General features: G+C 70.6%; 120 protein-coding genes and 1 rRNA gene (1 of these 121 cut by a window edge). 55 read left to right on the forward strand and 66 right to left on the reverse strand.

The window, feature by feature from the left end:
- Nucleotides 1–88 (forward strand): 5S ribosomal RNA (gene rrf, locus ACZ607_RS20945); the annotation flags it as partial.
- A 57-nt stretch (nt 89–145) separates the two neighbouring features.
- Here rrf and ACZ607_RS20950 read toward each other — a convergent pair.
- A complete protein-coding gene (locus tag ACZ607_RS20950; protein WP_469736671.1) occupies nt 146–1,066 on the reverse strand; it encodes an NAD(P)H-binding protein in 921 nt (306 codons plus the stop codon).
- A gap of 48 nt (nt 1,067–1,114) precedes the next feature.
- Here ACZ607_RS20950 and ACZ607_RS20955 point away from each other — a divergent pair, with 48 nt between their 5' ends.
- Nucleotides 1,115–1,486, forward strand: a complete 372-nt coding sequence (locus ACZ607_RS20955) for a MerR family transcriptional regulator (protein ID WP_469736673.1) — start codon at nt 1,115–1,117, stop codon at nt 1,484–1,486.
- Between the two features lie 121 nt (nt 1,487–1,607).
- Here ACZ607_RS20955 and ACZ607_RS20960 read toward each other — a convergent pair whose 3' ends face one another.
- The 3 genes from ACZ607_RS20960 to ACZ607_RS20970 all read right to left on the reverse strand — a co-directional run bounded on the left by ACZ607_RS20960 (nt 1,608) and on the right by ACZ607_RS20970 (nt 4,719).
- Complete coding sequence (locus tag ACZ607_RS20960) at nt 1,608–2,276, reverse strand: response regulator (protein ID WP_469736675.1); 669 nt, start codon at nt 2,274–2,276, stop codon at nt 1,608–1,610.
- Nucleotides 2,273–3,550, reverse strand: a complete 1,278-nt coding sequence (locus ACZ607_RS20965; RefSeq protein WP_469736677.1) for a sensor histidine kinase — start codon at nt 3,548–3,550, stop codon at nt 2,273–2,275. The genes ACZ607_RS20960 and ACZ607_RS20965 overlap by 4 nt, the downstream gene beginning before the upstream one ends.
- Before the next feature lie 179 nt (nt 3,551–3,729).
- Complete coding sequence (locus ACZ607_RS20970; protein ID WP_469736679.1) at nt 3,730–4,719, reverse strand: TetR/AcrR family transcriptional regulator C-terminal domain-containing protein; 990 nt, start codon at nt 4,717–4,719, stop codon at nt 3,730–3,732.
- Nucleotides 4,720–4,877: 158 nt separating this feature from the next.
- Between ACZ607_RS20970 and ACZ607_RS20975 the strand changes: the two genes are divergently transcribed.
- Nucleotides 4,878–5,981, forward strand: coding sequence for an FAD-dependent monooxygenase (locus ACZ607_RS20975; RefSeq protein ID WP_469736681.1), 1,104 nt, complete (start codon nt 4,878–4,880; stop codon nt 5,979–5,981).
- Between the two features lie 51 nt (nt 5,982–6,032).
- Complete coding sequence (locus ACZ607_RS20980) at nt 6,033–6,599, forward strand: GNAT family N-acetyltransferase (RefSeq protein WP_469736683.1); 567 nt, start codon at nt 6,033–6,035, stop codon at nt 6,597–6,599.
- A gap of 29 nt (nt 6,600–6,628) precedes the next feature.
- On the opposite strand, the gene ACZ607_RS20985 is transcribed toward ACZ607_RS20980, so the two are convergent.
- The 9 genes from ACZ607_RS20985 to ACZ607_RS21025 all read right to left on the reverse strand — a co-directional run bounded on the left by ACZ607_RS20985 (nt 6,629) and on the right by ACZ607_RS21025 (nt 18,095).
- Entirely contained in the window at nt 6,629–8,212 is a 1,584-nt protein-coding gene (locus ACZ607_RS20985; protein ID WP_469736685.1) for a P-loop NTPase family protein, read from the reverse strand.
- 1 nt (nt 8,213) lies between these two features.
- On the reverse strand, nt 8,214–9,632 hold the full coding sequence (locus tag ACZ607_RS20990; protein ID WP_099174229.1) for an ATP-binding protein: 1,419 nt from the start codon (nt 9,630–9,632) through the stop codon (nt 8,214–8,216).
- A gap of 18 nt (nt 9,633–9,650) precedes the next feature.
- Entirely contained in the window at nt 9,651–11,201 is a 1,551-nt protein-coding gene (locus tag ACZ607_RS20995; protein WP_469736688.1) for an SCO6880 family protein, read from the reverse strand.
- Entirely contained in the window at nt 11,198–12,526 is a 1,329-nt protein-coding gene (locus ACZ607_RS21000; RefSeq protein ID WP_469736690.1) for a hypothetical protein, read from the reverse strand. The genes ACZ607_RS20995 and ACZ607_RS21000 overlap by 4 nt, the downstream gene beginning before the upstream one ends.
- On the reverse strand, nt 12,516–13,382 hold the full coding sequence (locus tag ACZ607_RS21005) for a hypothetical protein (protein ID WP_469736692.1): 867 nt from the start codon (nt 13,380–13,382) through the stop codon (nt 12,516–12,518). Before ACZ607_RS21005 ends, ACZ607_RS21000 begins: the two co-directional genes overlap by 11 nt.
- Before the next feature lie 185 nt (nt 13,383–13,567).
- Entirely contained in the window at nt 13,568–13,876 is a 309-nt protein-coding gene (locus ACZ607_RS21010; RefSeq protein WP_014047394.1) for a hypothetical protein, read from the reverse strand.
- Nucleotides 13,877–14,254: 378 nt separating this feature from the next.
- On the reverse strand, nt 14,255–14,728 hold the full coding sequence (locus ACZ607_RS21015; protein ID WP_469736694.1) for a DUF3291 domain-containing protein: 474 nt from the start codon (nt 14,726–14,728) through the stop codon (nt 14,255–14,257).
- A gap of 48 nt (nt 14,729–14,776) precedes the next feature.
- On the reverse strand, nt 14,777–15,460 hold the full coding sequence (locus ACZ607_RS21020; protein ID WP_469736696.1) for a helix-turn-helix transcriptional regulator: 684 nt from the start codon (nt 15,458–15,460) through the stop codon (nt 14,777–14,779).
- 61 nt (nt 15,461–15,521) lie between these two features.
- On the reverse strand, nt 15,522–18,095 hold the full coding sequence (locus ACZ607_RS21025) for a polysaccharide lyase family 8 super-sandwich domain-containing protein (protein ID WP_469736698.1): 2,574 nt from the start codon (nt 18,093–18,095) through the stop codon (nt 15,522–15,524).
- Between the two features lie 169 nt (nt 18,096–18,264).
- Between ACZ607_RS21025 and ACZ607_RS21030 the strand changes: the two genes are divergently transcribed.
- A complete protein-coding gene (locus tag ACZ607_RS21030) occupies nt 18,265–18,921 on the forward strand; it encodes a class I SAM-dependent methyltransferase (RefSeq protein ID WP_469736700.1) in 657 nt (218 codons plus the stop codon).
- A gap of 24 nt (nt 18,922–18,945) precedes the next feature.
- On the opposite strand, the gene ACZ607_RS21035 is transcribed toward ACZ607_RS21030, so the two are convergent.
- Complete coding sequence (locus ACZ607_RS21035; protein WP_469736702.1) at nt 18,946–19,839, reverse strand: LysR family transcriptional regulator; 894 nt, start codon at nt 19,837–19,839, stop codon at nt 18,946–18,948.
- A gap of 204 nt (nt 19,840–20,043) precedes the next feature.
- On the opposite strand from ACZ607_RS21035, the gene ACZ607_RS21040 reads away from it, so the two are divergent.
- Nucleotides 20,044–20,640: a hypothetical protein gene (locus ACZ607_RS21040; protein WP_469736704.1), complete on the forward strand. Its 597-nt coding sequence runs from the start codon at nt 20,044–20,046 to the stop codon at nt 20,638–20,640.
- A gap of 30 nt (nt 20,641–20,670) precedes the next feature.
- Here the strand turns inward: ACZ607_RS21040 and ACZ607_RS21045 are convergent, their stop codons facing one another.
- Genes ACZ607_RS21045 through ACZ607_RS21060 form a run of 4 tightly spaced genes read right to left on the reverse strand, consistent with a single transcriptional unit; the run spans nt 20,671 to nt 22,162 of the window.
- Entirely contained in the window at nt 20,671–20,850 is a 180-nt protein-coding gene (locus ACZ607_RS21045; RefSeq protein WP_469736706.1) for a hypothetical protein, read from the reverse strand.
- Nucleotides 20,847–21,119 carry a DUF397 domain-containing protein gene (locus ACZ607_RS21050; RefSeq protein ID WP_469736708.1) on the reverse strand — a complete coding sequence of 91 codons (273 nt, stop codon included), beginning with the start codon at nt 21,117–21,119 and terminating at the stop codon, nt 20,847–20,849. The genes ACZ607_RS21045 and ACZ607_RS21050 overlap by 4 nt, the downstream gene beginning before the upstream one ends.
- Nucleotides 21,112–21,300 carry a DUF397 domain-containing protein gene (locus ACZ607_RS21055; RefSeq protein WP_469736710.1) on the reverse strand — a complete coding sequence of 63 codons (189 nt, stop codon included), beginning with the start codon at nt 21,298–21,300 and terminating at the stop codon, nt 21,112–21,114. Before ACZ607_RS21055 ends, ACZ607_RS21050 begins: the two co-directional genes overlap by 8 nt.
- A 10-nt stretch (nt 21,301–21,310) precedes the next feature.
- A complete protein-coding gene (locus tag ACZ607_RS21060; protein WP_469736712.1) occupies nt 21,311–22,162 on the reverse strand; it encodes a Scr1 family TA system antitoxin-like transcriptional regulator in 852 nt (283 codons plus the stop codon).
- A gap of 215 nt (nt 22,163–22,377) precedes the next feature.
- Between ACZ607_RS21060 and ACZ607_RS21065 the strand changes: the two genes are divergently transcribed.
- Nucleotides 22,378–22,839: an ATP-binding protein gene (locus ACZ607_RS21065; RefSeq protein WP_469736714.1), complete on the forward strand. Its 462-nt coding sequence runs from the start codon at nt 22,378–22,380 to the stop codon at nt 22,837–22,839.
- 130 nt (nt 22,840–22,969) lie between these two features.
- On the opposite strand, the gene ACZ607_RS21070 is transcribed toward ACZ607_RS21065, so the two are convergent.
- Both ACZ607_RS21070 and ACZ607_RS21075 read right to left on the reverse strand, forming a co-directional pair.
- Nucleotides 22,970–24,538, reverse strand: a complete 1,569-nt coding sequence (locus ACZ607_RS21070; RefSeq protein ID WP_469736716.1) for an adenosine deaminase family protein — start codon at nt 24,536–24,538, stop codon at nt 22,970–22,972.
- A 105-nt stretch (nt 24,539–24,643) separates the two neighbouring features.
- The gene (locus ACZ607_RS21075; protein WP_469736718.1) at nt 24,644–25,273 is read right to left on the reverse strand and encodes a histidine phosphatase family protein; all 630 of its coding nucleotides are present in this window, start codon (nt 25,271–25,273) and stop codon (nt 24,644–24,646) included.
- 180 nt (nt 25,274–25,453) lie between these two features.
- Here ACZ607_RS21075 and ACZ607_RS21080 point away from each other — a divergent pair, with 180 nt between their 5' ends.
- From ACZ607_RS21080 to ACZ607_RS21105, 6 genes are all read left to right on the forward strand, one after another.
- The gene (locus tag ACZ607_RS21080) at nt 25,454–25,849 is read left to right on the forward strand and encodes a hypothetical protein (protein ID WP_469736719.1); all 396 of its coding nucleotides are present in this window, start codon (nt 25,454–25,456) and stop codon (nt 25,847–25,849) included.
- Nucleotides 25,846–27,723: an alpha/beta hydrolase gene (locus ACZ607_RS21085; protein ID WP_469736721.1), complete on the forward strand. Its 1,878-nt coding sequence runs from the start codon at nt 25,846–25,848 to the stop codon at nt 27,721–27,723. The genes ACZ607_RS21080 and ACZ607_RS21085 overlap by 4 nt, the downstream gene beginning before the upstream one ends.
- Nucleotides 27,724–27,740: 17 nt before the next feature.
- Entirely contained in the window at nt 27,741–28,274 is a 534-nt protein-coding gene (locus tag ACZ607_RS21090) for a hypothetical protein (protein WP_469736723.1), read from the forward strand.
- Between the two features lie 100 nt (nt 28,275–28,374).
- Complete coding sequence (locus ACZ607_RS21095; protein WP_469736725.1) at nt 28,375–29,382, forward strand: C40 family peptidase; 1,008 nt, start codon at nt 28,375–28,377, stop codon at nt 29,380–29,382.
- Nucleotides 29,383–29,683: 301 nt separating this feature from the next.
- Nucleotides 29,684–30,412: a phosphatase PAP2 family protein gene (locus ACZ607_RS21100; protein WP_469736727.1), complete on the forward strand. Its 729-nt coding sequence runs from the start codon at nt 29,684–29,686 to the stop codon at nt 30,410–30,412.
- A 169-nt stretch (nt 30,413–30,581) separates the two neighbouring features.
- Nucleotides 30,582–33,521 (forward strand): tetratricopeptide repeat protein, encoded by a 2,940-nt coding sequence (locus tag ACZ607_RS21105; protein ID WP_469736728.1) that lies wholly within the window; start codon nt 30,582–30,584, stop codon nt 33,519–33,521.
- On the opposite strand, the gene ACZ607_RS21110 is transcribed toward ACZ607_RS21105, so the two are convergent.
- Nucleotides 33,518–33,706 (reverse strand): hypothetical protein, encoded by a 189-nt coding sequence (locus ACZ607_RS21110; protein WP_469736730.1) that lies wholly within the window; start codon nt 33,704–33,706, stop codon nt 33,518–33,520. The two genes, ACZ607_RS21105 and ACZ607_RS21110, sit on opposite strands and share 4 nt — an antisense overlap.
- Before the next feature lie 195 nt (nt 33,707–33,901).
- On the opposite strand from ACZ607_RS21110, the gene ACZ607_RS21115 reads away from it, so the two are divergent.
- A complete protein-coding gene (locus tag ACZ607_RS21115; RefSeq protein ID WP_469736731.1) occupies nt 33,902–34,744 on the forward strand; it encodes an SCO4651 family lipoprotein in 843 nt (280 codons plus the stop codon).
- A 106-nt stretch (nt 34,745–34,850) separates the two neighbouring features.
- Nucleotides 34,851–35,060 carry a hypothetical protein gene (locus ACZ607_RS21120; protein ID WP_469736733.1) on the forward strand — a complete coding sequence of 70 codons (210 nt, stop codon included), beginning with the start codon at nt 34,851–34,853 and terminating at the stop codon, nt 35,058–35,060.
- A 104-nt stretch (nt 35,061–35,164) separates the two neighbouring features.
- On the opposite strand, the gene ACZ607_RS21125 is transcribed toward ACZ607_RS21120, so the two are convergent.
- Nucleotides 35,165–35,512 carry a metal-sensitive transcriptional regulator gene (locus tag ACZ607_RS21125; protein WP_099174206.1) on the reverse strand — a complete coding sequence of 116 codons (348 nt, stop codon included), beginning with the start codon at nt 35,510–35,512 and terminating at the stop codon, nt 35,165–35,167.
- A 221-nt stretch (nt 35,513–35,733) separates the two neighbouring features.
- Between ACZ607_RS21125 and ACZ607_RS21130 the strand changes: the two genes are divergently transcribed.
- Both ACZ607_RS21130 and ACZ607_RS21135 read left to right on the forward strand, forming a co-directional pair.
- Nucleotides 35,734–36,354, forward strand: a complete 621-nt coding sequence (locus ACZ607_RS21130; protein ID WP_073743490.1) for a DUF47 domain-containing protein — start codon at nt 35,734–35,736, stop codon at nt 36,352–36,354.
- A gap of 5 nt (nt 36,355–36,359) precedes the next feature.
- A complete protein-coding gene (locus ACZ607_RS21135; protein WP_469736736.1) occupies nt 36,360–37,358 on the forward strand; it encodes an inorganic phosphate transporter in 999 nt (332 codons plus the stop codon).
- A 151-nt stretch (nt 37,359–37,509) separates the two neighbouring features.
- Here ACZ607_RS21135 and pstB read toward each other — a convergent pair whose 3' ends face one another.
- From pstB to mshD, 11 genes are all read right to left on the reverse strand, one after another.
- On the reverse strand, nt 37,510–38,286 hold the full coding sequence (pstB, locus tag ACZ607_RS21140; RefSeq protein ID WP_469736738.1) for a phosphate ABC transporter ATP-binding protein PstB: 777 nt from the start codon (nt 38,284–38,286) through the stop codon (nt 37,510–37,512).
- A gap of 37 nt (nt 38,287–38,323) precedes the next feature.
- Nucleotides 38,324–39,412 (reverse strand): phosphate ABC transporter permease PstA, encoded by a 1,089-nt coding sequence (pstA, locus tag ACZ607_RS21145; RefSeq protein ID WP_469736740.1) that lies wholly within the window; start codon nt 39,410–39,412, stop codon nt 38,324–38,326.
- Nucleotides 39,409–40,401, reverse strand: coding sequence for a phosphate ABC transporter permease subunit PstC (gene pstC / locus ACZ607_RS21150; protein WP_469736741.1), 993 nt, complete (start codon nt 40,399–40,401; stop codon nt 39,409–39,411). The genes pstA and pstC overlap by 4 nt, the downstream gene beginning before the upstream one ends.
- Before the next feature lie 128 nt (nt 40,402–40,529).
- Nucleotides 40,530–41,663 (reverse strand): phosphate ABC transporter substrate-binding protein PstS, encoded by a 1,134-nt coding sequence (gene pstS, locus ACZ607_RS21155; protein WP_469736743.1) that lies wholly within the window; start codon nt 41,661–41,663, stop codon nt 40,530–40,532.
- 186 nt (nt 41,664–41,849) lie between these two features.
- The gene (locus ACZ607_RS21160; RefSeq protein WP_469736744.1) at nt 41,850–42,263 is read right to left on the reverse strand and encodes an NUDIX hydrolase; all 414 of its coding nucleotides are present in this window, start codon (nt 42,261–42,263) and stop codon (nt 41,850–41,852) included.
- The gene (locus tag ACZ607_RS21165) at nt 42,260–43,261 is read right to left on the reverse strand and encodes a CHAD domain-containing protein (protein ID WP_469736746.1); all 1,002 of its coding nucleotides are present in this window, start codon (nt 43,259–43,261) and stop codon (nt 42,260–42,262) included. The genes ACZ607_RS21160 and ACZ607_RS21165 overlap by 4 nt, the downstream gene beginning before the upstream one ends.
- A complete protein-coding gene (locus tag ACZ607_RS21170; protein ID WP_469736748.1) occupies nt 43,248–45,494 on the reverse strand; it encodes an RNA degradosome polyphosphate kinase in 2,247 nt (748 codons plus the stop codon). The genes ACZ607_RS21165 and ACZ607_RS21170 overlap by 14 nt, the downstream gene beginning before the upstream one ends.
- Nucleotides 45,495–45,765: 271 nt before the next feature.
- On the reverse strand, nt 45,766–46,752 hold the full coding sequence (locus ACZ607_RS21175) for a hypothetical protein (protein WP_469736749.1): 987 nt from the start codon (nt 46,750–46,752) through the stop codon (nt 45,766–45,768).
- A complete protein-coding gene (locus ACZ607_RS21180) occupies nt 46,749–47,642 on the reverse strand; it encodes an ABC transporter ATP-binding protein (RefSeq protein WP_469736751.1) in 894 nt (297 codons plus the stop codon). Before ACZ607_RS21180 ends, ACZ607_RS21175 begins: the two co-directional genes overlap by 4 nt.
- A complete protein-coding gene (locus tag ACZ607_RS21185) occupies nt 47,642–48,049 on the reverse strand; it encodes a GntR family transcriptional regulator (protein WP_469736753.1) in 408 nt (135 codons plus the stop codon). The genes ACZ607_RS21180 and ACZ607_RS21185 overlap by 1 nt, the downstream gene beginning before the upstream one ends.
- A gap of 156 nt (nt 48,050–48,205) precedes the next feature.
- A complete protein-coding gene (mshD, locus tag ACZ607_RS21190) occupies nt 48,206–49,129 on the reverse strand; it encodes a mycothiol synthase (protein WP_469736755.1) in 924 nt (307 codons plus the stop codon).
- A gap of 182 nt (nt 49,130–49,311) precedes the next feature.
- Here mshD and ACZ607_RS21195 point away from each other — a divergent pair, with 182 nt between their 5' ends.
- Both ACZ607_RS21195 and ACZ607_RS21200 read left to right on the forward strand, forming a co-directional pair.
- Nucleotides 49,312–51,138 carry a bifunctional metallophosphatase/5'-nucleotidase gene (locus ACZ607_RS21195; protein ID WP_469736757.1) on the forward strand — a complete coding sequence of 609 codons (1,827 nt, stop codon included), beginning with the start codon at nt 49,312–49,314 and terminating at the stop codon, nt 51,136–51,138.
- Between the two features lie 149 nt (nt 51,139–51,287).
- On the forward strand, nt 51,288–52,181 hold the full coding sequence (locus tag ACZ607_RS21200) for a phosphatidylinositol-specific phospholipase C (RefSeq protein WP_469736759.1): 894 nt from the start codon (nt 51,288–51,290) through the stop codon (nt 52,179–52,181).
- A gap of 31 nt (nt 52,182–52,212) precedes the next feature.
- Here ACZ607_RS21200 and ACZ607_RS21205 read toward each other — a convergent pair whose 3' ends face one another.
- The 6 genes from ACZ607_RS21205 to ACZ607_RS21230 all read right to left on the reverse strand — a co-directional run bounded on the left by ACZ607_RS21205 (nt 52,213) and on the right by ACZ607_RS21230 (nt 57,880).
- On the reverse strand, nt 52,213–53,631 hold the full coding sequence (locus tag ACZ607_RS21205) for a sensor histidine kinase (protein WP_469736761.1): 1,419 nt from the start codon (nt 53,629–53,631) through the stop codon (nt 52,213–52,215).
- The gene (locus ACZ607_RS21210; RefSeq protein WP_360363486.1) at nt 53,628–54,356 is read right to left on the reverse strand and encodes a response regulator transcription factor; all 729 of its coding nucleotides are present in this window, start codon (nt 54,354–54,356) and stop codon (nt 53,628–53,630) included. The genes ACZ607_RS21205 and ACZ607_RS21210 overlap by 4 nt, the downstream gene beginning before the upstream one ends.
- Before the next feature lie 48 nt (nt 54,357–54,404).
- On the reverse strand, nt 54,405–54,584 hold the full coding sequence (locus ACZ607_RS21215; RefSeq protein ID WP_469736763.1) for a hypothetical protein: 180 nt from the start codon (nt 54,582–54,584) through the stop codon (nt 54,405–54,407).
- Nucleotides 54,585–54,597: 13 nt separating this feature from the next.
- A complete protein-coding gene (locus ACZ607_RS21220) occupies nt 54,598–55,752 on the reverse strand; it encodes a S1C family serine protease (protein ID WP_469736765.1) in 1,155 nt (384 codons plus the stop codon).
- A gap of 94 nt (nt 55,753–55,846) precedes the next feature.
- Nucleotides 55,847–56,890 (reverse strand): LacI family DNA-binding transcriptional regulator, encoded by a 1,044-nt coding sequence (locus ACZ607_RS21225; protein WP_469736767.1) that lies wholly within the window; start codon nt 56,888–56,890, stop codon nt 55,847–55,849.
- A gap of 186 nt (nt 56,891–57,076) precedes the next feature.
- A complete protein-coding gene (locus ACZ607_RS21230; protein ID WP_469736769.1) occupies nt 57,077–57,880 on the reverse strand; it encodes a response regulator transcription factor in 804 nt (267 codons plus the stop codon).
- A gap of 299 nt (nt 57,881–58,179) precedes the next feature.
- Here ACZ607_RS21230 and ACZ607_RS21235 point away from each other — a divergent pair, with 299 nt between their 5' ends.
- The 8 genes from ACZ607_RS21235 to ACZ607_RS21270 all read left to right on the forward strand — a co-directional run bounded on the left by ACZ607_RS21235 (nt 58,180) and on the right by ACZ607_RS21270 (nt 63,793).
- Nucleotides 58,180–59,130, forward strand: a complete 951-nt coding sequence (locus ACZ607_RS21235) for an alpha/beta hydrolase (protein ID WP_469736771.1) — start codon at nt 58,180–58,182, stop codon at nt 59,128–59,130.
- 41 nt (nt 59,131–59,171) lie between these two features.
- Entirely contained in the window at nt 59,172–59,426 is a 255-nt protein-coding gene (locus tag ACZ607_RS21240; RefSeq protein ID WP_469736773.1) for a MoaD/ThiS family protein, read from the forward strand.
- A gap of 10 nt (nt 59,427–59,436) precedes the next feature.
- Nucleotides 59,437–60,726, forward strand: coding sequence for a hypothetical protein (locus ACZ607_RS21245; protein WP_469736775.1), 1,290 nt, complete (start codon nt 59,437–59,439; stop codon nt 60,724–60,726).
- Between the two features lie 155 nt (nt 60,727–60,881).
- Nucleotides 60,882–61,580, forward strand: coding sequence for an LmeA family phospholipid-binding protein (locus ACZ607_RS21250; protein ID WP_469736776.1), 699 nt, complete (start codon nt 60,882–60,884; stop codon nt 61,578–61,580).
- Between the two features lie 274 nt (nt 61,581–61,854).
- Nucleotides 61,855–61,935: a putative leader peptide gene (locus tag ACZ607_RS21255; RefSeq protein WP_350310325.1), complete on the forward strand. Its 81-nt coding sequence runs from the start codon at nt 61,855–61,857 to the stop codon at nt 61,933–61,935.
- Nucleotides 61,936–62,086: 151 nt separating this feature from the next.
- On the forward strand, nt 62,087–62,926 hold the full coding sequence (locus tag ACZ607_RS21260) for a sulfurtransferase (protein ID WP_469736778.1): 840 nt from the start codon (nt 62,087–62,089) through the stop codon (nt 62,924–62,926).
- 47 nt (nt 62,927–62,973) lie between these two features.
- Nucleotides 62,974–63,261, forward strand: coding sequence for a DUF1416 domain-containing protein (locus ACZ607_RS21265; protein ID WP_014154938.1), 288 nt, complete (start codon nt 62,974–62,976; stop codon nt 63,259–63,261).
- Between the two features lie 121 nt (nt 63,262–63,382).
- Nucleotides 63,383–63,793: a DUF3099 domain-containing protein gene (locus ACZ607_RS21270; RefSeq protein WP_469736780.1), complete on the forward strand. Its 411-nt coding sequence runs from the start codon at nt 63,383–63,385 to the stop codon at nt 63,791–63,793.
- Here the strand turns inward: ACZ607_RS21270 and ACZ607_RS21275 are convergent.
- Entirely contained in the window at nt 63,787–64,149 is a 363-nt protein-coding gene (locus ACZ607_RS21275; protein WP_469736782.1) for a DsrE family protein, read from the reverse strand. The genes ACZ607_RS21270 and ACZ607_RS21275 overlap by 7 nt on opposite strands.
- A 395-nt stretch (nt 64,150–64,544) precedes the next feature.
- Between ACZ607_RS21275 and ACZ607_RS21280 the strand changes: the two genes are divergently transcribed.
- From ACZ607_RS21280 to ygfZ, 3 genes are all read left to right on the forward strand, one after another.
- Nucleotides 64,545–65,117 carry a heme-binding beta-barrel domain-containing protein gene (locus ACZ607_RS21280; protein ID WP_469736783.1) on the forward strand — a complete coding sequence of 191 codons (573 nt, stop codon included), beginning with the start codon at nt 64,545–64,547 and terminating at the stop codon, nt 65,115–65,117.
- Nucleotides 65,118–65,200: 83 nt separating this feature from the next.
- Nucleotides 65,201–65,662, forward strand: coding sequence for a Fur family transcriptional regulator (locus ACZ607_RS21285; protein WP_469736785.1), 462 nt, complete (start codon nt 65,201–65,203; stop codon nt 65,660–65,662).
- A gap of 49 nt (nt 65,663–65,711) precedes the next feature.
- Nucleotides 65,712–66,677 carry a CAF17-like 4Fe-4S cluster assembly/insertion protein YgfZ gene (ygfZ, locus tag ACZ607_RS21290; protein WP_469736787.1) on the forward strand — a complete coding sequence of 322 codons (966 nt, stop codon included), beginning with the start codon at nt 65,712–65,714 and terminating at the stop codon, nt 66,675–66,677.
- A gap of 48 nt (nt 66,678–66,725) precedes the next feature.
- Here ygfZ and dtd read toward each other — a convergent pair whose 3' ends face one another.
- A complete protein-coding gene (gene dtd / locus ACZ607_RS21295) occupies nt 66,726–67,175 on the reverse strand; it encodes a D-aminoacyl-tRNA deacylase (RefSeq protein WP_469736789.1) in 450 nt (149 codons plus the stop codon).
- Between the two features lie 115 nt (nt 67,176–67,290).
- Here dtd and ACZ607_RS21300 point away from each other — a divergent pair, with 115 nt between their 5' ends.
- The 3 genes from ACZ607_RS21300 to ACZ607_RS21310 all read left to right on the forward strand — a co-directional run bounded on the left by ACZ607_RS21300 (nt 67,291) and on the right by ACZ607_RS21310 (nt 70,340).
- Nucleotides 67,291–67,977: an RsiG family protein gene (locus ACZ607_RS21300; RefSeq protein ID WP_469736791.1), complete on the forward strand. Its 687-nt coding sequence runs from the start codon at nt 67,291–67,293 to the stop codon at nt 67,975–67,977.
- A gap of 53 nt (nt 67,978–68,030) precedes the next feature.
- Nucleotides 68,031–69,008 (forward strand): asparaginase, encoded by a 978-nt coding sequence (locus ACZ607_RS21305; protein ID WP_469736793.1) that lies wholly within the window; start codon nt 68,031–68,033, stop codon nt 69,006–69,008.
- A gap of 75 nt (nt 69,009–69,083) precedes the next feature.
- Nucleotides 69,084–70,340: a GNAT family N-acetyltransferase gene (locus tag ACZ607_RS21310; RefSeq protein ID WP_469736795.1), complete on the forward strand. Its 1,257-nt coding sequence runs from the start codon at nt 69,084–69,086 to the stop codon at nt 70,338–70,340.
- 65 nt (nt 70,341–70,405) lie between these two features.
- Here ACZ607_RS21310 and ACZ607_RS21315 read toward each other — a convergent pair whose 3' ends face one another.
- A complete protein-coding gene (locus ACZ607_RS21315; RefSeq protein ID WP_164493606.1) occupies nt 70,406–70,570 on the reverse strand; it encodes a hypothetical protein in 165 nt (54 codons plus the stop codon).
- Nucleotides 70,571–70,831: 261 nt separating this feature from the next.
- On the opposite strand from ACZ607_RS21315, the gene ACZ607_RS21320 reads away from it, so the two are divergent.
- From ACZ607_RS21320 to ACZ607_RS21330, 3 genes are all read left to right on the forward strand, one after another.
- Entirely contained in the window at nt 70,832–71,761 is a 930-nt protein-coding gene (locus tag ACZ607_RS21320; protein WP_469736797.1) for a GntR family transcriptional regulator, read from the forward strand.
- Between the two features lie 40 nt (nt 71,762–71,801).
- Nucleotides 71,802–72,578, forward strand: coding sequence for an HAD family hydrolase (locus ACZ607_RS21325; RefSeq protein ID WP_469736799.1), 777 nt, complete (start codon nt 71,802–71,804; stop codon nt 72,576–72,578).
- A gap of 71 nt (nt 72,579–72,649) precedes the next feature.
- Nucleotides 72,650–73,735, forward strand: coding sequence for a phosphotransferase family protein (locus ACZ607_RS21330; RefSeq protein WP_469736801.1), 1,086 nt, complete (start codon nt 72,650–72,652; stop codon nt 73,733–73,735).
- Here the strand turns inward: ACZ607_RS21330 and ACZ607_RS21335 are convergent.
- Both ACZ607_RS21335 and ACZ607_RS21340 read right to left on the reverse strand, forming a co-directional pair.
- Nucleotides 73,716–74,489, reverse strand: coding sequence for an ABC transporter permease (locus ACZ607_RS21335; protein WP_469736803.1), 774 nt, complete (start codon nt 74,487–74,489; stop codon nt 73,716–73,718). The two genes, ACZ607_RS21330 and ACZ607_RS21335, sit on opposite strands and share 20 nt — an antisense overlap.
- Nucleotides 74,482–75,450 (reverse strand): ATP-binding cassette domain-containing protein, encoded by a 969-nt coding sequence (locus ACZ607_RS21340; RefSeq protein WP_469736805.1) that lies wholly within the window; start codon nt 75,448–75,450, stop codon nt 74,482–74,484. Before ACZ607_RS21340 ends, ACZ607_RS21335 begins: the two co-directional genes overlap by 8 nt.
- Nucleotides 75,451–75,548: 98 nt before the next feature.
- Between ACZ607_RS21340 and ACZ607_RS21345 the strand changes: the two genes are divergently transcribed.
- Nucleotides 75,549–76,322, forward strand: a complete 774-nt coding sequence (locus tag ACZ607_RS21345) for a TetR/AcrR family transcriptional regulator C-terminal domain-containing protein (protein ID WP_469736807.1) — start codon at nt 75,549–75,551, stop codon at nt 76,320–76,322.
- Complete coding sequence (locus ACZ607_RS21350; protein WP_469736809.1) at nt 76,319–76,951, forward strand: TetR/AcrR family transcriptional regulator; 633 nt, start codon at nt 76,319–76,321, stop codon at nt 76,949–76,951. The genes ACZ607_RS21345 and ACZ607_RS21350 overlap by 4 nt, the downstream gene beginning before the upstream one ends.
- Here the strand turns inward: ACZ607_RS21350 and ACZ607_RS21355 are convergent.
- The 9 genes from ACZ607_RS21355 to ACZ607_RS21395 form a co-directional block, all read right to left on the reverse strand.
- On the reverse strand, nt 76,932–77,774 hold the full coding sequence (locus ACZ607_RS21355; RefSeq protein WP_469736811.1) for a phosphotransferase: 843 nt from the start codon (nt 77,772–77,774) through the stop codon (nt 76,932–76,934). The genes ACZ607_RS21350 and ACZ607_RS21355 overlap by 20 nt on opposite strands.
- On the reverse strand, nt 77,771–78,394 hold the full coding sequence (locus ACZ607_RS21360) for an HAD-IA family hydrolase (protein WP_469736813.1): 624 nt from the start codon (nt 78,392–78,394) through the stop codon (nt 77,771–77,773). Before ACZ607_RS21360 ends, ACZ607_RS21355 begins: the two co-directional genes overlap by 4 nt.
- Nucleotides 78,391–78,876: a TIGR03618 family F420-dependent PPOX class oxidoreductase gene (locus ACZ607_RS21365; protein WP_469736815.1), complete on the reverse strand. Its 486-nt coding sequence runs from the start codon at nt 78,874–78,876 to the stop codon at nt 78,391–78,393. Before ACZ607_RS21365 ends, ACZ607_RS21360 begins: the two co-directional genes overlap by 4 nt.
- A gap of 25 nt (nt 78,877–78,901) precedes the next feature.
- Complete coding sequence (locus ACZ607_RS21370) at nt 78,902–80,254, reverse strand: MFS transporter (protein WP_469737711.1); 1,353 nt, start codon at nt 80,252–80,254, stop codon at nt 78,902–78,904.
- Nucleotides 80,255–80,459: 205 nt separating this feature from the next.
- A complete protein-coding gene (locus ACZ607_RS21375; RefSeq protein ID WP_469736816.1) occupies nt 80,460–80,948 on the reverse strand; it encodes a MarR family winged helix-turn-helix transcriptional regulator in 489 nt (162 codons plus the stop codon).
- Nucleotides 80,949–81,024: 76 nt separating this feature from the next.
- Nucleotides 81,025–81,360 (reverse strand): deoxyxylulose-5-phosphate synthase, encoded by a 336-nt coding sequence (locus ACZ607_RS21380; protein ID WP_469736817.1) that lies wholly within the window; start codon nt 81,358–81,360, stop codon nt 81,025–81,027.
- A gap of 192 nt (nt 81,361–81,552) precedes the next feature.
- The gene (locus tag ACZ607_RS21385) at nt 81,553–82,146 is read right to left on the reverse strand and encodes a DinB family protein (RefSeq protein ID WP_469736818.1); all 594 of its coding nucleotides are present in this window, start codon (nt 82,144–82,146) and stop codon (nt 81,553–81,555) included.
- Nucleotides 82,143–82,661, reverse strand: coding sequence for a P-loop nucleotide/nucleoside kinase family protein (locus tag ACZ607_RS21390; protein WP_469736819.1), 519 nt, complete (start codon nt 82,659–82,661; stop codon nt 82,143–82,145). The genes ACZ607_RS21385 and ACZ607_RS21390 overlap by 4 nt, the downstream gene beginning before the upstream one ends.
- Nucleotides 82,662–82,701: 40 nt before the next feature.
- Entirely contained in the window at nt 82,702–83,535 is an 834-nt protein-coding gene (locus ACZ607_RS21395) for an NAD(P)H-binding protein (RefSeq protein WP_469736821.1), read from the reverse strand.
- Between the two features lie 202 nt (nt 83,536–83,737).
- Here ACZ607_RS21395 and ACZ607_RS21400 point away from each other — a divergent pair, with 202 nt between their 5' ends.
- The 3 genes from ACZ607_RS21400 (at nt 83,738) to ACZ607_RS21410 (ending at nt 85,428) form a co-directional block, all read left to right on the forward strand.
- On the forward strand, nt 83,738–84,250 hold the full coding sequence (locus tag ACZ607_RS21400; protein WP_469736823.1) for a helix-turn-helix domain-containing protein: 513 nt from the start codon (nt 83,738–83,740) through the stop codon (nt 84,248–84,250).
- Nucleotides 84,251–84,284: 34 nt separating this feature from the next.
- Nucleotides 84,285–84,977 (forward strand): hypothetical protein, encoded by a 693-nt coding sequence (locus ACZ607_RS21405; RefSeq protein WP_469736825.1) that lies wholly within the window; start codon nt 84,285–84,287, stop codon nt 84,975–84,977.
- Between the two features lie 115 nt (nt 84,978–85,092).
- Nucleotides 85,093–85,428: a DUF2516 family protein gene (locus ACZ607_RS21410; RefSeq protein WP_469736827.1), complete on the forward strand. Its 336-nt coding sequence runs from the start codon at nt 85,093–85,095 to the stop codon at nt 85,426–85,428.
- Here the strand turns inward: ACZ607_RS21410 and ACZ607_RS21415 are convergent.
- The 3 genes from ACZ607_RS21415 to ACZ607_RS21425 all read right to left on the reverse strand — a co-directional run bounded on the left by ACZ607_RS21415 (nt 85,410) and on the right by ACZ607_RS21425 (nt 89,253).
- A complete protein-coding gene (locus ACZ607_RS21415) occupies nt 85,410–86,759 on the reverse strand; it encodes a PP2C family protein-serine/threonine phosphatase (protein WP_469736829.1) in 1,350 nt (449 codons plus the stop codon). The two genes, ACZ607_RS21410 and ACZ607_RS21415, sit on opposite strands and share 19 nt — an antisense overlap.
- Before the next feature lie 407 nt (nt 86,760–87,166).
- Nucleotides 87,167–88,234: a C40 family peptidase gene (locus ACZ607_RS21420; protein WP_469736831.1), complete on the reverse strand. Its 1,068-nt coding sequence runs from the start codon at nt 88,232–88,234 to the stop codon at nt 87,167–87,169.
- A 233-nt stretch (nt 88,235–88,467) separates the two neighbouring features.
- Nucleotides 88,468–89,253, reverse strand: a complete 786-nt coding sequence (locus ACZ607_RS21425; RefSeq protein WP_469736833.1) for a methyltransferase domain-containing protein — start codon at nt 89,251–89,253, stop codon at nt 88,468–88,470.
- Nucleotides 89,254–89,435: 182 nt separating this feature from the next.
- Here ACZ607_RS21425 and mshA point away from each other — a divergent pair, with 182 nt between their 5' ends.
- Nucleotides 89,436–90,785 (forward strand): D-inositol-3-phosphate glycosyltransferase, encoded by a 1,350-nt coding sequence (gene mshA, locus ACZ607_RS21430; RefSeq protein ID WP_469736835.1) that lies wholly within the window; start codon nt 89,436–89,438, stop codon nt 90,783–90,785.
- Between the two features lie 31 nt (nt 90,786–90,816).
- Nucleotides 90,817–91,326 (forward strand): type III secretion system chaperone family protein, encoded by a 510-nt coding sequence (locus ACZ607_RS21435; protein WP_469736837.1) that lies wholly within the window; start codon nt 90,817–90,819, stop codon nt 91,324–91,326.
- A 54-nt stretch (nt 91,327–91,380) separates the two neighbouring features.
- Here the strand turns inward: ACZ607_RS21435 and ACZ607_RS21440 are convergent, their stop codons facing one another.
- The gene (locus ACZ607_RS21440) at nt 91,381–92,406 is read right to left on the reverse strand and encodes a phosphotransferase family protein (RefSeq protein ID WP_469736839.1); all 1,026 of its coding nucleotides are present in this window, start codon (nt 92,404–92,406) and stop codon (nt 91,381–91,383) included.
- Between the two features lie 220 nt (nt 92,407–92,626).
- Between ACZ607_RS21440 and ACZ607_RS21445 the strand changes: the two genes are divergently transcribed.
- Nucleotides 92,627–93,406 carry a hypothetical protein gene (locus ACZ607_RS21445; RefSeq protein ID WP_469736841.1) on the forward strand — a complete coding sequence of 260 codons (780 nt, stop codon included), beginning with the start codon at nt 92,627–92,629 and terminating at the stop codon, nt 93,404–93,406.
- Here ACZ607_RS21445 and ACZ607_RS21450 read toward each other — a convergent pair.
- A complete protein-coding gene (locus tag ACZ607_RS21450; protein ID WP_469736843.1) occupies nt 93,390–94,307 on the reverse strand; it encodes an EamA family transporter in 918 nt (305 codons plus the stop codon). The genes ACZ607_RS21445 and ACZ607_RS21450 overlap by 17 nt on opposite strands.
- A gap of 76 nt (nt 94,308–94,383) precedes the next feature.
- Here ACZ607_RS21450 and ACZ607_RS21455 point away from each other — a divergent pair, with 76 nt between their 5' ends.
- A complete protein-coding gene (locus ACZ607_RS21455; protein ID WP_404070819.1) occupies nt 94,384–94,896 on the forward strand; it encodes a MarR family winged helix-turn-helix transcriptional regulator in 513 nt (170 codons plus the stop codon).
- Nucleotides 94,897–94,905: 9 nt separating this feature from the next.
- Here the strand turns inward: ACZ607_RS21455 and ACZ607_RS21460 are convergent, their stop codons facing one another.
- From ACZ607_RS21460 to ACZ607_RS21485, 6 genes are all read right to left on the reverse strand, one after another.
- Nucleotides 94,906–95,148, reverse strand: coding sequence for a hypothetical protein (locus ACZ607_RS21460; RefSeq protein WP_469736845.1), 243 nt, complete (start codon nt 95,146–95,148; stop codon nt 94,906–94,908).
- Complete coding sequence (locus ACZ607_RS21465; RefSeq protein WP_469736846.1) at nt 95,145–95,393, reverse strand: hypothetical protein; 249 nt, start codon at nt 95,391–95,393, stop codon at nt 95,145–95,147. Before ACZ607_RS21465 ends, ACZ607_RS21460 begins: the two co-directional genes overlap by 4 nt.
- 88 nt (nt 95,394–95,481) lie before the next feature.
- Complete coding sequence (locus ACZ607_RS21470; protein WP_469736847.1) at nt 95,482–95,994, reverse strand: NUDIX domain-containing protein; 513 nt, start codon at nt 95,992–95,994, stop codon at nt 95,482–95,484.
- Nucleotides 95,995–96,391: 397 nt separating this feature from the next.
- Nucleotides 96,392–97,063 carry a nucleotidyl transferase AbiEii/AbiGii toxin family protein gene (locus ACZ607_RS21475; protein WP_469736849.1) on the reverse strand — a complete coding sequence of 224 codons (672 nt, stop codon included), beginning with the start codon at nt 97,061–97,063 and terminating at the stop codon, nt 96,392–96,394.
- Nucleotides 97,060–97,407, reverse strand: coding sequence for a transcriptional regulator (locus tag ACZ607_RS21480; protein WP_469736850.1), 348 nt, complete (start codon nt 97,405–97,407; stop codon nt 97,060–97,062). Before ACZ607_RS21480 ends, ACZ607_RS21475 begins: the two co-directional genes overlap by 4 nt.
- Nucleotides 97,408–98,459: 1,052 nt before the next feature.
- Nucleotides 98,460–99,794 (reverse strand): hypothetical protein, encoded by a 1,335-nt coding sequence (locus ACZ607_RS21485; RefSeq protein WP_469736852.1) that lies wholly within the window; start codon nt 99,792–99,794, stop codon nt 98,460–98,462.
- A gap of 135 nt (nt 99,795–99,929) precedes the next feature.
- Here ACZ607_RS21485 and ACZ607_RS21490 point away from each other — a divergent pair, with 135 nt between their 5' ends.
- Entirely contained in the window at nt 99,930–100,106 is a 177-nt protein-coding gene (locus ACZ607_RS21490) for a hypothetical protein (RefSeq protein WP_364692269.1), read from the forward strand.
- 219 nt (nt 100,107–100,325) lie between these two features.
- On the opposite strand, the gene ACZ607_RS21495 is transcribed toward ACZ607_RS21490, so the two are convergent.
- Nucleotides 100,326–101,081, reverse strand: a complete 756-nt coding sequence (locus tag ACZ607_RS21495) for a GntR family transcriptional regulator (RefSeq protein WP_469736854.1) — start codon at nt 101,079–101,081, stop codon at nt 100,326–100,328.
- A 78-nt stretch (nt 101,082–101,159) separates the two neighbouring features.
- On the opposite strand from ACZ607_RS21495, the gene ACZ607_RS21500 reads away from it, so the two are divergent.
- The 7 genes from ACZ607_RS21500 (at nt 101,160) to ACZ607_RS21530 (ending at nt 105,524) form a co-directional block, all read left to right on the forward strand.
- Nucleotides 101,160–101,438 carry a hypothetical protein gene (locus ACZ607_RS21500; RefSeq protein ID WP_469736856.1) on the forward strand — a complete coding sequence of 93 codons (279 nt, stop codon included), beginning with the start codon at nt 101,160–101,162 and terminating at the stop codon, nt 101,436–101,438.
- A 12-nt stretch (nt 101,439–101,450) separates the two neighbouring features.
- Complete coding sequence (locus tag ACZ607_RS21505; RefSeq protein ID WP_469736858.1) at nt 101,451–101,762, forward strand: hypothetical protein; 312 nt, start codon at nt 101,451–101,453, stop codon at nt 101,760–101,762.
- A 199-nt stretch (nt 101,763–101,961) separates the two neighbouring features.
- Complete coding sequence (locus tag ACZ607_RS21510; protein WP_469736860.1) at nt 101,962–102,186, forward strand: hypothetical protein; 225 nt, start codon at nt 101,962–101,964, stop codon at nt 102,184–102,186.
- Entirely contained in the window at nt 102,183–102,926 is a 744-nt protein-coding gene (locus ACZ607_RS21515) for a GntR family transcriptional regulator (protein WP_469736861.1), read from the forward strand. Before ACZ607_RS21510 ends, ACZ607_RS21515 begins: the two co-directional genes overlap by 4 nt.
- Nucleotides 102,923–103,225, forward strand: coding sequence for a hypothetical protein (locus ACZ607_RS21520; protein WP_469736863.1), 303 nt, complete (start codon nt 102,923–102,925; stop codon nt 103,223–103,225). Before ACZ607_RS21515 ends, ACZ607_RS21520 begins: the two co-directional genes overlap by 4 nt.
- Before the next feature lie 427 nt (nt 103,226–103,652).
- Nucleotides 103,653–104,777: a GmrSD restriction endonuclease domain-containing protein gene (locus ACZ607_RS21525; protein ID WP_469736865.1), complete on the forward strand. Its 1,125-nt coding sequence runs from the start codon at nt 103,653–103,655 to the stop codon at nt 104,775–104,777.
- Nucleotides 104,778–104,798: 21 nt separating this feature from the next.
- Nucleotides 104,799–105,524 (forward strand): MAE_28990/MAE_18760 family HEPN-like nuclease, encoded by a 726-nt coding sequence (locus tag ACZ607_RS21530; protein ID WP_469736867.1) that lies wholly within the window; start codon nt 104,799–104,801, stop codon nt 105,522–105,524.
- Nucleotides 105,525–106,035: 511 nt separating this feature from the next.
- Here the strand turns inward: ACZ607_RS21530 and ACZ607_RS21535 are convergent.
- Nucleotides 106,036–106,503 carry an NUDIX hydrolase gene (locus tag ACZ607_RS21535; RefSeq protein WP_383115704.1) on the reverse strand — a complete coding sequence of 156 codons (468 nt, stop codon included), beginning with the start codon at nt 106,501–106,503 and terminating at the stop codon, nt 106,036–106,038.
- 18 nt (nt 106,504–106,521) lie between these two features.
- Here ACZ607_RS21535 and ACZ607_RS21540 point away from each other — a divergent pair, with 18 nt between their 5' ends.
- Nucleotides 106,522–107,301 (forward strand): GntR family transcriptional regulator, encoded by a 780-nt coding sequence (locus tag ACZ607_RS21540; RefSeq protein WP_103511814.1) that lies wholly within the window; start codon nt 106,522–106,524, stop codon nt 107,299–107,301.
- Between the two features lie 139 nt (nt 107,302–107,440).
- On the forward strand, nt 107,441–107,728 hold the 5' portion of the coding sequence (locus ACZ607_RS21545; protein WP_469736870.1) for an SCO3933 family regulatory protein. The gene runs 69 nt beyond the window's last position; 288 of the gene's 357 nt are visible here — the first part of the coding sequence; its start codon is at nt 107,441–107,443; the stop codon falls past the right edge of the window.

Raw genomic sequence — 107,728 nt, forward strand, 5'->3', positions numbered from 1 at the left:
CGGTTACATTCCGAACCCGGAAGCTAAGCCTTTCAGCGCCGATGGTACTGCAGGGGGGACCCTGTGGGAGAGTAGGACGCCGCCGAACAATTATTCCGGGAAAGCCCCGTGCCCTTGTGGCACGGGGCTTTTCTGCGTTTACAGCTTAGTTGAATTCGGCCGCGTGGTCGAGGGCCCATCGGGCGAAGGTGCCGGGTGGTCGTCCGGTGAGGCGCTGGACGTGGTCGGTGACGCGGTGCGAGTCCGGTCGGTGGAGCGATGCGGCGATCAGGGCCTCCACCAGTTGTTCCGGGCGCCCGTCGGCGAGCATGCGGGCGCGGGCGAGCTCTGCGGGGACCGCTTCGAAGCGCAGAGGGCGCCGGAGGGCGGCTCCGAGAAGGCCCACCTGGTCGGCGCGACTGAGTGGCTCGGGGCCCGTCAGCACATACGTCATGTCGTCCAGTTCGCTCGCCTGCACGTCCTGCACGTCCTGTACGCCTTGTACCCCTTGTACGCCCTGCACGGCGGCAACGGCCGCGTCGGCGACGTCGCGCTCGTCGACCACGGCTGTACGGGCGATGTCCGGGCCGGCCACCACCTCTCCCGCTCTCACCTGGCCTGCCCAGCCACGGGTGTTGGAGGCCAGGGTGTCGCAGCGCAGGACGACGGGTCGCAGTCCGGCCTCGTGAAGCAGTGCCTCCATGTCCGCGTGCACCTGGACGATGGGGTCGCTCTGGCGGGCGGCCCCGTCATCGATCGCGGCCGAGGACACCTGGATTATTCGGGGCGCCGCCTCGGTGAGTACCTCGATCAGGTCATGGGCGCGGGCGGTGTCGAGGAGCGGCCAGACGAGGAACACGGTGTCGATATCCGTCAATGCGGCGCGGGCCGCCGCGGGGTCGGTCAGGTCCGCGGTCATCGACTCGACTCCCGGACGTGGGGCGGCACCGCGGCGGGAGAGCGCGCGCACCCGCGCGTCCCGTGCCCGGAGCCGGTCGACCACCTCACGGCCGAGGTTGCCGGTCGCCCCGGTGACCAGGACCGACGACTTCTGAAGGGAGCCCGTGGAGGGCGTGGGTTCAGGCATATTGGGGACGGTAGGGGTTCACGTCGGCATGAAGGCAAGGCGCGCATCGTGAGGACGATCGGGGAAGCCGCCGCAGAGCTCGGGACAGAGGCTCATGTGCTCCGGCACTGGGAACAGGCCGGCGCGCTCTCCGTGCACCGCGACGGCAACGGCTACCGCGTCTTCGACGACCGCGCGCTCGAACAGGCGCGCACGGTGCTGAAACTGCGGCGTGTGGGGCTGTCGTTGCCGGAGATCGTCGCCGCCATGGTTCCGGTGAAGTCCCAGGCGCAGGCGGTCGTGGCGCGGAAGATCGCCGCCCTCGAAGGCGAGGTCCTGGCCAGACGGCAGGCCATCACCTTCCTCCAGCACACCGTGGACTGCCGGCATCGGTACCTCGACGACTGTCCGGACTGCTCGACGTTCGTCCGCGAGACCTGAGCCGCTCGGCGTGCGGGCCGGTCGCGCCCCGGGATGACACCAGCGCACCACCGCATCACCGAGCACCGCATCACCGAACACCGCACCACCGAACCGCCCTCGCCGGCCCACGGAGGGCCCTCTAGCGGGCGTTCACCAGGCGGGTGTCGTACGCCAGGATCACGGCCTGGATGCGGTCCCTGGATCCTGTCTTGGCGAGGATGCGGGTGATGTGCGTCTTCACCGTGGATTCCGCGAGGTGGAGGCGCTGGGCGATCTCGGTGTTCGTCCAGCCCTGCCCGACGACCGTGAGGATCTCCCTCTCCCGTTCCGTGAGTGACGCGATGCGCGGGTCCGCGGCGAGCGGGACGTCGCCCGGTGCCGCAGGGAGGTGGTGGACGTAGGCGTCCAGGAGCCGGCGGGTGAGGCTCGGGGCGACGACCGCGTCGCCGCTCGCCACGGCGCGTATGCCTGCGAGGAGTTCCTCCGGGAGCGCGTCCTTGACGAGGAAGCCGCTCGCGCCGGCCCGCAGGCCGTCGTACGCGTACGCGTCCAGGTCGAACGTCGTCACGATGAGGACCCTGGTGCGGGCTCCCGACGTGATGATGCGGCGCGTCGCCTCGATGCCGTCGAGCTCCGGCATGCGGATGTCCATCAGCACGACGTCCGGGTGGTGGCGGGCGACCAGGCCGACCGCCTCCGTGCCGTTGCCCGCCTCACCGACGACGGTCATGTCGTCCTGGCTCTCCAGCAGCATGCGGAAGCCGAAGCGCTGCATGGGCTGGTCGTCGGCGATGAGTACCGTGGTCACGGGGGTGCGTCCTCCAGGGGAAGGCGGAGTCGTGTCTGCCAGCCGCCGGCGGGGAGCCGGGCCGCTTCGAGTGTGCCGTTGTAGAGCGACGCGCGCTCGCGCATGCCGCTGATGCCCCGTCCGCCGACAGGATCCCCGCCGGGGTTCGTGCCTTCCGGTGTCTGCGGCCGGCCGCCGGAGTCGGTGGTCCGCACCTCAAGACCGGTGTCGCTGTAGGTGAGGGTGACCTCGGCCGTTGCGTGCGGGCCCGCGTGTTTCAGGGTGTTGGTGAGGGACTCCTGGACCACGCGGTAGACGGCGAGCTGCCGGCCGGGCGAGGCAGGGGCGGGCGGCGGGGTGCCGTGGACGGTGAGGTGTACGGGCAGTCCCGCTTCCCGTACGCGGGTGAGCAGGGTGTCCAGGTCGTCGAGTGAGGGCTGGGGCGACAGGTCGGCGGCCGGGGCCGGTTCGCGCAGGACGCCGAGTACGCGCCGTAGCTCGGCCAGGGCCTGGCGGCTCGTGGTGCCGATGGCTTCGAGGGCCTGGCCCGCTCGCTCGGGGCTCTTGGCCGCCGCGTACGCCCCGCCGTCGGCCAGTCCGGTGATGACGGACAGGTTGTGCCCGATGATGTCGTGCATCTCGCGGGCGATACGGGCCCGTTCGGCGGCCGCGGCGAGCTGGGCCTGCTGGTCACGTTCGCGTTCGAGCCGGTGGGCGCGCTCGACGAGGGCCTCGGTGTACTCGCGGCGGGTGCGTACGGCGATGCCGAGCAGTGCGACGAAGGCGAACCCCCAGAGGTAGGAGACGAGTTGCCGGTCCGCGGTCCCCGGTATCCGGATCGCGCCGGCCGCCGCGGGCAGGCACATCAGCACGGCCGACCAGGCCAGGGCCCTGAGGGGCAGGCGCAGGGCGATCGTGTAGGCGGGGATCAGCTGGAGGAAGGCGGCCTGGACGACGGCGCCCGTCCAGATGTTGACCAGCGAGACGGGGGCCATCAGGACGAGGACGGTGAGGGGCCTGCTGCGGCGCCACAGCAGGGGCACGGAGAAGCAGAGGCTCATGAGCAGGACCAGGGGCTCCGGTGCCTCGACGTTGCGGGCGACCGTGCGCCACCCGCCGGTGCTGTAGTCGAGCACCGCGAACAGGACCCAGAATCCGGTGACCGTGAGGTCCCACAGCAGCGGGCGGCGGCGGTCGAGCGCGCGGAGCCGCTGGATGAGTGCCTGGATGTACGGGGTCAGCGGGGCTTCGCCCGGGGCGGGATGGCCGCCGTACGGGTCCTGTCCGTCGCTCACCCTGTCCACCCTCCTCCGTATGCCGGTCCGTGCATGGCCGTGCCGCCCCCGCGCCGCTCGGTGGGTTCGTCTGCCCTGATCATGGGGTCGACGCTACGGAGCGGGGGCCTCCCGGTCGTCCGACCGGGGGCCGGCGGTGGGGGCGGCCGTAGTACCGGGGTACGACGGCCGGGCGCGCGTTATCCACGGGGCCGGCTCCCGCCTTCGACGACCGGTGCCAGCCCGTCGAGGAGGGCTTTGAGGCCGAGCTCGAAGAGTGTGTCGAGGCGGAGATCGTAGCCGTCGTGGAAGGAGCTGACGACCTTCGTGAAGGTCGGGAAGTGACCGGAGTCGATCAGCTCCTGGAGTGTGTGCGCGCGGCTGTCCATCCACTGCTCGTCGGACTGGCCGGTGGCCGCTTCGGCCTGTGCCTCCCGTTCCAGGTGGACCGCCAGCCCCTGGACGTGGCTGAAGAGCAGGACGTGCATGTCGAACAGTTCGGTGGTGTCCAGGCCGTGCCCGTCGAGGGCGCTCAGCGACCATTCGCCGTGGACCAGCAGATTGGGGAGGAGCAGGGGGCGGGTGAGGGACGAGAGCTGGGCGAGCCAGGGGTGGCGCCGGTGCAGGGACCAGAGGGTGCGTGCGCCCAGTTCGAGGCGGGCGCGCCAGCCGTCCGGGGCCGTGGCCGGGTAGGTCTGCTCGCCGAACGCGGTGTCCGCCATCAGCAGGATCAGGTCGTCCTTGCCGGTGACGTACCGGTAGGGCGACATGGCGGCGACGCCGAGCCGGGCGGCGACCCCGCGCATGGAGAGAGCCTGGAGTCCTTCGGTGTCCGCGATGTCGATGGCGGTGCGCACGATCCGGTCCAGGGTCAGTTCCTGCTCGCCGGGCCGTCCCGGGGGCGGGGCCGTGGGGGTGCCGGAGGGCGGGGTGCGGCGGCCGGGGGGTGTCGTGCCGGCGGCGGCCACGACGGTGCCCACGCGCGGTTTCGTCTCGACGGTGCCCTCCAGGCGGAGGTGGGTCAGGGCCTTGGTGGCGGTGGCGAGCGCGACGCCCCACTCCCTGGCGATTCCTCGGGTGGAGGGGACCCGCTCTCCCGGGGCGAGTTCGCCTTCTTCGACGCGTCGGCGGATCTCGGCGGCGATGCGCAGATACGGCGGCTCGTCCTTGGCTCCTGTGGCGTTCGTCACGTGCGGGGCCTCTTCTCCTCTGTACTAGGGCAGAGCCTAGCGGGGGCGATGGTCGGTGATGCTCAACTGTCCTAGTGCAGAACGCTGATCGGCGTGCTGGTGATCGCGGTGCGTACACCGTACGTTCAGTGAGTACACCGTACCGAGAGGAGCTTCTGATGCGCACTGTTCTCATCTCCGGCGGAGGCATCGCCGGTCCCGCTCTCGCCTTCTGGCTGCACCGGCACGGCTTCGCGGTCACCGTCGTCGAGCGCGGGCCGGGGCTGCGGCCCGGCGGGCAGGCCGTGGACGTCCGGGGGGTCGCCCTCGACGTGATCGAGCGGATGGGCCTGCTGGAACCGGCGAGACGGGTCCGTACCCGTATGCGGGGCATGTCGGTCCTCGACGCCGACGGGAAGGAGATCAGCCGCTCCACCGAGGCCACCTACAGCAGCGGCCGGCTGGACAGCGATGACATCGAGCTGCTGCGCGAGGACCTGGTCCGGCTGGTGTACGAGCGCACCCGTGAGGACGTGGAGTACCTCTTCGGGGACACCATCACGGCGCTCGACGACGAGGACGGGACGGGTGTGCGGGTGGACTTCGAACGTGCGGAGTCCCGCACGTTCGACCTCGTCATCGGCGCCGACGGCCTGCATTCGACCGTACGACGGCTGGCGTTCGGACCCGAGGAGCGCTTCTCGCACCACCTGGGCAGCTATCTGTCGGTGTTCAGCGCGGACAACTTCATGGGGCTGGAGGACTGGCAGGTCTGGCTGAGCGACGGCGACATCGGCTACGGCATCATGGCCGTACGCGACAACACCGAGCTGCGGGTGGCGTTCGGATTCGGGTCGGAGCCGCTGCCCCGGGACGCCGAAGCGCTGCGCCGCACCATCGTGGAGAAGCTCACTTCCCTGCGGTGGGAGGGGAAGCGGCTGGCCGAGGCGGCGCTCAACGCCCCCGACTTCTACTGCGACGCCATGGCGCAGATCCGGATGGACCGCTGGTCGAAGGGCCGGGTGGCCCTGCTCGGCGACGCCGGCTACTGCCCTTCCCCGCTCTCGGGGCAGGGCACCAGCCTGGCGCTCGCGGGCGCTCATGTGCTGGCCGCCTCCCTGGCCGAGGCGCCGGACGACCACGCGGCGGCCTACGCCCGCTACGAGGAGCGGATGCGGGACTTCGTCGCGCTGAACCAGTCGCTGGCGACCGAGAACCCGGGAGCGCCCGCCTCCGAGGCCTCCGTGGAGCACGCCAAGAACGCCCTTTCGCTGGACGGCTGACAGGTCCGTTTCTCGTTTGCCGTGGTGGGGGCGGCAGGGCACGATCGGCTGATGGACTACGTCGTACGTGCGGTGCGGGCAGAGGAGTGGGCGCGGGCCAGGGAGATCCGGCTGGCGGCGCTGCGGGATCCGGTCGCCTCGATCGCCTTCCTGGAGACGTACGAGCAGGCGCTGACCAAGCCCGACGTGTTCTGGCAGGAGCGGACGGCGGGGGCCGCGGCGGGGGAGCACGGCCGGCAGTTCATCGCCGAGGCGCCTGACGGACAGTGGGCGGGGACGGCGTCGGTGCTCGTCGAGCGGACGGCCGGCGAGCCGGGCTTCGGGGAGGCCGCGGAGGTCGACCAGGCGCACCTGGTGGGAGTGTTCGTCCGGCCGGGCCACCGGGGGCGCGGGGTGGTCGACGCGCTGTTCCGGGAGGCGATCGACTGGTCCTGGTCGTTGGCCGGACCGCCGCTGGAACGGGTGCGGCTGTACGTCCACGAGGCCAACGCCCGGGCCGAGGCCTCCTATCGTCGGATCGGTTTCGTCCCGACCGGACGGACGATCCCGATGGAGGGCGACCCGACGGCCCTGGAGCTGGAGTTCGAGGTCCGGCGTCCGGCGGGGCGGGGCCGGTAGCGGCGCGGGGGCCGAGGCCGGCGGTGGTGTCAGCCGGGCCCGGGTGCCGGCAGGCGTTCCCGCCAGCGGGCGCGGGCCTGTTCCTCGGAGCGGAGCAGGACCAGGGCGGGCATCCCCTGGTCCTGGCCGGGCGTCAGCAGCTCCGGCAGCTGGGGGAGCGGAGCCACCGCCGCCACGTCGTCGAGGACGAGGGACATTGGTGGGTCGAGCCGACCGTCGGTTGACCGTGCGGCCATGCGGCGGCCGTGCTCGACCACGTGCGAGGCGAGTGCGGTGAGCAGGGGCATCGCACCGGGGTGGTGGTGAGGATCCTCGATGGGTTCACCGACCACATAGAGCGTTCCCCCTTCGCGTGCAAAAGAATCCAGCACGAGCGCATCGGCTCGGTTGGGTGTGCACGCCTCACGGATGTGGACGGAGGAGAGCGCCTCGAAAGCACGGACCGTCAGCTCCTGCGCCATCTCCCGTCGTTCGGGGTACGCGGTGAGCGCCGACTCCAGGAGCCCGGCGAGCCCGGAGGCCGCCTTGGGGTGCGTACGGAGCACACGGACCGGTTCGTGGCCGCCTGAGCCGGAGGCCCAGCGGTGCACCTGGCGGAAGGGGCGGCCGTCCACGGCTGCGGCGTGCAGCCAGCACCGGAGCAGGGTCAGCGCGGTATCGGCTACGGCCGCGTCGGCCCTGGCCAGGGGGCGTACGGGTGCCAGCAGTGCGGCGGCCCTGTCCGCCGCGACGGCGGGGTCCTCGCAGCCGGCGACGGGAGACCAGTGGAGCCGGGCGGGGGTGTCGCAGAGGTGGCCCGGGTCGTAGACGAGGACCGGGCCGAGCTTGCTGCGGGCGTCCTTCGTCTCGGCCCAGACCGTGGGGTCGGAGGTCACGACGAGGGCGGGCCCGTCGGCCTCCCGGATGGCCTGGACGACGGCGGGGCGGCGGGTGGCCGAGGCGCCGTACAGGACGTGCGGGGTACGGGGCGTGGGGAGCAGGGGAGCGGCCTCCTGCGCGTACGCGACGAGGGGCACGGCGGCCGTCTCGGTCCTCTGCGCGGCCGGCTCCTGTGCGGCCTGCTCCAGGCCGGCCGGCTCCTGTGCGTAAAGGGGTGCGGGTGCCGGGGCTTCGGCGGGCGGCGGCGCGGGTGCCCGGGGCATCCCGGTGGGTGCCGGCTCCCGGGTGGGGTACTGGGGAGCGGCATCGGCGTGTACGGGGCCCTGCTCGGGCTCGTACGGTGCCGGGCCCGCGCCCTTCTGTCGGCGGACCAGCCGCCAACGCGTCACCACGCCCACCACGAACACCGTGAGGACCAGCAGCACCATCACTTCGCCGATGAACAGGCCCCAGAACAGCCCGTATCCGGAGAGTGCGCCCGGCGGGGTGTCCGGCCAGGCGCCCGGCAGGTCCGTCGGGTCACCGGCCAGGGCGCGCAGGGCCAGCGGTGTTCGGGTGAACGTGACGCCGTCCGGCCAGGCCCCGTGGGCGAACAGTCCCGCCAGGCCGGTGGCCGTCCAGGCCAGGACCGTCAGCCCGAAGAGGAAGACCAGGAGCCCGATCAGCAGGCCGTCGGGGACGCCGCCCTGGCCCTCGCCGCCGCGCCCCGGACCGGTTGGTGCCTGGCGTGCCATGTCATGCCACCGTTGACTCGGACGACTCGTTCAGCCGTTGCTGGTGCTCGATCCGCGCCGCCCGCTGCTCCGCCTCCAGCTCCGCGGCCCGTACGTCCTCGGGGAGGAGGTCCACCGCGGACCCCTCGGTCATCGCGCGGTCGGTGAAGACCAGGGGGCGTTCCGCCTCGGTGATCAGGTGTTTGACGACCTGCACATTGCCGTTGACGTCCCATACGGCGATACCCGGGGTGAGGGTCGGGATGATCTCGACGGCCCATCGGGGCAGACCGATGACCTTGCCAGTCGCTCTCGCCTCGTCCGCCTTCTGGGCGTAGATCGTGCGGGTGGAGGCCATCTTCAGGATGGCCGCCGCTTCCTTCGCCGCGGCTCCGTCGACGACGTCGCTGAGGTGGTGGACGACCGCGACGAAGGACAGCCCGAGGCGTCGGCCGAACTTCAGCAGGCGCTGGAAGAGCTGGGCGACGAACGGGGAGTTGATGATGTGCCAGGCCTCCTCGACGAGGAAGATGCGCTTCTTCCGGTCGGGCCTGATCCAGGTGTGCTCCAGCCACACGCCGACGATCGCCATGAGGATCGGCATCGCGATGGAGTTGCGGTCGATGTGCGAGAGGTCGAAGACGATCAGCGGGGCGTCGAGGTCGATGCCGATCGTGGTCGGGCCGTCGAACATGCCGCGCAGGTCACCGTCGACGAGCCGGTCCAGGACGAGGGCGACGTCCAGGCCCCAGGCCCGTACGTCGTCTATGTCGACGTTCATCGCTTCGGCGGACTCGGGCTTCGGGTGGCGGAGCTGCTCCACGATGTCCATGAGGACCGGCTGGCGGTCGACGATGGTGTCGTTGACGTAGGCGTGGGCGACCTTGAGCGCGAAGCCGGACCGTTCGTCGAGGCCATGGCCCATGGCGACCTCGATGATCGTACGGAGCAGGGCGAGCTGGCCGGTCGTGGTGATCGACGGGTCGAGCGGGTTGAGCCGGATCCCGTCGTTCAGCGCGGCGGTCGGGTCGAGGCGGATGGGCGTGATGCCCAGCTCCTGGGCGATGAGGTTCCACTCGCCGACGCCGTCCTCGCCCTGCGCGTCCAGGACGACGACCTGGCGGTCGCGGAAGCGGAGCTGGCGGAGCACGTACGTCTTCTCCAGCGCCGACTTCCCGTTGCCGGACTCGCCGAGCACCAGCCAGTGCGGGGCGGGGAGCTGCTGCCCGTACAGCTGGAACGGGTCGTAGATGTAGCCCTTGCCCGAGTACACCTCACGCCCGATGATCACGCCGGAGTCGCCGAGGCCGGGCGCGGCGGTCGGCAGGTAGACGGCCTGGGCCTGGCCCGTCGACGTACGCACCGGAAGCCGGGTGGTCTCCACGTTTCCGAAGAGGAAACCGGTGAAGGCATCCGACAACGCGGACAGCGGATCTCGCATGGCGTGACTGCCCTCTCGTTAGCGACGGATGCCGGTGGCGAACGGCAAGGTGTTCACGAACGCCCGGTGGTGCTCCCGGTCGCACCACTCCAGCTTCAGATACGACTTGCCGGCCGAGGCCCGGATCGTCCGCTTGTCGCGGGCGAGCGCCTCGGGGGACCGGGACGACACGGTGATGTACCCCACCAGGTTCACCCCGGCGGCGCCGCTCGCCAGATCTTCACCCCGCTGGTCGAGCCTGCCGTGGGCGGCGATGTCGCGCGGGTCGACCGTGCGGTTCATCTTGGCCTGGCGGCTGGCCTCGGCGTCGTCGTTGGTCTTCTCCGTGAGCATCCGCTCGATGGCGATCTCGGTGGGTTCGAGGTCCATGGTGACCGCGACCGTGCGGATCACGTCGGGCGTGTGGACGAGGAGGGGGGCCAGGAAGTTGACGCCGACCGGGGTCATCGGCCACTCCTTCACCCAGGCCGTCGCGTGGCACCAGGGGGCGCGCGTCGTCGACTCACGGGTCTTGGCCTGGAGGAAGGTCGGCTCGACCGCGTCCAGTTCGGCCGGCCAGGCGTTGCGCTTCGTCATCGCCTGGATGTGGTCGATGGGGTGGTCCGGGTCGTACATCGAGTGCACCAGGGAGGCGAGCCGGCTCTGGCCGAGCGGCTGGCGGACCCGGATGTCGGCCTCGGCGAGGCGGGCGCAGATGTCGGTGAGCTCGCGTGCCATGACGACGGCGAGCCCCGCGTCGCGGTCGATCCTGCGGCCGCCCTTGGGCCGGGCCGCGCGGGCCATGGCGTTGGCCTCGGCGGCCAGGTCGCGGCTGTAGTGCATGCAGGCGACGAGGTAGGCGCGGTGCTGCTCGCTGGAGGTGGACACCATCGACTGGAGCTGGTCGTAGGAGTCCTGGAGCCAGCCCGGGGCGTTCCTGTCACCGCGCTGGGCGACGTCCTTGGCGTGGGCGTCGGGGTCGGCGGGCAGCGTACGGGCCAGCATCTGGAGCCGGGTCACGAAGCCGTCGCCGTTGGCCACGTGCTTGAGCAGGGTGCCGAAGCGGTCGACCAGGGCCTCCTGGTCCTCGCTGTCGCGCAGGCCGACACCGGGGCCCTCGATCTCGATGGCCGCGGTGACCGTACGCCGGTCGGCGTGCAGCAGTACGGCGATCTCGTCCGGGCCGAACGGTGCGGCGAGCCAGCTGATCCGCCCGATGCCGGGCGGCGGCCCGATCTCCACCTCACGCCCGTCGGAACCGACCCCGGCCTCCATGGCGGCGGAACGGTAGGCGGTGCCTCGGCGCAGGGTGCGCTTGAAGCTGCGGTTGATCTCGAACCATTTGTAGAAGGTGCGGCCCTTGTAGGGGACGTACACGACGGCCAGGGCCAGCAGGGGGAAGCCCATCAGCGTCACGATCCGCAGGGAGAGGACCGGGACGAGGAGTCCGCTCATCATGCCGAGGAACGCTCCGGCGATGATCAGCGCGATCTCGCCCGTCTCACGGTTCTTGCCGACGATCGCGTTCGGCCGGGCGCGGCCGATGAGATACGTGCGGCGGGGCGCGATCGTGTGGGACTGGGTCGTCAACGCCCTCCCCCTCCTGTGCTCGTGTTACCTGTGCTGCCTGAACCGCCTCGCGGGGAGCGGCTGCCGTGCGGGGTGCCGGAGGTGGGTCCGGACCCGCTGCGGGGCGAGGGCGCGCTTCCGCCTCCGCCCGGGTTACGGGAGCTGTGGGCGGCGACTCCGCCGCTGACCGGGTTGGCGGGCCGGGCACCGCCGCCTCCGCCTTCACCGCCGCCGCTGCGGCCGCTGTGCGTCTTGATGCCCTGGGAGACGAGGGCGGCGGGCGAGCTGATCATCGCGGCGGCCTGGGAGCCGTCGGTGGCCTGCTTGCGGTTGGTGCGGGCTCCCTGGATCTCGTCGCCGAAGCCGGGGACGAAGCGGTAGATCATGGCGGAGGCGAAGATGGCCAGCAGGATGATGGCGAGGCCGGACACGACGGCCGAGAAGGCGTTGGGGCCGTCGTCGGCGGAGAGGGCGTTGGCGAGGCCGAGCACGATGACGATGACGGGCTTCACCATGATCACGGCGATCATGATGCCCGCCCAGCGGCGGACGTGGCCCCACATGTTCTTGTCGACGAGCCCGGAGTACACGACGACGCCCAGCAGGGCGCCCACGTAGAGCAGGGCGGCCCGGATCACGAGCTCCAGCCACAGGATGCCGGCGGCGAGGATCGACACGAGCGAGACGACGATCAGCATGATGGGGCCGCCGCCGATGTCGGTGCCCTTCTTGAGCGCCTCGGCGAACGACCCGAAGAAGACGTCGGTCTGCCCACCTGTGGCGGTGGAGATGACCTCGGTGACGCCGTCGGTGGCCGAGACGACCACGTACAGGATGAGCGGGGTGAAGGCGGAGGCCAGGACGGTGAGCCAGAGGAAGCCGATGGCCTCGGAGATCGCGGTGGTGAACGGGACGCCCCTGATCGCGCGCTTGGCGACGGCGAAGAGCCAGAGGACCAGGGTGAGGATGGTGGACGCGGCGAAGACGACGGCGTACTGGGTACGGAAGGTGGAGTTGGTGAAGTCGACGGTGGCTGTGCTCTCGACGGCCTCGCTGAGCTTGCCGACGAGGTAGGCGGCGGCGTCGGCGCAGCCCTTGGCGAGGGAGCTCAGGGGGTCCAGGGCGTCGTCGGTGACGGTGGGGGCGTTGCGGGCTGCGCCTTCGCCGTCCTCGCAGTAGTCCTTGGCGAGTCCGACGATGAGATCGCAGGGGTTGTCGCTGGTGCTCGGTGATGGAGTCGGCGAGGGTGCCGCGTAGGCGCGGGATGCCAGGGCGATCATCGCGACCGGGAGGCTTCCCAGGATTCCGGCGAGCGAGAGAGCTCGGAGCCGGCGGTCATCGGGCATAGGTGAAGCCTCCGTATCCCTGAACCGCACCGGCGATGTCGTCCGCGGTCGAGGCACGGTTGTCCCCGTTGACGGGTGTCGGTCCCTCAGCCTGGCTGGACGACTCGATCTTCCAGTCGTCACCGATCCACTTGAGCTTCTCGGTGATGGTGAACCATGTGGCGGTGACAGGCTTGGTGGAGCCCTGACCTGCCATGCCCACGAGGCCGGTGCACCAGACCTCGACGGTCGCGGCGTCCGTGCCCTGGGCTGTCACCTTCGTTCCCACCGGAATGGTTCTGGAGACGAACGTCAGTCCGTCGGGTGTGCTGCCGTCCTCGTTCAGTCCGACGTTCGCGAGGAAGTCGGGCGTATACGCGTTACCCATGTCTGCCTGGAGAGCAGCGACGACAGCGGGGTCGTGGGTGGTCTGAAGGATGCCGTCACGTTTCGTCTTCTCGAACATGTCCGCCGACCCCAGCGCCACCGCGTAGTTCGCCGCCGCGCTCTGCGCCCCCTGCTCGTCATGTGCGAAGCCCGAGGCGATCGTGCCGTTCTTGCCCTGGACCGGCTTCGTGCCCGTCGCGGACGTGGGGCCTGCGCCCGCCGCGTCGGGCTTCTTCTCGTTGCCGCCGTCCGCCCCCCGGCCCCCGCCCTGGTTCGCGAACGCGATCGCCGCGATCAGCAGGACCACCACGCCCACCACCATGATCAGCGAGCGGGAGCTCCGGGCGGGCGGACGGCGGCCGTAGCCGTCGTCGTCGTCGCCTCCGGGCAGGCGCGTGCGCGTCTGGCGCGTCCCGCCGAGGGTGCTGTACGCGTCGTCCGTGCGGCCCGGCTCGTTGCCGCCGTAGCCGCGTTCGTCGCCCTGGCTCATGCCGCGTACGTCCCCTCAGCCGTGTGCAGTTCCGCGTGGTACGACGGTAGCGGTGCTGGTCTCCGCGTGGGCGCGGTGTGGTGACTGGACATCAGGGGACGCAACCTCTGCCGGTGGGCACGACGGACGGATGGTGTGGGGCGGACGGGTGGGGGCCCGGCGCGGGGTGACCGACTGACAGCCTGTCAGACAGCCATTCCGTACACGATGGTGAACAGCGTGCCCAGCGATCCGATGATGAAGACCCCGGTCAGCCCTGCCACGATCAGGCCCTTGCCCTGTTCCGCGCTGAACGTGTCACGCAGCGCCGTCGCGCCGATGCGCTGCTTCGCCGCACCCCAGATCGCGATGCCGAGACAGAGCAGGATGGCGACCGCCATCACCACCTCGATCATGATGCGCGCCTCGTTGCCCAGGGTGCCGAACGGCCCCCAGTTCGGGGCGATTCCGCCGATGATGGTGGTGATGTCGCCCTTTTCAGCTGCCAGGATCATGTAAGTCACCGCCCCTGTTGGGTAGTTCGCAGCCCGCGCCGTGCGACACGGGTCGGTCTCTATCTTCGCTGATGAAACCGGCATCGCACGACGCCTTCCCGGGTCTCTTTACCCGGATCTCGCACGTTTGACCGGAGGAGCCGCCCTGACCTGCGGCTCCTGTGAGGTTCCGCCCGCATATGCATGGTTACTCTGTGTATCACGCGGTGTGACGGCTAGCAACGACGGTGGCCATGGTTCCGGCCCCGGTTGGTGCGTTCACGGGGCACGGGGTGTTCGTACGCGCTGTTCGAGAGCCTGTGTGCGCCGGTGGCTGCCGGTCGACGGGGCGGTGACCTGAAGTCGTACCGGGATCAGGGGGGCGCGACGCGAGAAGGGTCAGGGCCTCGTCGTCGAGCTGCTCGGTGCCGGGTGCGGGGCCCGGAAGGTGAACGCCTCGGGTCCTTCGCCGTTCTCGCGGATCAGGGCGATGCGTTCCATCGCCTCCGCGACGCTCGGGCGGTGCCCGGCGGGCACCCACCACATCGCGTGGTGGAACTCGGCGAGACGCTCGAACCATTCGCGGCGGCGCGCCAGCATCTTGAGGTGTCCGCTGCGGTACGTGTAGTCGTGCAGGGCTTCGACCGATTCCCAGACCGAGCAGTTGATCAGGAGCGTGTCGTCGTCGTCCTGGGGGCGCAGGCTCGTGGAGTCGGCTCCGCCGTCGTCCACCATGCGCCATACGAAGCCGGGTGCCGCGTCGGCGAGGGCGTTGATCTCCGGGAGGTTGGCGACGAAGCCGGCCAACTGCGGGCTGTCGAGCGGGGCGAGTATGCGTCCGACGTTGACCTGGGCAAGGTGGAATTCGTTCACGGGGGCAAGCATGCCCGGGTGAACTCTCTAAAGTCAATGGATGCTTTTTTAGAGATCGGGGGTGTCCTCCCGCCCCTCCCGGCGTCTTTCGAGGGCGACGCAGCACCCGCGCGGCAGGGGGTCCATCGACGCCTTCCAGTCCTCGCCGTCCGGCAGTCCGGCGAGCAGCCCCTCGATCCCGGCCAGGTTCATTCCGCAGAGCAGAGCGGTGAACTGATCCGCCAGCGCATGGAACGGGCAGTTGTTCAGCCGCAGCTTCTCCCCGTCCCAGTACGGCTCGTACCCGCGCGCCCGCAGGACCTCGACCGGATCGCTCCCGCCCTCCGAGGCGCGTCCCTCGGCCTCCCCGGCCGTCCGTGCCGCCGCCTGCAGCTCCCCGTCGAGCCCGGCACGCTCCACCACCTCGGCGAGCAGCCGGCCCGCCGAGTCGTAGGAGCGGGGAGGTACGGAGACGGTGTGCTCGCCCTCGGCCCGCCGGTACATCTTCGAGGGCCGCCCGGCCCCCGGCCCGCTGCGCCCCGAGAGCCGCCGGAAGCTGACGTCGAGCAGCCCTGCCTCGACCAGCTTGTCCAGATGGAACGCGGCCAGCGAACGGGAGACCCCGGCCGCCTCGGCAGCCGCGTCCCGGCCCACCTCCCCCGGCGTGCCGACGACGTGCCGGTACAGTCCGCGCCGCACCGGATCGCCCAGTACGCCCAACGCCTCAAGGGCGGAATCCTCGCTGCTGCTCACAGCGGGAATTCTATGACCAATGACGGTTGGTGCTTCAGGGGCGGCCGTCGGCGGCAGGAGCTCAGGGCCTCTCGGTCAGCGTCGCCGTGAAGCTGCGGCCGTAGGCGTGGTGGGTGGTGACGTCGAGCCGGGTGCCGCCGGGCACATGGCGGACGCGGACCCCTTCGTCGGCCGATACGTGCCGCAGGGGCCGGCCGTGGAGGGTGACCGACACCGTGCGCCGCGTCGTCGTGGGGTCGGCCACCGCGATGGAGTACGCGCCGCCCCCGGTCCGGCGCAGCACGACCGACGCCGGACCGTCGATCGAGAGGCGCCCCGCCTGGTGCGTCCCCAGCGTGAAGGCGTTGGCGGCGGTGATGCCGAGGCGGGTGTGGACCGCGGCCTGCAGACGCGCCGTGTTGGACAGGACGGCGAGCGGACCGTGGGCGTAGGACGCCAGCTGTCGCGCGGAGGCGTGGGGGACGAGGGCGTGCGCCATGGCGGTGGAACGCTGCCCGGCGCCCTGCTCGTAGGACAGGGTGAAGAGCTGTTTCGTCACCGCCGTGTCCGGGTTGGCGAGGCGTACGAGACGCCGGCTGCGGGTGACCGTGTCGAGGGCGACGACCGGGGGCGGCCCGGACAGGAAGACGTAACCGACCGCCGTCCCCTGTCCCTCGTCGGCGTACCGGAGCCAGGCCGGCGGGGCGGTCCCGCCCCGCCGCCAGGGCGATCCGTCGCGGAGGCCGCCCGTGAGGGAGACGGGGGAGGCCGGATCGGCGATGCGGCTGTCGACCGTGGTGGTCACCGCGCGGCCGCCCAGGCCGGTCACGCCCGCGGAGAGCACGAGGATCTCGTCGTCGAACATGAACCACGACCTGGTGGCGCCGGCCGCGCGGTAGGCCACGAAGTCCTCGGGCAGCGTGCCCGCCTGCCGGGCGGCGTACGCGGCGTCGTCGGACTGCACGAATCCGGCCACGCCGTAGGCGCCGAGGCGGGCGCCGCCGGAGAACGGCTGGGTGCCGCGAGGGAAGTAGACGTACGTGTTCTGGGACTCGGAGGACGAGGTGAAGCCGCGATCGGGGTTGTCGTACCAGAGGGTGCCGTAGAGCTCGGGGACGGTGCGCCGCTCCTCGACGGGGGCGGTGACGCCGGCGAGGCGGTGGGGCGGGACGGCGGTGAAGTAGTCGACGCCGTACGCCTGCCGCTGGTCCGCGCCCGACAGGTACAGGTAGTGGGCGCCGTCGCCCTGGAACCACGGCATCAGGTTCTCGCCGCTCATGTATTCGTACGTACTGATGCGGTCGGAGCTGCGGGCGAGCGCGAAGGCGTAGCCGGGGCGGCGGTGGACGGTCCGGTCCATCGCGTTGAACGCGGCGTGCGAGGCGGCGGGGCCCAGGTCCCTGGCGGGTGCGGCCGACTCCAGGATGTCGGCGTGGCTGGCGATGCTGACCGGGGAGACGAACGCCGTGGTGTCGAGGTCCGCCTTCGCGCTCTGCCGTAGGTGTTTGACGTACCCCTCCAGTGCCTCGCGCTCGCTGCCGGAGGTGTACGAGGAGAGGTCGACGACGGCCTCCACGACGGCCGTGACGTCGGCGTATCCCGTGCCCGTCCGGGAGACCGCGCGTCCCTTGACGATCTCCATCATCCAGCCCTCGAAGATCAGCGGGGCGAAGCCGTCGGTGATCCAGCTCCGGACGACGCCGACCAGGCCGTCGTCGGGGAGGTACCCGGTGCCGTCGAGGATCTTGATGGTCTGGACGCTCCGGGTGAGCAGTCCCTTGCCGTACGAGCCGGTGTACGCGACGGAGGAGTGCTGGACGAAGGAGCCGTCGGCGTAGAAGCCGTCGGTGACTCCGTGGCGCGGCCGGTAGGGGTCGATCGTCGAGAAGACGGTCAGCTGGTCGGCGAGTGCCTTGGTGATGCGGGCCTCGTCGCCGAGCAGGGCGCCCTGGAGGATCCGGTTGGTCGTGATGTCGGCGAGGTTGGCGCCGGTGTGGAAGCGCGAGTCGAGGTCGACGTCGCCGTCCTTGCCGTTGCGGAGGTAGCCGTCCATGGAGGCGACGTACGTGGCCGCGAGTTCCGGCCGGTACGCCAGGAGCTCGTCCCTGAGGAGGACCAGGGTCTTGGTCACATAGGCGGGGATCCCGATCTCCCAGTGGAACCAGTTGCCGTAGTAGCCCTTCGACTGGTCGCCGAACCAGCGGTCGTGGAGCCGGACCAGGCCGTCGAGGACCCGGCGGCGTACGGCGGCGCTGTCGCCCGGCCCGGGGGCGCCGGGGAGGCAGGTGGCGAGGGCGATCTCGTAGAGGTACTGGTACGTCGTGCTCAGGTTGGGGTCGCTGGTGCCGAGCGGTACGCCCTCGAAGAGCTCGTCCTGTCCGGCGCCGTCCATCGCCGCGAGTCGGGCGCGCGCCGTCTCCTGGACAGCGGCGAGCTTGGGGGCGACCTCGGGGCGGGCGTTGGAATCAGCGGTTCCGGCGAAGACCGCGACGGTGTTGGCGAGGAGGGCAGCTGACGCCTCGCCCGAGCTCCGCGGGGTGCCCGGGGGGACGGCCGGCCCGCTCGGGGACGCCGCCTCGGCCCGCAGGGACCTGGACAGTGCCCAGAGCGTGGCAGCGGGGATCACGGACAGTGCGGAACGACGCGAGAACTCCACCAGTACGCTCCAAAGTCCGTCCCGTAAGCGCTTGTTCCCCCGGCGCCCCAGCCAAGCAACGGCCTCTCGCCGGTGTCAACGGCCCGGACCGAACCCCGTCGGAGCGAAGGAAATCGGGGCGGGGCACGGGGGGCCGTGGCGCTGCGGCCCGGCTGCTAGCTTCCTCCCCGTGGCGGAACACCAGGATGTGACCAGGACGGCCTACGACGGGATCGTCGAGCTCTACGCGTCGATGTTCGCCGACCGGCTGGAGAGCCAGCCGTTCGCGCGGTCCATGATCGGCACCTTCGCCGAGCTGGTGCGCGGGACGGGCAACCTGCGGACAGCCGACGTCGGATGCGGCCCCGGGCATCTGACGGCCATGCTCGACGGCCTGGGGCTGGACGCGTTCGGGTTCGACCTCTCCCCGGCCATGGTCGACCATGCGCGGCGGGCCCATCCGGCGCTGCGGTTCGACGAGGCGCGGATGGAGGCCATGCCGGTCGAGGACGGTGCGCTCGGCGGGGTGCTGGCCCACTACTCGATGATCCACACACCGCCCGGGGAACTGCCCGCGCTGCTCGCCGAGCAGGCCCGCGTCCTGGCTCCGGGCGGCCTGATCCTGGTCTCGTTCTTCGGGAGCGAGGGGGCCGGCGAGGCCGAGGGGGCCGACAGGGCCGAACCGGTCCGGTTCGACCACAAGGTGGCGCCCGCCTACTGCTGGCCCGTCGACCGGTTCGCCGAACTGCTCGCCGGGGCCGGGCTCCCGCCTTTCGCCCGGCTGCTCCACGACCCGGCGTCGGAGCGCGGCTACCTCGACACCCATCTGCTGGCCCGCCGCCCGTAGAACGGGCCTCTCCGCAGCGGCCGTTCACCCGCCGCGCGGCCCCGCGTCCCGCGCCGCCCGCGCGAGTGCCCGTACGAGGTCCGTCTCCCCGGCCGTGGGCCAGATCAGGACCCAGGTCCCCAACGGGGCGTCGTACGGACGCAGATAACGGAGCCTGGGCCACGGGTAGTACTGGGCGGCATCACCGTGGATGAGACAGATCGCCTCGCCCGCCGCGACCACGGCGGCGACCTCCTGGATCGTGGAGACCTCGGGGCCGCGCCGGATGGGCCGGCCGCCGGGGGTGTGGGTGGGGACGAGCGTCTGCTGCCAGTACTCGGGGACGGGCGTCGCGGAGTGCGGCAGCTGCCAGTCGGCCAGGTCCTCCATGCTGACCCTGTCGCGGGTGGTGAGGGGGTGGTCGGCGGCCACCATGAGGACCAGGGGTGCGATCGCGACGGCCGGACCGACCGTGAGGTCCGGTTCACGGACGGGCAGCCAGGAGGTCGCCACCTCGACCGAACCGTTGCGGAGGGCACCGAAGGGGTCCGCGAAGTTGATCTCCTGGATGCGGAGCCGGACCCCGGGATGCCGGGCCCGGAAGGGGTCCAGGACATGTGTGTAGTAGTGCGCCTGGGGCCCGTGCAGCCCGAGGGTCAGCGTGCTCGTGGTGCCGCGCGCGGCAGCGGTGGCCGCGCGGGTGCCGTCGATGATCTGCTGGTAGCCCACGCTGAGGTCCTCGCGCAACCGCGCCCCGATGGGGGTGAGCTCGACCTTGCGGCTGGTACGCGCGAAGAGGAGCGCGCCGATCCGCCGCTCCTGCTGGGCGATCGACTGACTCACCCGTGCCTGCGACACGTGCAGACGGTCCGCGGTCCGGCCGAAGTGCAGCTCCTCGGCCAGCGTCAGGAAGATCTCGATGTCCCGCAGTTCCATCATGTGCCCCCGGCCTCCATCGATAACTCCGGGGTTATCACACCATGTGAAGCCGGAGATTGTTCGTCCGTTCGGCGCCGCGCATCCTGAGTCGGGCTGACGGCTGCCCCCGATCCGGCGGAGGCCGGCGGGCAGGCGGCCGGGGCTGGGGCTGGGGCGGTGCAGGGGAGCGCCCCATCCGAATCGGGGACGGCAAGGAGACGAGAGATGCGGTTGCGGTGCATGGTCACGGCCGGTGCGGCGGTTCTGGCGCTGGCGGTGGTCAGCGGCTGCGGCGGGAACGGAAACGACGGCGGGAGCGGCGGCAGGAGCATTCCCGCCGACGGTGACGGGCAGTCCGCCGGCAGCGGGGGCCGGCTCATGGACACCGAGCAGGACGGCCGCCTGAGCTTCCCCACCATGGCCGACATCGAGACGTTCGTCAGTCAGCGCACCACGTGCACCGATCTGCACATGGAGGACAAGGACTCCGATCACGAGGACGACCCGGAGGCGGTGGGCGTCGGCAAGCTCTGGGGCATCAAGGAGCGTGCCGTCTGTTGGGACGCGGACAACAACGGCGTCACACTCATGTCCGTCAACGACATGAAGAGCTTCCAGACCCAGTCGAAGAAGGAGGAGACGGACGGGTGGTACCTCGTCGGGGAGGACTTCGCCATCACGGGTGGAAGCACCACGAGGGCCAACCTCAAGGACTCCGGACTCCTCGCCCTCGTCTGCGACCCGGAGGAGAAGATCCCCAGTGGCTACAAGAAGGAGAAGGCGCTCGTGGACGGGTGCACGCTGACCGACTTCATCTCCTGAGGCCGGTCGGGCGGCGAGCGGCCGGCGGTATCAGGTCAGGACCATCCACTTCCGCCCGTCGATGAGTTCCCGGCAGCTCCATCCCGAGGGCAGCACGGGCTTGTGCAGCGCGTCGTCGTCGAGCCCTTCGATGATTCCCAGAACGTGCCGGCGCTGTCCGTGCAGCGCGCAGAGCAGCGCCCGTATCTCCGCATCCGTCGTCCCGGTCATCGGGCGGACTCCCGGCTCGGGCCGGGGGACGGCGCTGACGCCCCCGGGCGGTCGGCCTCGGCGAAGTGGTCGAACTCGCCGGCCACGACGCCCTTGGTGAACGCCTCCCACTTCTGCGCGGTGGTGGTCACCACGGTGCCGGGGTCTCCCGTCCCACGGAGGTACACGAGCTCCCCGGGACCGAACGCGATCTCGATCCACGGGCCGGGGCCCTGCGCGTCCTCGGGGGCGGCGCGGGTCCAGGCGAGGTCGGTGGGGACGTCAGCCACGGTTGTGGGCCTCCTTGACGGTACGGAGGAGGGCGGCCCAGGCGTCGGGGCTGGCCCGGAGTATCGCGCCGCTGGGGTCGCCGCTCTCGGTGAGGGCGACGGTGCCGTGGTCGGCGGCGATGTGTATGCAGGCTTCGCCCTGTGCGCAGTAGGAGGACTTCTGCCAGTCGGACGGGGTCATCTTCGTTCCCTCACAGTTCCTGGGCGATGGCGTGGACGAGGTCTCGCGACTCCTCGGCCGGCAAGGCAGCGGCGTCGAGTCGATCGAGGAGCATCCGGTACTGGGCCAGCTGAGCCTCGGAGTCGATGAACACCGGGCCGTGGGACTGGTCGAGTTGGGCGGTGTCGAGGGCGGGCACGGCCCCCTCCACGTAATACACGGACTGCCCGGACCCGGGGTAGTACGTGGCCGAGAACGGGATCACCCTGATGGACACATGGGAGCGCTCGCTCAGCGCGAGCAGGTGCTGAAGCTGGGCACGGGTGATGTCCGGTCCGCCGAACCGCATGCGGAGAGCGGCCTCGTGAATGACGGCGCGGTACGGAGCCGCGTCTTCCCGGTACAGGACGGCCTGTCTCTTCACGCGGTACGAGACGCGGTGCTCGATCTCCGGCGGTGAGATCTCGGGGACCGCCTGCCGGTAGATCTCACGTGCGTGATCGACGGTCTGCAGGAGCCCTGGGATGTGCATGCTGTGCGCCGCCCGCAGCCCCGTGCCGTGGTGCTCGATCTCGGCCAGATCGAGGAGCTTCGGAGGCAGGATCTCCCTGTACTCCTCCCACCAGCCGCGCTTTCGTTCGCCCGTCATCTCGGCCAGGGCCTTGATCAGGGCCTGGTCCGTGCAGGAGTACGTGTGGGCCGCGACCCGTACACGTTCGGCGCTCACCCCGAAGCGCGCGACCTCCATGTTGCTGAGCTGCCCCGCACTCGTGCCGAGGAGATCGGCGGCCTGAGTGGTGGTCAGCCCGGCGCGCTCGCGTAGCTTGCGCAGTTCCGCGCCCAGCCGCATACGCCGTGCGGTGGGTGCTGCCCTGCCTGCCATGGTGAACTCCCCTTGGGGTCAGCTGCGTTGCGGAGCGTCACTCACACGAGTGGTTCTGCTCAAGGATTCCGGGCCAACTGTGCAAGTAATCCTTGCGGAAGCCTAGTCTCTGACCCAGGCCACCCGCCCGGAAGTACCCCGCTCGACGGAGCGGCCTCGTCACCGGGCCGTGCGACACGCACACCCCCAACGCTCCTCCGTGAACGGAGACTTCCATGACTCTGGCCACCGTAACGCCGCCCTGGGCGTACACCCTCCAACTTCCGCAGGATCCCCGTGGGCCCGGGATCGCGCGGGCGACCCTGCGGACCGTGCTGACGGTGCACGGGATGCGGGATCTCATCGACACCGCCGAGCTGCTGGCGAGCGAGCTGGTCACCAACGCGTACCGGCATTCCTCGGCGCCGTACTCGCTCCGGTTGCGCGGGGCGGGGCGGAATCGGGTGCGGGTCGGGGTGTGGGACAGCAACCCGGTGATCCCGGCTCCGTTCGGCGGCGGCGCCATGGGTGAGCCGTGCGCCCTGTCCGAGCGGGGCCGCGGGCTCCACCTTGTACGGGAGTGTGCGGAGAGCTGGGGCGCGTACCCGATCCGGGGCGGGCTGCCGGGGCAGGGCGGCAAGGTGCTGTGGGTCGAATGCGTGTGGAAGCCGGAGTGTCAGTGGGGCGGGCTACCGTAACTCTGTGTAGTCGATCCATGCTTCGGCGGCAGTGACCAGGAGGTGCGGGGTGCAGGTGCGGAGAGGACGGACGGGCGGGAAGGTGCCGCAGGGCGCAGGCACCTTCCCGCCGCTCGGCGGGCCGAGTCGGCTAGCCGGCGTAGCGGCTCTCGAAGGTGCGGAAGGACTCCTCCTGGATCCGCTCCAGCCGGGCCTTCGGGTTCCGGGCGGTGAACCGCGCGCAGCGTGCCGAGTCCAGGACGCGGCACTCGTCGACCGGGCGGAAGCCCTGGCGCACGGGGTCGGGGCGCCACAGGCTGCGGCCGGGCAGGAAGGAGTACTCCAGGGAGGCGCGGGCCAGGTCCTTCAGCTCCGGGTAGCCGAGTCCGTAGGTGCGGGCGGCGCGGTGGTACTCCAGGCCGATGTCACCACGGGAGACCCCGGGGTCGTCGGTGGACAGGACCACCGGCACCCCGTACTTCCGGTAGACGGGGAACGGGTGCTCGTCGCCCTCGACCTGGAGGATCTGCGCGTTGCTGGTGAGCGGCACCTCGACGGCGATCTGACGGCGCGCCATGTCGCGGGCGAGTCGTTGCCAGCCGTTCTCGTGCACGAGGTCGACGCCGTGCCCGATGCGTTCGGCCTGGCCGGTCCGTACGGCGTCGTCGATGTGGAAGGTGAGGTCCTCGGGCTTCACCAGGCCGGGCACGAGTTCTCCGGCGTGCAGGGTGATGTGGGCGGCCGGGTAGAGGCCGTGCAGATAGTCCAGCATGCGCATGTGGAGGCGGTAGTCCCGCAGGGAGATCTCGCCGTCCTCCGGCTGGACCAGGTTCACGGCGACGAACCGCTGGTCGCGTTCGGCGAGGCGCAGCCCCAGGGCGATCTGGGTGAAGACGCGCTCCGGGGCGCTGTTGCGGGACACCTGGGAGATCCAGCGCACCGTGATGCGGCAGGCGGGGCGGGGGTTGCCGGTCGCGCAGCGCGCGGTGTCGCGGAATTCGGCGTCGGCGGTGTCGGCCTCCTGCTTCGCGGTCGCCACCAGCTGGTCCAGCCTGCCGCCGGCGAGCAGCTTGCGGTGCAGGGCGGCCAGGTCGGCGTCCCAGCCGACGTCGGCGGCCAGCTGCTTGGCGCCGTCCGAGGAGGGGGTGACCATGGTCTCCAGATACGACTGGTTCTGCGCCGCGGCGGTGCCCGCCACATCGGCCAGCATCTTCCCGCGGTGCGACGTCGCGGCGCCGAACTTCCCGAACGTGGCGAAGAAGTGGTCGTGCCCCGACTCGTTCTGCGGGAAGTCCTGCATGGACCAGGCCCGGACGATCCGCTGCCGGAAGGCGGCGTCCGTGAGGGCGTCGGCGGCGGGGCGGGTGCCGGTGACGCACGGCGGTGCGACGGCGGTCGTCGTGGCGTCGATGCAGAGGCCGTCCTCGGCCGCGAGCTGGATGAGATATTCGGTCCGCACGGCGCCGGACAGGTGGTTGTGCAGGTCGCCCCCCTTGGGCAGCTCACGGTAGAAGCGAGCAGCCTGCTTCGGGTGGGCCTTCAGCCAGGTGGCGGTGCGGGCCTCGGCGGGGGTGGACGTCCGGGACGGGGGTACGGGCGCGGAGGCGGCTGCTCCGGCCTGGGTACCGGCGGGCAGTGTCGCGGCAAGAGCCGCCGCTGCGAGCCCGGCGGCGGTCAACAACCGGCGGGGACGCGATGAGTTGTGGTGTACGGAGATCACGCCTGCATGATCACGAAGAGCCGCGCGCATGGCCCCGGGCCGCGAGGGCGGTGACCCGTAAACCATCCGTCCGGGTGACGGCCGGCCGCCCGGGGCGGGCCGTGTTCACACGCGGAGCTCCGGGGGGAATCCGGTCCAGCGCAGTTCCTCCGGGAGGTGGCCCATGTCGTTGACCATGAGCAGGGCGGCTGGCCTGCCGGGGGCGTACCGGATGACGGTCAGCGCCGCGTTGGCGTGGTTCAGGCCGAGCCAGCGCCAGGCGGGGGCGTCGAGGGCGTCGCGTACCAGCCAGGCGGCCAGGAACGCGTGGGTGACGACCAGTTCGTGGCGGGGCTCCTCACCGACCGCGGGGCCGGTGAACCGCGCCATCGCGGCGTCGGCGAGCTCCGGGCCCCGGTCGCGTTCGGCTGCGGGGAACTGCTCGACGAACGCGAGGAACCGGTCCGCCGACTCCTCGGGCAGCTCCTCCCGCGAAGGGACGTACGGCACGTAGTCCCCGGCGGGCTCGGAGACCCGCAGGGGGATGTCCCCGTACAGCTGCTCATGGACCAGCCGTGCGGTCTGCGCGGCCCGGGGGAGCGGGCCGTGGTGGACGGCGGACAGCGGTATGCCCCGGAGCCGCTCACCGAGCAGGACGGCCTGCCGGCGGCCCTGCTCGGTCAGTTCCGTCTCGTCCGGGGACGCCTGGGCGTGCCGGGCGATGTAGAGGGTGCGGGGTGCGGTCGGGGTGGTCATGGAGCCCTTTCGGCTGGTCCGGTCGATGTGGGGATGGACGGTGTCTCCCGTGGGTCGGTTCCGGGTCGCGCGTTCGGGTGATCTCGGCGGGGGCCGTTCCTTACGGGGGCGGGGGTGCGGGCACACGCCGCCGGTGCGCCCGGCGTGTCGGGTACGCCGCGTTTGGCACAGTGCCGCTCCATGATCGAGAACGGGGTGAGCGGGATGACCGTGGTGCACGGGGTGAGTGATCCGGCGGGGAAGCCGGGTGAGGGCGGGCCGCGGCTGGAGCACAGTGACGGGCCGTGGCTGCGGGCCGCCGGTGGCGCGGAGGAGCTGGTGGCCCAGCTGGGTCCGGTGCGGGGTGAGTTGGGAGTGGCGCACCAGGGGCTCATGGCGGGGGCCGGCCGGCTGACCGCCCTGGCGGAGCTGGCGGCCGTACGGGAGTCGTGGGAACGGCGGTTCCAGGCGGCGCAGGGGGAGTGCGGCAGCCTGGCGGCCAAGCTGCGGGACGTCGCCCGTACGCAGGGCGCCACGAACGAGGCCGTCAGGTCGTCCTTCGCCTCGGTGCCGCCGGGCGACGGCGGTGAACGGTGACGGCGACGCTGACGTGGGCGCAGTTACGGGACCTGGAGTGCGCCGAGCTGGAGGGCGCGGCCGATGGGTGGGGCAGGTCGAGCAACCGGGCCGACGCGGCCCGTGACCGTATCGAGCAGCAGTTGCTCACCGGGCTCCGCGACACGCAGGAGGGTGAGGCGGCGCGGGCGGCGGTCGCGCGGCTGCGGCAGCTGGGGAGGAACTTCCAGTACGTGTACACGGAGTGCGGGCTCCTCCGTACGACGCTGAACTCCCTGGCCCATGAGATGAGGACCCAGCAGCGGGCGCTGAAGGAGGCGCTGGACGACGCGGCCGCGCTGAAGTTCACGGTGGGGGCGGACGGGACGGTGACGTACCCGGCGGCGGGCGAGGCGCTCTTGGACGGCGCGCCGCTGCGGGGCGGCACGGTGACGTCGGACGGGCTGCCGGGGCTGCTGCCGCCCTCGGGGCTGGTCGCACCGAACCCGAACGCGGCCAAGGCGCGGGACATCGCGGACCGGGTGGCGGGGGCGGTGCGGGCGGCGGGGGAGATCGACTGGCGGTACGCGGGGATCCTGCGCCGGTTGAAGGCGGAGGAGGGGCTGAAGGTCCCGGACGCCACGTGGAGGGACGCGGCGGGCGACGCGGCGGCGGTCCGGGACGCGGCGGGGGCGTACCTGAAGGACGCGATCCCGCACGACGCGTCTCCGGCGGAGCGGCGGGACTGGTGGGCAGGGCTGACCCAGGAACAGCGCGAGGAGTACCTCGCGGTGTACCCGGACCAGATCGGGAACCTGGACGGGATCCCGGCCCTGATCCGCGACGCGGCCAACCGGGACAACCTGCGGCTGCTGATCGGCGAGCTGGAGGGCCGCGACGACGAGAAGTCCGCGACGCAGCTGGCGGGGTTGCGGGAGATCGACCGGCAGTTGGGGGCGGGGACGCAGCCGCCGATGTTCCTGCTCGGCATCGGGGACGAGGGAAACGGCCGCGCGATCGTCTCGTTCGGCAACCCGGATACGGCGAAGAATGTCGCGGCGTATGTGCCGGGGCTCGGGACTTCGCTGGACAAGGAGTTCGCCGAGGGCGATCTTAAGCGTGCCCGGGACACTGCACTTGGCGCTGCGGAGATGAACCCGGGCTCTCCGACAGCTTCCATTGTGTGGCTCGGGTACGACGCGCCTCAGATCGAATCCGACAACCTGGCGGCGAGTTTGGATGTGGCGGGAGAGGGCAGAGCGAGATCCGGAGCCTCCGGTTACAACGAATTCATGGCCGGTCTGTCAGCAACCAACCAGAACGAGGACCCGCACGTCACTGCAATCGGCCATTCCTACGGGTCTCTCACGGTTGGACTCGCTGCTCAGAAGCACGGTGGAATTCCTGGTGCCGATGACATCATCCTGGTGGGTAGCCCAGGGACGGGGGCGCGATCTGCGGACGAACTCGGCGTGGGGAGGGAGCACGTATTTGTGGGTGCAGCTGAGAATGACTCGGTCACAAAGCTGCCGAACAGCCGGGAGGCCAGTGGCTTGGGGAGCGGTGCGGCGGGTGGCGCCTCGGCGGGCTTCGTGCTGGGCTCGACTGTCGGTCCCGGGGGCGCCCTCGTGGGCGGGGCTCTGGGGGGAGTCGCAGGAGGAGCTACTGGGTATTTCGCGCAGGATGCGCAATCCAAGGAGAGTGACGTGTGGTTTGGGACCGACCCCGCGCATCATGATTTCGGGGCCAATCGTTTCAAGGTTAGCGAAGGGCCCGAGCCGTTAGCGCGTGGGCACGCATTCGTGGAGGCGCATTCCAATTACTTCCACCCGACTAAGGATCAGATGTCATCAGACAATATTTCACGCATCGTTTCGGGCAAGTCGGAACAGGTCGTCCGGGAGCGGCCCCGGTGAGGGCCCGGAGTGTCGCAATGCTGGGGACAGTGATTTTTGTGCTGTCGGGGTGCTCTGTGGTGGATCGTTCGGCGGAGCCGAGCGGCGGGGATGATGGTGGGCATATGGATATGCAGGAAGCGGCTGACAGGGCGGACGCAATCCTTGACGCGACGTTCGCTGATATCAAGCCGGCGGTGGAGTGGGTACATGGGCAATCCACGGAAGGCAGTTGTGACGTATCGCGCAGGCGAGCTGTCCTGACTGTGATTTCGGAGCAGCGACGAGGCGGCTTCCTCGGCGTCGTAGAGCGCAGTTGGAAAGGGGCTGGATACCGGCAACTCGGGGTGAACGCGAGTGTTGACAGCCCTGCGACCTACTTCGAGACAGCGGACGGGTTTCGAGTGAGGCTGCTCATCGGCGGGGGCGGGCAAGCCTTCTTCGAGGTCGCCACGCCGTGCGTCGAAAAATCTTCGGTGGCACCACCGGCACTGGCGGACGCGAGCCGTGTCGGTGAACCCCTCCCCCGCCCCAACATCCGCTCCGCCTTCTGGTCCGCCGGCGCCCCCTGATCCCCCGTAGCCGCCCCTGACGCCCCCTCATGCCCCCGCCCACCCGTACACACCAGCGAATCGGCACGTGAACCGCGCCCGAATGGGGGATGGTTGAGGCGTGCGGAAATACTGGGTGTTCGTCGGCGGTGGGATCGGGCTGGGCCTGTGCTTCATCGCCCTGCTCGTCGTCGGTACGTACTCCGCCGCCGCCGGGATCGCCGGGGCGGCGGGTGGAGCTGTCGGGCTGGCCAAGGGGGCCGTGCCCGCGCGGTACCAGCCACTTGTGGAGAAATGGGGCAATCTCTGTCCCGCGATCAACCCGGCCCTGCTGGCGGCCCAGTTGTATCAGGAAAGTGGCTGGAATCCGCGTGCTCAGAGCCCCGCCGCCGCGCAGGGCATCGCGCAGTTCATCCCCGGCACCTGGGCCTCGCACGGCATCGACGGGGACAAGGACGGCGACCGGGACGTGTGGGATCCCGCCGACGCGATCCCCTCCGCCGCGTCCTACGACTGCGAGCTCGCCGGGTACGTCAAGAAGGTGCCGGGGGACGCGACCGACAACATGCTCGCCGCGTACAACGCGGGTGCCTACCGCGTGATCCAGTCGGGCGGCGTGCCCTCGATCAGCGAGACGCAGAACTACGTCAAGATCATCCGCTCGCTGGAGAAGAGCTTCGCCAAGCCGGTGGGCCGGGTGCAGCCCTCGCAGCAGGCCGCCGGGGCCATCTACTTCGCGCAGAAGAAGCTGGGTACCCCCTATCTGTGGGGCGGGAACGGCACGGCGGACCAGGGGGGCCGGTTCGACTGTTCCGGGCTGACCCAGGCCGCGTACCGGACGGTCGACATCGAGCTTCCCCGGGTGGCCAACGACCAGTACAACGCCGGGCCGCACCCGTCGCGCGAGGAGCTACTCCCCGGCGATCTGGTGTTCTTCTCGGACGACCTGAACAACTCCCGGGCCATCCACCATGTGGGCCTCTACGTCGGTGGCGGCTACATGATCAATGCGCCGTACACCGGTGCGGTCATCCGGTTCGACAAGATCGACACCCCCGACTACTTCGGCGCGACCAGGGTCACGAAGGACGGTGCGGCGGCGCTTCCGACCGCACTCCCGGAAAGCTGACAACCAGTCGGCCATGGCCGGAACTCTCCGTGAAGCCCGGGCCCTGAGCTGCGACGATGAGTCACTCTTCGATAACGTCATGGTGATCATTCGGTGGAGAGCGGAACGCGGAGAGCCGGCAGGCCGTTCCCTGGACTGGGACAGCATGCGCAGATGACCGAGCGTGACTGCCCAGACCAGTCGTGCGTGACGGCATCATGGCGTGACGCGGCACTGAATCCGCACCGACCACGGGGGTCAGACCAAGGCGACGCACGCCGTTGTGCGTCGCAGCAGCAGACAAGACAAGGGGCCGCGGCAGATGGCTGGACTCGCACTCGATGGGTCGAACCCCGACGTCAGCCTGCTCTACGACATCAATGGGCTGGCGAAGGCCGCTCCGACCTGGTTCGACCGGGTCATGGAGTTCGTCGGTGAATTCGGGATCATGTTCGGCATGGTCCTGGCGGTCCTGTGGTGCTGGTGGAGCGTACGCCGACGCGGTACGACCGAGGACTCGGTGACGGCGGTTGCCGGGCTCGTGTGGGCACCGCTCGCCGCCGGGATCGCGTTGCTCATCAACATCCCGATCCGGGGCTTCGTGGAGCGGCCGCGTCCGTTCTTCGACCACAAGGGGCTCGAGGTCCTGGTGGCGGGGAAGACGGACTTCTCCTTCGTGAGCGACCACGCGACGATGGCGATGGCGATCGCCGTGGGGCTCTTCGTGGCCAACCGGAAGTTCGGGCTGGTGGCGATCGGGCTGGCGCTGCTGGAGGGCTTCTGCCGCGTGTACATGGGCGTGCACTACCCGACCGACGTGATCGGCGGCTTCGCCCTCGGCACGGCTGTGGCCCTGCTGCTCGCCCCGCTCGCGATGATGCTGCTGACGCCGCTGGTGGGGGCCGTGGCCCGCGCCGGTGCGGTCGGCAGGCTCGTCCGCTCGCGCACCGCGGTCGCTTCGGCCGACGGTCGGGACGCGCAGGGGATCCCCGAGCCGAGCCCGCGTTCCGGCGGCCGTGGTTCGTCCGGTGAGAGGGACCTCGCCGCGTAGGCGGAGAGCGCGTAGGCGGAGAGACCGGCGGTTCATGGGGGCGTCCCGAGAGGGGCGCCCCTTACGCATGACCAGAGGCCCGAGCCCCCAGGCCCGAGCCCCCAACCCCCAGGCCCGAGCCCCGCCCTGTTCAGCCGTTCCGTACCCGTGCCTCCCGTGACGGGGCATCATGTCCCCAGACCCGGGGGCGGTGGTGCAGGTGGCCGGTCGGCGGCCGACGCGGCAGGAAGTCAACCGGCGGCACGAGCGGACGGGGTTCGTGGGCCGTCGCGGTGAGCTGGCGGTGTTCAGGGAGACGTTCGCGCGCGATCCGGAGGAGCCCGACTTCCCGTTCCTCTTCCATGTGCGCGGCAACGGTGGCGTGGGCAAGTCCACCCTCGTGCGGCAGTGGGAGTCCACCGCCCGTGAGCAGGCCTCCGTCGTCACGGCGTACGTCGATGACGACGTGCACGACGTGTTCGAGGCGATGGAGGCGGTCAGCGCCCGGCTCGGCCGGCAGGGGCACCCGCTGAAGAGGTTCGACAGACAGCTGGCGACCTACCGGCAGCGCCGGCACCAGGCGGAGAGCGCCGCCGCCCCCGCACCGCAGCCCGACCCCCTGACCGGCCAGGGTCCCGCGCCCGCACCGGCCGCGTCGCCGTCCAGCACGGTGGCGGCCCAGGTGGGGCTGGTCGGGCTGGGCATGGTGCCCGGGGTCGGCGCGTTCGTCGGCGCGGTCGATCCGCAGCAGGTCGCGCTCGGCGCGGACCGGGTGCGGGCGGCCCTCACCATGCGGCTGCGCAGCCATGACGACGTCCAGCTGGTGATGAATCCGGTGGCCGCCCTCGCGCCGGTCTTCCTGGAGGATCTGGCCGACGTCGCGGAGCGGTGCGAGCGCGTGGTGCTGTTCTTCGACGTGTACGAGCGGACCGGGCCGCTCCTCGACGCCTGGCTGCACGCCACGGTCTTCGGCGAGGAGTACGGGGGCCTCCCGGTCAACGTGCAGTTCGTGCTGTCCGGGCAGCTGCCCCTGGACAGCAGGGTCTGGGGCGACCGGCTGGGCCAGGTCACCGAGGTGTGCCTGGAGGTGTTCACCGAGGAGGAGGCGCGCACCCTGCTCGCCGCCCACGGGATCACCGACGAGCCCGGCGTGGAGCTCGTCCTGCGCCTGTCGGGACGACTCCCGCTGCTGGTCGACATGCTGGCCCGGAGCGACCCGGGGCGGGGCCGGGACACGGTCGACGCGTCCGGGACCGCGGTCGAGAGATTCCTGAAGTGGGAGCCGGACCCCGAGCGACGCAAGGCCGCGCTGGCCTGTGCGCTCCCCCTCCAGATCGACGAGGACATCTACCGCGCCGTCGTCCCGGAGGCCGCCGCCCAGAGTTATGCGTGGCTGCGCGGCCTGGCCTTCGTGTCTCCCCAGGCGGGCCGCTGCCGGTACCACGACGTCGTACGGGCCGCGATGCTCCGCCTCCAGCGGACCAGGTCGCCCGCCCGGTGGCAGCAGGCGCACGTCCGGCTGGCCGAGCTGTTCCAGGGGCTGCGGTCGGCGGTGGAGGCGGAGCTCGGTACGGACCCCGACGACCACTGGGCCGACGCGGCCTGGCGGGAGCACCGGCTGAACGAGACGTACCACCGGCTGTGCGCCCATCCCCGTACCGCCCTGCCCGGGGCGCTCCGTGAGAGCGCCTGCGCCGTCGACCACGACGTGGCCACGCTGCGTCGCTGGGCGCAGATCATCGGCCGCGCCGGGCTGGACACCGACTCGGAGGCCCTGACCTCCTGGGGGCACCGCCTGGAGGCCGCCGCCGAGCGGGAACGGCCGGGGTCGGCCGCGCTGACGCTGATCCTGGGCGCGCCCGAACCGGACGCTCACGGGCGGGCGCTGGTGTACACCCTGCGTGCCGCGGAACGCCGGGGCGCGGGCGAGGAGCAGGGCGCGCTGGCGGACTGCGAGGCGGCCGTCGCCCTCGCCCCGGACACGGCCCGGCCCCACGCGGGGCTCGGCGAGACCTACCGGCTGCTGGGCCGCCATGAGGAGGCGGTGGCCGCCTGCACCCGCGCGGTGGAGATCGACCCGCTGTACGTCCTCGCCTACGGCAGCCGTGGCGACGCCTACCGGAACCTGGGGCGCCATGACGAGGCCCTCGCCGATTTCCTCCGCGCCGTGGAGATCGACCCCCGGTACACCTGGGCGTACGGCAGCCGGGCGCAGGTGTACGAGGCGATGGGCAGGCAGGAGGACGCCCTCGCCGACTACGACCGCGCGATCGAGGTCGACCCGCGCTACGAGTGGGCCATCGGGAGCCGCGCGCAGCTCTTCGAGCGGATGGGCCGGTACGAGGAGGCGCTCGCCGACTACGACCGCGCCGTGGAGATCGACCCGCAGTACGCCTGGGCCTATGCCAGTCGCGCGAGGACGTACCAGGCCATGGACCGGCATGAAGAGGCGCTCGCCGACTACGCCCGTGCCATCGGGATCGTGCCCGGGTACGCCTGGGCGTACGGCAGCCGGGCGCGGCTCCACGAGGCCATGGACCGGTACGAGGAGGCGCTGGCCGACTACGGCCGGGCTTTGGACGCCCACCCCGGGTACGCCTGGGCGGCCACCGGCCGCGGCGAGCTGTACGAGCGGATGGGCCGGTACGAGGAGGCGCTCGCCGACCTCGACCGGGCCGTCGGGCTGGACCCGTCCTCCGAGTGGGCCCTGTGCGGCCGCGCCCGGATGTATCTGCGCCTCGGCCGGCACGAGGAGGCGCTCGCCGACTGTGCGCGGACCGTCGAGATCGACGCCGAGGACGGCTGGAACCAGATGCTGTACGCCGTCGCGCTCCGGGTGGCGGGCGACGGCCGGGAGGCGCAGGTGCGGTTCGGACACGCCCTGCGCAGCTTCACCGCGCTCGACGAGGGCGGCGGGGAGAAGGCCGTGGACGCGCGCCAGGGCCTGCTCGTCCTCGCCTGTGCCCGGCTCGACGGCGATGCCGCGCCCGCGCGGTGCGAGGCGCTGCTCGGGATCGGGGCGGAACTGATCGAGGAGACGGTCGAGGACCTGTTGTTCCTCCGCGAGGCCTTCCCGGAGGCCGGACCGGGCGTCGAGGCGGCCGTACGCCGGCTGCGGGAGGCGCTCTAGCCGGCCTGCTCCTGCTCCCCGAGGTGCTCCCGCGCGTCCGTACGGGCGCGGTCGCGGGCGCGCCGGGCGGGTCCTGACCAGCCGCAGACGCAGCGGGCCAGACAGAACGAGCCCCGCTCGACGGTCGTGGTGCTGTGTGCCGGAGCGGGGCTGTGGACGGGGGAGTCCGAGGGGTCCTGATGCACGCGTCCACGGTACTGGGGACGCCGTACGGCGGGCGGCGTGTGGGCCGATCGGCTTCCGGAAGGGTGCCGGTGGCGTGACGAGGTGCTCCGGCCGTCGTTAGGCGAAGCGGGCGGGAACTCGGTCAGGTGTACGTCGTTGGGGGTTGGCAGGCGATGGTGGTGCAGCAGCACAGGTGCGGAGGCGGGGCACTGGCTGTGTTGGCCCTGACTGTCGCAGGCGTGATGACGGTGGGCAGCGGCTGCTCCGGTACGGGCGGTCACGGCGTCGACGCGGCCGGCGAGCGGATCGCCGGGGGAGCCCCGGCCGGGGCACCGGCGGCGGTGGTCCGGCGGGCGGCCGAGGAGCTGGCCGGTGCGGGCAGCGCCGAGGCACGTACGTCGATGGAGACCGCGGCGGGCGGGACCCGGGTGACGATCAGGGGCCAGGGAGCGTACGACTTCCGCAGACAGCTGGGTGAGATCAGGGTCGTCCTGCCGAAGGACGCCGCCGGGGCCGACGAGCACCGGCCGATCACGGAGCTGCTGGCACCGGGCGCGCTGTACATGAAGAACCGGGGCGCCGGGGTGCCCGACGACAAGTGGGTGCGGATCGACACGACGTCCCTGGAGGACGGCAATCTGGTCACCGGCGGTGTGACGGATCCGATGGCCGCCGCCGAGCTGCTGCGCGGCGCGGCCGATGTGACGTACGTCGGGCGGACGGAGCTGGCCGGGGTCGAGGTCCGGCACTACCGGGGGACCGCGGATCTCGGGCGGGCGGCGCGTGAGGCGTCACCGTCCTCGCGCGGGGCGCTGACCGCCGCGGCGAAAGGGTTCAGCACGGACACGGTGCCCTTCGACGCCTATCTGGACGACGACGGCCTGCTGCGGAAAGTGCGGCACCGCTTCACCTTCGCGACCGAGGGACCGGCGGTGGCGGTGGTCTCGACGCTCCTGCTGTACGGCTTCGGCACCCCGGTCTCCGTGACGCTGCCGCCCGAGGCGGACATCTACACGGGCCGGGTCCAGCAGGGCGGGAGTGGCCCGGAAACGCCGTAGGGAGGGGGCCGAAATGGTCCTTCCGTGCCATGCGCGGTGTGTGCCGCGATCCCTACGCTGGGTCCCAGGGAGTCGGTGCGCCAGGAGTCGGCGACAGCAGAGAGAGGTGACGCAGGTGGTGACGCTCAGCGCTCCGAGCGCTCAGGACTGTGTGGCCCTCGCCGAGATCGAACTGTGCGGCGAGCTCATGATCGCGGCGGCGGACGCGCTCGAGGACCGGCTCAGTCCCGACCGTATCGACGAGGTGCTCAACGTCGGGGCGGAGTTCCCCGAGCCGGTGCCGACGATTCCCCGGCAGGGGCGCCACCGGGGATGACGGGGTGAGTTTCCCCTCCCCGGCTTTCCCTCCCCCCGGGATCCCCACCCCTGGTTTTCGGCCTCGGGCTCTCCGGCCTCCGGCTCTCGCTTCCCCGGCCGAAATCAGGTCCGCAGGAGCCGGGCGATCGCCTTCGTGGCCTCCTCGACCTTCGCGTCGATCTCCTCGCCGCCCTTGAGCGCGGCATCCGCGACACAGTGGCGCAAATGCTCCTCCAGCAGCTGGAGCGCGAAGGACTGGAGGGCCTTCGTCGAGGCCGAGACCTGCGTGAGTATGTCGATGCAGTAGACGTCCTCGTCCACCATCCGCTGGAGGCCGCGGATCTGGCCCTCGATGCGGCGCAGCCGCTTGAGGTGCTCCTCCTTCTGGTGGTGGTAGCCGTGGATCCCGCGGTCGTGGTCGGTGACGACCGCTTCCGTACCGGCTGCGTCGGCGGCCTCGGTGGTGGTCATGGGGTCCTCCCGTTGTCCTCGTGGCCTGCGGTGAGCGTGCCGTTCTGTGCCGTCTGTATACCCCTGCCGGGTATATCGTACCGAATCCAGCCGAAACGTGACCGGGGGGCCGTGCTGATCACTGTGCCCGATGCGCGACACTGAAGAACGCCGGTTAGCCGTGGCCGGATGATGCGCCTAGCATCAGCCTGACCGAATCCAAAGCACCCCGAGGACCCCACGTGCGCTTTCGTCTGACCCCCAGGGAGACGAGCTTCTACGACATGTTTTCCGCATCCGCGGACAACATCGTCACGGGCTCGAAACTCCTGATGGAACTGCTCGGGGCGGATTCTGCCTCCCGAGTCGAGATCGCGGAGCGTATGCGGGCAGCGGAGCACGCGGGGGACGATGCCACCCACGCGATCTTCCACCAGCTGAACTCCTCCTTCATCACGCCGTTCGACCGCGAGGACATCTACAACCTCGCGTCGTCGCTCGACGACATCATGGACTTCATGGAGGAGGCCGTCGACCTGGTCGTGCTGTACCAGATCGACGAGCTCCCGAAGGGTGTCGAGCAGCAGATCGAGGTCCTGGCCAGGGCGGCGGAACTGACCGCCGAGGCCATGCCGAGCCTGCGGACGATGGACAACCTCACGGAGTACTGGATCGAGGTCAACCGTCTGGAGAACCAGGCCGACCAGATCCACCGCAAGCTGCTCGCGCACCTGTTCAACGGCAAGTACGACGCCATGGACGTGCTGAAGCTCAAGCAGATCGTGGATGTGCTGGAAGAGGCGGCCGACGCGTTCGAGCACGTCGCCAACACCGTGGAGACCATCGCGGTCAAGGAGTCCTGAACCTCGTGGACACCTTTGCGCTGATCGTGACCATCGGCGTCGCGCTCGGCTTCACGTATACGAACGGCTTCCACGACTCGGCGAACGCCATCGCCACCTCGGTCTCCACCCGGGCACTGACCCCGCGTGCGGCTCTGGCGATGGCCGCTGTGATGAACCTCGCAGGTGCCTTCCTGGGTCAGGGAGTCGCCAAGACCGTCAGCGAAGGCCTGATCGCCACGCCCGAAGGCCAGAAGGGGATGGGCATCCTCTTCGCGGCGCTGGTCGGCGCGATCATCTGGAACCTCGTCACCTGGTACTACGGTCTGCCGTCCTCCTCCTCGCACGCCCTCTTCGGCGGCATGGTCGGCGCGGCGCTGGCCGGCGGGACGATGGTGCACTGGGACGGGGTGCTGGAGAAGATCGTCATCCCGATGTTCCTGTCGCCGGTCATCGGCCTGGTCGTCGGCTATCTGGTGATGGTCGGCATCATGTGGATGTTCCGGAAGTCCAACCCGCACAAGGCCAAGCGCGGCTTCCGTATCGCGCAGACGGTCTCGGCGGCGGGCATGGCCCTGGGACACGGTCTGCAGGACGCCCAGAAGACGATGGGCATCGTGGTGATGGCCCTGGTCATCGCCGATGTCGAGGGCCCGAACGACGAGATCCCGGTCTGGGTGAAGCTCGTCTGCGCGCTGATGCTGTCCCTCGGGACGTACGCCGGTGGCTGGCGCATCATGCGGACGCTCGGCCGCAAGATCATCGAGCTGGACCCGCCGCAGGGTTTCGCCGCCGAGACGACGGGTGCGTCGATCATGTTCGGCTCGGCGTTCCTGTTCCACGCGCCGATCTCCACGACTCATGTGATCACCTCGGCGATCATGGGTGTCGGCGCCACGAAGCGGGTGAACGCCGTGCGGTGGGGCGTGGCCAAGAACATCATCCTGGGCTGGTTCATCACGATGCCGGCGGCGGCGCTGGTCGCCGCGGGGAGTTACGGGATCGTGGTCCTGCTCTTCGGGTGACCGGTTCGCCCCGGTTCCTTCCCCGCGCGCGCCTGTGGGCGCCTGTGAATACCTGTGAATGGGTCCGCCCCCGCTCTCCTGTGGAGAGCGGGGGCGGACCCTTTCGCCTTGTGGTGGCACCGCCATGCAGCACCCCAAGGCCGTAGGGGGGTTATCCGAAGCGTCCGGAGATGTAGTCCTCGGTCGCCTGGACGGACGGGTTGGAGAAGATCCGCTCCGTCTCGTCGATCTCGATCAGCCGGCCGGGCTTGCCCACCGCCGAGAGGTTGAAGAACGCCGTACGGTCCGAGACGCGGGCCGCCTGCTGCATGTTGTGCGTCACGATGACGATCGTGAAGCGCTCCTTCAGCTCGCCGATCAGGTCCTCGATGGCGAGGGTCGAGATCGGGTCGAGTGCGGAGCAGGGCTCGTCCATCAGCAGCACCTCGGGCTCGACCGCGATCGCGCGGGCGATGCACAGGCGCTGCTGCTGGCCGCCGGAGAGGCCGGAGCCCGGCTTGCTCAGGCGGTCCTTGACCTCGTTCCAGAGGTTGGCGCCCCGGAGGGACTTCTCGACGATGTCCGACAGCTGGTTCTTGCGGTACGAGCCGTTCAGCCGCAGGCCCGCCGCGACGTTGTCGAAGATCGACATGGTCGGGAAGGGGTTCGGGCGCTGGAAGACCATGCCGACCGTGCGGCGCACGGTGACGGGGTCGACCCCGGAGCCGTACAGGTCCTCGTCGTCCAGCAGCACCTTGCCCTCGACGCGGCCGCCGGGGGTGACCTCGTGCATGCGGTTCAGGGTGCGCAGGAAGGTGGACTTGCCGCAGCCGGACGGGCCGATGAAGGCGGTCACGGAGCGGGGCTCCACCGTCATCGAGATGTCCTCGATGGCCTTGTGGGAGCCGTAGTAGGCGGTGAGGCCGCCGATGTCGATGCGCTTGGCCATGTGAATCACTGCTTCTTTCGGGTCGCCGATGGCCGCGTCAGCGACCGGTCTTGGGGGCCTTCCAGCGGGCGATGCCGCGGGCCACCAGATTGAGGATCATGACGAAGGCGATCAGCACCAGCGCGGCGGCCCAGGCGCGGTCGTAGGACGCGGCCTCTCCGACCTTGTACTGCTCGTAGATGTAGAACGGCAGCGAGGACTGCGCGCCTTCGAAGGGGTTCGTGTTGATCAGCTGGCTGCCGAAGACCAGCAGGATGATCGGTGCCGTCTCCCCGGCGATGCGGGCGATGGCGAGCATGACGCCGGTGGTGATGCCGCCGATCGCGGTGGGCAGGACCACCTTGAGGATGGTGCGCCACTTCGGGATGCCGAGGGCGAGGGAGGCCTCGCGGAGCTCGTTGGGGACGAGCTTGAGCATCTCCTCGGTGGAGCGGACCACGACGGGGATCATCAGGATCGTCAGGGCCAGCGCGCCCATCAGGCCGGACGGCTCGATGCTCGCGATCAGCATGATCGACAGGATGAAGAGACCGGCCACGATGGACGGGATGCCCGTCATGACGTCGACGAAGAAGGTGACGGCTCTGGCGAGCGTCCCCTTGCCGTACTCGACCAGGTAGACGGCGGTCAGCAGACCCAGCGGGGCGGAGATCACCGTGGCGATCCCGACCTGCTCCAGGGTGCCGATCAGCGCGTGGTAGACGCCGCCGCTGTCCTCGGAGCCGAGGACCCCGGCCATCGAGTGGGTGAGGAAGTAGCCGTCGAGGCGCTCGGCGCCCCGGCTGACCGTGGTCCAGAGCAGCGAGGCGAGCGGGACGACGGCGAGGAGGAAGCAGACCCAGACGACGCTGGTGGCGAGGCGATCCTTGGCCTGGCGCTTGTTCTCGACGGCGGTCGTCACGGCGTACGAGATCGTCAGGAAGAACAGGGCCGAGATCAGGCCCCATTGCACCCGGCTCTGCCAGCCGGCCGCCAGGGAGATCCCGATGCCGAGCGCGACCGCCACGGCGGCGAAGCCGAGCGGGGCCCAGCGGGGGAGGCTGCGGCTGCTGAGAGCCGGGGTGCGGGGTTCCGGCGAGGTCCGCGGACGGTTGTCCTGGATGTCGGCGGTGGTGGCGTGGGTCATGCGTTGGCCCCCGAGTACTCCTTGCGGCGGGCGATGATGAGCCGGGCCGCGCCGTTGACCAGCAGGGTGAGGACGAAGAGGACGAGGCCCGACGCGATCAGGGCGTCCCGGCCGAATTCGTCGGCCTCACCGAACGCGGCCGCGATGTTCTGGGCGAAGGTCCCGCCGCCCGGATTGAGCACGTGCAGCGAGATGAGGAAGTTCGGCGACAGGACCGTGGCGACGGCCATCGTCTCGCCGAGCGCGCGGCCCAGGCCGAGCATGGAGGCCGAGATGATCCCGGAGCGGCCGAAGGGCAGTACCGAGAGGCGGACGACCTCCCAGCGGGTGGCGCCCAGGGCGAGCGCCGCCTCCTCGTTCATCTTCGGGACCTGGAGGAAGACCTCGCGGCTGACGCTGGTCACGATCGGCAGGATCATGATCGCGAGGAGGATGCCGACGGTGAAGAGCGAGCGCGGAATCCCGACCTCGGTCTTCTCGAAGACGTACGTCCAGCCGAAGAACCGGTCGAGCCAGAGGTTCAGGCCCTCCAGGTACGGGACGAGGACCAGGGCGCCCCAGATGCCGTAGACGATGCTGGGCACCGCGGCGAGCAGGTCGATCACGTAGGCGAGGGGGGCGGCCAGCTTGCGCGGCGCGTAGTGCGAGATGAAGAGGGCGATGCCGACGGCGATCGGGACCGCGATGATCATCGCGATGACCGAGCTGACGACCGTGCCGAAGAGCAGGACCGCGATGCCGAAGACCGGCGGGTCGCCGGCCGGGTTCCATTCGAGGGTGGTGAGGAAGTTGCCCTCGTCCTTCGAGATGGCGATGACGGCGCGGTAGGTGAGGAACGCGGCGATCGACGCCATGATCACGAGCAGCAGGATGCCCGAGCCGCGGGAGAGGCCCAGGAAGATCCTGTCGCCGGCGCGCCCGGTGGACTTGGGGCGGCCGCGTGTGACCGGCGGAGCCGGTGGGATGTCGAGCGGTGTCGTGGAAGCCATGGTCTTTCCGGTCTGTGTGGGGGAACCGGCGGGCTCCCCTGGCGGCGGTGCACCGGATGGGTCGGGCGGTGGGGGCCGGTCCGGAGGGGTGCGCCGGACCGGCCCGCCTGCGTGTCGTGCGGTGGTGGTTACGAGAGGCCGGCGACGGTCTCGCGGACCTTGGCGTTGATCGCCTCGGGGATCGGGGCGTAGCCGGCGTCGGTCAGGACCTTCTGGCCGTCCGCGGAGGAGGCGTAGCCCAGGAAGGACTTGACCGTGCCGAGGGTGTCGGCCTTGTTGCCGGTGTCGCAGACGACCTCGTACGTCACCAGGACCAGCGGGTACGCGCCCTCGGCCTTGGTGGTGTAGTCGAGGTCGAGCGCCAGGTCCTTGCCGGTGCCCTTGACCTTGGCGGCGGCGATGGCCTTGGAGGCGTTCTCCGAGGTGGCCTTCACCGGGGCGGCGCCACCGGTGTTGATGTCGACGGTGGTGATGTCCTGCGAGGCGGCGTACGACAGCTCGAAGTAGCCGATCGTGCCGTCGACGGCCTTCACCTGGGAGGCGACGCCGGAGGAGCCGGACGCGGCCTGGCCACCGGGGGCCGGCCACTTCTTCTCGGCCTCGTACTTCCAGTCGGCCGGGGCCGCGGCGGCGAGGTACTTGCCGAGGTTCTGCGTGGTGCCGGAGTCCTCGGAGCGGTGGAAGGGCTGGATGGCCTTGTCCGGGAGGTCGACGCCCTTGTTGAGCGCGGCGATCGCCGGGTCGTTCCACTTCTTGATCTTGGTGTCGAAGATCTTGGCGAGGGTCGGGGCGTCCAGCGTGAGGCTGTCGACGCCCTCCAGGTGGAAGCCGATCGCGATCGGCCCGCCGACCATCGGGAGGTTGATGCCCTGGCCGGTCTTGCAGATCTTCTTCGACTCGGCGACCTCTTCGGGCTTCAGGGCGGAGTCCGAGCCGGCGAAGCCGACGGTGCCCTGGTTGAACGCGACGATGCCCTCACCGGAGGAGGAGGAACTGTAGTTGATCTCCACGCCGGAGCAGGCGGCCATGTAGTTCTTGACCCAGAGGTCCATCGCGTTCTTCTGGGCGCTGGACCCGGAAGCGCGCAGCTGGCCCTCGGCGCCGTCGCACTTGATGTTCGACGCGGCGGCGCTCGTCTTGCCGCCCTCCGCCTCGGTGCCGGTGTTGTCGTCCGAACCGCACGCCGTGAGGACCAGGGCGCCGGAGACGGCGAGGGCACCGAGCGCGGTGGCACGAAGCCGGTTCTTGCGCTGAAGCTTCACTTTCGGGGTGTTCCTTCCAGGAGCCGCCGCGGCTGGTGGGGGACGAGGCGGCGTGCGATGAGGAGTGGTGCTCCGGCTTGGCGCCGTGCACCTGGTACGTCCGAAATTAGGCAGAACAGGTGAAGCGGCCTACGGGGGAGAGTGAACGGCGGGTGAACCGTGTCGGGCGGGCTGGTTCCGGCCCACTCAGACGTGCGGGCCGCTCTCCAGGAAGGCGTCCAGCTGGACGCGGTCGCCCGGGCGGCTCAGGCGGGCGCGGGCGGCCTCGGGGGAGAGCCAGGCCAGCTCGTCGACCTCGTCGTTGGGCGCGAACGTGCCGTCCGTCGCCTCGGCGGCCCAGTAGCTGACCTCTTTGGGCCGCCCGTTCGCCGTGTACAGGGCCGTGGGCAGCGTGGCGCCCGGCACGCAGTGGTGGCCCGTCTCCTCCAGGACCTCGCGCAGGGCGCCCTCCAGCGCGGTCTCACCGCGCTTCAGCTTGCCCTTGGGGTACGACCAGTCGTCGTAGCGGGGGCGGTGGACCAGGCAGATCTCCAGGCCGCCGCCGTCCGGGGTGCGGCGCCACAGCACGCACCCCGCCGCCCGTACGGTCGTCCCGCTCATGGCGCGGTCACGGCCGCCGCGTACGGCCAGCTCTCCCGGAACACGGCGCGCGCCGCCTCCACCTCGTGCCGCTGGTCGGCGTGCAGCACCCCCAGGGCGTACGCCGTCGCGGGGGCGATGCGCGGGGTGCGCGCCGCCGCTGCCGCCGCAGCCGCGGCCTCCGCCGCGTCCCGCTGAAGGTCCAGGGCGTGGCCGGGGCCTGCCAGGGCCGGATCGGGGGCGCCGCGCAGCATCTCGTGCGCGTACCGGTGGAGGCGCAGCAGCAGCCGGGCCTGGTGCCAGAGGGCGTCATGGGCCTCGTTGTACGGTTCGACCGCCTCGTCGGGCGGGAGCGCGGCCACCGCGTCCAGCATCAGCTGTTCGGCCAGCCCGGCCGGGGCGTGCAGCACCTCCTCCCCTGCTCCAGGGGTTGCCGCCGCTGGTGACGCCAGGGGGACCTCGGAGGCGAGCAGCGCGACGGCGTCGGCGACGGCGTGGAAGCGGGAGGAGCCCAGCGCCTGGAGCGCGGCCGAGTGGGCGCGGGTCCGGGCGAGGGTCAGCCGGCGTTCCAGGAGGGCTCCGGCCCGGGCGGCGCCGACGCCGAGCGCGGCCCGCTCCTTGTCGCTCCCGTCCCCGTTCTCCCCGGTGGCGGTGCGGGCCGCCGGGAGCGAGGAGCCGGAGAGCTGGTGCAGCGCGTCCAGGAGCCGGCCGAGCCGGGTGGCGTACGCCTGCTCGCGGGCCAGGGTGCCGGAGAGCCAGGCCAGCTCGGTGCGGAGCTGGTCGGCCCAGGCCGGGTCGAGCGCCCCCCGGAAGGTGTGCAGCGTGCCGCTGATCCGGCGTGCCGCGTGGCGCAGCGCGCGGGCGGCCTCGTCGGCGCTCCGGGTGCCGGTGTCCGCGGGGGCGCTGTGCTCGCGGTGCAGCCGCAGTCCCCGCAGGAAGCAGCCGGCCTGTTCGCGCAGGTAGGGCGCGAGGACCGCTTCGGCGGAGAGGGTCGTCGTCTGGTGGTCAGGGCGTCGCACGCCGGCGCCTCCGGGCGTCAATGAGCATCTCTTGTACGTGCCGCAGCGGCTGCCCGTCCGCGTCCGTGGAGTGCCGGGTCCAGTTTCCGTCGGGGCCCAGGTGCCAGGAGGAGGTGGTGTCGGACATGCCTGTTTCCAGGAGCCTGCTGAGTGCGGCGCGATGCGCGGGGTCGGTGACGCGGACCAGTGCTTCGATCCGGCGGTCGAGGTTGCGGTGCATCATGTCGGCGCTGCCGAACCACACTTCGGGCTCGCCTCCGTTGCCGAAGGCGAAGACCCGGGAGTGTTCGAGGAAGCGTCCGAGTATCGAGCGGACCCGGATGTTCTCGGAGAGGCCGTCGACGCCCGGGCGGATCGCGCAGATGCCGCGCACCCAGATGTCGACGGGCACCCCGGCCTGGCCCGCGCGGTAGCAGGCGTCGATGACCGCTTCGTCGACCATCGAGTTGACCTTGATGCGTACGTAGGCGGGCCGGCCCGCGCGGTGGTGGGTGATCTCCTTGTTGATCCGGGCGATCAGTCCGTCGCGCAGGGACTTCGGGGCGACCAGCAGCCGGCGGTAGGTCTCGCGGCGGGAGTAGCCGGAGAGCCGGTTGAAGAGGTCGGAGAGGTCGGCGCCGACCTGCGGGTCGGCGGTGAGCAGGCCGAGGTCCTCGTAGAGCCGTGCGGTCTTGGGGTGGTAGTTGCCGGTGCCGACGTGGGAGTAGCGGCGCAGGGTGTCGCCCTCCTGGCGGACGACGAGCGACAGCTTGCAGTGGGTCTTGAGGCCGACGAGGCCGTAGACGACGTGGCAGCCGGACTCCTCCAGCTTGCGGGCCCACTTGATGTTGGCCTGCTCGTCGAAGCGGGCCTTGATCTCGACGAGGACGAGGACCTGCTTGCCGGACTCGGCCGCGTCGATCAGGGCGTCCACTATCGGGGAGTCGCCCGAGGTCCGGTACAGGGTCTGCTTGATCGCCAGCACGTCCGGGTCGCCCGCCGCCTGCTCCAGGAAGGCCTGGACGGAGGTGGAGAAGGAGTCGTACGGGTGGTGCAGCAGCACGTCGCGTTCGCGCAGGGCGGCGAATATGTCGGGTGCGGAGGCGGACTCGACCTCGGCGAGGTCGCGGTGGGTGCCGGCGACGAACTTGGGGTACTTCAGCTCGGGCCGGTCCAGCGACGCGATGCCGAACAGGCCGGTGAGGTCGAGCGGGCCCGGCAGCGGGTAGAGCTCGGTCTCGGAGATCTTCAGCTCGCGGACGAGCAGGTCCAGGACGTACGGGTCGATGGACTCCTCGACCTCCAGCCGGACCGGCGGGCCGAAGCGGCGGCGCATGAGCTCCTTCTCCAGGGCCTGGAGCAGGTTCTCGGCGTCGTCCTCCTCGACCTCCAGGTCCTCGTTCCTGGTGACCCGGAACATGTGGTGGGCGAGGACCTCCATGCCCGGGAAGAGCTCTTCGAGGTGGGCCGCGATGATGTCCTCTATCGGGACGTAACGCTGCGGGGACGCCTCCAGGAAGCGGGTGAGCAGCGGCGGAACCTTGACGCGGGCGAAGTGCCGGTGGCCGCTGACGGGGTTGCGGACGACGACGGCGAGGTTCAGCGAGAGCCCGGAGATGTACGGGAACGGGTGCGCCGGGTCGACGGCCAGCGGGGTAAGCACGGGGAAGACCCGCTGCCGGAAGAAGGTGAACAGGCGGGCCTGTTCCTTCTCGGTCAGCTCGGGCCAGCGGACCAGCTGGATCCCCTCGTCGGACAGGGCGGGCGCGACGTCCTGCTGGTAGCAGGCGGCGTGGCGGGCCATGAGCTCGCGGGAGCGGGTCCAGATCAGGTCGAGGACCTCGCGGGGCTGGAGTCCGGACGCGGAGCGGGTGGCGACGCCGGTGGCGATACGGCGCTTGAGGCCGGCGACCCGGACCATGAAGAACTCGTCCAGGTTCGAGGCGAAGATCGCGAGGAAGTTAGCCCGTTCGAGGAGCGGTGTGGCGGGGTCCTCGGCGAGCTCCAGAACGCGTTCGTTGAACGCGAGCCAACTCCGCTCCCGGTCGAGGAACCGGCCCTGCGGCAGTTCGTCGCCGTCGCCCTCGGGCTCGTACGCGTCCGGGTCGTTGTCCAGATCGGGGTCCAGGTCGGCGGCTGTGGACAGGCCTGCCGGTACCGCGCCGGCGACCGCGTGCGGCCGGTGGGCGGCGAGGGAGCCGACCGACGGCTGGGTGGGCTGGACCGGGACCTCGGAGCTGGGCTGCTGGCTCATGGACCTATTCTTCCGCGCGTTCGGCTCCTGAGGCGCGTCGGAGCCCGTAAAGATCGCGGGAGAGGCGGAAGTGGCCCCTGGACCGGGGCCGCTCCCGTTGCGGGGGGTGGGCACAGCTGGCTGCATCCCGTGAGGGTCGCAAGGCCGTCTGAATGGCCGGTAACGGTGACATGACGTACAGGAAGCGGTGTGGCTGCGGTGCGTATCCGGTGCTCACCGTCGGTGAACCCCCTGCCCGGACTCCCCCCGGGGCCCGGACAGGGGTGGTCTCTCAGCCGGTGCGACGGCGCAGCACCCGGAAGGCGAGCGCGAGGGCCAGGGCGGCGAGGGCGAGCAGGATGCCGGTCTCGACGAGCTGGACGGGCCAGAAATGGGAGGCGGGGTGGTAGTCGAGGTAGTGACCGGTGACGCCGTGGTCCGCGAAGCACCGGGTCTGGGCGCTCGTGGACCCGGCCTGGCCGCACAGGCTCTGCGGCAGGCGCTCGCCGGTGCCGGTGAGGTGGCCCGTCTCCACCCACCACACGTTCTCGCCGGGGTTCAGGCTCTTACCGGTGTACGTGTTCCGGGGCCACAGCTCTCCACGCCAGTAGGTGAAGAACGTGACGGTCACGCCGGTGACGAGCGCGGAGACGGCCAGCGCGGCGACGGTGCGGCGCACCAGCAGGCCGGCGAGCGCCCCGACGGCCATCCCGAACAGCGTGTGGGCGACGGGGAGGACGCCCGAGGTGCTGACGACCGGCGCGTCATGCCACTGGGCGGGGTAGGGCGTGTCCGCGTGGGACCGCGCCCAGGCGAGCACGGCCGTCAGCACGGACACCCCGGCCAGCAGCAGGACGGCGGGCACGGCGAGCTTGGCGATGAGCCAGCGGACCGGCGGGACGGACTGCGTCCAGGAGAGCTTGTAGGTGCCGCTCTCCAGCTCCCGGGCGATCAGCGGCCCCGCGACGAACGCGCCGACCAGGAGGGGCAGGGCCCTCAGGAACAGGGCGGCGTAGTCGTACACCTGGCCGAGGTGGAAGGTGGCGTCCATGTAGTCGCGGACCGGTTGGTAGCAGCTGCGGCCCGGGTCTCCTTCGACCGAGCAGGGGCCGGACTCGAAGGCGTCGACGACGTGGGACGACCACAGGGCCGTCGCGACCAGGGCGATCACCGCGGCCAGGGCGGCTGCGCCCGCGATCCTCAGCGTCCACCGGTGCTGGCGTACGACGACACGGGCGGAGCCGCGCAGGGAGGGGCGTTCAGGCGTGAGGGTGCTCATATCGCGGCCACCTCCCGGTCGGCGTGCGCGCTCGGGGTGAGCAGCGGCGGTGCCTCCGGGGAGCGGAGGTGGGCGAGCAGCAGCTCCTCCAGGGAGGGCTCCGTGACGTCCCAGGCGGCGGTGTCCACCGGGCCCTCCTTGCGTACGAGCGCGGTGAGCTGACGCCCCGTCGTGCGTGCCTCGACGACGGTGTGCGGGGCGAGGTCGCGGGCCTGGCCGGTGACCAGGGCGTGCGCGGCGACGATGTCGTCGCTCTCGCCGCCGAGCCGGACCCGGCCCCCGTCGACGAGCAGGACGAAGTCGCAGGAGCCCTCCAGCTCGGTGAGGATGTGCGAGGACATCACGATGGTGGTCCCGTGCTCGGCGGCCTCGGCCATCAGGACGCCCATGAGCTGGTGCCGGACGAGGGGGTCGAGGTCGGCCATCGGCTCGTCCAGCAGCATCAGTCCGGGCCGCTTGCCCAGCGCGAGGGCCAGGGCGAGCCGGGTGCGCTGACCGCCGGAGAGGGTACGGACCTTGGCGTCCCGGGGGAGCGGTCCGGCGACCCGGTCGGCGGCCTCCCGGTCCCAGGTGGCGGGGTTGAGCTCGGCTCCGGCCCACAGTGTGTCGGCCACGGTGAGCTGCGGGTACAGCGGCTTGTCCTGGGCGACGTACGCGATGCGGTGGCGCACCTCGGCGGGCGTGGCGCCGAGGATCCGTATGGACCCTTCGGCGGGCCGCAGCAGGCCGGCGGCGAGGCCGAGCAGCGTGGACTTCCCCGCTCCGTTGGGGCCGACGAGGGCACAGATCCGCCCGGCGGGCAGCCGGAACGAGCAGTCGCGCAGGGCCCACCCGCGCTTTCGCCCGTAGGTCATGCCGAGGCCGTTCGCCTCGATCGCGGCACCGGTCATCAGTGCTGGTCCCCCTTGAATGTGCTGTCCAGTACGTCGGTGAAGAGCGCGCTCACGTCGTCCTTGTCGAGCCCCGCCGCGCGGGCCCTGCGGGTCCACTCGGTGAGTTCGGCGCGCAGGGGCGCGTCGGTGGTGACCGCCGCGCTGCCCAGGGTGCGGCGGACGAAGGTGCCGAGGCCGCGGCGGGCCTCGACGAGGCCCTCGCGTTCCAGCTCGCGGTAGGCCTTGAGCACGGTGTTGGGATTGATCGCCGTGGCCTCGACGACCTCGCGGGCCGTGGGCAGCCGGTCGCCCGGCTCCAGCACACCGAGGCGGAGCGCCTGCTTGGTCTGCTGCACGATCTGGAGGTAGGTGGCGACGCCGCTGCGCCGGTCGATGCGGAATTCGACCGCTGCGGACCCGGCCATGTTCACCACCCTTTCACTAATTGAGTAGTGAAAGGGTGGCGTAAGGAAGGGGCGGCGTCAAGTGACGCCGCCCCTAGGGCGTGTTTTGAAAGTCCCTCCCGCCCTCCGGGCGGACGGCGCTACTTTCAAAACACGCCCTCGCGGTGTCGGTGCCGCTCAGGACTCCGTGCGGTACATCAGGTCGACCTCGTGCGTGGCGAAGCCCATCCGCTCGTACACCGACAGGGCCGCGGGGTTGTCGGCGTCGACGTAGAGCATCGCCGTCGGAAGTCCGCGGGAGGCCAGATGGCGCAGGCCGAGCGCGGTGAGCGCCTTGCCGAGGCCGCCGCCCTGGGCGTCGGGGCGGATGCCGACGACGTAGACCTCGCCGAGCTCGTCCTCGGCGTGCACCTTCGTCCAGTGGAAGCCGATGAGTTCGCCGTCGCGCTCGGCGAGGAAGAAGCCCTCCGGGTCGAACCAGGGCTCGGCCTTGCGGTCGTCGAGGTCCCGCTGGGTGAGGGAGCCCTGCTCGGGGTGGTGGGCGAAGGCGGCGCTGTTGACGGCGAGCCAGGCCGCGTCGTCCTGACCGGGCACGAAGGTGCGCACGGTGACACCCGGCGGGAGCACCGGCTCGGCGATGTCCAGGTCGGTCAACGGCCGCCGGAGCTGGCGCAGTTCGCGGAAGAGGGAGAGGCCGAGCACCTGCGCGAGGTGCCGGGCAGCCGACTTGCCGCCGTGCGCCCAGGCCCGCAGCCGCTTCCCGGTCGCGGCGAGGAGCGCGGCACCGAGCGCCCGGCCGTGGCCGCGGCCCCGGTGGGAGGGGGCGACGACCAGCTCGGCCGCGGGGGCCTCGACGGGATCGGCGTCCTCCAGCTGCGCGTATCCGGCCAGTGCCCCGTCGACGGTGAGCAGGAAATGCCGGACGCCCTCGCGGTGCCCGCCCCTCAACTGCAGCCGCCCCTGCTCGGACACGGCCTGCCGGCCGTCGGTCGCGGCGGCCTCGCCGAGGAGGACGAGGACGGCGTCGGCCTGCTCGGGGGTGAGCGCGTCGAGGGTCTCGATCTCGCGCCCGGGTGAGGGGAGGGGTGCGTCAGTCGTCATGGGTACGAGCGTACGGGGCGGGGGTGGGCCGCCGGGGGTGAAGGCCGCGCGACAAGCGGGTGGGGTGCCGGGGTGGCGTTCCCGACGGTCCGGCAACCAGTTCGTAACCCGCGACACCTGTCGCGCTACGCGCGTTGACCCTAGGCTGCGGCACGCAGGATCCAGAGACTTGAAGGGGACCGATGTCAGCGACACCGCAGCATCCACAGAAGAACCGCGTGTCCCGGCGGGTGCTGGCCGCCACGGCCGGACTCGTCACCGTAGGGGCGCTCGTCGCCGCGATGCCGGCCGGTGCCCACGACCGGGGCAAGGGGCACGGCCACGGCCACGGCCACCAGTCCCGCACCGTCGATGTGCAGCTGCTCTCCTTCAACGACCTGCACGGCAACCTGGAGCCGCCGGCCGGTTCCGCCGGGTCGGTCAGCGAGACACAGGCCGACGGCACGGTGAAGTCGGTCCCCGCCGGCGGCGTCGAGTACCTCGCGACCTCGCTGCGCACCGCGCGCAAGGGCAACCCGTACTCCGTCACGGCGGCCGGCGGCGACATGGTCGGCGCCAGCCCGCTGCTGTCGGGGCTCTTCCACGACGAGCCGACCATCGAGGCGCTCAACGGGCTCGACCTCGACGTCACGGCGGTGGGCAACCACGAGTTCGACGAGGGCGCCACCGAGCTGGCCCGCCTCCAGAACGGCGGCTGCCACCCGGTCGAGGGCTGTTACGAGAAGGGCAAGAAGTTCAAGGGCGCGGACTTCCCCTACCTCGCGGCCAACGTGACGAGCGAGAAGACCGGCAAGCCGATCCTCAAGCCGTACACGGTCTGGAAGAAGAACGGCGTCAAGATCGGCTTCATCGGGGTGACCCTGGAGGGCACGCCGAACATCGTCACGGCCAACGGCGTCAAGGGCCTGAAGTTCCACGACGAGATCGAGACGGTCAACAAGTACGCCAAGGAACTGGACCGGCAGGGCGTCAAGTCCATCGTCGCCCTGATCCACGAGGGCGGGGCGCCGGCCTCGGCGTCGTACAACTACGACTGTGACAGCCCCGGCGCCGGTGACGGCATCTCCGGGCCGATCGTGGACATCGCCAAGGGCATCACGCCGAAGGTCGACGCCCTGGTCACGGGCCACACCCACCAGGCGTACGTCTGCACGGTCCCGGACCCCTCGGGCAAGCCGCGCATGGTCACCTCGGCGTCGTCCTTCGGCAAGCTCTACACCGACACGACCCTCACCTACGACCGCCGGACCCACGACATCGTGCGTACGTCGGTGGAGTCGGCGAACCACATCGTCAGCCGGGACCAGGCCAAGGCCACCGACATGACGAAGCTGATCACCCGGTGGAACGCGCTCGCCGCACCCATCGCGAACCGGCCGCAGGGCTGGATCACGGCCGACATCAACGGCCGCGGCTCCACGGCTCCCGAGAAGCCCCTGGGCAACCTGATCGCCGACGCCCAGCTGGAGGGCCTGGCTCCCGAGGACAAGGGCGGCGCGGTCGTCGCGTTCATGAACCCGGGCGGCATCCGCGCGGACCTGGTGTACACGGCGTCCGGCAGCGAGGGCGACGGGGTGGTGACGTACGGCGAGGCGTTCACCGTCCAGCCGTTCACCAACATGATGAACGTCGTCGACCTGACGGGCGCACAGCTGGTGGCCGCGCTCCAGCAGCAGGTCAGCGGCTCCAACGAGGCGTCCCCGAAGATCCTCCAGGTCTCGAAGGGGCTCACCTACACGCTGGACATGACGAAGTCGGGTGCCGACCGGGTGGTCGCGGACACGATCCGGCTGAACGGTGAGGCGATCGACCCGGCGAAGACGTACCGCGTCGCGATGAACGAGTTCCTCGCGGGCGGCGGCGACGGCTTCGCGGCCCTGGGCGAGGGCACGAACAAGCTGGTCGGCGCGTCCGACCTGGACCTGTTCAACGCGTACCTGGCGGCGCACTCCACCGCCGAGGCCCCGCTGGCCCCGCCGGCCACGGACCGGATCACGGTCGTCCAGTAGGACCCGTACGTGGGTGAGGGGCGGCGGGCCGGACCGGTCCCGCCGCCCCTTTCCCGTCGGCCCGCGCGGAACCCACGCCCTCTTCCTGACATGACGTGGGCGCGTCACAATTCGTGGGCTGACCCCCCACGGCCGACGGAGGCACCCGCATGTCCACAACCCTGAGCACCCGCAGAGGCTTTCTGACCGGAGCCCTCGTGCTCTCCGCCACCGCCGTCGTCGGCGCCGGTCCCGCCGTAGCCGCCCCGGCCAGGGTCCTCGGCACCCAGGACTGGATGGGCGCCATCCCCGACGCCACCCCGCTGCGGCGCCTCACGATCCCGGGTACGCACAACTCCGGAGCGCGGTTCGGCGGCCCCTGGACGGCGTGCCAGAACACCACGATCGCCGAGCAGCTCACCAGCGGCGTCCGCTTCCTCGATGTGCGCTGCCGGATCAGCGGCGACGCGTACGCGATCCATCACGGGGCCTCGTACCAGAACCTGAACTTCGACGACGTGCTGGGCGCCTGCCGGGACTTCCTGGCGCAGCGGCCGTCGGAGACCGTGCTGATGCGGGTCAAACAGGAGTACTCGGAGGAGAGCGACGCCGCGTTCCGGCGGATCTTCGACATCTACCTCGACGGCAAGGGCTGGCGCTCCCTCCTCCGTCTCGATCCGACGCTCCCGGACCTCGGCGGCGCCCGCGGCAAGGTCGTGCTGCTGGCCGACAACGGCGGGCTCCCGGGCGTCCGTTACGGGGACTCCGCCCTCTTCGACATCCAGGACGACTACATGGCGGAGCCGTTCGCCAAGTACCCGAAGATCGAGGCGCAGTTCCGCAAGGCCGCGCAGCAGCCCGGGAAGTTCTTCATGAACTACGTGAGCACCGCGGCCCTGCTGCCGCCCCGTTCGAACGCCGACCGGCTCAACCCGCAGGTGCACGCGTTCCTCGACGGATCGGAGGCGTCGGGCTGGACGGGCCTCGGCATCGTCCCGCTGGACTACCCGGCGACCCGGTCCGGTCTGGTCGAGTCGCTGATCCGGCACAACCCGACGGGCTGACCCGCCCCCGGCGGTGGCGCGTCGCCGCCGGTCACACCCCCGGCGGCGGCTGCGGCGCGCCCGGGAGGCGGATCGTGGCCGTCGTGCCGCCGCCCTCCGCCGGGCTCAGCATGATCTCGCCGCCCGCCTGCTGGACCGTGCGGGCCACGATCGAGAGGCCGAGGCCCGAGCCGGGGAGCTGACGGGCCGACGGGGAGCGCCAGAAGCGGTCGAAGACGTGCGGGAGTTCCTCGGCGGGGATGCCGGGGCCGTGGTCGCGTACGGTCAGCTCGCCGCGGTGCAGGGTGACGTCGATCGTCCCGCGCGGCGGGCTGAACTTCACCGCGTTGTCCAGGACGTTGACGACCGCCCGCTCCAGCGCCGCCGGTTCGGCGCGTACGTACCAGGGGGCCAGCTCGGCCTCGACGGTCAGCTCCGGGCCGCGCAGCCGCGCGCGTTGCAGTGCGGTACGGGTGATGTCGTGCAGCGCGACCACCTGGAGGGGGCCGGGCTGCGCGGCGTCCGGGCGGGAGAGTTCCTGGAGGTCGCCGATGAGCGCGGCCAGCTCCGTCATCTGCGCCTTCACCGAGGCCATCAGGGCCTTGCGGTCGTCGGGCGGGATGGCCCGGCCGGTGTCGTCGCTGCGGGAGAGCAGCTCGATGTTCGTACGCAGCGAGGTGAGCGGGGTGCGCAGCTCGTGGCCGGCGTCCGCGATGAGCTGGGACTGGCGGTCGCGGGAGGTGGCCAGGGAGCTGGTCATGGAGTTGAAGGACCGGGAGAGGCGGGCGATCTCGTCCTCGCCCTCCGCCGGGATCCGGATGGTCAGGTCCTCGGTCTCGGCCACGTGCGCGACGGCGCGTGCCAGGTCGTCGACCGGGCGCAGGCCGGTACGGGCGATCCAGAGGCCGGCCGCGCCCGCGCCGACCACGCCGATGCCGGAGACGAGGAGCAGGACCCAGGCGAGGGTGGAGAGCGGGTCGGTGACCTCGCTCATGGGGCGGGCGATGGAGAGCGCGAGGTTCCCCGACCCCGCCCCGGGGCCCCTTCCGACGTCCAGGCGGGAGGTGAAGACCCGCATCTCCGAGCCGTTCTCGGCCTTCTCCGTGTGCAGGGCGTAGGGCCGCTGACGCTCGGCCACCTCCACGTCCGCGTCGGTCACCGGCAGTTTGGAGGTGCCGGGGGCGGCACACACGGTGCCCTGGGCGTCGATGAGCTGGACCGTCACGCTCGGCAGGGGCGGGATCTCCTGCGAGGTGCCGCCCTTGCAGTACGCGTACAGGTTCGCCAGGTAGACGTCGTCCACCTTCGAACTCCGCAGCGAGTCGTCCAGCTGATGCTCCAGCTGGTCCCGCGTCACGAACCAGCACGCCGCGGCCACCGCCGCCACGGCCACCGCGACCGCCGTGGCGACCAGCAGGGCGAGCCGGGAGCGGAGCGGGAGGGCCCGGAGCCGACGGCGCAGGCCGGTCACCCCTCACCGCCGGAGCGCAGGGCGTACCCGACGCCCCGGACCGTGTGGACGAGGCGGGGCTCGCCGCCCGCCTCCGTCTTGCGGCGCAGGTACATCACGTACACGTCCAGGGAGTTGGAGCTGGGTTCGAAGTCGAAGCCCCAGACCGCCTTGAGGATCTGCTCGCGGGTCAGCACCTGCCGGGGGTGGGCCAGGAACATCTCCAGGAGGGTGAACTCGGTGCGGGTCAGCTCGACCCGGCGGGTGCCGCGGGTGACCTCGCGGGTGTTCAGGTCCATGCGGAGGTCCGCGAAGGACAGCACGTCGTCGTCCGGAAGGGGGCCGCCCGCGGCGACTGCGTACGAGCTGCGGCGCAGCAGGGCGCGGATGCGGGCGAAGAGCTCGTCCAGCTCGAAGGGCTTGACGAGGTAGTCGTCGGCGCCGGCGTCGAGGCCGGTGACCCGGTCGCCCACCGTGTCGCGGGCGGTGAGCATCAGGATGGGGGTGGTCGACCCGGTGGAGCGGATGCGCCGGGCGGCGGTGAGGCCGTCCATGCGGGGCATCTGGATGTCCAGGACGATCAGGTCGGGGGCGTACGACTCCGCCTTGGCGAGGGCGTCGTAACCGTCCACCGCCACCTCCGTGCCGTACCCCTCGAACGCCAGGCTGCGTTGCAGGGCCTCGCGCACGGCGGGCTCGTCGTCGACGATCAGGACGCGCTGGGGATCGTCTTCGGCGGGGCTCATCGCTTCTTCGTCCTCTTCCTTCGGGCCGGGGTGCGGGGTGCTCGGCTCTCAGCCTCGCACGGCCGCCGCACGGCGTCGCGCGGCACGGCGCTTGCGGCCGGTGCCGGTGGTGCGGACCTCCGGCGGGCGGGGGCCCGCCGGGGTCGAGGCGCGGCCGGCCAGTTCGGCGGCCAGGGCGAGGGGAAGGGCCAGGCCGGCCGGGCCGGCGGTGTCGGGGCCGGGGTTCATGGAGACCTCCTGGTCAGGAGCCGTCGCCGGCGCGTAGGGCGTCCAGGTCGGCCTTGACGGTGTTGACGGGGATGGCGAAGCCCAGGCCGACGCTGCCCGCGGCCGAGCTGCCCGAGGTGCTGGACGAACTGGGGGAGTACATCGCGGAGTTGATGCCGATGATCTCGCCGTTCATGTTGATCAGGGCGCCGCCGGAGTTGCCGGGGTTGAGCGAGGCGTCGGTCTGGATGGCCTTGTACGTGGTCTTGGAGGAGCCGGTCTCACCGTTGAACTGCTGGCCGCCGAACTCGAACGGCCAGTTCTGGCCGCCCTGTTGTTGCTGCTGCTGGCCCTGGCTCTGGTCCTCGTCCTTGGCGACCGTCACGTCACGGTCGAGCGCCGAGACGATGCCGCTGGTGACCGTGCCGGTCAGGCCCTCGGGCGAGCCGATCGCCACGACCTGGTCGCCGACCTTCACCGACGAGGAGTCGCCGAGCGAGGCGGTCTTCAGGCCGCTCGCACCCTGGAGCTTGATGAGCGCCAGGTCCTTGTCGGCGTCCGTGCCGACGACATTGGCGGTGTACGACTTGCCGGTGCTGAGGGCCACCTTGATCGTGGAGGCGCCCGAGATGACGTGGTTGTTGGTGACGATCTCGCCGTCCGACGTGATCACGACGCCGGAACCGGTGGCCTCGCCCGCCGAGGACGTCGCGCTGATCTCGACGATGGCCGGCGAGACGGCCGTGGCCACGCCGGAGACGGTGCCCGCGCTGCTCTGCGAGACGGTGGTGCCGCTGACGACGCCGCCGGAGCCCGTGCTGCCGGAGCCGCCGCCCGCGAGTTCGCCGATGAGGGTGGCGGTGCCGCCGCCGATCGCCGCGGCGGCGATCGCCACGGCCGCCAGCAGGGCCAGCGGCCGCTTGACCCGGCGCTCGGACTTCGGGGCGTCGGCGGCGGGCTCGGGGGCCGGGGCGGGCCAGGCGTGGGCGGCGGCGGGCATCTCGGTGGTGCCCTGCTCGGGTGCGTAGGCCGGCGGCGGCGGATAGGCCGCCTCGCCACCGCCGTACGGAGCGGAACCGTGCGGGGCGGAACCGTGCGGGGCGGAACCGTGCGGGGCCGCGCCGTACGGGCCGTTGTCGTACGAGGGGGACATCGGGTACTCGCCGCTCGGGCGGTGGCTTTCGGTCATGTCCACGAGAGTGGCCAGTGAACATGAGAGCAGCCTGAGTGCCCGCTGAGAAGCCCGGCAGAACCTCGTATGTCCTGTATAAGGAAGCGCTCCGCTACCGGGCGATGACCGGCGGTTCGCCGCAGCCGCACGACCGGCGCACCACCAGCGCCGACGGGAACTGCTTCAGCCGCTCGCGCCGCGACCCCGAGACCCGCAGCGAGTCGTCGAGGACCAGGTCGACGGCCGCGCGGGCCATCGCCGGGCGGTCCGAGAAGACCGTCGTGAGCGGCGGATCGGTCAGCCCCGCTTCCTTCACGTCGTCGAAGCCCGCCACGGCGAGCTCCCCCGGCACGTCGATCCGCAGCTCACGCGCGGCCCGCAGCACCCCGATGGCCTGGTCGTCCGTGGCGCAGAAGATCGCCGGGGGCCGGTCGGGACCGGCCAGCAGCTTCAGGGCCACCTGGTAGGCGTCGTAACGGTTGTACGGGGCGTGGAAGAGCCGGCCCTCCGTGGGCTTCCCGGCCTCCTGCATCGCCCGGCGCCAGCCCTCGATGTGGTCGGCGACCGGGTCACCGACCACCGGGGTCGACTCCATGCCGCCGAGGCACGCCACATAGGCGTTGCCGTGCTCCAGGAGATGGCGGGTGGCGAGCTGGGCGCCGCCGACGTCGTCCGTGACGACCGCGACGTCGTCGATCGCCTCGGGGCGCTCGTGCAGCAGCACCACGCGGGCGTCCCACGCCTCTATCTCGGCCGCCGCCCGCTCGCTCGGACCCTGACTGACCAGGATCAGCCCGGAGACCCGCATGCCGAGGAAGGCCCGCAGATAGTGGACCTCGCGCTCGTCGCGGTAGTCCGAGTTGCCGACGAGCACCATCTTGCCGCGCTCCGCCGCCGCCTGTTCGACCGCGTGCGCCATCTCCGCGAAGAAGGGCTGCCGGGCGTCCGGCACGATCATCCCTATGAGGTCGGTGCGCCGCGAGGCCATGGCCTGGGCGACCCGGTCGGGCCGGTAGCCCAGCTCCTTGATGGCGGCGAGCACCCGCTCGCGCGTGGCCGGGGCGACCGGCCTGGGTCCGTTGTTGATGACGTAGCTGACGACCGCTGTCGAGGTCCCCGCCAGTCTCGCCACATCGTCCCGCGTCACCTTGGCCACGCGCGGCAGTCTACGCGGATGGACCAAGCGGGTGACAGCTGGATAGGGCCGGGCTCGCGGGGTCCGGCACGCACATCTGCGGCGTTGTCGTCAATCACCATGGCTCCGCCATGCCTCAATCCTCCGCCTTGCAGCTGCACGCACCGGACCCCGCTCCCTGATCCGGCCCTATCCAGCTGTCACCCGCTACCTCTTGGCAGGCCGGACCGGGGCTTCTTCGGCGATCTCGGGCTCCGACGACTGCTCCGAACGGGTGACCTCCTGGTCGACCGGCATCGCCGCCGCCTTGGCCTTGGCCTCCTCGCCGCCCCGGTCCCCCTTCTCGGGGGTGACGAAGCGGTAGCCGACGTTACGCACGGTGCCGATCAGCGACTCGTGCTCGGGGCCGAGCTTGGCCCGCAGCCGTCGTACGTGGACGTCGACCGTGCGGGTGCCGCCGAAGTAGTCGTAGCCCCAGACCTCCTGGAGCAGCTGGGCGCGGGTGAAGACCCGGCCCGGGTGCTGCGCGAGGTACTTGAGCAGCTCGAACTCCTTGAAGGTCAGGTCCAGCACCCGGCCCTTGAGCTTGGCGCTGTACGTCGCCTCGTCGACCGACAGGTCGCCGTTGCGGATCTCCATGGGGGAGTCGTCGGAGGTGATCTGCTGGCGGCCGGTGGCCAGGCGCAGCCGGGCCTCGACCTCTGCGGGACCCGCGGTGTCCAGCAGGACGTCGTCGATGCCCCAGTCCGCGGTGACGGCCGCGAGGCCGCCCTCCGTCACGACGAGGATCAGCGGACAGCCGGGCCCGGTGGACCGCAGCAGCTGGCAGAGCGAGCGCACCTGGGGGAGGTCGCGGCGGCCGTCGATGAGAATGACGTCGGCACCAGGGGTGTCGACGAGTGCGGGGCCCTCGGCGGGGGCGACCCGCACGCTGTGGAGCAGAAGACCGAGGGCGGGGAGCACCTCCGTCGACGGTTGAAGGGCATTCGTCAGAAGCAGCAGTGAACTCATCGCCGCCCACCTGCCTGGGTCGTCGGTCGATCGTGCACGTTCAGCTCGCCCATTACGTCGGTCCTCCTCGTTCCCTGCGAGAGGGGCACTCCCGGGTCGGACCCGGGGGAGTATGCGGCACTGCTTCGTACTCCCGTCTGACGTCATCACCTGCGACGATCGTCATACGTTTTTTACTGTGCGGTCCCGCGCCCGGGGACCGCTGAGCTTGTGGAAACGCTGCCGTAACAACGCTCGGAAAGCACAAAAGGACCCGGGGGCTGCATTGCCCGGATCCTCTTCGCAGCAGAATAGCCCACATGAGTTCTGCGTCCGAGGGTCGATTCCCGAGTTCTTCTGTTCCCTCGATCACGCCGACCCCCCGGCGCACCACATTGCTGACCGGTGACGGGGTCCGTATCGAGGCGGTGTACACCCCGTGTACGGCGGGTTCCGGGGGCGCCGGTGGCGGGGCGTCCGGGGAGACCGCGGTGGTCCTCGCGCACGGCTTCACCGGCTCCGTCGACCGGCCGGCGCTGCTACGGGCCGCGGAGGTGTTCGCCCAGCGTGCGGCCGTGATCACCTTCTCCTTCCGGGGTCACGGAAGGTCCGGCGGACGGTCCACGGTGGGGGACCGCGAGGTCCTCGATCTGGCCGCCGCGGTCGCCTGGGCGCGGTCGCTCGGACACCGGCGCGTCGTTACGGTCGGCTTCTCGATGGGCGGTTCCGTGGTGCTCCGGCACGCCGCTCTGTATACGGCTCCGGAAGCCGCTGAATTCACCGGAGAGGAATCCGGAACGGCAGGGGCCGAACGGGTGGGACCCCGGTCCGGGCCGTACTCCGAGGCGCACACGGCGCACGAGGGGCGCACTAGGGCGCACATCGGCGCACATACGGATGCGGTCGTCTCGGTGAGCGCGCCGGCTCGCTGGTACTACCGGGGCACCGCCCCCATGCGCCGGCTGCACTGGGTCGTCACCCGCCCCACGGGCCGGCTCGTCGGCCGCTACGGCTTCCGCACCCGGATCCACCGCGAGGACTGGAACCCGGTGCCGCTCTCGCCGGTGGAGGCCGTCCCGCTGATCACCGCGCCCCTGCTGATCGTGCACGGCGACCGAGACCCGTACTTCCCCGTCGATCACCCCCGGATGCTGGCGGAGGCGGCCGGGGGCGGGGCGGAGCTCTGGCTGGAGCACGGCATGGGGCACGCGGAGAACGCCGCCGACGAGGGACTGCTGAGCCGTATCGCCGACTGGACGGACGCGGCGTGATCCATGATGGACAGCTGACGTACGACGAAAGGGGTGCCGGCATGGCAGCGGGGACGATCCGCTACTGGGCCGCGGCCAAGGCCGCCGCAGGGACCGCGGAGGAGCCGTACACGGCGGAGACACTCGCCGAGGCGCTCGACGGGGTGCGCGAGCGGCACCCCGGTGAGCTGGAGCGCGTACTGCTCCGCTGCTCGTTCCTGATCGACGGGAATCCTGTGGGGACCCGCGGTCATGAGACCGTACGGCTTGCCGAGGGCGGCACGGTCGAGGTGCTCCCGCCGTTCGCAGGAGGGTGAACCGCAGACCATGAGCAACAACGATCAGCAGTATCCGTACGACCCGGGACACGGGCAGCAGTACCAGGGGCAGCAGCAGCCCTACGACCCGGAGTCCGGGCAGGACGCCTACGGGCAGCAGCAGCCCACGTACGGGCAGCAGCAGGCGTACGGACAGCCGGACCCGCAGCAGGCCCCGTACGGGCAGCCGGACCCGCAGCAGCAGGCGTACGGGCAGCCCGACCCGCAGCAGGCGTACGGGCAGCAGCCGCCTCCCGCGTATCCCGTGTACCCGGAGCAGGGCGTGCCCCAAGGGCCCGCAGGACAGGACGCCACCCAGACGTGGCAGGGCCAGACCTGGGACACCCAGTACCAGCCCACGATCCAGCCGCAGCACCGGCCGGCACCCGCCCCGGCCCCTGCCGCCGCGCAGGGCGCCCCCGGCGGCCGTCCGCTGCCGCCCGAGTCCCCCGCGGCTCCGCCCGCCCCGGCGGCCCCGGAGGCTCCGTCCGCCGTAGCCGACGGCTCCGGCTACGGCGCGCCCACCACCCTGGGCAACAGCCGAATCACCGACGCCCAGCGGGCCCGAGCCGAGGGGCGTTCGCCGATCATCGCGCCGGGGATGCAGCCGGCCGCGATCACCGCGGGCCTCGGTCTGCTCCTCGCCCTCGGCGCCGCGATCGGGCCCTACGCCCTGCTCGTGCCCCTGGTGCTGCTCCAGGCCGTGACGGCCGCCGGGTGGTTCCGGCTGAACGGGATGTGGCCGGCCAGGCAGGGCATCGCGCTGGCCTTCGCCGGCGGTGTCGTGGCCGACGTCGTACTGCTCGCGGCGGGCCGGAGCAACGCCCCGGCGGCCATCCTCGGCACGCTCGGCGTCTGGGTCCTGCTCACGCTCGTCCTCCAGCTGCGCAGCCGTGCCGGGGCCGACGAGCGGATGTACGGGCTGACGGCCACCGTCGCCTCGGCCGCGCTCGCCGTGCTGGCCGCGGGGCATCTGGCCGCCGTCCCGGACGCGGTGACGGTCGGCGGTGTCGCGGTCGCCCTGGCCGTGCTCGTCAGGGCCCTTCCGCTGCCCGGTCCGGCGTCGGTCGTCGTGGCGCTGCTCGCCGGGGCGGGCGCGGGCCTGGCCGCCGGCATGTTCACGGACTTCGGAGCGCAGGCCGCGTTCCTCGGGTTCGCGGCGGGCGGCTGCGCACTGATCGGCCTGCGGGTCGCGAGCTACGACTACCCGTCCCGCTTCGTGCACATGACGGCGGGAGTGGCCCTGCCGCTCACGGCCGCCGCCCCCGCCGTCTACCTGATCGGCCGTGCGATCGCCTGACTCCTGGGCATATCTGACGTTCCCTCACTCACACTCCCCGCCTCCGGGGAACCGGCCGGGCCTTCCGCTCGTCGATCACTCCGGGCGCGCCGCACCGCGGCAGTAGGCTCACGTGCGCCAGGGGTCCGGCCGGTCCGAGTGGGGGAACGACACGCATGCGAGCACTGCGCATACTGCTGATCATCGCTGTGGTCCTGGGTGGCGTCTTCGTCGCCGTGGACCGCGCCGCCGTGTATTTCGCGGAGTCCGAGGCCGAGGACCGGGTCTCCTTCGGCGGCGGCGCCGAGGCCGGCTCGACCGATGTGTCGATCAAGGGGTTCCCGTTCCTGACCCAGGTGACCGGCAGGGAGCTGGACCGCGTCGACGTCACGGTCAAGGACGTCCGCGCGGACGCGGCCGGCCGGACGGTGCGCATCAGCGAGATCCGCGCCCAGCTGCGTGAGGTGACTCTGGGTGCCGGCTACACCAGCGCGACGGCGTCCAGGGCGACCGGGACGGCCGTCATCTCGTACGCGGCGCTCACGGAGGCGGCCGACGAGGGCGTCACGGTCGCCTACGGCGGCGACGGCAAGGTCAAGGTCACCGGCTCGGTGCAGATCCCGCTGCTGGACAAGACCGTCACGCGCAGCGTGCTCTCCACGGTCACCCTGGTCGACGGCGACACCGTCAAGGTGCGCGCCGACGAGGTCCCGGGCGAGGGCATCCCCGGCCTGGAGGGCCTGGTCAGGAAGAAGACCGACTTCGAGCGTGGGATCGGCGGGCTGCCCGACGGCCTGAAGCTGGAGAAGATCGAGGTGGCGCCGGGCGGCCTGGAGATATCGATGTCCGGAGCCGACATCCGTCTCGCGGGCTGACGACGGGGCCGGGGGCCGGGCCGGCGACACGGCGCGGGAGTCCGCGGATAACTCGCGGCGGGGCGGGGTAGGGGGACCGCCGGGACGGTGCGGACGGCCGATCCAGATTATGAGACGGCCTGGTCCGTTCCGCAGTCGGCCGACGCCCGGGGAGCGCCCGATCCGGGGTCCCCGCGGCGCCGGACACCGCACACGTCTCGCATCGCGGACGATCGTGTCTCATCATCCGACACGGCGGTGACATCTCCGCCCGTACCTCCCTACGATCGGACGCATGAAGCGACAGGCGGACCTCACGAAGCGGCGGGCAGTAGACCTGTGCCGCGTCGCCGCCATGCTCTGTCGCACCTTCTGAGCGGGACCTCTCCCGTTTCCCCCCGGCCCTTCGACGACGTCAGGGCCGAACCCGTGCCTTCCGTACGCGTTCCGCTCCCAGCACCTGCGCGTACACCTCGCACCCCGCACACCGCATCACCCCGCCGCAGACTGCCCCGGAGGAGAAACACATGAGCCGCGCAGACGTTCTGGTCGACGCCGACTGGGTCGAGGCCCACATCGACGACCCGCAGGTCGCCATCGTCGAGGTCGACGAGGACACCTCGGCGTACGAGAAGAACCACATCAAGAACGCGATCCGGATCGACTGGACGAAGGACCTCCAGGACCCGGTACGCCGTGACTTCGTGGACCAGGCCGGCTTCGAGAAGCTCCTGTCCGAGAAGGGCATCGGCAACGACACGCTGGTCGTCCTCTACGGCGGCAACAACAACTGGTTCGCCTCGTACGCGTACTGGTACTTCAAGCTGTACGGCCACGAGAACGTCAAGCTGCTCGACGGCGGCCGCAAGAAGTGGGAGCTCGACTCCCGCGACCTGACCGACGCCGTCCCGACGCGCCCGGCCACCGAGTACAAGGCCAAGGCCCAGGACGAGTCGATCCGCGCCTACCGCGACGACGTCGTGGCCGCCATCGGCAGCCAGAACCTCGTCGACGTGCGTTCGCCCGACGAGTTCAGCGGCAAGCTGCTCGCCCCGGCGCACCTCCCGCAGGAGCAGTCGCAGCGCCCCGGCCACGTGCCGAGCGCCCGCAACATCCCGTGGTCGAAGAACGCCAACGACGACGGCACGTTCAAGTCGGACGACGAGCTCAAGGCCCTCTACGAGGACGAGCAGGTCGACCTGGCCAAGGACACCATCGCGTACTGCCGCATCGGTGAGCGCTCCGCGCTCACCTGGTTCGTGCTGCACGAGCTGCTCGGCCAGGAGAACGTCAAGAACTACGACGGTTCGTGGACCGAGTACGGCTCCCTCGTCGGCGTGCCGATCGAGCTCGGCGCCAACAAGTAATTCCGCAGGACCTGATCCGCAGGACCCGACCAGAAGGACAGAACACCATGTGTGGAGCACAGGCCGGCGGCCCCGACGCCTCGACGATCAAGCCGGGCGAGACGACGATCCAGGGCAGCGTGACCCGCGACGGCGAGCCCGTCACCGGGTACGTCCGTCTGCTGGACTCGACCGGTGAGTTCACCGCCGAGGTCCCGACCTCGGCGACCGGGCAGTTCCGCTTCTACGCGGCCGAGGGCACCTGGACGCTCCGCGCCCTGGTTCCGGGCGGCACCGCCGACCGCACGGTCGTGGCGCAGACCGGTGGTCTCGCCGAGGTCGCCATCGCCGTGTAGTTCACGCGCACATACGGCCGGAGGGCCGCACCCCAGGGGGTTGGACGCCACCTGAACAGGGGTGCGGCCCTCCGCGCCGTTCCGCGTTCGCGTCCTCGCGGGAGAGCCCTACGCTGGAGATATGTACGACCGGCGCAGGCGCGTCTATTTCCTCCTGATGGGCGGATGCCTCTTCCTCTTCGTCTCCGCCTGGGCCTTCGTGCGCCTGTGGTCCATCCCGGCGGCCGTCGCGATGTGCGTGGTCGCCATGGTCATCCCGCCGGTCGCCGCGATCGTCGCCAACCGCCGGGGCCCCGAGGACCGTTGGTGGGACGACCCCGCCCGCACCTCCCGGCCGCCGGATCCCCGTACGCGAGGTCCCCGGCCGCCCGATCCCCGTACGCGAGGTCCCCGGCCGCCCGATTCCCGTACGCGCGACGAGCGGCCCCGTCCACCGCGGGAGCGGCGCACGGGGGACCGGATCTCGGACGAGTGGTGGGACGAGCTCGACGGCAGGGACAACCGCCGTCGGCCCGCCGATCCGGATCAGTAGACGAGGGCCTGGGCGCCGTCCGCCATGGCCTCCTGGACGAAGACCTGGGCGCCGGCGATGCGTACGCCCTCCAGGACGTCCGCCTCGGTGATGTCGCGCCGCGCCGCGCACTGGGTACAGAGCGTGATCCCGCCGCCCGCCAGGATCGAGTCGACGAGATCGGGCAGCGGCGCCGCGTGCGGCAGTTCGAACTCGGCGGCGCGTCCCGGCAGGGCGAACCAGGCGGACTCGCCGGTCAGCCACAGCGAGACCTCGACCCCGCTGGCGACGGCCACGGCCGCCACGGTGAAGGCCTGCGAGCAGCGCTCGGGGGCGTCGGCTCCGGCGGTCACCTTGATCACGAGCTTCTTCGGCATGTACCGAACTGTAATCCTCGGCCGGGCAGCCTCCCCCGTGACCTGTGGGTCAGTTGTGTGCGCGGGTGAGGGAACCCGCGCCCCAGGCCTCCGGGGGACCCGTTCGGAACCGAACGACACCAGGTCCGGCATGCCCGCCGACCGCGCCCGGGGGAAACCCCGGGCCGCCGTGCGGGGCCCCCACCCATTAGGCTGGGGGCCCGGCCGCCTGCTGCCGGCATGTCGTTCGTTCCGAGGAGCTCCCGTGCTTGAGGCTTTCTTCTCCGCCCTGCTGGTCCTGGTCTGCGTCGGCGTGCTCGCCTTCGCCGCCGTGACCGTGAAGAAGCTGTACCAGGGCCAGCGCTGACCCTCGCCGAACACCTTCCGTACACCCTCACAGATCGTCTGAGCCGCTCATGATCGAGATTCCGTCCGACCTCCACCCGGACCTCGTACCGCTGGCCTTCCTCCTCGGCAACTGGGCGGGTGCGGGCGTCTCCGACTTCCCCGGCGCCGAGAAGTGCAACTTCGGCCAGGAAGTGACCTTCAGCCACGACGGCCGCGACTTCATCGAGTACGTCTCGCACTCCTGGGTGCTGGACGCCGAGGGCAAGCAGGTCAAGCCGCTGGAGTCCGAGTCCGGCTACTGGCGCATCGACAAGGACCGCAAGGTCGAGGTCGTCATGGTCCGCGACCAGGGCATCGTCGAGGTCTGGTACGGCGAGCTCGCCCACCAGAAGCCGCAGATCGACATCGCCACCGACGCGGTCGCCCGCACGGCAGCCTCCGGCCCGTACAGCGGCGGCAAGCGCCTCTACGGCTATGTGAACAGCGACCTGATGTGGGTCGGCGAGAAGGCCACCCCCGACGTGGAGCTGCGGCCGTACATGTCGGCGCACCTGAAGAAGGTCGTCACCCCGGAGGAGGTCGCCGAGATGGCGAAGAGCCTCGGGGACATGCCGGACGACGGCATCGCCTTCTTCAAGTAAGCCCCTCCCGGCCCCCGGGCCTCTCCGGAGCGCTCGCACTCGTCCCCGGCGGGCCGGTGCTCGCCCCGCCCTACACTGGGCGTGTGGTGAGCACCGACTGGAAGACCGATCTTCGCCGGCGTGGCTACCGGCTGACGCCGCAGCGCCAGCTCGTCCTGGAGGCCGTCGACACCCTGGAGCACGCGACCCCCGACGACATCCTCGTCGAGGTGCGCAGGACCGCGTCGGGTGTGAACATCTCCACCGTCTACCGGACCCTGGAGCTCCTGGAGGAGCTCGGGCTGGTCAGCCACGCCCACCTCGGGCACGGCGCCCCGACGTACCACCTCGCGGACCGCCACCACCACATCCACCTCGTCTGCCGTGACTGCACGAACGTCATCGAGGCCGACGTCGACGTGGTCTCCGACTTCACGGCGAAGCTGCGGGACACCTTCGGCTTCGAGACCGACATGAAGCACTTCGCGATCTTCGGGCGCTGCGCCGACTGCGCGGCGAAGGCGGAGAAGGCGGCGAGGACTCCGGAGGCCGGGCCTCCGCGGTGACCCGGCAGCGCCCGGTGGACCGGGACCCGCGAGTCGTACGCTGGTCTGCATGAAGAGCCCCCTGCTGTCCCTGCCCGGCGCCGTCCCCGCCGAGGGGCGCGACGAAGGTGTCGCCGCGCACTACGGCGATCTGTTCCGTGAGCAACGCGTCCTCGCCGACGGCGGTGGCCTCGTCGACCTCTCGCACCGCGCGGTCGTCACGGTCACCGGCGACGACCGGCTGGCCTGGCTGCATCTGCTGCTCACCCAGCACGTCAGCGACCTCGCGCCGAACCAGGCGACCGAGGCGCTCATCCTCTCCGCCAACGGGCACATCGAGCACGCCCTCTACCTGGTCGACGACGGTACGACGGTGTGGATGCACGCCGAGCCGGAGACCCAGGGCGGCCTGATCGCGTACCTGGAGTCGATGAAGTTCTTCTACCGGGTCGAGGTCGCCGACCGCACCGAGGACTTCGCCGTGGTGCACCTCCCGGCCGGCTCCATCGCGGAGGCCCCGGACGGTGTCGCCGTACGGGAGACCGCCCACGGCCGTGACCTGTTCCTGCCCCGGGCCGATCTGGAGGCGTACGCCGCCGCGCACGGCCCGGCGGCCGGGATCCTGGCGTACGAGGCGCTCCGCGTGGAGGCGCACCGGCCCCGGCTGGGCTTCGAGACCGACCACCGGACCATCCCGCACGAGCTGGGGTGGATCGGCAGCGCGGTGCACCTCCAGAAGGGCTGCTACCGGGGCCAGGAGACGGTCGCCCGTGTCCACAACCTGGGGAAGCCGCCGCGCCGTCTCGTCTTCCTGCACCTGGACGGCAGCGAGGTCCATCTGCCGGGCCACGGGACGCCGGTCAGGCTCGCCGCGGACGGCGAGGAGGGCCGCCAGCTCGGCTTCGTCACCACCTCGGCCCGCCACCACGAGCTGGGGCCGATCGCCCTGGCACTGGTGAAGCGGAACGTCGCGGTCGACGCCGAGCTGATCGCGGGTGACACCGCGGCGGCCCAGGAGACGGTCGTCGAGCCGTAGGGACGCCGGGTCACCGGGACGTCCCGACGCCCGGGGAGGGCAGGGCCCCTACACCTCGACCAGCACGGTGAACGGGCCGTGGTTCGTGAGCGTGACGCGCATGTCGGCTCCGAACCGGCCCGTCCGCACCTGTGCGCCCAGCGCGCGCAGCTGGGCCACGACCTCGTCGACCAGCGGCTCGGCGACCTCGCCCGGAGCGGCGGCGTTCCAGGTGGGCCTGCGGCCCTTCCTGGCGTCCCCGTAGAGAGTGAACTGCGAAATGACCAAAAGCGGTGCATTCACGTCCGAGCAGGACTTCTCGCCCTCCAGGATCCGGAGGGTCCACAGCTTGCGGGCGAGCTGTGCCGCCTTCTCCGCGGTGTCGCCGTGAGTGACCCCCACCAGCACACACAGGCCCTCGCCGACGATCTCGCCCACCGTCCCGGTCTCCGACGGATCGTCCGAAGGGCCCGTCACGGCGACGCTCGCGCCGTCCACTCTCTGTATCACTGCACGCATACAGACCAACCTATCTTGGGCTGAACGGGTACAGAGCACCTGCGTGAACACCCTGCGTAGTGGCACCATGCACGGTGTCGGTGTGCCGACGCACCGGTCGAGGGGACGGAACATCATGACGACACAGGGAGCCGGGCCATCACCCGGTGCCGTACCAGGGACACGTACAGCCGCCGGTCTGCGGCCTCCGGTGCAGCGGACCGGTGCCGCACCGGGCCAGCTGCCCGCCCCGCCCGTACAGCTGCCGGGCGCGGTGTCCGTGCCGGGGCAGACCGGTGCGGGCGGTGCGGGCGGTGCGGTTGAAGGGTTGGCCTCCGTGCGCCCGCTGCCCGAGTTCGGCGGACTGCGGCTGCCGGAGCTGCGCACCCTGCGCCGTGACGCCCAGCGCGACGAGGCGGACCTGAGTTATGTACGCCGTCTGGTCCAGGGCCGGATCGACATCCTGCGGGCCGAGCTCGCCCGGCGGGTGGACCCGGAGTCGCCCGTGGTGGACCGGCTCTCGGAGATCCTCGCCGACACCCCGTCCGTCCACCGCTCCTCGGCCCGGCACGTCACCCTCACCACGCCGCGCAGCGACGAGTACCGGCAGCTGGCGGCGGACACGCTCGCGGAGGTCGAGCTCTCCGACCTCGACGCCCGGACGGACGAAGAGCTCCTCAGCGCCATGGGGCGGCTCGTCCGCTACGAGCAGCAGGTGTCGCGGCGCCGTCACCGGCTCCAGCGGACCGTCGACGATTGCAGTGCGGAGATCGCCCGCAGGTACCGTGACGGGGAAGCACAAGTAGAGGACCTGCTCGCCTGAGGCGACCCTTCCGGGGGCGGGTCACGCCCGTCCCCGGAAGGCCACCCCGCCCCATGACCTCCTCCATAGCCCCGCACTCCTCCTCGTCGCCCGTGCCCCCGGTCCTCGCCGAGGTCGTACGGTCCGGTTTCACCGAGGGCCACCACCGGGGGTCGCTGGTCCTCCTGGCCGCGGACGGCAGCGTCGAGTTCGCGCTCGGCGACCCGGCGGCCCCGGTCTTCCCGCGCTCCTCGAACAAGCCGATGCAGGCCGCCGCGATCCTCCGGGCCGGGCTCGACCTCTCGGGGGAGCGGCTGGCCCTGGCCGCCGCGAGCCACTCCGGTGAGGGCTTCCACCTCGAACTGGTCCGCACGATGCTCGCCGAGCACGGGCTGAAGCCGGACGACCTCCGGACGCCGCCGGACCTGCCGCTGGATCCGGTCGAGGCGGAGGCGTACCTCGCCGCCGGGGGTGTGCGGGAGCCGCTCACCATGAACTGCTCCGGCAAGCACGCCGCGATGCTCGCCGTCTGCGTACGCAACGGCTGGGACACCGCCACCTACCTCGACCCGTCCCACCCGCTCCAGCGGCTGGTCGGCGAGGTCGTCGCGGAGGCGGCGGGCGAGCCCGTCGCGGCGATCGGTACGGACGGCTGCGGGGCGCCGCTGATGGCGATCGGCCTGGTGGGCCTGGCCCGTGCGTTCCGGTCGTTCGTGCTGGCGGAGCCGGGCACCGCGGAGCGCCGGGTCGCGGACGCGATGCGGGCGCACCCGGAGTACGTCGCGGGGACGCGGCGGCCGGACACCTGGCTGATGCGGGAGGTGCCGGGCACGCTCTCCAAGATGGGCGCGGAGGCGGTCCAGGCCGTGGCGCTCCCGGACGGCCGGGCCCTCGCCTTCAAGATCGACGACGGCTCCACCCGCGCCCTGGGCCCGGTGCTGGCCCGCTCCCTCGAACTGCTCGGTGTCGACGCCCCGGTGGTGTCCCGCATCGGGCGTGCGCCGCTGCTGGGCGGCGCCGCCGAGGTGGGCGCGATCCGGGCCGCGTTCTGAGCGTGGGCGCCACCGGGCGGGGGCGCGGGCAAATCCGCGCGACATCCCGCCCGGGACAGCCCTTAGCGTGGGCCTATGAGCCTTGATCCGCGTACCGTCTCCGCAGCCGAGTTCCCCGACTGGCTGCGTGCCGTGGGGACCGGGTTCCTGCGGGCCTCGGCCTCGGTGCCGGCGGAGGAGGAGGTCGCGGTGCGCCGTGAACACACCGATCTCTCCCGTGTCCAGGGGGTGTTCGACGCGGGGCGCTGTGTGGCGACCTTCCGGTCGTTCGCGCAGGAGCTGACCGTCGTCGGCGGCGCGCGGGTGCGGGCCGACGCGATCACGGGCGTGACGGTGACGCCGACGCACCGCAGGCGCGGGCTGCTCAGCCGGATGATGGCCGGGGACCTGGCGGCGGCTAAGGAGCGCGGCGATGTGGTCGCCTCGCTGATCGCGGCCGAGTACCCGATCTACGGGCGGTACGGATTCGGGCCGGCCTCCTGGACCACCGAGTGGGAGATCGACGTCCCCCGGGCGGGCCTCGACCCGCGTGCCCGGGTCCCCTCCCGGGCGGACGGCGGCCGGATCGAGCTGGTGGACGGCGCCGACGTACGGAAGCTGGGCCCCGAGCTCCACGCGCGTCTCGCGGCACGGCAGCACGGCGTGGTCTCCCGGGACGCGCGCTGGTGGCAGCGCAACACGGGGGTGGACGTCCCGGCGTTCGAGACCTGGACGGAGCCGTTCCACGCGGTGTACCGGTCGGCGGACGGCGAGACGGACGGGCTGATCGCCTACCGCACCGACGACAACTGGGGCGACCGCAAGCAACCGCTGAACAAGGCGAGTGTGGTCGGCATGCTCGCGACGACGCCGGCTGCGGAACGCGCCCTGTGGCACTTCGTCTGCTCCATCGACTGGATCACCACGGTCCGCTCGGGCTACCGCGCCCCGGACGACCTGCTCCCGCTGCTCCTCCCGGACCCGCGCGCCGCCCGCGTCGTGACCCAGGCGGACTGGCTGTGGCTGCGCGTCCTGGACGTCCCCCGCGCCTTGGAGGCCCGTAGGTACGCGACGGATGCCGCCCTGGTCCTGGACGTCCGGGACGGGACGGGCCTGGCGGGCGGCCGTTTCCTGCTGGAGGTCTCGCCGTCCGGCGCCTCCTGCGTCCCCACGAAGCGGGACCCCGACCTCGTGCTGGACGTGGCGGAACTGGCGACGCTCTACCTGGGCGACGAGTCGCCGGTGCGGCTGGCGGCGCTGGGGCGGATCGACGAGCACCGCCCGGGGGCGTCCGTAGCGGCGGACGCGGTGTTCCGGACGGCGCGCCGGGCGTGGTGCCCGGATGTGTTCTGAGGCGGGCGTGGCGCCCGGTGCCGCTGGATCCGTTTCGCCGGCCTGGACCGCCGGCGAAACGGGTCTCAGTCGTTCGGCATGAACAGCAGGGCCAGCACGAGGGCCCCGGCACAGGCGCAGTTGGGGCTTCCGGCCTTGAGACCGAAGGTGAGCAGGGTGATTCCCACGGTGCCCATGACGCCGTACTTCCACTGAATGATCTGCTCAAGGCCCAAGGTGAACAGGGGCATGGCGGTCACTCCTTCCCAGGTGGAGGGGGTCGGCGCGGATGCGCCGCTGGGTGGGGGAAACCGGCGACTTTGCGCGACGCTGCGCAGAAACCGAACAACTGCCGTACAAGTCCCCCGTTTGACTTGTCGTACTTATGCCCGGAGGGGGCGGCGTCGCAAACTTGTCTGGTTGTTCGGTTAGTTGTAGGTTCTGCGAACATCGACACGGCCAGTTGTGCGCCGTATATCGGCGCGCCCGCAGAGAAGTTGTAGGGTTGCGGCGTGACAAGTGACGGTTCCGCCCCGCGTGATGCCAAGTTCCAGTACCGATGGGTCGCCGACGAGCTGCGCAAGGAGATCAACAGCGAGGCCAGGCGTCCCGGTGAGCGGCTTCCCACGCAGGAGGAGCTGGCCCAGCGCTTCAAGGTCTCGCGGGCCACCGTCAACCAGGCCCTGTCCCTCCTGCGCAGGGAGGAGCTGATCGTCACCCGCCAGGGGAGCGGTTCATTCGTGGCCTCCGAGCCGGGCGAGACGCGCCATGTGCCCGGGCCCGCCGGTCACCAGGACAGCGATGTGTGGGCCGTGGTCTCCGAGCGGGTGCCGCCCGTCCTGCTCAAGCCGTATCTGGTGGAGGCGTTCGAGGCCAACGTCGTCCGGCTGGACGTCTTCTCGATGACGACGGAGTCGCTCGCCGCCCGGGTCGTCGACCAGAAGGACCGCATCGTCGCCGGGGAGATCAGCCCGCCCCGCAGCATCACCGCGCGGCTGCTGCTCCCGAACGCCGAATCCACCGCCCTGGCCATCCCGCGGCAGGTGTCGGGGGACGACGACCCGCGGGTGCGTCAGCGGCTCGGCGGAATCCTGCACAGCCATGTGACCATGCTGCGGTCCGCCCTCTTCGAGCTGCGCCGGCTCAAGCTGGTGGAGGAGGTCGACGTACAGGTGCGGCTGGTGCCCTTCGCGCCGCAGGTGAAGCTGTACATCCTGAACAACCGTGTGGTGCTCCAGGGCTTCTACATCCCGGAGGAGGGGACCGCGACCCTGCCGGACGGGGAGGACGTCGCGACGTACGACGCCTACGGCACGGGAGCGACGCTGTATCCGTTCCGGGCGTCGGCCGACTCCACCCCCGAGCAGGTCGGAGTGGTGCGGGCGGCGCGGAAGTTCTTCAACTCCACCTGGGACAACCTCTCCACGAAGGCGCCGTTCTGACCGTGCCCGGCATGACCATCCCTGTGAACGGATCGCTGACATGAGCGCCCAGCGCGACGCCACCCCGCCCGGTGCCGCGGCACCGGGCCCGGCCGCCCTCCTCGCGGCGGCCGAGTGCGTCCTTCTCGACTTCGACGGCCCCCTGTGCGACCTGTTCGCCGGCCGCCCGGCCTTCGGGGTCGCGGCCCGGCTCGCCGACGAGCTGCGCCGGTCCGGCTGCGACCCCGCGCTGACGGCGGGCGGGACGGACGACCCGCTGGCCCTGCTGCAGAGGGTGGCCAAGCACTACGGGGACGGTCCGCTCACGGCCCGTGCCGAGCGCTTCCTCACGGCGGAGGAGGTCGAGGCGGCGGCCGGCGCCACCCCGACCGAGCACGCGCTGGACCTGCTCGGGGCCCTGGACGCCGGCGGCTGGCGGCAGGCGGTCACGACCAACAACTCGGCGGCGGCGGTGGCCCGTTTCCTCGGCCGGTACCGGCCGGCCGTCCTGGCGGACGAACACATCCACGGGCGCACCTCCGACCCCGGGCTGCTCAAGCCCGATCCGCACTGCCTGGTCCGGGCCCTGGAGTCGACCGGTTCCACCGCGGCGGCGGCCGTGATGATCGGGGATTCCCCCGCGGACTTCCTGGCCGCGCAGGCGCTAGGTGTACCGTTCATTGGCTATGCGGTGAACGAGCGCAAGCGCCGGGCCCTCCAGGACGTGGGGGCCCGTCGGGCGGTGCGTTCGCTGCGGGGTCTTGTGGAAACGGCCCGGCAGCGCGTGCAGTGGGAGGAGCCGGGCGCGGGACCGCTGCCGGTCGGTCTCCGCGGGTAGAGGCAGGATCTGTCCGCACGGAGACCCGGTCGGCGGTCGCTCGCGGCCCTTCACGGTCGAGGGAGCAGGCGGTGACAGTCGACACCACGGCGGACGTGCGCGGGTACCCGGAGGTCCGGCCCGGCACCCCGTACGACGGGACGGCCATCGAGGGCCCGTACCGAGGGCATTACCGCGAGACGTACGTCTTCGCGCTGCCGGACGGGCCGCTGCGCTGCAAGGTGCACGAACCGCGCTCGGAGCTCTTCCGGTTCGACCGTACGTGTTTCCTCTCCGAGGACCGGCTGCTGCTGGAGCTGCGGGGCCGGGTGAGCCGGATCCCCGAGGTCGTCGTCCTCGACGAGCACGTCCTGCTGCAGGGGTTCATCGAGGGGCGGACGCTCGGCAGCGGGCTGACGGGGGCGCTCTCCCCTCGCCATGCCGGGCAGCTGGCGGGGCTCTTCGGGGAGATGGTGGCCCTGGACGCCGGTTCCATAGGTGCCCGGCGGCTCTGCGATCCGGCCGGGCATCCGGCCGACGGGGACAGCGAGGCGTTCCTGGACGGCCTGATCACCTTCACCGAGCAGCAGGTGTACCGGCGCCACCACGACCGCTTCGGCTCGCTCTTCCGCGAACTGGGCGTGGCCGAGGGGGCGCTGGACGGTGTCAGGGCCAGGGCGCGGCGCCTGACGGGGCGGCCGTTCACGCTGATCCACGGCGATCTGCACCGGCTGAACCTCATCGTGGACGCGGCGGACGATCTCTGGACCATCGACTGGGAACTCTCCATGATCGGGGACCCCTTGTACGACCTGGCCACGCATCTGCACCTGATGCGCTACCCCGCGGGGGCCGCCGGGCGGACGGCGCGGCTGTGGGCCTCGGCGGTGGAGGGCGTACGGCCGGAGTGCGCGAAGGGGTGGCGCGAGGACCTGGAGACGCTCCTGGCGTACAAGCGGCTCCAGTCGGTCTACACCGATGTGATCCGTGGTGCCATCGCGCTGGAGCAGCCGGACGCCGGACCCGCCCGGGTCCGGCTGCCGGTGACCGCGCACCGCGTCCGTGAGGTGCTGGCGCGGGCCCGGGTCCCCCTCGGCCTGGCCTCGCTGCCGTCCCCGCGCGAGGTCATGGCCGCCTACGACCGCTGGCTCCGGGGCGTCACCGCGTCCGCATCCTGAAGAGCACTCCCGACAGGGCCACGGCCACCAGCAGGATCCCGGCCGCCCAGGCGAGCGCGGTCCAGGGGGTGTTGGCCACCGGCTGGTCCAGCAGGAGGCCGCGGAGGGACTCGATGGCCGGGGTGACCGGCTGGTGGTCGGCGAAGCCGTGGAGCCAGCCCGGCATGCTGTCGACCGGGACGAACGCGCTGCTCGGGTAGGGCAGGAACGACATGAAGAAGGTGATTCCGCCGGCCGCCTCCGGGGTGCGGGCGAGCAGGCCGATCGCGGCCGAGATCCAGGAGAGGGCCACGATGTAGGCGACGAGCACCGCGGCGACGGCGAGCCAGCCGGCCGGGGTGGCGGCCGGTCGGAAGCCGATGAGCAGGGCGACGGCGAACACCAGCGTGGTGGAGACCAGGTTGCGGACCGTGCTCGCCACGACGTGGCCGGCCAGGATCGGCATCCCGCCGATGTCCAGGGAGCGGAAGCGGTCGATGATGCCGCCCTTCATGTCCTCGCTCACCGCCACCGCCGTGGTGGCCGAGCCGAAGCCGGCGCACAGGAACAGGACGCCGGGGACGACGTACATGACGTACGAGTCGTACTGCGTGCCCGTGTCGATGGCGCCGCCGAAGAAGTAGACGAAGATCAGCATCAGCATGATCGGCAGCATCATCGAGGTGATGACGGCGTCGATGTTGCGGCGGCTGATGAGCAGGCTGCGGCCGGTCATGACCGTGGCGTGGGCCAGGACCCCGGGGGCGTCAGACATGGGACGGTACCTCCGTCTTCTCGGTGGTGAGGGCGAGGAACACGTCGTCGAGGGTCGCGCTGTGCAGCGAGAAGCGGTCGACGTCGGTGTGGTGCGGGTCGGTCTCGTCGAGCAGGGCGCGTACCTGGGCGGCGGTGCCGTCCGTGGGGAGGCCCAGCGTGAGGGTCTCGGGGGAGTGGTGGACGGCGCGGCCGGCGAGCCGGAGGTAGGCCTCACGGCTGCGGAGGACGAGGTCCAGACGGTGTCCGGCGACGCGTGACTTCAGCTCCTGCGGGGTGCCCTCGGCCGCGCAGACGCCCTTGTCGAGCACGGTGATGCGGTCGGCGAGCTGATCCGCCTCCTCCAGGTACTGCGTGGTGAGCAGCACCGCGGCACCCCGTCCGGCGAGGTCGCGGACCACCTGCCAGAGCTCGCGGCGGCTGCGGGGGTCGAGTCCGGTGGTGGGCTCGTCGAGGAAGAAGACGCCCGGTTCGGGCGAGCCGACCAGTCCCGCCGCCAGGTCGAGGCGGCGCCGCATCCCCCCGGAGTACGTACGGGCCTGGCGGCGGGCCGCGTCGGTGAGGTCGAAGCGGGCGAGGAGTTCCTCCGCGCGGGCCCGGGCCGCCGCGCGGGTCAGGCCGGACAGCCGCGCCATCATCCGGAGGTTCTCCTCGCCGGTCAGGGTCTCGTCCACGGCGGCGAACTGGCCGGTCAGGCTGATGGCGCGGCGCACCCGGCGCCGGTCGGCGACGACGTCGTACCCGGCGACGCGCGCCGTCCCGGAGTCGGCGGTGGTGAGCGTGGCGAGGATCCGCACGGTCGTGGTCTTGCCCGCGCCGTTCGGCCCGAGCAGGGCGTGGATCCCGGCACGGTCGACCCGGAGGCCGACGCCGTCCAGGACCCGGACCCCGGCCCCCGGTTTTCCGTAGGACTTGGTCAGGCCGTGCGCCTCGATCATGACGTCGTTCATGGCTGAGCTCATGACGATCCCCCTTCTGCGTATGCCGTACGCGCTACTGTGTAAGCATTACGCATATCTAGGATGGTGGCAAGCCATCAGCGGGAAAGGCGGGTCTTCGGGTGTCGGAGAACAGCAGCGCGTCGGGCGGTACGGGCCTGCCGGCCAGCATCGAAGCCGCGTGGGGACTGCGCGAGCGTCCGGTCAAGGGCCCGAAGCCCGGCCTGACGCTGGACCGCATCGTCGCCGCGGCGGTGGGCATCGCCGCGGCGGAAGGGCTCTCGGCCGTGTCCATGGGCCGGGTCGCCAAGGAGCTGGGCGCCTCCACGATGTCGCTCTACCGCTACGTCTCCGCCAAGGAGGAGCTGTACGTCCTCATGCAGGAGGCGGCCATGGGTGAGCCCGAGCCGCTGCCGGCCCTGGAGACGAAGGCGGGCTGGCGGGAGGCGCTGAGCCAGTGGGCGTGGGCGCAGCGCCGGATGTTCCAGCGCAACCTGTGGTCCCTGCGCATCCCGATCGCGGGCCCGCCGGCCAGCCCCCACTCGGTCGCCTGGTGGGAACAGGGCCTTCAGGGGCTGGAGGGCAGCGGACTGGCCGAGGGCGACAAGATCTCCGTCATCCTCCTCGTCTCGGGCTTCGTACGGACCGAGGCCCTGCTGATGAGCGATCTCGCCGCCGCAGTCGAGGCGAAGGGGGTTTCGGCCCGGGAGGTGATGGGCCAGTGGGAGCGCACGGTGACACGGCTCGTCGACCCCGTCCGCCATCCGGCGCTGTCCAGGCTGCTGACCACCGACGTCCTGAGCGAACCGGACGAGCCCGACTACGAGTTCGTGTTCGGCCTGGAGCGGATCCTCGACGGGATCGAGGCGCTCATCGCGAAGGGTGCGCCGTCATGAGCGACGGGAAGGGCGGCCTGCGCGAACGCAAGAAGCAGCTGACCTACCAGGCGGTCTCCGAGGCCGCCATCTCGATGTTCCTCGAACGGGGCTTCGACAAGGTCTCGGTGGCCGAGGTGGCGGCGGCGGCCGACATCTCGAAGCCGACGCTGTTCCGGTACTTCCCGGCCAAGGAGGATCTGGTCCTGCACCGGTTCGCCGACCACGAGGACGAGCCGGCCCGCGTCGTCCAGGGCCGGCCGGACGGCGTCGCGCCCCTGGACGCGCTGCGCCTCCACTTCCTGGAGGGCCTGGACCGCCGGGACCCGGTGACCGGGCTCTGCGACAACCCGCAGGTGCTGGCCTTCCACCGGCTGCTCTACGGAACCCCGTCGCTCGTAGCCCGGCTGTACGGCTACCAGGGCCGCTCGGAAGCCGCGCTCGCCCGCGCCCTGGAGCCCGGCGCCCCGGTGGCGGCGCGGCTGGCGGCGGGCCAGATCATCGCCGTACTGCGGGTCCTGGCGATGGAGAACTGGCGGCGCATGGACGCGGGGGAGAACGCCGCCGAGGTTCACGGCGACGCGGTGGCGGCGGCCCGGCTGGCCTTCGCCCAGCTGGCGGAGGGGCTGGTCATCGCGCGTCCCCGATGAGCCGTGCGGTGAGCGCGGCGCGGTTCGCGGCCAGCCACGCCTGGTGGCGGTCCCAGCGCTCCCAGCCGCCGCGGTCCGCGAGCGCGCGCAGGTGGACGGGGCTGCCGTCGCGCACCCGCCGCTCGGTGAAGGCGCGGGCCGCCGCGGCGGCCTGCTCGATCGTGGGGAGAAGCCCGGCGCGCTCCTGTGCCGTCAGGCCGTATCCGTCGGCGAGGACGCGGAGCCGCCGCGCCGCGCCGGGGTCCTCCCCGGACAACCGCACCCAGTAGCGGGCCGCCGTCGCGACATCCCAGAGCGGGCGGCCGGGCGCGGTCAGGTCGAAATCGATGAAGGCGGCGGCGCGGCCCTCGCGGAAGACCACGTTCTCCGGACAGATGTCGTTGTGGCAGAGGATCAGGGCGCTGTCCGGCAGCGATCCGGCCTCCGGGTCGGCCAGTTCGGTAGGCCAGTGCACGGTGCGGTCCACGGGCAGGGCGGCTGAGGCCCGGTGCAGGCGCCGCAGCAGAGCGGCCACCGAGCGCAGAGCCTCGTCGGTGAGCGCCCAGGACGGGAAGGGCGGAAGCGGCACCTCGCCGGGGACATGACCGAGCCGCTCCCGGAGGCCGTCCGCGCTGACCCCGAGAGGGGTGGGAGCGCCGTCGAAGCCCGCGGCGGACAGTTCCCTCAGATGGGCGTGCAGGACCGGGGCGTGCTGCTGGGCCGGGCGTTCGACGGTGTCCCCGCGGCGGACGACCGCGCCCACGTGGGTCATCCCGCCGTGCAGGATCTCCTCGTCGCCCTGGATCGGGCCGCCGTGCGGGATCTCTTCGTCGTCCTCGTTCATGACCCTCCCCGGTCGATTCCGAACGGCCCGTGCAGGTCCGACGGTTGACGGAAATGTACGCCGGTCATGCCGAGCGCGACGGCCGCGTCGACGTTCTCGCGGCTGTCGTCGACGAAGAGGCACCGGTCCATCGGCACCCCGGCCCGTGCGGCGGCGATCCGGTAGATCGCGGGATCGGGCTTGGCGACTCCCTCGACGGCGCTGCTCACCACGTGGTGGGCCAGGTCCGTGAGGCCCAGCGCGACGAGGTCGTCGGCCAGCCGGGGCGTGGCGTTGGTGACCAGGACCAGCGGCACGCGCGCCCGTATCCGGCGCAGCAGGGCGACCACGGCCCGGTCCGCGTGGAACGGCGTCTCGGCGAGCGCCCTGCCCAGCTCCCGGGCGGTCGCCTCGCCGACCCGGCCGGCGAGGGCGCGCGCGACGGTCTCCGCCCACTCCTCCAGGGTGATCCGGCCGAGGAGGAGCGGGAGGTCGGTCTCGGGGGCGTACGCGATGTCCTCCGTCGTGCCCTCCGGCAGTCCGGCCGCCCGCTCCAGGGAGGCCAGGTGCGTCACGTCGTAGAAGCGGACCACGTTGTCGAGGTCGCAGAGCACGGCGTCGAAGGCAGGGCCGTGGGTCACTGCCCGGATGCCTCGACGTCCAGGGCCGCTCCGTACAGCCGGGACACCCGGAGGCGGATGACCACGCGGTGTTCGGACACCGCCTTTTCCAGGAAGGCCCGTTCGTCCTCGGAGGTGTCGAAGCCCGGGGTCAGGGACAGCAGTTCGCGTCCGACGGCGTCGCCGGCCGTCACGGTCGGCCCGGACACCTCCGCCCGTCCCTCGGCCACGGCGAACGACCAGACGTCGCCGCCGTGGACATGCAGCGAGGCGTGCGGATTCCGGCGCAGGATGCGGGTCTTGAGGCGTTCCTCGGTGGAGGAGACACGCAGGACGCGTTCCTCGGCGTCCCAGCGGTAGAGCACGGTCGACAGATGCGGGTGGCCGGTGGAGCGGACGGCTCCGAGCACGCCGAACTGCTGGTCCCGCAGGATCCGGGAGAGTGCCCGGTCGGTAAGGGTGCGGGGCGGGGGTCCGCTCTTCGTCTCTCCGGTGGTGGTCACGGTGTACGCCTTTCGGGTCTGTGGTTCAGGAGCGGGCGCGCGCGGGGCGCAGGACGAGGAACGCCACGGCGAAGGCGGCGACCAGCAGCCCGGTGCCGATGGTGAACGCGAGCTGGTAGCCACCGGTCAGCGCCTCCGCCCGGCTGTGGCCCTCTCCGAGCAGCCGTTCGGTGCGGGCCGCCGCCAGGGTGGTCAGCACCGCCACGCCGACGGCCATCCCGATCTGCTGGGTGGTGTTGAAGAGCCCGGACGTGAGCCCGGCGTCGTCCTTGCCCGCACCGGACATCCCGAGGGCCGTCAGCGCGGGGGTCGCCAGCCCGAAGCCGGCCGCGAGGAGCATCACGGGGAGCAGATCGGTGACGTACCGCGCGTCCGTGGGGACCCGGGTGAGGAAGCCGAGGGCACCGATCAGCAGGACGATCCCGGTCAGCAGCACGGCGCGCTCGCCGAACCGGGCGATGAGCCGGGCCGATACACCCAGGGACGTCCCGCCGATCATGACGGCGGCCGGAAGCATCGCGAGACCCGTCTCGGCGGCGCCGTACCCGAGGACGTTCTGCAGGTGCAGCGCCACGATGACCTGGAACGAGAACAGTGCGGCGACCATCAGACCCTGGACCAGATTCGCCCCCGCGACACTGCGTGAACGCAGGATGCGCAGCGGCATGAGCGGGGTCGCGGCGGTCGCCTGGCGTACGACGAAGGCGGCGAGCATCGCGAGCGAGACCGCCCCGAGGCCGAGGGTGGGCGCGGAGATCCAGCCGTACTCCTCGACCTTCACCACGGTGTAGATCCCCAGCATCAGCCCCGCCGTGACGAGCGCGGCTCCGGCGACGTCGGCCCCGGCCGCGAGCCCGATGCCACGGTCGGCGGGCAGCACCCGGCGGGCCACCAGGAAGGCGACCGCGCCGATCGGCAGGTTGATGAAGAAGATCCAGTGCCAGCTGAGGGCGTCGGTGAGGACCCCGCCGAGCACCTGCCCGATGGAGGCGCCCGCGGCCCCGGTGAACGAGAACACGGCGATGGCCCTGGCCCGTTCGCGGGGCTCGTCGAACAGGGTGATGAGGATGCCCAGGCCGACGGCGGCCGCCATCGCGCTGCCGACCCCCTGGAGGAAGCGGGCGGCGATGAGCAGCGCGGGGGTCGTGGCCGCACCCGCCAGCAGGGAGGCCGCGGTGAAGACGGCGGTGCCGGTCAGGAACATGCGGGTGCGGCCGAGGAGGTCGCCGAGCCGGCCCGCGAGCAGGAGCAGGCTGCCGAAGGCGATCAGGTAGGCGTTGACCACCCAGCTGAGGCCGGCGGGGGTGAATCCGAGGTCGCGCTGGATGGTGGGCATCGCCACGGTGACGATCGAGCCGTCGAGGGTGATCGTGAGCATCCCCGCCGCTATCACCGCGAGGGCGAGGCCGCGGTGACGGGCCGTGGGCCCGGACGGGGGGCGTGGGGCGGAGGGCACGGCGGGTTCGGATGTGTCGCGCGGGGCATCAACAGCCATCGGTCTTCTCCTGTCGGGCGGGTCGACAGGAGTGACCGTAACAGATGGTTTCGTTGCAGACTATCTTTCACGGTCCGGCCGGGGGTGATTACCTCTGTCCCTGCCGTGCCCGCCGCACCGGCCGGGGGTTCTCCGAAGGGGTGGCCAGATGGTCCGTGGCCAGCTGGTTCAGTGCGCGCAGCAGCACCTCGCGGTCGCCCCCGGCGAGCGTCCCCAGGGCCTCCTCGTGCACCCGGTCGACGATCTCCTGGCTCCGCACGGCGACCTGGGCCCCCTCGTCGGTGACGGCGATGATCCGGGCCCGCCGGTCGCGGCTGGAGGGGCGCCGCTCGGCCAGTCCCGCGCTCTCCAGGCCGTCCACGGTCACCACCATCGTGGTCTTGTCCATGTCGCCGATCTCGGCGAGCTGGATCTGGGTGCGCTCCTCCTCCAGGGCGTGGACCAGTACGCAGTGCATGCGCGCGGTCAGCCCGATCTCGGCGAGCGCCGCGGCCATGCGGGTGCGCAGGACGTGGCTGGTGTGGTCGAGGAGGTAGGACAGGTCGGGTGCCGTACGGGCGGGCGTCAGGGCGGTCATGCCTGCCAGCGTAACAATTCGTACCGTGGCGGATCGTCCGTAAGGGGACGTTACGGACGCGGCGGGGGAGAAGGCGCTACCACGGCAGTTCCGGCCGGAGGAGGGCCTTCGCGAACGGCTCCCCGGTGCGCTCGGCGTACGCCATCCGCTCCTTCACCTCGCTGAGGGTGCGCGGACGGTAGCCCGGGCCTCCGCAGCAGCTCTTGTGGAAGCGGACGCCCGCGTTCAGCAGGACGGAGAGCGTGCGCCAGCCGGAGGCGTCCCGCCGCTTCGGCGGCGCGAAGGCGGATCCCACATGCACCAGCACCCCGGCGCACCGGGGACAGACGCGGTCCTGCCGCTCCCTGTCGTAGGGCTGCTTGTACGACGCCCGGCACGGCAGGCAGACGTACGAGGTCTTGGAGGGCGGCATGCGGCCAGAGTAGGGGGCGCGGCCCTGGCCGTTCGACCGGTTTTACGGGCCCGAGGCCCCCGGGCACGCCTCAGGCCCGGTGCCCTCGACGCTACGGGACCGGGGGCGTCCTGTGAGGGGGTGCGGCCGTACATCCGTCCCGCCGGGCGGCGGTCGGCTCAGCTGTCTCGGTCGAGGAGTCCCGGGCCGCGCTCAGGCGCCCCGGTCGGCCTCGCGGGCGGCGCGTTCCACCCGGGCGCGGTGGTTCTCCCACCAGGCCGCGTCGCCCGGCGGGATGCTGTCGTTGCCCTCGTTCATCCCCACGGCGCCGTCGATGAGTTCCCGGAGGATGTCGGCGTGCCCGGTGTGCCGGTGCGTATCGGCGATCACGCGGACCACGGCGTGGTGCAGCGTCACCTCGGCCCGGTGGTCCGGCCACCACGGCACCCGGCCGACCGTGTCCAGCGGCAGCGCGTCGATGGTGGCGTCCGCGTGGGCCCAGGCACGGCGGTAGAGGCCCACCATCTGTTCGCGTGACTCGTCGGCGGTGGCCCACATGTCCGCGTTGGGCTCGGCCCCCTCCGCGACCCACGGCAGCGGCTCGCCGGACGGGCGGCCGAAGGTGTCGCCCAGGTAGCCCAGTTCCACGCTCGCCACGTGCTTGACCAGGCCCAGGATGTTCGTGCCGGTCGGCGTCAGCGGGCGTCGGGCGTCGTACTCGGAGAGCCCTTCGAGCTTCCACAGCAGGGCGTCCCGCGCCGACTGCAGGTAGAGGCGGAGGTCGGCCTTGGCGTCGGGTGAGGTCATTTGACGGCCTCCGCGATCCGCAGGGCGGCCTCGGCGGGCGTGAGGTGCGTGGTGTCGACGACCTCGGCCTCCTCGTGCAGCCACGTACGGGCCGCCTCGGCGTACGGGTCGAGGTGGGCGAGGCGGAAGGTGGAGGTGCCGAGATCGGTGTCCCCCTCGATGCGCCGGCGCAGGGTGTCCTGGTCGGCGTGGAGGACGAAGTGCCGTACGGGGATGCCGTGGTGGGCGAGGCCCCCGCTGATCTCCCGCCAGTACTCCTCGACCAGGACGGTCATGGGCATCACCAACGTGCCGCCGGTGTAGTCGAGCACGTGGCGGGCGGTCTCGACGACCAGCGGGCGCCACGGCGGCCAGTGCTGGAAGTTGCCCGTCCACGGGAGCCCGGGCCTGATGTCCATGAGCGTCTCGCCGACCTTCTCCGCGTCGAAGATCCGGGAGTCCGGAAGAAGCCGCTGCACGAGCGCGCTGGTCGTCGTCTTGCCCGCGCCGTGCGTGCCGTTGAGCCATACGATCATGGGCCCGACGCTAGCGGGGCGCGGGCCGGGGGAACAGGCGTCAGCGGAAGGCGTCGGCGTTCTCCGTGGCCCACTGCCGGAACGAGCGGGCCGGGGCCCCGGTGACCTGCGACACCGTGTCGCGCACCGCCAGCAGCGCGTCGTTGACGTCTCCACCCGTGAGGTCGAGTATCGCGTCCGCCTCCTCGGCCCCGAAGAGCGTGGCCATGTGCGCGTGGGCCTCCCCGCGGCTGATCTCGACCAACGGCACGTCCCGGCCCAGCACGGCCGCGAGGGTCTCGGCCTGCCGGCGGGGCGACACCCCCTCCGGACCGGTCAGGGCGTACGTACGCCCGTGATGGCCGGGCTCGGTCAGCGCCACCCGTGCCACCGAGGCGATGTCCGCGGGGTGGACGGCCGGCAGCGCCGTGTCCGCGTACGGCACGCGGACGGCCTCGTGGGCGCGGACGGCAGCCGCCCACATCAGGGTGTTCGAGGTGAACTGGGTCGGCCGCAGGATCGTCCAGGCCATGCCGCTCTCCTTGACCAGCCGCTCCACCGCCAGGTTCTCACCGGCGGGGCCCAGGTGCGGATGGGTCTCGGCGGTGATCGACGACACCAGCACCACGTGCTCCACACCCGCTCGCCGGGCGGCTTCGACGACCTCGGGGTCCGGACCGCGACGCGAGACGAGGAACAGCGAACGCACCCCGTCCAGCGCGGACTTCAACGACGCCGGCTCACCGAAGTCGCCCTCCACGGCTTCGACCCCTGCGGGGAAGGCGGCACGCGAGGCATCACGGGTGAGACCTCTGAGCGGCCCGCCATCGTGTGCGTGCAGGTCCTTCAGCAGTGCACTGCCTATGTTTCCGGTGGCTCCGGTCACGAGGATCATGGGCGCGTTCCCCTGTCGTCGGGTGATCGACCGGGAGACACGCTAGAAGCTCGATCGCGCTTGAGGTCAAGGAGCCGAGGGGGGTGTCGTGCCTCCCCGCTCGGGCAGGCGGGTCCTCGGAGACCTCATCCCCGGCATGACACGGAACACTTTTGCAAGCATGCGCTTGCAAAAGTTAGCAAGGGTGGGGCACCATCGGGACATGGCATCACTCAACGTCGGCAATCTCGGCGAGTACCTGCGTGAGCAGCGGCGTACGGCGCAGCTCTCCCTGAGGCAGCTCGCCGACGCCGCCGGGGTGTCCAATCCGTATCTCAGCCAGATCGAGCGCGGGCTGCGCAAGCCGAGCGCCGAGGTGTTGCAGCAGGTCGCCAAGGCCCTGCGGATCTCGGCCGAGACGCTGTACGTGCGGGCCGGGATCCTCGACGAGCGGGAGCGGGAGGAGCTGGAGACGCGGGCGGTCATCCTGGCCGATCCGTCGATCAACGAGCGGCAGAAGAACGTGCTGCTCCAGATCTACGACTCCTTCCGCCGGGAGAACGGTTTCGATGTCGCGTCCGACACCGGCGCCGAGTTCCACGGTGCCGCCGTCGCGGAGAGCAGAATCGATGCCGACACGGACGGTGGCGCCGATGACACGGACGGTGCCGGTCCGGATGCCCGCGGCCCCCGCACGGCCGGCGGCAGTGATGCAGACCCACCAGCGACCAGCTGACCGAAACTTCTGATGATCCGGGAGGACCACAGTCATGGCCATCACCGATGACCTGCGCAAGACCCTCACCGACCCCACCCCCTTCTACTTCGCCGCCGGTACGGCCGACCTCGCCGTGGAGCAGGCGCGCAAGTTCCCGGCCCTGATCGAGCAGCTGCGGGCCGAGGCGCCCGAGCGCATCGAGGCCGTGCGCAACACCGACCCGAAGGCCGTGCAGGAGCGGGTCACCACGCAGGCCAAGGAGGCCCAGGCCACCGTGCAGGCCAAGGTGACCGAGGTCTTCGGGGCGCTGGACACCGACCTCAAGAAGTGGGGCGAGACCGCCCAGGACCTGGCGCTGCGCAGCGTGGGCGTGGCCGCCGAGTACGCCGTCCGGGCCCGCGAGACGTACGAGAAGGTCGCCGAGCGCGGCGAGCAGAGCGTACGGACGTGGCGTGGCGAGACGGCCGGGGAGATCGTCGAGATCGCCGCCGTCGTCGAGGCGGATCCGAAGTCCGTGCCGAAGCAGAAGTCCGAGACGGTGGCCAAGCCGGCCGCCAAGCCGGTGACCCCGGCGAAGCCGGCCGCCGCGAAGCCGGCGACGGCCCCGAAGCCGGTGGCCCCCGCCGCGAAGAAGCCCGCGCCGAAGGCCGCCGAGTCCAAGGCCGCGCCCGCCCCCTCGGCGAAGAAGCCCACGCCCGTGCGCAAGCCCGCGGCGAAGAAGGCGACCCCGCCCTCCGCGAAGTAGGCACGCGAGCCGGGATTGCCGGAAGAGCGGGCCGGGCACCTTTCGGGGTGCCCGGGTCGTTGTCCCGGTACCTTGGCCGCGAGGCGCTCCATCCACTGACTAGGCGGTGCTCACCGTGTTGCTCGAAGCATTCGGCTCGTTCCTCCAGCTGCTGTACCTGGCCATGCTCGTCCTGGCCGTGGTCGCGCTGGTCTTCGCCGTGACGGCGCGCGAGGACGCCTACCGGGCCGCGGACAAGCAGAAGAAGTCGTTCTGGCTGATCATTCTCGGGGCCACCGTCTTCGTGAACCTCGTCATCCCGATCCTGTTCCTGCAGATCGCGGGCGTGATCGCGTCCATCGTCTTCATGGTGGACGTGAAGCCCGCGCTCAAGGCGGTCTCGGGCGGCAGCGGCCGCCGCGGTGGATCCAGCAGCGACGGACCGTACGGCCCCTACAACGGCGGGCGCTGAGCGCCCACCGATGAGGCGGCACCGGGGCGGGAGCGCGAGGCGCTCCTGCCCCTCCGTCGTATCCGGGCCTCGTCGCGCTCCAGGAGCAGGACCGCCACGTCGTCGGTCAGCTCGCCGCCGTTCAGCTCCTGCACCTGCGTGACCGCGGCCTCCAGCAGCGCCTCGCCGCCGAGGCCCTGGTCCAGCCGGCCGTTGACCATCGCGACCATGCCGTCCTGGCCCAGCCGCTGCGTCCCCTCCTGCCCGACGCGCCCCTCGATCAGCCCGTCGGTGTACATCATCAGGCTCCAGGAGCCGCCCAGCTCGACCTGGCGGCGCGGCCACCGGGCGTGCGGCAGCAGACCGAGGGCGGGGCCGCCGTCCTCGTACGGGAGCAGATGCGCCGCCCGGCCCTGGCGCGCGATCAGCGGCGCGGGGTGGCCCGCGATGCACAGGCCCGCGCGGCGGCCGTCGGGGGCGATGTCCAGGGTGCAGAGCGTCGCGAAGATCTCCTCGCTCTGCCGCTCGTGCTCCAGGACCTGCTGGAGCGTGGCGAGCAGGTCGTCACCGCAGAGGCCGGCCAGCGTCAGCGCCCGCCAGGCGATACGCAGCTCGACGCCGAGCGCGGCCTCGTCCGGGCCGTGCCCGCAGACGTCGCCGATCATCGCGTGGACCGTGCCGTCGGGTGTGCGGACGGTGTCGTAGAAGTCGCCGCCGAGCAGGGCGCGGCTGCGGCCCGGCCGGTAGTGGGCGGCGAAGGCGAGATCGGAGCCTTCGAGGAGCGGGGTGGGCAGCAGCCCGCGCTCCAGCCGGGCGTTCTCCTGGGCCCGCAGCCGGGACTCGGTCAGCTGGCGCTGGGCGATGTCCGCGCGCTTGCGCTCCACGGCGTACCGGATCGCGCGGCTGAGGAGGCGTCCGTCGAGCTCGCCGCGGAAGAGGTAGTCCTGGGCCCCGACCCGTACGGCCTCGGCGGCCCGCTCGGCGTCGTCCTCCGCGGTGAGGGCGAGGACGGCGTGGCGCGGCGCGATGCGCAGGACGTGCTTGAGGGCGGCGAGCTCGTCCGGGTGGCCGGTCCCGTCGTCGGTGCTGTCGGCGCGTACGCCGGCGGGCAGGGCCGCGGCCTCCAGGTCGAGGTCGAGCAGGATGCAGTCGACGTCGTCGGTGAGCAGCCGTCCGGCCTCGGTGAGGTTACGGGCGGTACGGACGCGGACCCGCGCCCCGGCGGTGGACGACAGGTCGGGGACTGCGAAGGTGCCCGCAGGGTCGTCCTCGATCACCAGGAGTGTGAGGTCGGCGCCGTGATTGGTCTCCGCAGCGGGAACGGCACGTTGCTGCGGTACGGGTACGGGCATCGGTTCGGGTTTCCTTCCCTCCCCCCGAGGGCGCGGCGGACCGACGATCGACGATCCGCCGACGGGGACGATAGCGGTCCACGGCGGGGGAACGGAATGGCGCCCGCCGATCATCCTCTGTCATATGCGCGGCCATAAGCCGCGTCCCACCACGGATCCGGCGTGATGGGGGCGCACGAAACGGACATGAGGCCATGACGAACATCACGCGCCCGACACGCTCTGCGCACAACTGGCCGCAGCCTTCGGACGTACGGGGCGCCGGCCCGCGCCGTGTGCCGCCCGTCACGCGCCGAACGCCGTGCCGCGACGCCTACTTGCCGGGGTGCACGGCGCGCACGACCCGCGTGGATCCGGCGTCCATGTGCCCGGCCGGACGGCGTGCGTGACCCGCATGCCCGCGGTGTCTACTTGTCCGGCCGGACCACGCCCAGGATCTGCATCGTGCCCGCACCCGTCAGCGTGACCTGCCGGCCGGGCCGGGGGGCGTGCACGATCGAGCCGTCGCCGACGTACATCCCGACGTGACTGGCGTCGCTGTGGTAGATGATCAGGTCGCCGGGGCGCATGTCCTGGATGGCGATGTGCGGCAGCTGCCGCCACTGCTCCTGCGACGTCCGGGGGATCGGCTGCTTCGCCGCGGCCCAGGCCTGGGAGGTCAGCCCGGAGCAGTCGTACGAACCGGGTCCCTCCGCTCCCCATACATAGGGCTTGCCTATCTGGGCGGTCGCGAAGGCCACCGCCTGCTTGCCCGCGGCGCTCGCCTCGCGGTTGATGTCCTTGAGCGCGCCGGAGGACAGCCAGGCGGCCTGCGCCGTGGACGCGGCGTCCTTCTCCAGCTGGAGGAGCCTGGCCTGCTCCTCCTTCGCGAGCTGCGACTCGATCTTCTCCGCCGCCTCGATCTGGGCGTTGATGCTCTTCCTGGCCTTGGCCTGCTTGACGCGATTGGCCTCGATCTTCGCCCAGTTGAGACTGGCGTCCTTGGTGTACGTCTCCAAGTCCTCCTGCGCCTGCTCCAGTTCGGTCAGCATGCCCTTGGTGGCCTGCTGACCCTGCCGGGCCTGGTTGACGCCGTCCATGAAGAGGTCGGGATCGCCGCTCAGCACCAGCTGCGCGCCCGGGGGGAGTCCGCCGCTGCGGTACTGCTCGCGGGCCTGGGCGCCCGCCCTGTCCTTCAGCTCGGCGATCCTCGCCTGGCCGTCGGCGATCGACTTGGTCAGCCGGACGATCTCGCCGGACTGCTTCTTGGCCTGCTCCTCGGCGAGGTTGTACGCGTCCGTCGCCGCGCCGGCCTTGCGGTAGAGGGTGTCGATCTCCTCGCGCACCTCTTCGAGGCTCTTCTTCGGTGCGGCGGGGGCGGTGGAGGTGGGGCCCGGCTCCGGTATCGGGGCGGCCATGGCCTGGACCGGCGCGGTCAGCAGGGCCAGTGCGCAGACCAGAGTGATCGCGGCAGTGGCACAGTGGCGTCGGTTCACAAGCTCCCCCTCCGGGCGAAAAGGCAACGAAAGCCGTATCGCGTACATCTGACTTACCGTCAGTAACGTTCAGGTGACGACGCGATCGTGCCATGTTGTCCCGTAAAGCAACAGAGGTCCGCGCCACCCTCCCCGTCACACAGGGGGACGAACGGTGATCCGCCGGTGTTCCCGGAACCGCCCGCATCCCGTCACATTCCGTCGAACGTGTGACCGCTCCGCCGCGGCGCCGCTCAGCCCGTCGCCGGACGCAGTGCGGACCAGCGCACCGTGATCTCGCCCTGTCGCCACCGCCGTACGCCGTCCGTCAGGGGCCAGTCGGCGGAGACCGCGCGGACCGCCGCGATCCAGCGCTGCCGCGCCCCCAGCGACGCGTACGGGGAGGCCGTGGCCCAGGCCCGGTCGAGGTCCCGCAGGAAGGCGTGGACGGGCTCGCCCGGCACATTGCGGTGGATCAGGGCCTTCGGGAGGCGCTCGGCGAGGTCGGAGGGCCGCTCCAGCGAGCCGAGCCGGGTCGCGAAGGTGACCGTGCGCGGCCCCTCCGGGCCGAGCGCGACCCACACGTGCCGGCGGCCGATCTCGTCGCAGGTGCCCTCGACCAGCAGTCCGTCCGGGGCGAGCCGGGCGCAGAGCCGCTGCCAGACCGCGGCGACCTCGCCCTCGTCGTACTGGCGCAGCACGTTCGCCGCCCGGATGAGGACGGGGCGGGAGGCCGTGGGGATCTCGAAACCGCCGTGGACGAAGGTGAGGCCCTCGCGCTCGTACGGCTGCGCCGCCGCGACCCGGGCGGGATCGATCTCGACGCCCACGACGGTCGTGCGCGGCTCGGCGGTGCGCAGCCGGTCCAGCAGTTCCACGGCCGTCCAGGGTGCGGCGCCGTAGCCGAGATCGACCGCGACGGGGTCGTCGCTGCGGCGCAGCGCGGGGCCGTGGGCTGCGGCGATCCAGCGGTCCATGCGGCGCAGCCGATTGGGGTTGGTCGTCCCGCGGGTCGCGGTGCCGATGGGGCGCTGGTGCATACAGGGGAGCGTATGCGAAACGCCCAGGGGCACATGCGGAGCAGCGGCCCGCTCCCCGGCGCGCCGGACGGAGGGCAATGATTTGGCAAAGCGGAAATGAAAGGGCGGGTTCCGCTGTTCTGGCCTTGGAAGGGGCCGTGCGCCCGGTACGTGTCATGCCCTGAGCGAGGAGGAGCGGACCCGTGAGCCAGTACGTCTCCCGGCTCGGCAGCAGCCGTGCGACACCCCGAATCCGCTTCCCGGGAACGTTCGCGGGGCACCGCAAGCCGCGCCGTGTCGCGATGCTCTCCGTCCACACCTCTCCGCTGCACCAGCCCGGCACCGGCGACGCGGGCGGCATGAACGTCTACATCGTGGAGCTGGCCAGGCGGCTGGCCGCGATCGGCATCGAGGTCGAGATCTTCACCCGGGCCACCACCGGCGGACTGGCACCGACGGTCGAGCTGGCGCCCGGCGTCCTGGTCCGGCACGTCGACGCCGGACCGTACGAGGGCCTCGCCAAGGAGGAGCTGCCCGCACAGCTCTGCGCCTTCACCCACGGCGTGATGCAGGCCTGGGCGGGCCAGCGGCCCGGCTACTACGACCTCGTCCACTCCCACTACTGGCTCTCCGGCCAGGTCGGCTGGCTCGCCGCCCAGCGCTGGGGCGTCCCCCTCGTCCACGCCATGCACACGATGGCCAAGGTCAAGAACGCCGCGCTCGCCGAGGGCGACACCCCCGAGCCCGCCGCCCGCGTGATCGGCGAGACCCAGATCGTGCACGCCTCCGACCGGCTCATCGCGAACACCGCGGGGGAGGCCGACGAACTCATCCGCTTCTACGACGCGGACCCCGCGTCCGTCGCCGTCGTGCACCCCGGGGTGAACCTGGAGCGCTTCCGCCCCGGCGACGGCCGCGCCGCCGCGCGCGCCCGCCTCGGACTGCCCCAGGACGCCCTGGTCCCGCTCTTCGCAGGCCGCATCCAGCCGCTGAAGGCCCCGGACGTGCTGCTGCGCGCCGTCGCCGTGCTCCTGGACCGCGACCCCGCGCTGCGCTCACGCATCGTGGTGCCCGTCGTCGGAGGCCCCAGCGGCAGCGGGCTCGCCAAGCCGGAGGTCCTGCAGAAGCTCGCCGCGCGCCTGGGCGTCGCCGACGTCGTACGGTTCCATCCGCCGGTCGGCCAGGACCAGCTCGCCGACTGGTTCCGGGCGGCGTCCGTGCTGGTCATGCCGTCGTACAGCGAGTCCTTCGGGCTGGTCGCCATAGAGGCGCAGGCGGCGGGCACCCCCGTGATCGCCGCGGAGGTGGGCGGTCTGCCGGTCGCCGTGCGGGACGGGGTCAGCGGTTTCCTCATCCCGGGCCACGACCCGGAGGCGTACGCGCGGGCACTGGGCCGCTTCGCGGAGAACACGGAGCTGGCCGGCCGGATGGGCGCGGCGGCCGCCGCGCACGCCCAGTCGTTCGGCTGGGACACGGCGGCGTCGGCCACCGCCGACGTGTACACGGCGGCGATGCACGACCACCGGCGCCGGGCCCGCTCGCACCACGGCTGAGCGCGCGGGCGTGCTGTCGTACGCTCGGACCATGGCTGACGTATCCGACGAGGCAGCAGCGGCGCAGGTCATCGAGGCGACACTGGACGGCGCGGAGCTCGCATGGGAGAGCCCCGGGCCCGGCAACTACGTCGTGACGCTGCCCGGCACGCGCAAGCTGTCCACGACCTGTTCGCTGATCGTCGGGCAGCACTCCCTCTCCCTGAACGCGTTCGTCATCCGTCACCCCGACGAGAACGACGCTGCTGTGCACCGCTGGCTGCTGGAGCACAACCTCCGCCTGTTCGGCGTGAGTTACGCCATCGACCCGCTCGGTGACATCTATCTGGTCGGCCGGCTCCCGCTCTCGGTCGTCACCCCCGAGGAGCTCGACCGGCTGCTGGGCGCGGTCCTGGAGGCGGCGGACGGCGCCTTCAACCCGCTGCTGGAGCTGGGCTTCGCGAGCGCGATCCGCAAGGAGTACGCCTGGCGGGTGGAGCGCGGGGAGTCGACGCGCAACCTGGACGCCTTCACGCATCTGACGCGGCGCCCGCCGTCCTGAGGTTCTGCGGGGACCGAGGTTCTGCGGGGGCTGAGGGGCTACAGGGCTGAGGGGCTACAGGGGTGCGGGGCTGAGAAGCGGCGGGGCCGAGGGCGGCCTGCCCTGTGCGAGCTCCTCCAGCGCCTCCACGAGCCGCGGTGCCACCTCCTTCCACGTCCACTCCACCGCGTCCGGCCCCGCGCCCCGGGGCACCGTCTCGGTGAGCATGATCAGGTAGAGGTAGCTGCGGTACAGGCCGAGCCGGCGGCGTACGGACGGGGTGAACGCGAGCGGTGCACCCGTCGCCTCCGCGTATCCGGCGAGGAAGTCCAGGTCCGTCTCCGGGTCGCCGAACAGGGACGTGGAGACGAGGTCGGCGACCGGGTCGCCCCAGAACATCCGCTCGCCGTCGATGATCCCGCCGATGTGCCGGGCGCCGGGCTCCCCGGCCACCAGCAGATTGCCCTGCCAGAGATCGAAGTGGACGAGGGCGGGCCGTACCACCTCGTCCAGCACGTCCGACGCCCCGGCGAGCACCTCGTGGATCCGGCCCACCGGCCACGGCAGCCTCGCGCCGTACGTCACGGCGTCCGCGAGCACGGCGTCGGTCATGGCCGTGAACGCCTCGCGCCAGGTGGGGGAGAGCGGGCCCAGGCACTCGGCGGGATAGCCGTGGCCACCGGGGCCCGTGACGCGGTGCAGCCGGCCGACGAGCGCCCCCAACTCGGCACGCAGCGCGTGCGTCTCGCCGGCCGTCAGTTCACCGGCGAGCTCGCTCCACGGGCGCCCCGGGCGCGCGGTCATCACGACGTACGCCCCGGCCGGCGCCCCGGGGTCGAGCTCGCTGTGCACGACCCGGGGGATCACGTCACCGCCCTCGCCCGCCGCGGCGCCGTAGAAGGTGACCTCGTTGACGAGCAGGCGCTGTTCGTAGCTCAGCCCCGTGCTGTGCGCCGGGGGGATCTTCACCACCCAGTCCCTGCCGTCCGCGAACGTCACGCGCGTGACGGTGTTGTACGTGCCTCCGGCGAGCGGTTCGAGGGAGGCGGGGTCACGGGCCCCGAGGGCTTCCAGCACGGCGGTGGTCGCGTCGACGGACACGGGCGGGCCCCCTGGCTCGGCTGCGGGAGTCGACCACCCCACAGCGTATTCACAGAGTGATCACAAGGGAGTCACGATCACATCCCTTGACCGTGCGGGGCAATCATCGGACTGGTGTCCGATCGTAGAGTGTGCAGCACTGCTGCGGACCTCTTCCGACGGCCCGAATTCCGGGCCGGATCAGGGCCGTTGCTCCTTCGGACCGAGAGATGAACGAACCATGCGCGTCACCGCCGTACGCCGTACCGCCCTTGCCGCAGCCGTGGCCTCCCTGACGCTGCTCGCCTCCGCGTGCAGCGGCTCGGACTCCGACGCCAAGGGTGACGGCGGTGCCTCCGGAGGCAAGGACGCGTCCTCCTCCAAGCCCGCGGCGGTCAAGGCGCTGACGTCGGCCGAGCTGGAGAAGGTGTCGCTGGAGCAGGGCGACGTCGCGGGCCACAAGGTCTCGAAGACCGGCCCCGAGGACATCGCGCAGCCCGAGGACGTCACCGTCGACAAGAAGGAGTGCGAGCCGATCGGGTTCGCCTTCTACGGCGTGAAGCGGGGCACCCCGGTCGGGAACGCCGGGCGCAAGGTCGTCCAGGAGCCCAGGAAGGACGAGTCCGCCGACCCCGAGGACGCGCTGGCCGGCCTGCTCGACGTGACGTCGTCCCTGGTCACCCTGGCCTCGTACGAGGGTGACGGCGCCGCGAAGAGCCTCGCCGAGCTCCGCGAGTCGGCCGCCAAGTGCGCGAGCGGCGGCTTCACCCTCACCATGAAGGGCTCGAAGCAGAAGGTCACCAAGGTGACCGAGGAGAAGGCGACGGGCGGCGAGGAGGCCCTCGCCTGGCGCGTACAGATCGGGGAGGGGGACGCCGCGGCGCCCTTCAAGCTGGTGAGCCTGCGTCAGGGCGGCACGGTCGCCACGTTCTTCTCCTTCAACCTCGGCAAGACGGGGGCGGATTCCGACTTCGACCAGCCGACCGCGGTGATCGACGCGCAGGTCAAGAAGCTCGGCTGACGCTCGGCAGCTGCGGGGGAGCGGAGGGCGCCCCCCGCCCCTTCGCCGTCCGGGGGCGGGCGAGGAACACGGCGACGACCACCGTCGCCGCTCCGGCCAGCTGGGCGGGGGAGAGCGTCTCGTCCAGGACGAGATAGCCCAGCGCCATCGCGGCCAGCGGCGAGGCGAAGCCGAGTACGGAGACGGTCAGCGCCGGCAGCCGTTCCACACCGCGGAACCAGACCGCGTACGCGAGCAGGGCGCCGACGAGCCCGAGGTACGCGAAGCCCGCGACGTTGCGCCCGTCGACCGCGTCCGGCAGGCCCTCGCCGATCAGGGTGACGGGCAGCAGGAGGACCCCGCCGAAGCTCAACTGCCAGCCGGTGAACGTCAGTACGCCCACTCCCGGCGGCCGCCCCCAGCGCTTGGTCAGCACGATGCCGCTCGCCATGCTCACCGCGCCCAGGAGACCCGCACCGACGCCCACCGCGTCCAGGCCCGCGCGCGGGGTGAGGGCGAGCAGTCCGACACCGGCCATCCCGAGGGCGCAGGCCGCGGCGTGCGTCACGGTGATCCGCTCCTTCAGCAGCAGCGCCGAGAGGGCCAGGACGATCGTCGGCTGCACGGCCATCACCAGGGCGGCGACCCCGCCGGGCAGGTGGTACGCGGCGACGAAGAGCAGGTAGAGGAAGGCGCCGATGTTCAGCGTGCCGAGGACGGCGGCACGCCACCACCAGCGTCCGTGCGGCAGGGTCCGGCCGATGGCGAGCAGGATCAGGCCCGCCGGCAGGGCGCGGAGGGTGGCGGCGAGTAACGGCCGGTCGGGCGGCAGGAATTCCGTGGTGACGAGATAGGTGGAGCCCCAGACCAGCGGGGCCAGGGCGGTGAGCGCGGAGTCGGCGGCGACCGAGGGCTGCTTCATGGCTGGACCGTAGCGCGATTGCTTAGTGCTAAGCAACAGGGTATCTCAATGCTAAGTTAAAGATAGGGTGGATCCCATGAGCGACCATGTGGACCGCGTTCTGGCGCAGTGGGCGGAGCAGTGCCCGGACCTGGACTCCTCGTCGATGGGCGTGATCGGGCGCATCAAGCGGCTGGCCAGGATCGTCGAGGCGGAGCAGCGGACCGTCTTCGGAGCGCACGGCCTCGACGCGGCGGCCTTCGACGTCCTGGCCACGCTGCGGCGCAGTCCGGCGCCCCACCGGCTCACCCCGGCGGAGCTGATGCGGTCCGCCATGGTCACGTCCGGCGCGATCACCCAGCGGCTGGACCGGCTGGAGGAGAGGGAACTCGTCCTGCGCACCCGCCGGCCCGAGGACGGCCGCAGCGTGCACGTCTCGCTCACCCAGAAGGGCCGGGAGCTGATCGACCGGGCGCTGGTGGACCACGTGGCCAACCAGAACAGGCTGCTGTCGGGTCTCACCGACGAGGAGCGCGGCCGGGTCGCGGACGACCTGCGCGGGCTGCTGGAGTCGCTCGGCGACACCGACCGCCAGGTCAGGCTGGGATGACGGCCCTGCTCAGGGCAGCGGGACCAGCCTCACCACGGTGACCGTCAGCACGGAACCGGAGACGTAGTAGAGGACGATGGCGCCGTGGACCGTGGCCTCGCGCCGGTCGCGTTCGCTCTTCACGGCGGTCGAGGCGTGTCCGTACGGATCGAGGCCCAAGGTGCGCGCCATCTCGTCCCGGAACGAGTCGCCGTCGCGCATCTTGGCCAGGGTGTCGTCGGCCGGCGGAGCGTAGGAGATGCGGAAGCTCAAGCCACGTTCCGCCTCTCGGCCTCGTCCTGCGCCAGCCGGTCCAGGATCTCCTCGGCCTCGGGATCGGGTACGGACTCGAGCATCCAGTGCCGCATCACGGCCTGGATCTCGTGCACCCCGGCCTCGTTGATCGCGTGGTCGAACTCCTCGCGTCTCTCCTCGGGCAGCGCGGCCCGGATCGCCGGAATGCTGTTGGGCACCTCGACCTCGGTGCCGCCGACGAAGGTCTTCAGAGACTCGCCCATGATCGCTCTCCCCGATCCCCTTGCTCTCCACGCCCCGCCTGCCCGTCCCGCCGGGGGTGTGTACCTGGGTAACAGGCAGGTGTGGGGGTCACGTTAGCGGGTGCCCGGCCGGACGGGGGACCGACTCCCTGCTGAGCCGGGCGAGGTGTACGTCGAGGAGAGCGACCCGGCCCGGCAGGGGAGATCTCAGGTCCCACCAACAGACGGCGCTGATCTCGTCGTTGGACTCGAAGTCGCGCCGGGCGAGCGCATCACCCGCGAACAGCGCCCCGTACTCCCGCCGTTGGTCGGGCGCCAGGACGAACCCGGCATGGCCGACGAACCGCAGGACACCGTCCGGAACCTGCCCACTCTCCTCGAACAACTCGCGTACGGCCGCCTCCCGGGCGCTCTCACCGGGCTCGATGCCTCCGCCGGGCAACTCCCAGGACGCCCGGTACCGGTCGTGGACCATGAGCACACAGCCCCCGTGCCAGAGGGCCGTCAGCACCACGGGAACGGGAGCATCCCGGGGAGGCGAGTCCTCGCGCCCCGGCGTGAAGGAGACCAGGAGATTGCCACGGCTGTCGGCGGCGAGCGGCTCGGCGGCGTACTCGGTCATGCCGAAAGCCTTCCCCCAGGCACGCCTCCCGGAACAACGGCCCTACGCACGCCGGGCCTTGCCGCCCCCGGGGTGCGACAGGTCGCCCGCCCCGGCCGGACTCGCACCTGCCGCCTGGCTCCCCGGCCCTGGTCAGGATCGAACGTCTCGTGCTCCGCAAGTCCGAGGCCTGGGGCCGAGCGGGCGCTCACCTGGTTTGCGGAAACCCTCCCGGGCGAGCCGCTGATACTCCGCACCCGGACGGCCAACACCCGCTCACTGCAACTGGCGAGGAGGCTGGGTTTCACGGAGACGGAAGTGTTCGAGGAGTACGGGCGGAGCAGTGGCTGGGGGTGATGTCTGCGGGTGACGGGGAACTCCCGCACTCCCGCTCCCCGGTGGCGGGGACGTGAGGCCATCAGTCCTCGGGGGAAACCTCAGCCTCATGGAGCCGCTCCCCGATGTCATCGGCCCAGATCTGCGCCCACTGCCGCAAGTCGGTGATCGCCTGCTCATCGAGTCCGTAGGCCGCGAATTCCGTGTCGTCGATCCAGTCGGCTCCGCCCAGGCGAGCCTGAAGCTCGCTGAGATCAAAGGAGTCGCGGGCATGGCGCCGGCCGAGTGCTTCGAGTTCGAGGGAGCTCCAGCGGCTCGTGGCGGCCTGCACATCGATCAGATCCCTGGCGAGTCCGCGGTCGGCCAAGGCGCGGACCTTTGTGCCGACGACGTCCTCGAGGGACAGCACCAAGCCGTGCTCGGTGTGTACGGGAGGTCGCCAGAGTGCCTCCTTGAGGATGTCGACCTCACACGCCTCACGGCTGACCGGGTCGGTCACGATCAGACGAGCGGACAACGGGTCCGTCTCCAGCGCTTCCACACGCCATCCGCGCTGCTCCAGTCCGGTGTGCACGGCGGCAGCGATGTCCTCCATGGGATCCGGGTTCTCGGTCGCGACATCCAGGTCCTGGCTGAGCCGGTCGACCAGGCCGTGCGCCTGGACCGCGTAGCCCCCGGTGAGCACGAGAGGGTAGACGCCGCCCACCGCGAGTACGTCCGCAAGCAAGCGGCGGTGCATGCCCGTGAGGTTCACGCAGCGGTCCGGGCACGGTCGGACAGCTCGTCGAAGGCGCTCTCCCAGACCGCACGTACATCCCGGCTGATCAGCGTGCGCAGTGTGGGCCACAGGCCGACCAGGAGGTCCCGGTCCAGGTACTGGACCAGGTCGTCGTACTGGCCCTCGGCCAGGACGATGCGGTAGTAGCTCATGCGGAGCCGGGGCCGGTCGAGGTCGAACGTCGTCAGCCCCGACCAGGCAAGACGGAGCGGCAAACTCACCGACCCGTGCGTGGGGCCGGCAAGCTCGGAGAGCGTTGCGGGCAGGCGCCGGGCGAACTTGGCGCGACGGAGATCGGACAGGCCGGACTCTGATGCCATACGTCGATTATCCAGGAAGAGGCCCCCGGCACCCAGCCACGGTGGCAAGGCGCCACAGACGAAGCAGGGAGTCCTGGAAGGTCCCACACACCGGAAAAAGCCCCCGCCGCGGGGGAAAACCGCAGGCAGGGGGCTTCTTCGTGGGCGCTTACTTCTTCTTGCCCTGGGTCTTGCGGTAGATCTCGCCGAGCAGGGTTTTTGCAGGTGGGGACGCTGATCGGCTCGGGGTGAGCGGTCGCCGTTCGTTGTCATCGGGTGTTGTTGAGCAACCTCGGACGGCCCAGAGACGGCCCAACCTGAGGCGCGCGGGCACCGCTTCAGGGGCCGGCTCACGCTTGCCATGGTTCCACGTGGAGGCACCTATCCTGCTGGCTGTAGCCCCCGGGTACGTCTATGCCAACGGCGTCCCAGAAGGGTACGGATTCGCGGAAGTGCCCACCGCCTGTGTGCCACTCCAGTCCCGGGTGGGCCCGACGTAGAGACCGGAGAGCAGCTGAGGCGAGTCCGCAGCGCTTGTACCCCTCATAGGAGAGAGGCGACTCAACCCAGCCGATCCCGCACAAATCACAGACCACGTACTCGACCTCAAAAGCCAGCTTGGATCGCACGTATCCCGCTCGGATGCGCCAACCTGTCCGCTCGTGAGCCCCGGCTGGACGATCAACCCATGGTTTTGGTGGGGTGGCGGTCCGATCGAATCGGTAGAACTCGGGGTGGGTCCATCGGCGGAGCTGGTCGTGCCAAGTTGGATTCTCGGGCCACGCTCGCACCCAATGCACGTGGTCAGCGAGCTGCGCCACGGCACGGATGGCCGCTTCCTTCTCTGGCACGGGCTCTTCATCCGTTTCTATGGAAGTGCCGCCGGTTGCAAGGGATTTTGCAGAGCAAGGCGCGCGACTGCGTTGCCGAGCCCAGACATGCTTTACAGCTCTGCTCGTCCACGAACATTCTGGATGCGTTCGTCCGTCGCTGTCCGGGCTTGCGCCGAGTGGGGTGGGGCGCGGTTTCATCCCGTTGAGTCCCGAGCCGGCTGCCGTGGACTTCACCCCCGTTCAATCTTGATTGTCGGTGACTGCCTCAAGCGCCAAGAACCGCGCAAGGCGGATATCTGGCCCGAGAGAGTTAGCTTCAGCGCTTCGAGGTAGGAGCTGAGGAGTGGAGATGTAGCGTGGATCGTCCTTTGCGTGCACGATCCTATTTCGCAAGGCGTAGATTCTGCGCGCGGTCTGCGTCGCCAATGTCTCTGATGTTGAATTGACGTTGATTGCCGGCACCCCCGCAATAGGGCCCTTTTTCGAAAAGTGCTGCGCCATTTCTGAGGGTTGAAAGAATTCAGCCAATCGATCGGCGCGCGCACAATCTCGCACCAAGATTTTCAGTGCCTCTTCCTCGCTGACACCCTTCGCTCTTTCGACAGTGTTCAAGACGCGAAGTACGCTCGCATCATTGGAAACGTCAAATGAAAGGTCGCGGATCTCTCGGCGAACTTGCCTCAGGGCATCTCGGCGTGAGACCAGGGGCATGTAGTACTCAAGGACCTGATAGTAAGAGAGGAAGGCGAATGGCGGATTCTCGAACGCTTCTCCCGCAAAAGAGAATAGTGCGGCGACCTCTCGAGGGACGATGGTTGACGGGAACGCAATAGAATGCGGATCAGTTGATCTTTGTGTCCGGCGGACGTCCACTCGCACTGGCCCCTGAGAGATCAGGCTGAACTGGCCCCCCTCTTTGGCGTCCATTTCAAACAGGATATTATGAGCTATCTGCTGAGCTTGCCTAGTGTTGGCTTCCGTAGTGCCTGACGAGGTAACCCACACTTTGAGTGTATATTCCGTGTAGTCCGCTGGCCACCACGTACTCCCCGTAGGAGTTGCAAAATGGCTGACAGGGCTTATCTCGGACAATTCGATGCAGGCGTCCTTTTTTGGTGACCTGATATGGAAACCTGTTGTGTACTCCCTTGTGCCTGACCGAATGGTCCACGGATCGAATACGTGATCACAGTCGGGGGCTTGATACTTCCAATTGTACTGCTCTACTGCGCGACCGGCGGGAGTGCGCGAACTGGCGTAATTGATCATAAACTCTGCGTAGGTGCCGTCGCGGCTTGTAATTCCTTTATATTCCGAATGTTCGCAGTAGTTCTCTGCATTCAATGAGGCGAATTGCAGATGCTCTGCCCCTACGTCAAATATCCGGGATGATCCGTTGGGGATTTTGGTGCCAAATCGCACCCCGCCGTCGCTATAGTGGCCAATTTTCTTATAGCCCAGACTTTCGAGCTTGGCTACAGCGTCAATTTGCTCGCGCGTCAATTCGACGTCTTCTTCTGTTTCCGCCTCCGTGCTCGGGATGAAGTCTTGCAAGTCTTCCTCAGGGCTATTCATTTCGCTCCCTCTCGTGCTTGCAGATAGCCTAGCGTTTCTAGTGTGAGGTGCTGCACAAATTCCGGCAGTTGTCCGATACCTGCCTGCGGCCACCGCTCCGTAGGCGAAGTGCGGGGAGTGTCAAGGTGCGTGTCCATGGCGAAGGGCAACCTTGATCAGGTCATGGATATCGGCGAAAGATCAGCGCAGGTGAACAGCACGCTGGAGGATCCCGGCGTCTACCCAGCCTGGCTGTGGGGCATGTGCGGGCCGGGAGAGACGCATAGCCGGGTGTGCGGGCTCTGTGTGCAGGTCAGCGAGGCTCAACCCTGAGTCGGCTGCATGGTCTTGAAAACCGTCGTGGCGCGAGTCACCGTGGGTTCAAATCCCACACCCACCGCCAGGTGAGAGGCCCCCGACCAGTACGTATGGTCGGGGGCCTTTGCCATGCCCGTTCCCTGCCGGGCTCCGCTGTTCCCCCTGGTTTCCCGGTCTATCGGGCACGGATGGGGCACGCGGGGGGCACGGCTTTGGAGGTGCCGGGGCAGCTCGTCAGCGGCTGATCGGGATCTCGTAGACGATCTCGCAGTGGGCTGCGGGCACCACGATGTCCGCCGTCTCCACGGGACGGCCGTCGTCGCTGTAGTACGTCCGCCGGATGTGCGTCACGAGCGCGGCTTTCTGGATGCCGAGTAGCGATGCTTCCTCGGCGGTCGCGTGCCGTGGCTCCGGCTGCTCCACGGCATGGCTGACGGTGATTCCGATCGCGGCCATGCGGTTCACGACACCTGCCCCAGCGTGCGGCCCTCCCTCGGGGAGGACGACGAGAGTGCCGGCGGTGAGGTCGTAGGGCTCCCAACTCGTCGACAGCTGCACGGGCCTGGCGTCTGCCAGGAACTCGTACGTCGTCCGCACGCACAACTCGCCCTCGGCGATCCCCAGCCGCGCGGCGATCTCCGCTGGAGCCGGCACCTTCGCCTCGGTTCGGCTCTCCCAGTCGCTCTGCCTGCCGAGGGCCTTCATGTCCTGGCGGAACGGCGAGCCGCTGGGCTGCTCGCGTGCCGATGACCGGACGACTCTCACTCGCTGCCGGGGCTCGGCGACGTAGGTGCCCGATCCGGCCCGGCCCTCCAGCACTCCCTGGGAGATCAGCAGCTCCTGTGCCCGGCGCACCACGTTCTCGCCGACGCCGCACTCCTGGCCGATCTGGGCGCGAGAGGGAAGGCGGTCGCCTGGTTCCCAGACGTGCTCCGCGATGCGCTGCCGGAGTTTGTCGGCGATGCGGAGATACGGCGGTTGCTCAGACATATGGAAAATCTAGTCCACTAGCTCTAATCTAGTTAACTAGCTTCACTGAAAGTGATCGCTGGTGACGGAGGCTGCGCTGTGTCCGCTTCGGGAGAGACCGCGGCGGCTATCGCCGCCCGCTTGTCTGCCGCTGGCCTCCGCCCGCGCGTGGAGGAGCACACCCGGTTCACGACGGTCGAGGCAGAAGTGCCGGACACGCTCTCCGCCGATTCATGGCGGGAGGTCCTGGACGCGGTGGCCGTGGCCGATCGATTCGGCCTCCTGGCCACCAGCTTGAACGGCCGCACCTTATGGGCGGTCGTACGCAAAACGGTCCCCACGAGAGGCGACGTCGGGGGACCGGGCTATCAGCGATAGGAGCTGAACAGCATGCTCAACCGTATCCGCCATGCCATCTCACGCACCAGAGTGCGGTGCTTCCCTAAGGGCCGGCACCGCCGCCCCTTAACGCCCTCCCGGCCGCTGGCCGCTGCCACTCGCCTCGCGCACACTGAAGCGTCGAGCACCGCCCGCGGGCGGGCTTCGGCCGCTGCGGTTCACCGTTACTCGCTGAGGGGCGAGGACGTCGCGCTTGTCCGTCCGTACCTGCTGGCGTGGGAAGAGCGTGTACGGACGCGCATGGTGCTCGTCGCTCCGCACCTGCCGGCCGAGGCCTGGTCAGCCCTCGCGGGGGCCCACTGATGCCACCTCGCCGACAACCACACCCCACGGGCACGGCTCCTGTCCCGTACCGCTCGATCGCGTGCTGGATCGGCACACACCACTCCTGCATCGAGCCCTCCCCGTCTCTGGCGCCGACTGACGTACCGGTGATCTACGAGGTGTGTGACTGCCCGTGCCACTCGACCTCAGATTCGTCGGTGCACGGGGAGGTGACGGCGTGAGGGACCGAGCCCCCGTCGGTGCGCTGGCCTCCCCCGTTGAGGTCACCGCGGCAACCGTGCAGCGCGGCGACATCATCCAACTCGGCGGCCAGGCCTGCCGAGTGAGAGACCTCTTCCAGCTCCCCCACGGAGCCAAGCAACTGGTCTTCGAGTCAGGCGAACTGCTGGCCATACACACGCGTACCCGGCTCATCGCCCTGCGACTGCGGAGCAGGCGGTGACCCACTCCGTGCCCCGACGCCATCACGACATCGCCGACGACCTACGCCACCAGATCACGACAGGCAGCATCAAGCCTGGCGAACGCCTCCCGTCCGAAGCCGGCCTGGCCGCTCGGTACAGGGTCAGCACGGTGACCCTGCGACGCGCTCTCGCCCTGCTCCAGGGCGAGGGACTCGTAGAGAAGATCCACGGCAAGGGCAACTACGTCCGTCGCCCACGCCGCAAGATCATGTACGTCGGTGGCTGGGGCACGCTGGACCCGTGGACGGCTGCTGAGCCAACGTTGCGCGTCACGGTGCGCAGCACCACGGTCCCGGCCTCCGTGCACCTGACGACGTTGCTGAAGGTGCCAACGGGCAGCCCTCTCGCGGAATACACCTGCCTCAGCCTCGAACAGGGGTCACCGCACGGCCTGGCCCGCATCTACATCCCGCGCGACCTGTCCCCGGCCGGAGTCCTCGACGACGACTCCGTTTGCCGGGAGGCGGTCACGAGATTCGCCGTCCTCGGACGGTCGCCGGCGACCGTCCGAGAGACGGTCTGCGCCCGCTATCCGACTCCGGACGAAGCGTCAGCCTTACGGATCGGAACCCACATGGCCGTTCTCGCGATCACGCGCATTGCCACAGACGCCACCGGCCGCGTCGTTGAAGCCGCGCTCCTGGCCTTCCCGGGAGACCGAGTCGACGCCGTCTTTACCGCCCACCATGTGCTCAACGAGAGGCCAACCCAAGGATGACGACACCGAACGAAATGCGACTGCTCCCGTGGACGGGCCCGGAGGACAAGCCCTGCTACCTGAGCACTGACGACCCGGACGGCTACATGTCCCGCCTGGCGGACAACGTGGAAGCGGTTCAACTCGGCACGGCGGCGGAACTCCTGGAGATGGCAACGGAAAGCCTCACCAACGAAGACGCGGAGCTGATTGAACTTCGCAGCCTGGGCCACGCTCTGACCGGAGCCCTGAAGGGCGTACTCCGCGTTGCAGTCAGCCGCGGGCAACTCCTGACGGCGGGCGAGCCCCGCCGAATCTGATTGAACCCAGGCAGAAGACAGCCTCCTCTACGCGGGGAGGGGAGCCCGAGCACAGAACCGGGGCTCCCCTCCCCGTTGCGCTGTGCCCGCACGGATTCGCAGGGCACAGCGCAACGGCTTGGGAATCACCGGTGAGCCAGCCTCGAGCGAACAGGTGGGCTGGAGCAACAGGGGTCGGTGCACCGGGGCAGCCTTGCTCAGGTCGAGGAGCGCGGACAAGCCGTCAAGCGTGCCCGCTTCCCCCACTCCACGTTCGGGCGGCTCCCCATTTACGCCGACTCCCCCGCGGCGCACCTCCGCAGCCACCATCCTGACCGCGAGAGGCATCACGGGGGCGTTCACTAGAAACCTGAAGTCGACCATGCGAGCTAGCGGCGCCACTTAAGGTTGCTACAGAGCATCGGGCTCGCGAGAACTAGGGGAGAACGTGACTGACAGTCCAGAGACAGAGCAGGATTCCCTTTTCGAATCGGAAGCGGAGGACCTCACGTCCGATCAGAGCGACGCCCTGGATGTTTCAGTCGCAGAGCGCCGACTCGTAACCCAACCTTACGACCTGTCGCTCGCCACATTGGCGGAGGACATCAAGCAAGGGCAACTTCTTCTGAGTATTCAGTATCAAAGGAAATATGTCTGGGATCGTTCGAAGGCAAGCAGGCTGATCGAGAGCTTTCTGCTGAATATCCCGGTACCGGTCTGCTATTTCGCAGAGAACCCGGATGGGACCTACGAGGTGATCGATGGGCTGCAACGCATTCAAACCGTTAACGATTTCCTGGCCGATGAATTCTCTCTTCGAGGGATTTCTGTTCTTAAGGAACACGAAGGGCAGTGCTTCTCGGACCTTCCGCCTCGCGAACAGAGGCGTCTTACAAGTCGAACCGTCCGCTGTATTGTGATCACTGATGACTCTCACCCAGACATCAAGTTTGACGTATTCGAGCGCCTAAATACCGGCTCCGCGATGCTAGGTGCGCAGGAACTCAGGAACTGCATTTACCGAGGAGGATTCAACTCCTTCCTGAAGGAACTTGCGGCTGATTACTCATTTAAAGAAATTCTGGGAGGTATTAAAAATAATCGCATGGATCATGAGGAGCTTGCGCTTCGTTTTTTCGCTCTCCATGAGGAGCTTTCCGCGTATCGACCCCCCTTGCGACAGTTCCTAAATTCCTATATGCGAAAATATCGAGCCGGTACCCCTTCCGATGAACATATGGCTGTTTTCACTGACACGTGCCGTGCTGTATTCGAGATCTTTGGGGCTGACGCTTTCAGGGTACTTAGGGACGGAAAGCTTGGGGCTTTCAATAAGGCCCTCTATGACTCCATTGTGATACCTCTCTCGTTTGCGGATCGAGATGCTGCCGTGGCGAAGGCAGAGGAGGTTCGAGCTCTTCGGGAGGAGCTACTTCAAAATGAGGGATTCCAAACGGCTATCGGGCGCGCCACTGCCGATAGAACTAGGATGCATGGCCGAATTCGAATGTTCGCCGAAGGGCTTAATCGTCTAGAGGTTTCCTGTGTCTTGCCTCCTCTTCCCGAGCTGTAGTGGACTGCGGGAGAGGTGACTATGGAATCCCTGGCCGAATTCGAGGATAGCCTTAAGGAAGTGGAAACTCTTCTTGCGCTTAATCCGATGAAGTCCTTGGATAAGTCCGAGAAAGGTTCCTCTGTGGCCGGCCGCGAGGCTGCGAACGCAATCACGAGGTCTTGCACCGTGATGCTGGTTTCGCATTTTGAGGGGTTCGTTAAGGCTGGGCTAACCGAACTCATCGACGAGATTGGCCGCGCGAAGCCGCCCACCCGTCGTCTGCCCGATGGTCTGCTAGAGCTGCACACGCGAGAGCGAATCCAGGAGATTTTTGGGACCGATGGGCCTGACAGAATCACGCGCACTCGTCGCCTTTTCATGACGTACGCGTCGCTATGGGAGGATGACAGGTCAATTAACCCGCGAGTCTTGTCGGCCAAGATCCTCGCCCGCCAATTCACAAGCGCCAAGCCAGAGGTGATCGCCCAGGTCTTCGCCCTGCTGGGCGTAGGGGATGTACTGGACAGGCTGGATCGCCACGTCAACCAAGCGATTATTGATCGTGGAGAAAACGGGACCAGTGTGAAAGTTGGCATAAAACTATTGGAGATCGTCGATCGTCGGAATAAAATCGCTCACGGGGATAAAAACGAAAAGCCGACGCCAGTCGAGGTAGAGAACTACATGACCTTCCTGCGGGACGTGGCTGACTGCCTGGCAGACGTACTGGATGCTCGCATATCGCATTGCTGTTCGCTGCGATAGATGGTGAGTGAGGCTACCGGCAGAAGCAGAACTAGCCGTCGTATCGCAGTTGGAACCGGTGCACCGACGTCGTCCCGCCGTGCAGCCCTGCTTTCATCCCGTCCGCCTTCGACCCACACTCCGTGGAGCGGGCGTGGTTCAGGGCGTCAAGGTGGAGCGCGCCACTGTACGAACGACCTTGACGCCCTGGGCCGCGACTGCTCGGCTCTGCCTGGGTCGAAGGTGGTCGGGATGGGAGCCCCACGACGCTCGCCACGCTCCGGGCGGCACCCGCGAACGGCGCCCCTCCCATCCCGGAGTCTGAGCGCCCCCGCCGGAGGCATCGTTGTGACGCTGTGGAGCCGACCGCCGCAGCCACAGCGGGTTTCTCCCCACCATGGTGCTTGCTCCAGCCGCGCGACCGGCGTAGCCGGGGCCAGAGCGGGCCGAAGGCAGGAGCGTCAGGCCCCGGCGGTGAGCCGGGGAGCGCGCGGCGAGCGGAGCGAGCCGCCTTGATGAAGTAGAGAAAGTTCTATCGCACCGGTGTCAGGCGCTTGCCGTCATGGCTCCGCACGTGAGGCCCGTTCCCGTCGAGGGCATCCAGCAGCCGGACTGCGTAGACCTCGGACATCCACTCGGTGACCTCGTCCGACGTGAGCCAGCCGACCGCGGTCGATTCGCTGGACGTTCGCTCGCTTCCGCCGGCGGGCTTGCACCGGAAGACCAGGGCGACGATGCCGCGCGTGGTGTTCTTGTAGACCCCTGTGAGCTCGTCCACCTCGACGTGGATGCCTGTCTCCTCCAGGACCTCGCGCCGAACGCCCGCCTCCGGGGTCTCGTCGAGTTCGAGTACGCCGCCGGGGAGCTCCCAAGTGCCGTTGTCGGCACGGCGGATCGCCAGAAGTCGCCCGTCCTCGCGCACGACCACTCCGGCTACGGACACGGAGTGGAGTGGCGTTGACGTGCCTTCCTGCGCACTGTTACTCATGTACAGGAGCATAGGAGGAAGAGAAGGACTATGGAAACAGCAGTAGGAGGTGGGAAGTCCGTACCTCGGTACGTGCAGATCGCCGAGGAGATCGTTCAGCAGATCCGCGCCGGAATCCTCAAGCCCGGTGACATGGTGCCCAGCGAATCGGAGCTTGTGGAGCGCTACGGCGTCTCCGGCGGCACCATCCGCAAGGCCATGGTGGAGGTCCGCGCGAGTGACCTCGTGGAGACCCGCCAGGGCAAGGGGTCCATGGTGAAAGCCCGGCCCCCGGTGCGGCACCGATCCTCGGACCGCTTCAAGCGCTCCCACCGACAAGGCGGCAAGGCCGCGTACCTTGCCGAGTCGGAGCAGTCCGGCGCCAAGGCTGGCGTCAGCGTTCTCTACATCGGTCCGACGGATGCACCGAACGACATCGCGGAGCGGCTCGGCGTCCCCGCCGGCACTCAGGTGCTCGCCCGGCGTCGCCTCTACTTCCGCAACGAGACCCCCGTCGAGACGGCCACGTCGTACCTCCCGTGGGACGTTGCGAAGGACATCCCCGAACTGTTCGCGAAGAACCCTGGTGGTGGTGGCATCTACGCCCGCCTCGAAGACCACGGGCACGAGTTCGCGGAGTTCGTCGAGACGCTGCAAGCCCGGCTGGCGACCAAGGCGGAGGCCTCCGAACTGGCCCTGAGCCCCGGCGCTTCGGTGGTTCACCTGATCCGTGAGGCAAGGACGACGGAGGATCGTGTCGTAGAGGTGTGCGACACGCTCATGGCCGCTGACCAGTTCGTTTTCAGCTACCGGATCCCCGCCTCCGACTGACGCGCGTTCAACTCGACGCAGCCCGCCGCGACTTCTTCGTCTCGGCGGGTTGACTCATGTATAGGAGTGATGCACTCTTCTTTATGCCACTCATGTACATGAGTGGCAGAGTCGAGCACATCTATAGGAGTGATCTTCTGTGCGTACGATCCCCGTCGACACCTCCGCCGCGTCCGTGATGGTCGCCAAGCCCCCGCAGATCAAGGTCAAGGACCGCCGGACCGGTGAGATCGCGGTGGACGTCGAGAGCGGCGCGAAGCTCATGACCGTGGACGTGATGTTCGCGGCGAACGAGGAGGTGGAGATCCTTTCGATTACCGTCCCCGAGCCGGGCATCTCCGGTGAGCTGATGATGGGCACGCCCGTCGCCGTCACCGGACTGATCGCCCGGCCGTGGGAGAACGAGTTCAACGGGCAGAAGCGTCAC

This window comes from Streptomyces sp. NPDC104381, from assembly GCF_055583745.1.

What these genes read in the sequence shown, in the direction of transcription:
- ACZ607_RS21465 (WP_469736846.1), bottom strand. Translation starts at nt 95,393, where the DNA reads ATGGGCGAGTCTCTGAAGACCTTCGTCGGCGGCACCGAGGTCGAGGTG.
- ACZ607_RS21370 (WP_469737711.1), bottom strand. Translation starts at nt 80,254, where the DNA reads ATGCTCACGATCACCCTCGACGGCTCGATCGTCACCGTGGCGATGCCC.
- ACZ607_RS21380 (WP_469736817.1), bottom strand. Translation starts at nt 81,360, where the DNA reads ATGCCGCCCTCCAAGACCTCGTACGTCTGCCTGCCGTGCCGGGCGTCG.
- ACZ607_RS21325 (WP_469736799.1), top strand. Translation starts at nt 71,802, where the DNA reads ATGAGCGCCCAGCGCGACGCCACCCCGCCCGGTGCCGCGGCACCGGGC.
- ACZ607_RS21435 (WP_469736837.1), top strand. Translation starts at nt 90,817, where the DNA reads ATGGCTGACGTATCCGACGAGGCAGCAGCGGCGCAGGTCATCGAGGCG.
- ACZ607_RS21240 (WP_469736773.1), top strand. Translation starts at nt 59,172, where the DNA reads ATGGCAGCGGGGACGATCCGCTACTGGGCCGCGGCCAAGGCCGCCGCA.
- ACZ607_RS21250 (WP_469736776.1), top strand. Translation starts at nt 60,882, where the DNA reads ATGCGAGCACTGCGCATACTGCTGATCATCGCTGTGGTCCTGGGTGGC.
- ACZ607_RS21340 (WP_469736805.1), bottom strand. Translation starts at nt 75,450, where the DNA reads ATGAGCTCAGCCATGAACGACGTCATGATCGAGGCGCACGGCCTGACC.
- ACZ607_RS21470 (WP_469736847.1), bottom strand. Translation starts at nt 95,994, where the DNA reads ATGACCGAGTACGCCGCCGAGCCGCTCGCCGCCGACAGCCGTGGCAAT.
- ACZ607_RS21185 (WP_469736753.1), bottom strand. Translation starts at nt 48,049, where the DNA reads ATGGCCGGGTCCGCAGCGGTCGAATTCCGCATCGACCGGCGCAGCGGC.
- ACZ607_RS21305 (WP_469736793.1), top strand. Translation starts at nt 68,031, where the DNA reads ATGACCTCCTCCATAGCCCCGCACTCCTCCTCGTCGCCCGTGCCCCCG.
- ACZ607_RS21170 (WP_469736748.1), bottom strand. Translation starts at nt 45,494, where the DNA reads ATGAGCCAGCAGCCCAGCTCCGAGGTCCCGGTCCAGCCCACCCAGCCG.
- ACZ607_RS21505 (WP_469736858.1), top strand. Translation starts at nt 101,451, where the DNA reads ATGCTCAACCGTATCCGCCATGCCATCTCACGCACCAGAGTGCGGTGC.
- ACZ607_RS21005 (WP_469736692.1), bottom strand. Translation starts at nt 13,382, where the DNA reads ATGAGCCAGGGCGACGAACGCGGCTACGGCGGCAACGAGCCGGGCCGC.
- ACZ607_RS21400 (WP_469736823.1), top strand. Translation starts at nt 83,738, where the DNA reads ATGGCATCACTCAACGTCGGCAATCTCGGCGAGTACCTGCGTGAGCAG.
- pstB (WP_469736738.1), bottom strand. Translation starts at nt 38,286, where the DNA reads ATGGCCAAGCGCATCGACATCGGCGGCCTCACCGCCTACTACGGCTCC.
- ACZ607_RS21195 (WP_469736757.1), top strand. Translation starts at nt 49,312, where the DNA reads ATGTCAGCGACACCGCAGCATCCACAGAAGAACCGCGTGTCCCGGCGG.
- ACZ607_RS21245 (WP_469736775.1), top strand. Translation starts at nt 59,437, where the DNA reads ATGAGCAACAACGATCAGCAGTATCCGTACGACCCGGGACACGGGCAG.
- ACZ607_RS21355 (WP_469736811.1), bottom strand. Translation starts at nt 77,774, where the DNA reads ATGAACGAGGACGACGAAGAGATCCCGCACGGCGGCCCGATCCAGGGC.
- ACZ607_RS21530 (WP_469736867.1), top strand. Translation starts at nt 104,799, where the DNA reads ATGGAATCCCTGGCCGAATTCGAGGATAGCCTTAAGGAAGTGGAAACT.
- ACZ607_RS21350 (WP_469736809.1), top strand. Translation starts at nt 76,319, where the DNA reads ATGAGCGACGGGAAGGGCGGCCTGCGCGAACGCAAGAAGCAGCTGACC.
- ACZ607_RS20980 (WP_469736683.1), top strand. Translation starts at nt 6,033, where the DNA reads ATGGACTACGTCGTACGTGCGGTGCGGGCAGAGGAGTGGGCGCGGGCC.
- ACZ607_RS21395 (WP_469736821.1), bottom strand. Translation starts at nt 83,535, where the DNA reads ATGATCCTCGTGACCGGAGCCACCGGAAACATAGGCAGTGCACTGCTG.
- ACZ607_RS21210 (WP_360363486.1), bottom strand. Translation starts at nt 54,356, where the DNA reads ATGAGCCCCGCCGAAGACGATCCCCAGCGCGTCCTGATCGTCGACGAC.
- ACZ607_RS21315 (WP_164493606.1), bottom strand. Translation starts at nt 70,570, where the DNA reads ATGCCCCTGTTCACCTTGGGCCTTGAGCAGATCATTCAGTGGAAGTAC.
- ACZ607_RS21230 (WP_469736769.1), bottom strand. Translation starts at nt 57,880, where the DNA reads ATGAGTTCACTGCTGCTTCTGACGAATGCCCTTCAACCGTCGACGGAG.
- ACZ607_RS21160 (WP_469736744.1), bottom strand. Translation starts at nt 42,263, where the DNA reads ATGAGCGGGACGACCGTACGGGCGGCGGGGTGCGTGCTGTGGCGCCGC.
- ACZ607_RS21270 (WP_469736780.1), top strand. Translation starts at nt 63,383, where the DNA reads ATGTACGACCGGCGCAGGCGCGTCTATTTCCTCCTGATGGGCGGATGC.
- ACZ607_RS21180 (WP_469736751.1), bottom strand. Translation starts at nt 47,642, where the DNA reads ATGACCGGTGCCGCGATCGAGGCGAACGGCCTCGGCATGACCTACGGG.
- ACZ607_RS21035 (WP_469736702.1), bottom strand. Translation starts at nt 19,839, where the DNA reads ATGATGGAACTGCGGGACATCGAGATCTTCCTGACGCTGGCCGAGGAG.
- ACZ607_RS20975 (WP_469736681.1), top strand. Translation starts at nt 4,878, where the DNA reads ATGCGCACTGTTCTCATCTCCGGCGGAGGCATCGCCGGTCCCGCTCTC.
- ACZ607_RS21445 (WP_469736841.1), top strand. Translation starts at nt 92,627, where the DNA reads ATGCGCGTCACCGCCGTACGCCGTACCGCCCTTGCCGCAGCCGTGGCC.
- ACZ607_RS21375 (WP_469736816.1), bottom strand. Translation starts at nt 80,948, where the DNA reads ATGACCGCCCTGACGCCCGCCCGTACGGCACCCGACCTGTCCTACCTC.
- ACZ607_RS21060 (WP_469736712.1), bottom strand. Translation starts at nt 22,162, where the DNA reads ATGGCAGGCAGGGCAGCACCCACCGCACGGCGTATGCGGCTGGGCGCG.
- ACZ607_RS21075 (WP_469736718.1), bottom strand. Translation starts at nt 25,273, where the DNA reads ATGACCACCCCGACCGCACCCCGCACCCTCTACATCGCCCGGCACGCC.
- ACZ607_RS21480 (WP_469736850.1), bottom strand. Translation starts at nt 97,407, where the DNA reads ATGGCATCAGAGTCCGGCCTGTCCGATCTCCGTCGCGCCAAGTTCGCC.
- ACZ607_RS21455 (WP_404070819.1), top strand. Translation starts at nt 94,384, where the DNA reads ATGAGCGACCATGTGGACCGCGTTCTGGCGCAGTGGGCGGAGCAGTGC.
- ACZ607_RS21390 (WP_469736819.1), bottom strand. Translation starts at nt 82,661, where the DNA reads ATGATCGTATGGCTCAACGGCACGCACGGCGCGGGCAAGACGACGACC.
- ACZ607_RS21540 (WP_103511814.1), top strand. Translation starts at nt 106,522, where the DNA reads ATGGAAACAGCAGTAGGAGGTGGGAAGTCCGTACCTCGGTACGTGCAG.
- ACZ607_RS21535 (WP_383115704.1), bottom strand. Translation starts at nt 106,503, where the DNA reads ATGCTCCTGTACATGAGTAACAGTGCGCAGGAAGGCACGTCAACGCCA.
- ACZ607_RS21055 (WP_469736710.1), bottom strand. Translation starts at nt 21,300, where the DNA reads ATGACCCCGTCCGACTGGCAGAAGTCCTCCTACTGCGCACAGGGCGAA.
- ACZ607_RS21000 (WP_469736690.1), bottom strand. Translation starts at nt 12,526, where the DNA reads ATGCCCGATGACCGCCGGCTCCGAGCTCTCTCGCTCGCCGGAATCCTG.
- ACZ607_RS21220 (WP_469736765.1), bottom strand. Translation starts at nt 55,752, where the DNA reads ATGACCGAAAGCCACCGCCCGAGCGGCGAGTACCCGATGTCCCCCTCG.
- ACZ607_RS21335 (WP_469736803.1), bottom strand. Translation starts at nt 74,489, where the DNA reads ATGTCTGACGCCCCCGGGGTCCTGGCCCACGCCACGGTCATGACCGGC.
- ACZ607_RS21010 (WP_014047394.1), bottom strand. Translation starts at nt 13,876, where the DNA reads ATGATCCTGGCAGCTGAAAAGGGCGACATCACCACCATCATCGGCGGA.
- ACZ607_RS21495 (WP_469736854.1), bottom strand. Translation starts at nt 101,081, where the DNA reads ATGTCTGAGCAACCGCCGTATCTCCGCATCGCCGACAAACTCCGGCAG.
- ACZ607_RS21255 (WP_350310325.1), top strand. Translation starts at nt 61,855, where the DNA reads ATGAAGCGACAGGCGGACCTCACGAAGCGGCGGGCAGTAGACCTGTGC.
- ACZ607_RS21200 (WP_469736759.1), top strand. Translation starts at nt 51,288, where the DNA reads ATGTCCACAACCCTGAGCACCCGCAGAGGCTTTCTGACCGGAGCCCTC.
- ACZ607_RS21105 (WP_469736728.1), top strand. Translation starts at nt 30,582, where the DNA reads ATGTCCCCAGACCCGGGGGCGGTGGTGCAGGTGGCCGGTCGGCGGCCG.
- ACZ607_RS21280 (WP_469736783.1), top strand. Translation starts at nt 64,545, where the DNA reads ATGATCGAGATTCCGTCCGACCTCCACCCGGACCTCGTACCGCTGGCC.
- ACZ607_RS21300 (WP_469736791.1), top strand. Translation starts at nt 67,291, where the DNA reads ATGACGACACAGGGAGCCGGGCCATCACCCGGTGCCGTACCAGGGACA.
- ACZ607_RS21125 (WP_099174206.1), bottom strand. Translation starts at nt 35,512, where the DNA reads ATGACCACCACCGAGGCCGCCGACGCAGCCGGTACGGAAGCGGTCGTC.
- ACZ607_RS20950 (WP_469736671.1), bottom strand. Translation starts at nt 1,066, where the DNA reads ATGCCTGAACCCACGCCCTCCACGGGCTCCCTTCAGAAGTCGTCGGTC.
- ACZ607_RS21265 (WP_014154938.1), top strand. Translation starts at nt 62,974, where the DNA reads ATGTGTGGAGCACAGGCCGGCGGCCCCGACGCCTCGACGATCAAGCCG.
- ACZ607_RS21415 (WP_469736829.1), bottom strand. Translation starts at nt 86,759, where the DNA reads ATGCCCGTACCCGTACCGCAGCAACGTGCCGTTCCCGCTGCGGAGACC.
- ACZ607_RS20990 (WP_099174229.1), bottom strand. Translation starts at nt 9,632, where the DNA reads ATGCGAGATCCGCTGTCCGCGTTGTCGGATGCCTTCACCGGTTTCCTC.
- mshD (WP_469736755.1), bottom strand. Translation starts at nt 49,129, where the DNA reads ATGACGACTGACGCACCCCTCCCCTCACCCGGGCGCGAGATCGAGACC.
- ACZ607_RS21065 (WP_469736714.1), top strand. Translation starts at nt 22,378, where the DNA reads ATGACTCTGGCCACCGTAACGCCGCCCTGGGCGTACACCCTCCAACTT.
- ACZ607_RS21100 (WP_469736727.1), top strand. Translation starts at nt 29,684, where the DNA reads ATGGCTGGACTCGCACTCGATGGGTCGAACCCCGACGTCAGCCTGCTC.
- pstC (WP_469736741.1), bottom strand. Translation starts at nt 40,401, where the DNA reads ATGGCTTCCACGACACCGCTCGACATCCCACCGGCTCCGCCGGTCACA.
- dtd (WP_469736789.1), bottom strand. Translation starts at nt 67,175, where the DNA reads ATGCGTGCAGTGATACAGAGAGTGGACGGCGCGAGCGTCGCCGTGACG.
- ACZ607_RS21385 (WP_469736818.1), bottom strand. Translation starts at nt 82,146, where the DNA reads ATGACCTCACCCGACGCCAAGGCCGACCTCCGCCTCTACCTGCAGTCG.
- ACZ607_RS21260 (WP_469736778.1), top strand. Translation starts at nt 62,087, where the DNA reads ATGAGCCGCGCAGACGTTCTGGTCGACGCCGACTGGGTCGAGGCCCAC.
- ACZ607_RS21275 (WP_469736782.1), bottom strand. Translation starts at nt 64,149, where the DNA reads ATGCCGAAGAAGCTCGTGATCAAGGTGACCGCCGGAGCCGACGCCCCC.
- ACZ607_RS21045 (WP_469736706.1), bottom strand. Translation starts at nt 20,850, where the DNA reads ATGACCGGGACGACGGATGCGGAGATACGGGCGCTGCTCTGCGCGCTG.
- ACZ607_RS21425 (WP_469736833.1), bottom strand. Translation starts at nt 89,253, where the DNA reads ATGCACCAGCGCCCCATCGGCACCGCGACCCGCGGGACGACCAACCCC.
- ACZ607_RS21520 (WP_469736863.1), top strand. Translation starts at nt 102,923, where the DNA reads ATGACGACACCGAACGAAATGCGACTGCTCCCGTGGACGGGCCCGGAG.
- ACZ607_RS21450 (WP_469736843.1), bottom strand. Translation starts at nt 94,307, where the DNA reads ATGAAGCAGCCCTCGGTCGCCGCCGACTCCGCGCTCACCGCCCTGGCC.
- ygfZ (WP_469736787.1), top strand. Translation starts at nt 65,712, where the DNA reads ATGAAGAGCCCCCTGCTGTCCCTGCCCGGCGCCGTCCCCGCCGAGGGG.
- ACZ607_RS21090 (WP_469736723.1), top strand. Translation starts at nt 27,741, where the DNA reads ATGCTGGGGACAGTGATTTTTGTGCTGTCGGGGTGCTCTGTGGTGGAT.
- ACZ607_RS21405 (WP_469736825.1), top strand. Translation starts at nt 84,285, where the DNA reads ATGGCCATCACCGATGACCTGCGCAAGACCCTCACCGACCCCACCCCC.
- pstA (WP_469736740.1), bottom strand. Translation starts at nt 39,412, where the DNA reads ATGACCCACGCCACCACCGCCGACATCCAGGACAACCGTCCGCGGACC.
- ACZ607_RS21485 (WP_469736852.1), bottom strand. Translation starts at nt 99,794, where the DNA reads ATGAATAGCCCTGAGGAAGACTTGCAAGACTTCATCCCGAGCACGGAG.
- ACZ607_RS21490 (WP_364692269.1), top strand. Translation starts at nt 99,930, where the DNA reads ATGGCGAAGGGCAACCTTGATCAGGTCATGGATATCGGCGAAAGATCA.
- ACZ607_RS20985 (WP_469736685.1), bottom strand. Translation starts at nt 8,212, where the DNA reads ATGGCACGCCAGGCACCAACCGGTCCGGGGCGCGGCGGCGAGGGCCAG.
- ACZ607_RS21310 (WP_469736795.1), top strand. Translation starts at nt 69,084, where the DNA reads ATGAGCCTTGATCCGCGTACCGTCTCCGCAGCCGAGTTCCCCGACTGG.
- ACZ607_RS21175 (WP_469736749.1), bottom strand. Translation starts at nt 46,752, where the DNA reads ATGAGCACCCTCACGCCTGAACGCCCCTCCCTGCGCGGCTCCGCCCGT.
- ACZ607_RS21080 (WP_469736719.1), top strand. Translation starts at nt 25,454, where the DNA reads ATGATCGAGAACGGGGTGAGCGGGATGACCGTGGTGCACGGGGTGAGT.
- ACZ607_RS21235 (WP_469736771.1), top strand. Translation starts at nt 58,180, where the DNA reads ATGAGTTCTGCGTCCGAGGGTCGATTCCCGAGTTCTTCTGTTCCCTCG.
- ACZ607_RS21040 (WP_469736704.1), top strand. Translation starts at nt 20,044, where the DNA reads ATGCGGTTGCGGTGCATGGTCACGGCCGGTGCGGCGGTTCTGGCGCTG.
- ACZ607_RS21215 (WP_469736763.1), bottom strand. Translation starts at nt 54,584, where the DNA reads ATGAACCCCGGCCCCGACACCGCCGGCCCGGCCGGCCTGGCCCTTCCC.